89 protein-coding genes, 2 tRNA genes, 3 rRNA genes and 2 pseudogenes (1 of these 96 running past the window's edge) are annotated in these 115,343 nt (G+C 60.9%); 40 read left to right on the forward strand and 56 right to left on the reverse strand.

Going from position 1 to position 115,343, the window contains the following annotated elements:
* From BLU48_RS00005 to urtA, 3 genes and pseudogenes are all read right to left on the reverse strand, one after another.
* Window positions 1–257: pseudogene (locus BLU48_RS00005) on the reverse strand (urea ABC transporter permease subunit UrtC); the annotation flags it as partial.
* Complete coding sequence (gene urtB, locus BLU48_RS00010) at window positions 257–1,759, reverse strand: urea ABC transporter permease subunit UrtB (RefSeq protein WP_057023386.1); 1,503 nt, start codon at window positions 1,757–1,759, stop codon at window positions 257–259. The gene urtB and the pseudogene BLU48_RS00005, both read right to left, overlap by 1 nt.
* A 140-nt stretch (window positions 1,760–1,899) precedes the next feature.
* Entirely contained in the window at window positions 1,900–3,165 is a 1,266-nt protein-coding gene (gene urtA / locus BLU48_RS00015; protein WP_057023385.1) for an urea ABC transporter substrate-binding protein, read from the reverse strand.
* Between the two features lie 282 nt (window positions 3,166–3,447).
* Here urtA and BLU48_RS00020 point away from each other — a divergent pair, with 282 nt between their 5' ends.
* Window positions 3,448–8,031: a DUF4329 domain-containing protein gene (locus BLU48_RS00020; protein WP_057023384.1), complete on the forward strand. Its 4,584-nt coding sequence runs from the start codon at window positions 3,448–3,450 to the stop codon at window positions 8,029–8,031.
* Window positions 8,032–8,033: 2 nt separating this feature from the next.
* Here the strand turns inward: BLU48_RS00020 and BLU48_RS00025 are convergent, their stop codons facing one another.
* From BLU48_RS00025 to BLU48_RS00075, 11 genes are all read right to left on the reverse strand, one after another.
* Window positions 8,034–9,044: a FecCD family ABC transporter permease gene (locus BLU48_RS00025; protein WP_057023383.1), complete on the reverse strand. Its 1,011-nt coding sequence runs from the start codon at window positions 9,042–9,044 to the stop codon at window positions 8,034–8,036.
* The gene (locus BLU48_RS00030; RefSeq protein ID WP_057023382.1) at window positions 9,041–9,988 is read right to left on the reverse strand and encodes an ABC transporter substrate-binding protein; all 948 of its coding nucleotides are present in this window, start codon (window positions 9,986–9,988) and stop codon (window positions 9,041–9,043) included. The genes BLU48_RS00025 and BLU48_RS00030 overlap by 4 nt, the downstream gene beginning before the upstream one ends.
* On the reverse strand, window positions 9,985–10,773 hold the full coding sequence (locus BLU48_RS00035; protein ID WP_057023381.1) for an ABC transporter ATP-binding protein: 789 nt from the start codon (window positions 10,771–10,773) through the stop codon (window positions 9,985–9,987). The genes BLU48_RS00030 and BLU48_RS00035 overlap by 4 nt, the downstream gene beginning before the upstream one ends.
* Window positions 10,774–10,814: 41 nt before the next feature.
* The gene (locus BLU48_RS00040; protein ID WP_057023380.1) at window positions 10,815–12,923 is read right to left on the reverse strand and encodes a TonB-dependent receptor; all 2,109 of its coding nucleotides are present in this window, start codon (window positions 12,921–12,923) and stop codon (window positions 10,815–10,817) included.
* A gap of 151 nt (window positions 12,924–13,074) precedes the next feature.
* Window positions 13,075–14,457, reverse strand: a complete 1,383-nt coding sequence (locus BLU48_RS00045) for a PepSY-associated TM helix domain-containing protein (protein WP_057023379.1) — start codon at window positions 14,455–14,457, stop codon at window positions 13,075–13,077.
* A 138-nt stretch (window positions 14,458–14,595) separates the two neighbouring features.
* On the reverse strand, window positions 14,596–16,656 hold the full coding sequence (locus tag BLU48_RS00050; RefSeq protein WP_057023378.1) for a TonB-dependent copper receptor: 2,061 nt from the start codon (window positions 16,654–16,656) through the stop codon (window positions 14,596–14,598).
* Window positions 16,657–16,750: 94 nt separating this feature from the next.
* Window positions 16,751–17,140, reverse strand: a complete 390-nt coding sequence (locus BLU48_RS00055; protein ID WP_057023377.1) for a DUF2946 domain-containing protein — start codon at window positions 17,138–17,140, stop codon at window positions 16,751–16,753.
* 9 nt (window positions 17,141–17,149) lie between these two features.
* Window positions 17,150–17,632 (reverse strand): copper chaperone PCu(A)C, encoded by a 483-nt coding sequence (locus BLU48_RS00060; protein ID WP_057023376.1) that lies wholly within the window; start codon window positions 17,630–17,632, stop codon window positions 17,150–17,152.
* A gap of 47 nt (window positions 17,633–17,679) precedes the next feature.
* Window positions 17,680–18,072 carry a DUF2946 domain-containing protein gene (locus BLU48_RS00065; RefSeq protein WP_057023375.1) on the reverse strand — a complete coding sequence of 131 codons (393 nt, stop codon included), beginning with the start codon at window positions 18,070–18,072 and terminating at the stop codon, window positions 17,680–17,682.
* Window positions 18,073–18,325: 253 nt separating this feature from the next.
* Window positions 18,326–19,045: a cobalt-precorrin-6A reductase gene (locus tag BLU48_RS00070; protein ID WP_057023374.1), complete on the reverse strand. Its 720-nt coding sequence runs from the start codon at window positions 19,043–19,045 to the stop codon at window positions 18,326–18,328.
* Window positions 19,042–20,247, reverse strand: coding sequence for a bifunctional cobalt-precorrin-7 (C(5))-methyltransferase/cobalt-precorrin-6B (C(15))-methyltransferase (locus BLU48_RS00075; RefSeq protein WP_057023373.1), 1,206 nt, complete (start codon window positions 20,245–20,247; stop codon window positions 19,042–19,044). The genes BLU48_RS00070 and BLU48_RS00075 overlap by 4 nt, the downstream gene beginning before the upstream one ends.
* A 38-nt stretch (window positions 20,248–20,285) precedes the next feature.
* On the opposite strand from BLU48_RS00075, the gene cobG reads away from it, so the two are divergent.
* From cobG to BLU48_RS00100, 5 genes are all read left to right on the forward strand, one after another.
* A complete protein-coding gene (gene cobG / locus BLU48_RS00080) occupies window positions 20,286–21,632 on the forward strand; it encodes a precorrin-3B synthase (RefSeq protein WP_057023372.1) in 1,347 nt (448 codons plus the stop codon).
* Complete coding sequence (locus BLU48_RS00085) at window positions 21,625–22,251, forward strand: precorrin-8X methylmutase (RefSeq protein WP_057023371.1); 627 nt, start codon at window positions 21,625–21,627, stop codon at window positions 22,249–22,251. Before cobG ends, BLU48_RS00085 begins: the two co-directional genes overlap by 8 nt.
* Window positions 22,251–22,982, forward strand: a complete 732-nt coding sequence (locus BLU48_RS00090; protein WP_057010792.1) for a precorrin-2 C(20)-methyltransferase — start codon at window positions 22,251–22,253, stop codon at window positions 22,980–22,982. The genes BLU48_RS00085 and BLU48_RS00090 overlap by 1 nt, the downstream gene beginning before the upstream one ends.
* Entirely contained in the window at window positions 22,982–24,619 is a 1,638-nt protein-coding gene (cobJ, locus tag BLU48_RS00095) for a precorrin-3B C(17)-methyltransferase (protein WP_057023370.1), read from the forward strand. Before BLU48_RS00090 ends, cobJ begins: the two co-directional genes overlap by 1 nt.
* A 236-nt stretch (window positions 24,620–24,855) precedes the next feature.
* The gene (locus BLU48_RS00100; protein WP_057023369.1) at window positions 24,856–25,635 is read left to right on the forward strand and encodes a hypothetical protein; all 780 of its coding nucleotides are present in this window, start codon (window positions 24,856–24,858) and stop codon (window positions 25,633–25,635) included.
* Here the strand turns inward: BLU48_RS00100 and BLU48_RS00105 are convergent.
* The 13 genes and pseudogenes from BLU48_RS00105 to BLU48_RS00165 all read right to left on the reverse strand — a co-directional run bounded on the left by BLU48_RS00105 (window position 25,632) and on the right by BLU48_RS00165 (window position 42,690).
* Entirely contained in the window at window positions 25,632–26,228 is a 597-nt protein-coding gene (locus tag BLU48_RS00105) for a MarC family protein (RefSeq protein ID WP_003171467.1), read from the reverse strand. The genes BLU48_RS00100 and BLU48_RS00105 overlap by 4 nt on opposite strands.
* Before the next feature lie 163 nt (window positions 26,229–26,391).
* Window positions 26,392–29,163, reverse strand: a complete 2,772-nt coding sequence (locus tag BLU48_RS00110; protein ID WP_057023368.1) for a hybrid sensor histidine kinase/response regulator — start codon at window positions 29,161–29,163, stop codon at window positions 26,392–26,394.
* A gap of 117 nt (window positions 29,164–29,280) precedes the next feature.
* Window positions 29,281–30,573, reverse strand: coding sequence for a phosphoribosylamine--glycine ligase (gene purD, locus BLU48_RS00115; RefSeq protein ID WP_057023367.1), 1,293 nt, complete (start codon window positions 30,571–30,573; stop codon window positions 29,281–29,283).
* Between the two features lie 158 nt (window positions 30,574–30,731).
* A complete protein-coding gene (purH, locus tag BLU48_RS00120) occupies window positions 30,732–32,339 on the reverse strand; it encodes a bifunctional phosphoribosylaminoimidazolecarboxamide formyltransferase/IMP cyclohydrolase (RefSeq protein WP_057023366.1) in 1,608 nt (535 codons plus the stop codon).
* An 81-nt stretch (window positions 32,340–32,420) separates the two neighbouring features.
* Window positions 32,421–32,741, reverse strand: a complete 321-nt coding sequence (fis, locus tag BLU48_RS00125) for a DNA-binding transcriptional regulator Fis (protein WP_043049474.1) — start codon at window positions 32,739–32,741, stop codon at window positions 32,421–32,423.
* Window positions 32,738–33,751: a tRNA dihydrouridine synthase DusB gene (dusB, locus tag BLU48_RS00130; protein WP_057010799.1), complete on the reverse strand. Its 1,014-nt coding sequence runs from the start codon at window positions 33,749–33,751 to the stop codon at window positions 32,738–32,740. The genes fis and dusB overlap by 4 nt, the downstream gene beginning before the upstream one ends.
* Before the next feature lie 185 nt (window positions 33,752–33,936).
* Window positions 33,937–35,202, reverse strand: coding sequence for a DUF3426 domain-containing protein (locus tag BLU48_RS00135; RefSeq protein ID WP_057023365.1), 1,266 nt, complete (start codon window positions 35,200–35,202; stop codon window positions 33,937–33,939).
* Between the two features lie 30 nt (window positions 35,203–35,232).
* Window positions 35,233–36,111 (reverse strand): 50S ribosomal protein L11 methyltransferase, encoded by an 879-nt coding sequence (gene prmA, locus BLU48_RS00140; protein ID WP_057023364.1) that lies wholly within the window; start codon window positions 36,109–36,111, stop codon window positions 35,233–35,235.
* A 272-nt stretch (window positions 36,112–36,383) separates the two neighbouring features.
* Window positions 36,384–37,745, reverse strand: a complete 1,362-nt coding sequence (gene accC, locus BLU48_RS00145; protein ID WP_057023363.1) for an acetyl-CoA carboxylase biotin carboxylase subunit — start codon at window positions 37,743–37,745, stop codon at window positions 36,384–36,386.
* A gap of 17 nt (window positions 37,746–37,762) precedes the next feature.
* On the reverse strand, window positions 37,763–38,227 hold the full coding sequence (gene accB, locus BLU48_RS00150; RefSeq protein ID WP_056847064.1) for an acetyl-CoA carboxylase biotin carboxyl carrier protein: 465 nt from the start codon (window positions 38,225–38,227) through the stop codon (window positions 37,763–37,765).
* A gap of 24 nt (window positions 38,228–38,251) precedes the next feature.
* Complete coding sequence (aroQ, locus tag BLU48_RS00155) at window positions 38,252–38,707, reverse strand: type II 3-dehydroquinate dehydratase (RefSeq protein ID WP_057023362.1); 456 nt, start codon at window positions 38,705–38,707, stop codon at window positions 38,252–38,254.
* 297 nt (window positions 38,708–39,004) lie between these two features.
* A pseudogene (locus BLU48_RS32590) lies at window positions 39,005–39,520 on the reverse strand (methyl-accepting chemotaxis protein); the annotation flags it as partial.
* Window positions 39,521–41,019: 1,499 nt separating this feature from the next.
* Window positions 41,020–42,690, reverse strand: a complete 1,671-nt coding sequence (locus BLU48_RS00165; RefSeq protein ID WP_057023360.1) for a response regulator — start codon at window positions 42,688–42,690, stop codon at window positions 41,020–41,022.
* A 299-nt stretch (window positions 42,691–42,989) separates the two neighbouring features.
* Between BLU48_RS00165 and BLU48_RS00170 the strand changes: the two genes are divergently transcribed.
* The 4 genes from BLU48_RS00170 (at window position 42,990) to speA (ending at window position 47,206) form a co-directional block, all read left to right on the forward strand.
* A complete protein-coding gene (locus tag BLU48_RS00170) occupies window positions 42,990–44,057 on the forward strand; it encodes a DUF2333 family protein (RefSeq protein WP_046070722.1) in 1,068 nt (355 codons plus the stop codon).
* A gap of 2 nt (window positions 44,058–44,059) precedes the next feature.
* On the forward strand, window positions 44,060–44,596 hold the full coding sequence (locus BLU48_RS00175) for an NUDIX hydrolase (protein ID WP_057023359.1): 537 nt from the start codon (window positions 44,060–44,062) through the stop codon (window positions 44,594–44,596).
* 182 nt (window positions 44,597–44,778) lie between these two features.
* Window positions 44,779–45,150: a translation initiation factor Sui1 gene (locus tag BLU48_RS00180; RefSeq protein WP_043049484.1), complete on the forward strand. Its 372-nt coding sequence runs from the start codon at window positions 44,779–44,781 to the stop codon at window positions 45,148–45,150.
* A gap of 142 nt (window positions 45,151–45,292) precedes the next feature.
* Window positions 45,293–47,206: an arginine decarboxylase gene (gene speA / locus BLU48_RS00185; RefSeq protein WP_046070724.1), complete on the forward strand. Its 1,914-nt coding sequence runs from the start codon at window positions 45,293–45,295 to the stop codon at window positions 47,204–47,206.
* 111 nt (window positions 47,207–47,317) lie between these two features.
* On the opposite strand, the gene BLU48_RS00190 is transcribed toward speA, so the two are convergent.
* On the reverse strand, window positions 47,318–48,661 hold the full coding sequence (locus BLU48_RS00190) for an MATE family efflux transporter (protein ID WP_057023358.1): 1,344 nt from the start codon (window positions 48,659–48,661) through the stop codon (window positions 47,318–47,320).
* 299 nt (window positions 48,662–48,960) lie between these two features.
* Between BLU48_RS00190 and BLU48_RS00195 the strand changes: the two genes are divergently transcribed.
* A complete protein-coding gene (locus BLU48_RS00195; protein ID WP_057023357.1) occupies window positions 48,961–53,859 on the forward strand; it encodes an alpha-2-macroglobulin family protein in 4,899 nt (1,632 codons plus the stop codon).
* A gap of 137 nt (window positions 53,860–53,996) precedes the next feature.
* Here BLU48_RS00195 and BLU48_RS00200 read toward each other — a convergent pair whose 3' ends face one another.
* On the reverse strand, window positions 53,997–54,290 hold the full coding sequence (locus BLU48_RS00200; RefSeq protein WP_043049487.1) for a hypothetical protein: 294 nt from the start codon (window positions 54,288–54,290) through the stop codon (window positions 53,997–53,999).
* 91 nt (window positions 54,291–54,381) lie between these two features.
* Here BLU48_RS00200 and pbpC point away from each other — a divergent pair, with 91 nt between their 5' ends.
* The 6 genes from pbpC (at window position 54,382) to BLU48_RS00230 (ending at window position 61,234) form a co-directional block, all read left to right on the forward strand.
* On the forward strand, window positions 54,382–56,712 hold the full coding sequence (gene pbpC, locus BLU48_RS00205) for a peptidoglycan glycosyltransferase PbpC (RefSeq protein WP_057023356.1): 2,331 nt from the start codon (window positions 54,382–54,384) through the stop codon (window positions 56,710–56,712).
* Window positions 56,713–56,873: 161 nt separating this feature from the next.
* Window positions 56,874–57,182: a MazG-like family protein gene (locus BLU48_RS00210; RefSeq protein ID WP_043049489.1), complete on the forward strand. Its 309-nt coding sequence runs from the start codon at window positions 56,874–56,876 to the stop codon at window positions 57,180–57,182.
* On the forward strand, window positions 57,175–57,924 hold the full coding sequence (locus tag BLU48_RS00215) for a methyltransferase (RefSeq protein ID WP_057023355.1): 750 nt from the start codon (window positions 57,175–57,177) through the stop codon (window positions 57,922–57,924). Before BLU48_RS00210 ends, BLU48_RS00215 begins: the two co-directional genes overlap by 8 nt.
* 24 nt (window positions 57,925–57,948) lie before the next feature.
* The gene (locus tag BLU48_RS00220) at window positions 57,949–58,551 is read left to right on the forward strand and encodes a DUF4136 domain-containing protein (protein WP_057023354.1); all 603 of its coding nucleotides are present in this window, start codon (window positions 57,949–57,951) and stop codon (window positions 58,549–58,551) included.
* 44 nt (window positions 58,552–58,595) lie between these two features.
* A complete protein-coding gene (locus BLU48_RS00225; RefSeq protein WP_057023353.1) occupies window positions 58,596–59,153 on the forward strand; it encodes a DUF4136 domain-containing protein in 558 nt (185 codons plus the stop codon).
* Between the two features lie 134 nt (window positions 59,154–59,287).
* Complete coding sequence (locus tag BLU48_RS00230; protein WP_057023352.1) at window positions 59,288–61,234, forward strand: pilus assembly protein TadG-related protein; 1,947 nt, start codon at window positions 59,288–59,290, stop codon at window positions 61,232–61,234.
* Here BLU48_RS00230 and BLU48_RS00235 read toward each other — a convergent pair.
* Both BLU48_RS00235 and BLU48_RS00240 read right to left on the reverse strand, forming a co-directional pair.
* The gene (locus tag BLU48_RS00235) at window positions 61,219–63,957 is read right to left on the reverse strand and encodes a PAS domain-containing sensor histidine kinase (protein ID WP_057023351.1); all 2,739 of its coding nucleotides are present in this window, start codon (window positions 63,955–63,957) and stop codon (window positions 61,219–61,221) included. The two genes, BLU48_RS00230 and BLU48_RS00235, sit on opposite strands and share 16 nt — an antisense overlap.
* Entirely contained in the window at window positions 63,954–64,391 is a 438-nt protein-coding gene (locus BLU48_RS00240) for a TadE/TadG family type IV pilus assembly protein (protein ID WP_046070734.1), read from the reverse strand. Before BLU48_RS00240 ends, BLU48_RS00235 begins: the two co-directional genes overlap by 4 nt.
* Window positions 64,392–64,462: 71 nt before the next feature.
* Between BLU48_RS00240 and BLU48_RS00245 the strand changes: the two genes are divergently transcribed.
* Both BLU48_RS00245 and BLU48_RS00250 read left to right on the forward strand, forming a co-directional pair.
* Window positions 64,463–64,912, forward strand: coding sequence for a prepilin peptidase (locus tag BLU48_RS00245; RefSeq protein WP_057023350.1), 450 nt, complete (start codon window positions 64,463–64,465; stop codon window positions 64,910–64,912).
* A gap of 124 nt (window positions 64,913–65,036) precedes the next feature.
* Window positions 65,037–65,819: a response regulator transcription factor gene (locus BLU48_RS00250; protein WP_057023349.1), complete on the forward strand. Its 783-nt coding sequence runs from the start codon at window positions 65,037–65,039 to the stop codon at window positions 65,817–65,819.
* A 140-nt stretch (window positions 65,820–65,959) separates the two neighbouring features.
* On the opposite strand, the gene BLU48_RS00255 is transcribed toward BLU48_RS00250, so the two are convergent.
* From BLU48_RS00255 to cpaB, 8 genes are read right to left on the reverse strand one after another with little or no spacing between them, the layout of a single operon-like run.
* Window positions 65,960–66,232, reverse strand: coding sequence for a DUF3613 domain-containing protein (locus BLU48_RS00255; RefSeq protein ID WP_043049496.1), 273 nt, complete (start codon window positions 66,230–66,232; stop codon window positions 65,960–65,962).
* Window positions 66,233–66,242: 10 nt separating this feature from the next.
* The gene (locus BLU48_RS00260) at window positions 66,243–66,968 is read right to left on the reverse strand and encodes a tetratricopeptide repeat protein (RefSeq protein ID WP_057023348.1); all 726 of its coding nucleotides are present in this window, start codon (window positions 66,966–66,968) and stop codon (window positions 66,243–66,245) included.
* 10 nt (window positions 66,969–66,978) lie between these two features.
* Complete coding sequence (locus BLU48_RS00265) at window positions 66,979–67,866, reverse strand: type II secretion system F family protein (protein WP_057023347.1); 888 nt, start codon at window positions 67,864–67,866, stop codon at window positions 66,979–66,981.
* Window position 67,867: 1 nt separating this feature from the next.
* Complete coding sequence (locus tag BLU48_RS00270; protein WP_057023346.1) at window positions 67,868–68,749, reverse strand: type II secretion system F family protein; 882 nt, start codon at window positions 68,747–68,749, stop codon at window positions 67,868–67,870.
* A gap of 9 nt (window positions 68,750–68,758) precedes the next feature.
* A complete protein-coding gene (locus BLU48_RS00275; RefSeq protein WP_057023345.1) occupies window positions 68,759–70,030 on the reverse strand; it encodes a CpaF family protein in 1,272 nt (423 codons plus the stop codon).
* Window positions 70,027–71,220: an AAA family ATPase gene (locus tag BLU48_RS00280; RefSeq protein ID WP_057023344.1), complete on the reverse strand. Its 1,194-nt coding sequence runs from the start codon at window positions 71,218–71,220 to the stop codon at window positions 70,027–70,029. The genes BLU48_RS00275 and BLU48_RS00280 overlap by 4 nt, the downstream gene beginning before the upstream one ends.
* Window positions 71,217–72,422: a type II and III secretion system protein family protein gene (locus BLU48_RS00285; RefSeq protein ID WP_057023343.1), complete on the reverse strand. Its 1,206-nt coding sequence runs from the start codon at window positions 72,420–72,422 to the stop codon at window positions 71,217–71,219. Before BLU48_RS00285 ends, BLU48_RS00280 begins: the two co-directional genes overlap by 4 nt.
* 15 nt (window positions 72,423–72,437) lie before the next feature.
* On the reverse strand, window positions 72,438–73,388 hold the full coding sequence (gene cpaB, locus BLU48_RS00290; RefSeq protein ID WP_057023342.1) for a Flp pilus assembly protein CpaB: 951 nt from the start codon (window positions 73,386–73,388) through the stop codon (window positions 72,438–72,440).
* Between the two features lie 328 nt (window positions 73,389–73,716).
* Between cpaB and BLU48_RS00295 the strand changes: the two genes are divergently transcribed.
* The 3 genes from BLU48_RS00295 (at window position 73,717) to BLU48_RS00305 (ending at window position 75,924) form a co-directional block, all read left to right on the forward strand.
* Window positions 73,717–73,914: a Flp family type IVb pilin gene (locus BLU48_RS00295; protein ID WP_057023341.1), complete on the forward strand. Its 198-nt coding sequence runs from the start codon at window positions 73,717–73,719 to the stop codon at window positions 73,912–73,914.
* Window positions 73,915–73,966: 52 nt separating this feature from the next.
* Window positions 73,967–74,371: a response regulator gene (locus tag BLU48_RS00300; RefSeq protein ID WP_057023340.1), complete on the forward strand. Its 405-nt coding sequence runs from the start codon at window positions 73,967–73,969 to the stop codon at window positions 74,369–74,371.
* Between the two features lie 428 nt (window positions 74,372–74,799).
* The gene (locus BLU48_RS00305) at window positions 74,800–75,924 is read left to right on the forward strand and encodes an IS481 family transposase (protein WP_083348188.1); all 1,125 of its coding nucleotides are present in this window, start codon (window positions 74,800–74,802) and stop codon (window positions 75,922–75,924) included.
* 230 nt (window positions 75,925–76,154) lie between these two features.
* Here BLU48_RS00305 and BLU48_RS00310 read toward each other — a convergent pair whose 3' ends face one another.
* From BLU48_RS00310 to BLU48_RS00325, 4 genes are all read right to left on the reverse strand, one after another.
* Complete coding sequence (locus BLU48_RS00310; protein WP_057025685.1) at window positions 76,155–77,837, reverse strand: ShlB/FhaC/HecB family hemolysin secretion/activation protein; 1,683 nt, start codon at window positions 77,835–77,837, stop codon at window positions 76,155–76,157.
* Between the two features lie 185 nt (window positions 77,838–78,022).
* Complete coding sequence (locus BLU48_RS00315; RefSeq protein ID WP_082636745.1) at window positions 78,023–79,879, reverse strand: collagen-like triple helix repeat-containing protein; 1,857 nt, start codon at window positions 79,877–79,879, stop codon at window positions 78,023–78,025.
* A gap of 303 nt (window positions 79,880–80,182) precedes the next feature.
* Complete coding sequence (locus BLU48_RS00320) at window positions 80,183–81,031, reverse strand: MaoC family dehydratase (protein ID WP_057025684.1); 849 nt, start codon at window positions 81,029–81,031, stop codon at window positions 80,183–80,185.
* Between the two features lie 2 nt (window positions 81,032–81,033).
* The gene (locus BLU48_RS00325; RefSeq protein ID WP_057025683.1) at window positions 81,034–82,386 is read right to left on the reverse strand and encodes a 3-oxoacyl-ACP reductase; all 1,353 of its coding nucleotides are present in this window, start codon (window positions 82,384–82,386) and stop codon (window positions 81,034–81,036) included.
* A gap of 113 nt (window positions 82,387–82,499) precedes the next feature.
* Here BLU48_RS00325 and BLU48_RS00330 point away from each other — a divergent pair, with 113 nt between their 5' ends.
* Complete coding sequence (locus BLU48_RS00330; protein ID WP_057025682.1) at window positions 82,500–83,777, forward strand: acetyl-CoA C-acetyltransferase; 1,278 nt, start codon at window positions 82,500–82,502, stop codon at window positions 83,775–83,777.
* Window positions 83,778–83,911: 134 nt separating this feature from the next.
* Window positions 83,912–84,811 carry a PA4780 family RIO1-like protein kinase gene (locus BLU48_RS00335; protein WP_005784460.1) on the forward strand — a complete coding sequence of 300 codons (900 nt, stop codon included), beginning with the start codon at window positions 83,912–83,914 and terminating at the stop codon, window positions 84,809–84,811.
* Between the two features lie 142 nt (window positions 84,812–84,953).
* Here BLU48_RS00335 and cueR read toward each other — a convergent pair whose 3' ends face one another.
* From cueR to BLU48_RS00350, 3 genes are all read right to left on the reverse strand, one after another.
* The gene (gene cueR / locus BLU48_RS00340; protein WP_046070750.1) at window positions 84,954–85,355 is read right to left on the reverse strand and encodes a Cu(I)-responsive transcriptional regulator; all 402 of its coding nucleotides are present in this window, start codon (window positions 85,353–85,355) and stop codon (window positions 84,954–84,956) included.
* Entirely contained in the window at window positions 85,352–87,553 is a 2,202-nt protein-coding gene (locus BLU48_RS00345) for a heavy metal translocating P-type ATPase (RefSeq protein ID WP_057025681.1), read from the reverse strand. The genes cueR and BLU48_RS00345 overlap by 4 nt, the downstream gene beginning before the upstream one ends.
* A gap of 66 nt (window positions 87,554–87,619) precedes the next feature.
* Window positions 87,620–88,000 carry a hypothetical protein gene (locus tag BLU48_RS00350; RefSeq protein WP_057025680.1) on the reverse strand — a complete coding sequence of 127 codons (381 nt, stop codon included), beginning with the start codon at window positions 87,998–88,000 and terminating at the stop codon, window positions 87,620–87,622.
* Window positions 88,001–88,147: 147 nt separating this feature from the next.
* Here BLU48_RS00350 and BLU48_RS00355 point away from each other — a divergent pair, with 147 nt between their 5' ends.
* Together BLU48_RS00355 and BLU48_RS00360 are read left to right on the forward strand one after the other, a co-directional pair.
* Complete coding sequence (locus tag BLU48_RS00355) at window positions 88,148–88,345, forward strand: heavy-metal-associated domain-containing protein (protein WP_057010836.1); 198 nt, start codon at window positions 88,148–88,150, stop codon at window positions 88,343–88,345.
* Between the two features lie 86 nt (window positions 88,346–88,431).
* Window positions 88,432–89,625 carry a multidrug effflux MFS transporter gene (locus BLU48_RS00360; protein WP_057025679.1) on the forward strand — a complete coding sequence of 398 codons (1,194 nt, stop codon included), beginning with the start codon at window positions 88,432–88,434 and terminating at the stop codon, window positions 89,623–89,625.
* A gap of 8 nt (window positions 89,626–89,633) precedes the next feature.
* Here the strand turns inward: BLU48_RS00360 and BLU48_RS00365 are convergent, their stop codons facing one another.
* The 3 genes from BLU48_RS00365 to BLU48_RS00375 form a co-directional block, all read right to left on the reverse strand.
* On the reverse strand, window positions 89,634–89,816 hold the full coding sequence (locus BLU48_RS00365) for a hypothetical protein (RefSeq protein ID WP_057025678.1): 183 nt from the start codon (window positions 89,814–89,816) through the stop codon (window positions 89,634–89,636).
* Window positions 89,817–89,962: 146 nt separating this feature from the next.
* Window positions 89,963–90,976: a zinc-binding alcohol dehydrogenase family protein gene (locus BLU48_RS00370; RefSeq protein ID WP_057025677.1), complete on the reverse strand. Its 1,014-nt coding sequence runs from the start codon at window positions 90,974–90,976 to the stop codon at window positions 89,963–89,965.
* A 44-nt stretch (window positions 90,977–91,020) separates the two neighbouring features.
* On the reverse strand, window positions 91,021–91,314 hold the full coding sequence (locus BLU48_RS00375) for a putative quinol monooxygenase (protein ID WP_057025676.1): 294 nt from the start codon (window positions 91,312–91,314) through the stop codon (window positions 91,021–91,023).
* A gap of 117 nt (window positions 91,315–91,431) precedes the next feature.
* Between BLU48_RS00375 and BLU48_RS00380 the strand changes: the two genes are divergently transcribed.
* From BLU48_RS00380 to BLU48_RS00390, 3 genes are all read left to right on the forward strand, one after another.
* Window positions 91,432–92,361, forward strand: coding sequence for a LysR family transcriptional regulator (locus BLU48_RS00380; RefSeq protein ID WP_057025675.1), 930 nt, complete (start codon window positions 91,432–91,434; stop codon window positions 92,359–92,361).
* A 133-nt stretch (window positions 92,362–92,494) separates the two neighbouring features.
* Window positions 92,495–93,181, forward strand: coding sequence for an ArsR/SmtB family transcription factor (locus BLU48_RS00385; protein WP_057025674.1), 687 nt, complete (start codon window positions 92,495–92,497; stop codon window positions 93,179–93,181).
* A 113-nt stretch (window positions 93,182–93,294) separates the two neighbouring features.
* Entirely contained in the window at window positions 93,295–94,665 is a 1,371-nt protein-coding gene (locus BLU48_RS00390; protein WP_057025673.1) for an MFS transporter, read from the forward strand.
* A gap of 76 nt (window positions 94,666–94,741) precedes the next feature.
* Here BLU48_RS00390 and BLU48_RS00395 read toward each other — a convergent pair whose 3' ends face one another.
* On the reverse strand, window positions 94,742–95,695 hold the full coding sequence (locus BLU48_RS00395) for an adenosine deaminase (RefSeq protein ID WP_043051475.1): 954 nt from the start codon (window positions 95,693–95,695) through the stop codon (window positions 94,742–94,744).
* A 193-nt stretch (window positions 95,696–95,888) separates the two neighbouring features.
* Here BLU48_RS00395 and BLU48_RS00400 point away from each other — a divergent pair, with 193 nt between their 5' ends.
* Window positions 95,889–96,980 (forward strand): calcium:cation antiporter, encoded by a 1,092-nt coding sequence (locus BLU48_RS00400; protein ID WP_057025672.1) that lies wholly within the window; start codon window positions 95,889–95,891, stop codon window positions 96,978–96,980.
* 136 nt (window positions 96,981–97,116) lie between these two features.
* Here BLU48_RS00400 and BLU48_RS00405 read toward each other — a convergent pair whose 3' ends face one another.
* From BLU48_RS00405 to BLU48_RS00430, 6 genes are all read right to left on the reverse strand, one after another.
* A complete protein-coding gene (locus BLU48_RS00405) occupies window positions 97,117–98,475 on the reverse strand; it encodes an 8-oxoguanine deaminase (RefSeq protein ID WP_057025671.1) in 1,359 nt (452 codons plus the stop codon).
* A gap of 161 nt (window positions 98,476–98,636) precedes the next feature.
* Window positions 98,637–99,323 (reverse strand): SDR family oxidoreductase, encoded by a 687-nt coding sequence (locus tag BLU48_RS00410; protein ID WP_046070763.1) that lies wholly within the window; start codon window positions 99,321–99,323, stop codon window positions 98,637–98,639.
* Between the two features lie 56 nt (window positions 99,324–99,379).
* Window positions 99,380–99,961 (reverse strand): IMPACT family protein, encoded by a 582-nt coding sequence (locus BLU48_RS00415; RefSeq protein ID WP_057025670.1) that lies wholly within the window; start codon window positions 99,959–99,961, stop codon window positions 99,380–99,382.
* A gap of 12 nt (window positions 99,962–99,973) precedes the next feature.
* Complete coding sequence (locus BLU48_RS00420) at window positions 99,974–100,633, reverse strand: TetR/AcrR family transcriptional regulator (RefSeq protein ID WP_043051758.1); 660 nt, start codon at window positions 100,631–100,633, stop codon at window positions 99,974–99,976.
* An 87-nt stretch (window positions 100,634–100,720) separates the two neighbouring features.
* The gene (locus tag BLU48_RS00425; protein ID WP_057025669.1) at window positions 100,721–102,115 is read right to left on the reverse strand and encodes a uracil-xanthine permease family protein; all 1,395 of its coding nucleotides are present in this window, start codon (window positions 102,113–102,115) and stop codon (window positions 100,721–100,723) included.
* A gap of 87 nt (window positions 102,116–102,202) precedes the next feature.
* On the reverse strand, window positions 102,203–103,123 hold the full coding sequence (locus tag BLU48_RS00430) for a LysR family transcriptional regulator (protein ID WP_043051756.1): 921 nt from the start codon (window positions 103,121–103,123) through the stop codon (window positions 102,203–102,205).
* 126 nt (window positions 103,124–103,249) lie between these two features.
* Here BLU48_RS00430 and aptA point away from each other — a divergent pair, with 126 nt between their 5' ends.
* The 10 genes from aptA to BLU48_RS00485 all read left to right on the forward strand — a co-directional run.
* The gene (gene aptA, locus BLU48_RS00435; RefSeq protein WP_057025668.1) at window positions 103,250–104,599 is read left to right on the forward strand and encodes an omega-aminotransferase AptA; all 1,350 of its coding nucleotides are present in this window, start codon (window positions 103,250–103,252) and stop codon (window positions 104,597–104,599) included.
* Between the two features lie 39 nt (window positions 104,600–104,638).
* Complete coding sequence (locus BLU48_RS00440) at window positions 104,639–106,132, forward strand: CoA-acylating methylmalonate-semialdehyde dehydrogenase (protein WP_057025667.1); 1,494 nt, start codon at window positions 104,639–104,641, stop codon at window positions 106,130–106,132.
* A gap of 572 nt (window positions 106,133–106,704) precedes the next feature.
* Window positions 106,705–108,241 (forward strand): 16S ribosomal RNA (locus tag BLU48_RS00450).
* A gap of 122 nt (window positions 108,242–108,363) precedes the next feature.
* Window positions 108,364–108,440, forward strand: a tRNA-Ile gene (locus BLU48_RS00455).
* Window positions 108,441–108,450: 10 nt separating this feature from the next.
* Window positions 108,451–108,526 (forward strand) — tRNA-Ala (locus tag BLU48_RS00460).
* Between the two features lie 237 nt (window positions 108,527–108,763).
* Window positions 108,764–111,655: ribosomal RNA gene (locus BLU48_RS00465) — 23S ribosomal RNA — on the forward strand.
* 157 nt (window positions 111,656–111,812) lie between these two features.
* Window positions 111,813–111,928, forward strand: a 5S ribosomal RNA gene (rrf, locus tag BLU48_RS00470).
* Together the 16S, 23S and 5S rRNA genes with 2 tRNA genes alongside form the textbook arrangement of a ribosomal RNA operon.
* Before the next feature lie 183 nt (window positions 111,929–112,111).
* The gene (locus BLU48_RS00475; protein ID WP_046070767.1) at window positions 112,112–112,771 is read left to right on the forward strand and encodes a paraquat-inducible protein A; all 660 of its coding nucleotides are present in this window, start codon (window positions 112,112–112,114) and stop codon (window positions 112,769–112,771) included.
* Window positions 112,758–113,381, forward strand: a complete 624-nt coding sequence (locus tag BLU48_RS00480; RefSeq protein ID WP_043051825.1) for a paraquat-inducible protein A — start codon at window positions 112,758–112,760, stop codon at window positions 113,379–113,381. The genes BLU48_RS00475 and BLU48_RS00480 overlap by 14 nt, the downstream gene beginning before the upstream one ends.
* On the forward strand, window positions 113,374–115,343 hold the 5' portion of the coding sequence (locus BLU48_RS00485) for a PqiB family protein (RefSeq protein ID WP_057024813.1). Its footprint extends 334 nt past the window's final position; 1,970 of the gene's 2,304 nt are visible here — the first part of the coding sequence; its start codon is at window positions 113,374–113,376; the stop codon falls past the right edge of the window. The genes BLU48_RS00480 and BLU48_RS00485 overlap by 8 nt, the downstream gene beginning before the upstream one ends.

Below are 115,343 nucleotides of genomic sequence, written 5' to 3' on the forward strand. Positions count from 1 at the left end.
GCGAAAAACAGGCCGTGACCCAGAGACAGCATGCCGGCGTAGCCCCATACCAGGTCCAGCGCCAGGGCGACGATGGCATAGCAGAGGATCTTGCCCACCAGCGTCAGGGTGTAGGCGGAAACATGAAAGGTACCCTCCGCCGGCAGCAGCGACAGCAGCGGCAACGCCAGCAGCACGGCGAGGATCACCACACCGGCTGCAATCGTGACCTTGGGGCCGGCCTTTTGCGTGGCCGTAAGCATCAATGGCTGGTTCATCAGTCGATCACCCGTCCTTTCAGTGCGAAGAGTCCTTGCGGGCGTTTCTGGATAAACAGAATGATCAGCGCGAGGATCAGGATCTTGCCGAGCACGGCGCCGATCTGAGGTTCGAGAATCTTGTTGGCAATACCCAGGCCGAACGCGGCCATGACGCTACCGGCCAGTTGGCCGACACCGCCGAGCACCACCACCAGGAACGAGTCGATGATGTAGCCCTGGCCCAGGTCCGGGCCGACGTTGCCGATCTGGCTCAATGCGACGCCTCCCAGGCCAGCGATGCCGGAGCCGAGACCAAAGGCGAGCATGTCCACCCGTCCGGTGGGCACGCCGCAGCAGGCGGCCATGTTGCGGTTCTGGGTGACGGCGCGCACGTTCAGGCCCAGGCGTGTCTTGTTCAGCAGCAGCCAGGTGAGCGCTACCACGAACAGCGCGAAGGCGATGATGACGATGCGGTTGTACGGCAGCACCAGATTGGGCAGTACCTGGATGCCTCCGGACAACCAGGCAGGGTTGGACACTTCGACGTTCTGTGCGCCGAACACCAGGCGCACCAGTTGGATCAGCATCAGGCTGATGCCCCAGGTGGCGAGCAGGGTTTCCAACGGTCGGCCATACAGATGACGAATGACGGTGCGTTCCAGGGCCATGCCGATGGCCGCGGTGACGAAGAACGCCACCGGCAGCGCGATCAACGGGTAGAACTCGATAGCAGCAGGCACATAACGCTGCATCATCAGTTGCACCACATAGGTCGAATAGGCGCCGAGCATCAGCATCTCGCCATGGGCCATATTGATCACGCCGAGCAGGCCGAAGGTGATCGCCAGCCCCAACGCCGCCAACAGCAGGATCGAGCCCAGGGACATGCCGCTGAATGCCTGGCCGAGGATCTCGCCCATCATCAGTTTGCGCTTGACCTGGGCCAGGCTGGTTTCGGCGGCGGTGTGCACGGCGGCATCGGTTTCTACGCCTGGTGCAAGCAGCGCTTCGAGGCGAGTGCGGGCCAGCGGGTCACCGGTGCTGCCGAGCAAGCGCACGGCAGCCAGACGCACCAACGGGTCACTGTCCACCAGTTGCAGGTTGGCCATGGCCAGGCTCAGGGCGCTGTGCACATCCTCATCGGTCTCGGCGGCGACCTGCTGGTCGAGGAATTTCAACTGCGCGGGTACTGCGCTTTTTTGCAGGGTGCGCGCGGCTGCCAGGCGCACCTTGGGGTCGGCGGCGAGCAACTGCTGGCTGGCCTGGACGTTATTGATCAAGCCGCGCAGGCGGTTGTTCAGGCGTACGGTCCTGGCCTCGCCATTGAGTGTGAGTTGTCCTTGTTGCAGCGCGTCCACCAGCTCGATGCGCGCCGGGTCGGGCTGGGCGGCCCAGTCCTGGAGCAGCTTGGCTTGCTGTGTCGGGTTGGCGGCGAGGAAGTCTTCGGCGTCGCCTGCATATGCCGCCAAAGGCAGCAACAGCAGCAATGCCAACAAGCAGCGTGGGAGGGCAGTAGGCATAACACAATGTCCTAGTCATGCGCGGTCAACACTGTGGGAGGGGGCTTGCTCCCGATGGCGGTGTGTCAGGCATGCATGTATCACTGACCCGCCGCCATCGGGAGCAAGCCCCCTCCCACATTTTTGATCTGTGGTGGGCTTTAGTTGCTCTTCACGGCATAGTCCGGCTTTTTGTCATTGCCCGGAATGTAGGGGCTCCACGGCTGCGCCCGAATCGGCTCTTGGGTCTGCCACACCACCGAGAACTGCCCGTCGGCCTGGATCTCGCCGATCATCACCGGCTTGTGCAGGTGGTGGTTGGTCTTGTCCATGGTCAGGGTGAAGCCCGACGGTGCAGCGAAGGTCTGGCCACCCAGGGCCTCACGCACTTTGTCGACGTCGGTGGACTTGGCTTTCTCCGCCGCCTGCGCCCACATATGGATGCCCACGTAGGTGGCTTCCATCGGGTCGTTGGTCACGGCTTTGTCAGCGCCTGGCAGGTTGTGTTTCTTGGCGTAGGCTTTCCAGTCGGCGACGAACTTCTGGTTCACCGGGTTCTCCACCGACTGGAAGTAGTTCCACGCCGCGAGGTTGCCCACCAGCGGTTTGGTGTCGATGCCGCGCAGTTCTTCTTCACCAACGGAGAACGCCACCACCGGTACGTCGGTGGCCTTCAGGCCCTGGTTGGCCAGCTCCTTGTAAAACGGCACGTTGGAGTCGCCATTGACGGTGGAGACCACCGCGGTCTTGCCGCCAGCGGAGAACTTCTTGATGTTGGCAACGATGGTCTGGTAATCGGCGTGGCCGAATGGGGTGTAGACCTCTTCGATATCTTTGTCGGCCACACCTTTGGCATGCAGGAACGCGCGCAGGATTTTGTTGGTGGTGCGCGGGTACACGTAGTCGGTGCCGAGCAGGAAGAAGCGCTTGGCGCCGCCGCCTTCTTCGCTCATCAGGTACTCCACCGCCGGGATCGCCTGCTGGTTCGGCGCCGCGCCGGTGTAGAACACGTTCGGCGACATCTCTTCGCCTTCGTACTGCACCGGGTAGAACAGCAGGCCGTTGAGTTCTTCGAACACCGGCAATACCGATTTGCGCGATACCGAGGTCCAGCAGCCGAACACCACGGCCACCTTGTCCTGGGTCAGCAACTGTCGACCTTTTTCGGCGAACAGCGGCCAGTTGGAGGCGGGGTCCACCACCACCGGCTCAAGCATCTTGCCGTTCACACCGCCCTTGGCGTTGATCTCGTCGATAGTCATCAGCGCCATGTCTTTAAGCGAAGTCTCGGAGATCGCCATGGTCCCGGACAACGAGTGCAGGATGCCGACCTTGATGGTCTCGGCGGCCTGCACGGTCCAGGACAAACCCATCGCGACAATGGATGCCGACAAAGTAAAAGCCTTGATCAAGCTACGACGCTGCATGGTGCGATCTCCGTAAACCGATATTTTTATGGGGCAGATACACCGGACTCTGCAAAGGCTGTGCCTGCGGCGCAAACCACCGGTGTCTTTGATCGATTGCTGCGGGCGTTGGCAAGGGCGTGCACTAGCTTGGCGCCGCAATACCCGCAAAGTGCATGCAGGGCGCTAAAACGGGGCATGAAGATAGATATGCAGCGCAAACACTGTGCAGGGATGCTCCAGCATGGGGGTTCAGGTAAGGCGTACGCGATGCGCCTTCGCTCCTTTTTCGCGAGAGCTTTTATGGACAAAACCCCCGGTACAGCAGCCCACCCGTCAAACCAGGCCGTGCATTTGCCGCCTCTGAGCCCGCCTTTTATCAGTGCCGACGACGCCGCTTGCTGGGCACATGCCGCTATCGGGCAGCGCCGCGATGTCGAGTATGGCGGCGTGATTCTCAAGCGCGGCGGCCGCTATTACGCTACCGACCCTGTGGCGGACCAACGCAACAGCTTTGATCATGGGCTAGTGTTGGCCAAGGACAGCGACGGGCACTTCATTGGCCCTGACGATTATGTCGCCGAGGCTTTCTATCATTCCCATCCTGCCGATGCCGCGCAAATCCAGGGCATGTTTCCCAGCTTCACGGCCGACCAGGTGCTGCTTTTCAACAACTACTATTCGGTGGCGGACCAACTCTTCAGCTTCAGGCAGCGGGCGTTCGCCAAGACCCACTATTTTTCCGGGCCGGATAACGTGTTGCTTAAATACGTCAGCAACGGTTCTGCGACGGAAAAAAAACTGGAGCAGCAGTTGCGTGATGGGACGCTTGAACCCAGCAGCGATTTTGAACATCTGATCTGGAAACTGGCCGAGGCCGGCGAACTCTGGGTGGTGATCGCGAACCCTGTGTGGGGCGGCGTTCGCGGCCGTATCACCCGCGGCTGGCGGATCAGGACGCCGGCGACAGTGGTGCAGCAACTGCCATTTTTCACGGCGGTGTTTCCAACCCCTGGAGCTGCCGTGTTGCGTGCATTGTTGCTCGCCGGTGCGCCTGACCAGGGCGCCAAGGTAGGCTTTGTGCTCAAGCACAGCCGTGAGGAGGCCTACGTTGCGACCTTGGCGTTGCCCAAGCGTCACCCGCTGTTCTCGCTCGACGGGGTGTTTGCTAAAGGCCCCGTCGGCAAATTTCGATTACCTTCCCATTACCGGCTGGAGGCCATCTACTTCACCAGTTTCTACCGGACCCATGAAGTCGCGGCGCGGGAAAAGTGGCTGGCCAGTACTTTCTTTACACCGGCGCAGATAGTGGCGGCGACCCGTCAGGCGCGGGCGACCCTGGAGATCCAGAACACGGGTCGTGGATTGTTCCTGTATATGCGAGCCTCGGACGGTGCCCTGCTGGCATTCAAGGTGCCCGAGGCCACACCCACCAGTGAGTTGGTCCGGCAGGGCAGGGGGGGCGAGTTGAACGACAACGGTGCACAGGCCGCGCTGCTCAGTGGCACCCTGAGCCCGCGCGACTATGTGCGCAGGGTCATTGCGGCAACCGAACTGTCGGTGGTGCAGGCCGGTGGCTTGTGGCGCAAGGTGGGCAGTGTGGATAACCGCTCCGACCTGTTGACGTCGTTCTACACGGCGACCTTGAGCCGCTCGTTTCTCTCGGCACGGGATGCGGCAGTGTATGCCCATGAGCAAATTGGTAACTGGCGCGATCACTACTACGGTGGTTATGTGCTCAAGGGGGAAGACGGTCGCTTTGTCATTACCGAACCCATCGCCAGCGCCGCCAACCCCTTTGCCTTTACGTTGTTTTTCCCTCTGGGCCACGCCGGGCCGTTGATCCCACCAGAACCCTATGTGCTGTATGCGCGCTACGGCTCGCACCTGGCGCTGTCGATGGCCGACCCGGTGGCGGTCGCGCAGCGCGGCTGGACCCGCGATGAGGCGCAGATCAACCAGCAAGTGTTCAGCACCGCCGAAATCTACTCGATCATCCCGGCTGGCCGGCCCGCGTATCTGTCGGGGGCGCAGGACTGCCTGTTGGAATACACCCCGAACAACTCGTCCCAGGAAATGTTGCTGTTGGCCAACCTCGGCCCGCAGGCCGGTAGAGACAGCCTCGGTAAACGCCTCGACAGCGGGCGTATCAAACCTGCCGATTGGGTCTGGCGTCTCGCCGAGGCGGGAGACTTCAGGATTATTCAAGGCAATGCGTTTTGGGGGCCGCGCTCGGTGGTCTACAGCGACTGGGCGCCCAACTATACCTACGCCCCTCGATCGGGCCCACCTGACTACGTCACCTACGGCGCGGTGTACGCCAGCGCCGATGAGGCTGCGCGCAACCTGCATGGGCGGGTGCACGGGCGCAATTTCGCCGATTCGGCCTGCTTTGCGTTCATCCTCAAGCACAAAGACCAGGAGCAGTACATTGCCAGTGAAGTCGTGGGCGTCACAGCCCCGAACAGGCTGTTCAATCTCAATCGTTTGTTTGAACGTAAGGATGGTGGCAGCTATCGCCTGCCCGACGGGTTTGTGTTGCACGGGCTGTTTCGCTCGCAACAATGGTCGCCTTCCGGATTGAATACGTCGAACGCGTGGCTGACGCTCTTTTTTGTCACGCCGGATGTGCTGTATACCGCGCTCTATGCCGCTGAACGAACGGGTGTGAAAAAACCGCCGATGTACTTTTCAACCCTTGATGGCGCGCTGTTGCGTTATGTTCCCGCCCCCCTTGATGTAAGCAGTGGCGGCCCGGCAGATACCTTATTGACACAGGCACAGGAACAGTTGAACTCCGGTCAGACGACCCCCCAGGACTTTCTCAGGGAGTGGGCGCTCAAAGGCATGCTCCATGTGGTACGTACCAGCCAGTACTGGGATAAACCAGGCTTGGTCGCCCCCACATCGGCCGGTTATGAAACCTTGATGCCGCGGCGGTTGAGCCCCTCCTTCGCCAGTGCCGATGATGCGGCCCGCCATGCTGCCGGGAGGCTCGACAATGGCTATCGTCGTGCCTATGGCGGCGTGGTCCTCAGGCTGGTCAATGGGCTGTTCGCTTCGACCGAGCCCCTGGCGCTGCCGCCTCAGGGGTTTGCCCTGAATTGGATCTACCCTGAGCAGGCCGTCGCGGCGGGGCTGTATCCGGGAGGCAGTACGATTGTGGCGCGGTATCGTTCCCTGGTGAACCAGGAGGTACCGCTGCTGTTGTCCGCGACTCAAAAAGCCATCTACCAAACCATGATACCGAGTGCAGTGCTGGGATCCTTCTTGCACCGTGAGCGCCATCTCAACCGGGAGTACGTATTCGGCGCAAGGGGCTCGATCCTCAGTTACCAACTGTCCAGCGCCGCCGAAGAGTCGTTGCTCATGCAGCGTCTGGCACCCCTGAACCCGGTGAGGGCGGATTACGGCGATAACCTCATAGAACAGCAAATACGCGGCGGGGCGCTCTTGCCGCAGGACTTTGTGACTGAGGTGGCGAAGGCTGGTCAATTGCGTGTGCTAGAGGGGGATCAGGTATGGGGGCCGCCAAGAACGCTCATGGCGAGATTCTTACCGAATCAACCTCAAGTCAACGCCAGGGATATTCGCGCGGTGTTCCTCGATCCGCCCTGCGGTCCCCTCTTCACCCAGGCGTACGATGCTGTCCGTTACGCCCAGCGTTTGGGCAAACCGCACACAGACGTGGCGTTCGGTTACGTACTGAAGTCAGTGAGCAAGCCGCTGTACATGACAACCTTGGCACTGGTTCGAGAAAACTTTGCCGACTTCAGGCAGGTATTTGTCGACGGGAAATTGCCTCAGGGCTATGTGATTGAGGGCCTGTATCTTTATGCTTCCAACGTTGCCATCGCCGCTGCGGATGATGAAATGGCGCACAGTTTCTTCCCGCCCCATCGCATCGCCAGCGCGCTCAACTTCCTCACTTATGCACGCAACGGTGATATTTTTCCGCTTTATTTGCTGTGTGCTGACGGTGCGTTGCTCAAGTATGTATTTCCCAAAAGCGCGCCGCTGTATCCGGTGACCGGTGAGGCACATTTGGACCGCACGAAGCTGCTTGAGGGCACCCTCAAAGTGCGCGATTACGTGCGTCGCCTGGCGGGTGCCGGAGCGCTGGATATCCGAGTAACCAGCGAAATCTGGGGCAAGGTCGAGCGGGTTACTGGCGAATGGGCACCGAAACAAGCCCCCCATGCGTTTGCCGACGATCCTTATTTTCATTCGTTTTGCGGGCCGCTGTTTCTTTACCCCGATGATGCGGCCCGTTATGCCCAGGACTTGGTGGCACCGTTCAAGACCAAGCAGTACCTGGGCGCGGTACTGAAGCCGGAGAGTACACAGGGGTATGTGGCGATCGATCCGGTGGAGGAACAGGACGCAGGCGGTGTAACGACCCTGGCGCGGTTATTCCGCGGCGCTCATGCCGGGCTGGACGTACCTTTGGGCAATATACTGAGCACCTATAAGATTGCCGCTGTGCAACTCTTCTATCAGTCCATTCGTTCAGCCTCCAGCTTTGAGCAGTTAGACCAGGCGCTGTTGCACAACTTCGTTTCCAAAGACGACCTGCGCAACGCTGTGTCGGTGGTCAAGAATAATGTTCCCGATGCCAAGAGTTGTTACCTCTCCTGCCGAGGCGGTGCTCTGCTCAAATATGTACCGGCCTTTACCCAAGCTGAAACCACGCTGCTCAGCCCGGGTTCACCTCCGGACCCTAAAGTGCTGATCAGTCGGCTGAGGGCTCAAGGCAGTCTCTCGGTGCTGGTTACCGATGCCTTCTGGACGCGGGCGGGCGTATTGGATGCGCAGTGGAGCGTCAACGAGGTGCGCGAGCCACAAATCGATGAGTTCTGGTATGCCCGGGAAAAAGATGAGCTCTGATTTCAACGCCTGCGCATCAGGCCGATAAAAAACAGCCCGCCAATCGCTGCCGTCGCCACGCCAATCGGCAGGTCTTCGGGGGCGATCAGGGTACGTGCCGCGACGTCGACCCACACCAGGAACACACTGCCCAGCAGCACGCACACCGGCAGCAAGCGCCGATGTTCGGCCCCCACCAGGCGTCGGGCGATGTGCGGCACCATCAGGCCGACAAAGCCGATCGAACCGCTGATAGATACCAGCACGCCGGTCATCAGCGACGCGATCAGAAACACCTTGAGCCGCACATTGCGGGCGTTCAAGCCCAGGGTCACGGCAGTCTGTTCACCGGCCATCAAGGCGTTGAGCGGGCGCGCCATGCCCAGCAGCAGGGCCAGCCCCAAGACCACCGTGATGGCGGGAATCGACAACAGTTCCCAGCGCGCCAGACCCAGGCCGCCGAGCATCCAGAACATCACCGCCGAAGCGGCGCGGTGGTCGCCCATGAACAGCAGCAGGTTGGCCACTGCCATCATCACGAATGACACCGCTACACCGCACAGCAGCAGGCGGTCACTGTCCAGGCGGCCGTTGCGGCTGGCCACGGCCAGCACCACCAGCATGCTCAGCAGCGCACCGACAAACGCGGCGATGGGCAAGGTCAACAGGCCGATGATCTCACCCACATGCAGCACCACGATCACCGCGCCGAGGGTGGCGCCGGAGGTCACGCCGAGCAGGTGCGGGTCGGCCAGCGGGTTGCGCGTGACCGCCTGCAACACCGCGCCGATCAACGCCAGCCCGGCGCCCACCAGCGCCCCCAGCAGCATGCGCGGCACACGAATCAGCCACACGATATGTTCCTGGCCCATGCTCCAGTCTACGGCACCCATACCGAACGCCTTGTTCAGCAGAATCCGCCCTACCACGTCCACCGGCACCCGCGCCGAGCCAAACCCCAGGGAGACTACGCAGGAGACCAGCAACAACGTGCCAAGGGCGCTCAACAGCAGCAGGTAGCGACGGGTGATCATTCGCCGTGGAACCCCTTGGCCAGGGCTTCAACGGCCAGCACATTATCGATACCCGGCGTGGCCTGCGCGTAGGGGATCACGATAAAGCGCTGGTGTTTGATCGCGTCCACCGCTTGCAGGGCCGGGTTGTTGAGCAGGAACTGCTTTTTCTGCTCGGCAGTGATTTGGCTGTAGTCGACGATCACGATGACCTGCGGGTTGCGCTCCACCACGGTTTCCCAGTTGACCCGGGTCCAGCTGGCATCGACGTCATCGAGGATATTGCGCCCGCCGGCGACGTCGATCAGCGCTTGTGGCATGCCCAGGCGGCCCGAGGTCATGGCGCGGTCTTCGCCGCTGTCATACAGGAACACCCGTGGCTTATCGGCGGGCAGGTCTTTTTGCACTTCGGCCACCTGTGCCTGCATCTGCGCGATCAAGGCATTGGCGCGCTCCTGCACGTCGAAGATCCTGCCCAGGTTGCGCAGGTCGTTATAGGTATCGTCCAGGCTCGCAGCCGGGCGCTTCATCACGAACGCGCATGACTCGGTCAGCTCATACACATTGATGCCCAAGGGTTGCAGGGTGTACGGCGTGAGGTCGCCGCCCACACGCATGCCGTAGTCCCAGCCGGCGAAGAAGAAATCCACATTGGCGTTGAGCAGGGTTTCCACCGACGGGTATTTGCTCGCCAGTTCCGGCAGGCCGTCGAGAGTCGTGGCCATGTCCGGCGGCACTGACTTCCAACCGCTGACGCCACTGTAGCCGGCCATGTGTGGCTTGAGACCCAGGGCGAGCATCATCCGGGTCATGTTGATGTCGTGACTGACTGCGTGTTGCGGGGCTTGCTGGAAGGTCACGTCGCGGTTGCAGCTCTGGATGGTCAGCGGGTAACGGGTGGCTTCGGCGAACGCTGGGGCAGTGGCGAGCAGCAGGGTGAGCGACAGCAGGGCGCGCAGGGTCATGGTTGGGTTATCCAGGTGATTCGGGGGTAGCCGGCCAAGGGGTGAGTGTCGATCAAGGCTTCGACGCCAAACACCTCGCGCAGCAATGCGGTGGTCAGCACGTCGTGAGGTGTGCCGCTGGCCACGATGCGCCCGTGGTTGATCACGTACAGACGATCACAGAAGGCCGCCGCCAGGTTCAGGTCGTGGATGCTCGCCAGGATGCCGATGTCCAGGCGCTTGACGAGTTTTAACAGCTCCAGCTGGTAGCGTGGGTCGAGGTGGTTGGTGGGCTCATCGAGGATCAACAGTTGGGGTTGCTGGGCCAGGGCGCGGGCGAGGATGACGCGCTGTTTTTCCCCGCCCGAGAGGGTAGCGAAGGCATGATCTGCGAAATCCTGCATGTCGACCGATTCCAGCGCGTGCCGGATCAGTTGCCCGTCGTGCAACGTGTCGCTGTCAAACAACCCCTTGTGGGGCGTGCGGCCCATAGCGACCACTTCATCCACCCGCAAGCCGAAGGCGTCAGGGAATTCCTGCAGCACTACGGCGATACGTTGTGCGCACCACTTTGCGCTTTGCTTCCAGACGTTCTGGTGTTCAAGTGACACATCGCCATGCTCCGGCCGGGTGAACCGGTAGGCGCAGCGCAGCAGGCTGGTCTTGCCACTGCCGTTGGGCCCGATCAGCCCCACAAACTCCCCGGCAGCGACGCGCAGGCTGGCGTCACGCAGTTGAAACTGGTGATGGCAGTGGTCGTGACCGGGAGGGGCCCAGCCAAGTTCGCTGAGGGTGAGTGAGGTCATCAGTACTCTCAAGTCCCACATGGGGTTTGTGTTTTATTCAGTTAGAAGGTGTAGTCAGCAGTGACGAACAACGAGCGCGGCTCACCCAGGATCCACTGCTGCCCATCGTTGTACTGGCTGACCGCATACGTGCGATCGAACAGATTATTCAGTTGCAAGCCCAGCGTGGTATTGCGCATCGCCTTCCACGACAGCGTGGCATCCACCACGGTGTAGCTCGGAAGCTCGTTCTGGTTGGCCATGTCGGCATAACGGGCGTCGACGTAACGTACACCGGCACCGGCCCGAACGTTGTCGGTCACGGCCTTGCTCAGCCACAGGTTGGCGGTGCGGCGCGGCACGTCCACCGGGCGATTGCCATCACGGGAAACCTGCACACCGCCGACGTCCTGCTTGAAGTCGTCATACTGCGCCCGCACGATGGCGGCGTTGGCTTGTAACTGCCAGGCGCCGGGCAGTTGCAGGTCGAGGCTGGCTTCCAGGCCGTTGGAGGATTGTTGGCCGACTTGTTGCTTGAGGTCCGGGTCGCCCGGCACGTCAGTCAGCAGTTTCTTCTTGACGATATGGTAAGCCGCCAGGGTCCATTCACCGCGTGTGTCCCAGAACGCTTGTTTGATACCGACCTCGGTCTGCCTGGCAGTGGACAGGTCAAACTGCTGCTGGCTCGGACTCAGGGAAATCAGGCCGCCGACGCCATCGGTGCTGGTGGCGTATTGACCGTAGACCGAGGTGTCCGGGGTGATCGCATAGACCAGGCCGGCTTTCCAGTTATTACCGGTGAGGGTCTTGTCGGATTGGCTGCCGTTACGCAGGTCGTCGCGGTCGATGTGTGCGTAGTCGCGGCGGATGCCGGTGATCAGCGCAAGTTTATCCGTGAGCTGCAGGCGGTTTTCCGCAAAGCCGGCGACCGTTTTGGTAGTGGTGGCGAACACCGGTTTGAACGGGTCCTGGCTGGAAAACGGCGCAGGCGTGGGGTGATGCAGGTCGATGGGTTGGCCGTTTTTCAACACGTCATTGAACGGCGTATTGCTCGCCAGGCGGAAGCGAATGCGGTTGTATTCCACGCCCGCCACGGTCTGGCTGTCGAGGCCGAACAGGCTGTGCTTGAAGGTGAAGGTCTGTCGATCACCCACCTGTTCCTGATTGTGCTTGATGCCGAAGTTGCCGCTGCGGATCAGCTGGCCGTTGGCGAAGTTGTAGTTCTCGGCGTTCTGCCAGCGACGCTGGTTTTTCAGGTAGTACAGCTCGTTGGTCGCGCTGAGGTTATCGCTCAGTTGCCACTCGCTGGTCAGGCGCGTCCACTGATCGTTGTAGTGCTGGGTGTCGTTGCTGACGTTGTAGTTCTTGTCGCGCAGGCCCTTGTGCAACTGGCCATTGATCAGTGGCGTGCCGAAGTAGTTTTGCGGGCGCTGGTCGCCGTAGTCGCTGGCCAGGGTGAAGCTCAGGTTGTCGGCGGGCTGCCAGCGCAGGGCGCCGCTGATGAAGTCACTGCTGGAGTCGCCACGGTCGATAAAACCGTTGCTGCGCAGACGGTTGAGGTTCAGGCGATAGCTCAGGGTATCGGTCAGCGAGCCGCCGCTGTCGAGTGCCTGCTGCTGGCGGTCGTAGGAACCGTAGCCGAAGCGGATGTGGTTTTCGATCTGGCCCGTAAAGGGCTTTTTCGAAATCGTATTGACCACTGCGCCGGTAGCGCCTTCGCCGTACAGCACTGAGGCCGGGCCGCGCAGTACGTCCACCCGTTCCACGGCCCAGGTGTCCACCGGGAAGGTTGAGGTGCCCATGCCGGTGTACATGCGGTTGCCGTCGTAGAGTTGCATCACCGAGCTTTGGCCGGTAAAGCCACGGGCCTGCAGCGAGGTGCCGCCATCCCCTGGCGTGCCGGTGCGGCTGATGCCGGTGGCGCGGGAAATGGCGTCCTGCACGCTGACGTCGCCCCGTTCGCGGATCTGCGCGCCGGTCTGGCTTTCAACGCTCCCCGGGGTTTGCATTGCCGTCAGATTCAGGCGCGAACCGGCGGTGGTCGTAGTGTTCAGATCGACACGTTCGTCATCCACTGCCGGCGCGGTGATGGGGCTGGCGGGCAGGGTCAGGGCCTGGGCATTGGTATGCAGGGCGAGCAGGCACAGGCCGCTCGCAAGGTAATTGTTCATCGGTCGATCAATCGCTTCTTGGCAGGTACTCGCCGCAGGGAGCGGCGAGTAACGATAGCGCAGAAAGTGTTATAAGTTAACACTTATCGGTTGCGGGGCAAAAGTCCGCATAAGGCTACAGAGGCGCTCTGGAATGGGCATCTCGCCTGTTTCATGCTGAACCTGAGGCAGATTCACCTTGACCAAAAAAGCGCGACAGCACCAGGCGATCCAAGGCCCATACCAGTATCAACGACGCCCCCACCAGCGGGAAAACGATCGCCAGCCCGAGCATGATCACCATCGCGGTTTTCCACTTCGGTAAGTCATGGCGCAGTGGCGGCACACCCAACCCACCCTGTGGCCGGCGCTTCCACCAGATCACCACGCCGCTGACAGCACTGAGCAGGATCATCAGGCAGATCAGCAGCACGATCAGTTGGTTGACCCAGCCGAACATCTTGCCTTCATGCAGCATTACCCCGGTCTCGGTGGCGCGTGCGACGAGGTTGTAGTGTTGCCAGCGCACATCGGCGAGGACCTTGCCGGTGTATTGGTCGATATGCAGGGTGGCGTCATTGCGCGGGTCGTTGGCAAACACGGCGACGGTGAACACGCCGGTGGCGGTGGTGGGGAAGGTGATGCTATAGCCGGGCTCGACCTTGCGTGCCTTGGCCAGGTCGACCACCTGTTGCAGGCGCACGGTCGGTGCGGCAGGGCCCGAGTGCATGTCGCCATGGTTCATGTGTTCGGCATGGTCGCCGGACATCGGCATCGGCGTGTTTTCGATGGCCCAGGGCACGGTCTGTTGGCTGGCGCTGTTGAGCATGCGCGCCTGCTGATCGGATTGCGGCACGTCGGTCCACATCGCCGCCGGAAAGGTGTTCCACAGCTCGGCATATTGCTTGCCCCAGAAGCCGGTCCAGGTCATGCCGCTGAGCAGCATCACCAACAAGAAAGCCGCGCCCCAGAAACCGACGACAGCGTGCAGGTCACGCCAGAGCAGTCGGCCCCGACTTTGCAAACGAGGCCACAGCACACCGGCCGATGACTTGCCGCGTGGCCACCATAGGTACAGGCCGGACACCACCAGCATCACGCCCCAGCCGGCGGCGAGTTCGATCAGGCGATCACCGAGGGTGCCGATCATCAACTCGCCATGCAGGGCGCGGGCAATGGCTTGCAAGTTGTATTTGGCGTCCTGTTCACCGAGTACGTTGCCGCGATAGGGGTCGATGAACAGCGTGACTTCGCGCCCGTCTTTTTGCATGACGAACTGCGCGCTGCTGGTGGCGTCGACCGGGGGCAGGTACTTGCTGATCGCAGCCTGGGGGTAGGCGGTCTTGGCCCGTTGCAACAGCTCATCGGCACTCAACGCGTGTTCGGCGGCAGGCACGTTGAGCAGGTCGGCGTACATCAGCGGGTCGAGCTGGGGCTTGAACAGGTAGATGATGCCGGTCAGGGCCAGCAGCACCATGAAGGGGGCGACGAAGAGGCCGGCGTAGAAGTGCCAGCGCCAGGCCAGGTTGTAGAAGGAGATCTTTGGTGTGCTCATCAGGGGCTCCGCAAGGCTTTGGTTTTTTTGTGTCAGTTACACCGCCATCGGGGGCAAGTCGAATCGTCGCACCGCCCCTCCCACATTTGACTGTATTCACAAATCAGCGGGTGGGAAGGGGGCTTGCCCCCGATGCTTTTAGAAGCTCATATCCACCTTGGTCCAAAGCGTACGCCCCGGTTCCTTGATGGCCTGCGGGTCGTTGGCTGGGTAGCCGAACCCGGCGTTACCGGCCAGGTTCAAATGCTCGGCGTAGGCTTTGCCGAACAGGTTGTCGACACCGGTGCTGACCTTGAAGTTTTTATTGATGCGGTATGCGGCGTTCAGCGAGAACACGCCGAAGCCACCGCTCTTGTCGTAGTCCTTGCCGACCACGTTGCCTTTGTTCTGGTCGATGCGGTTTTGTGCCGCCACCACGCGCCACAAGGCGCCGGCACTCCAGTCGTCTTCGCTGTAGGTCAGGCCGAAACGGGCATCCAGCGGCGGCATTTGCGGCAGTGGCTTGCCATCGCTGCTGTTTTTGCCCCAGGCGTAGGCGAGACTGGCGTCGGCTTTCCAGTGAGCGGTCAGCTTGTAGGCCGCGCCCAATTCGCCGCCCATGATGCGCGCGTCGACATTGCGCGCCTGGGAGGTGGTGCCCATCATGCCGGGCCGGTAATCGAACAGAATGAAGTCGCGCACCTGGCCCACATAACCCGAGGCCCAGGCTTCGAGTTCGGCGGTTTTGTACTGCGCGCCGAAATCCAGCTGGGTGGTCTTCTCGGGCTTCACGCCGTCGAAGGCATTCACCGAGCCGGCCGCGCCGGTGTTGGGGGAAAATAGCTCCCAGTAATCCGGGAAGCGTTCGGCGTGGCCCAGGCCGGCATAGACCGTGGTGGGCGTGTCCTCCAGGTCATGTTCGTAGCGCACGAAGCCCGATGGCAGGGTGTCGGCGCGGGTGTCGTCGGCGGTCGGATTGGGGCGGGACATCATCCCCGAGCCGGTGCGTTGACGAAAATCCTTGGCCGAGGCGCGATCCAGGCGGGCGCCGGTGATCAGGCGGTCATTGTCGGCGGCGTACCAGGTCAGTTCGCCGAACACGCCGTAGTTGTGGAAGTTGGCGTCTTTGTTGCGCGGCAGATCCTTGTAGGTGTCGATGCCCATGCTGCTGCGTGCACGGTGTTCATTGGTCTGTGCATCCAGGCCGCCGATCAGTTGCACATCGGCCCAGCGCCAGGTCGCCTTGATGCGCGCACCGAGGGTGCGGCGGTCGACGTTGGAAGCCATGGGACCTGCCATCATGCCGGTGCCCGAGGGGACGCGCAGGCTGTAGTTGTCCATCACATGGTCGGCATAGTTGTAGTAGACCTGGGCCTCGATCTTATCCAGCACCTCGCCGATATTGGACTTCTCGAAACGCAGCCCGAGGCTTTCGCGCAGGAACTGCGAGCCATCCATGCCGCGCCCGGCGTAGCGTGCTTCACCATCGCCACGGCCGGCGGTGAGTTCCAGCAAGGTGTCAGCGTCGGGGGTGAAGCCCACCGCCACATCGCCATTCCACTTGTCATAACGCGATGCGACGGTGTCGTTATTGCCGTCCTTGTAGTCGTCGGCATGGGCCTGGTTGCCGATCACTCGAACATAGCCCAATGGCCCACCGGCAGCGGCATCGATGACCTTGTCGAAACGCCCGTTGGAGCCCGCCAGCACACTGGCGTTGACCCGCGTACCCAGCTCGCCGAATTGCTCCGGCTCACGGTCGAACAGGATGGTGCCGGCTGACGCACCCGGGCCCCAGAGCACGGTTTGCGGGCCTTTGATCACGGTCAGCTTGTCGTAGGTTTCCGGCGAAATGTACGAGGTGGGTGCATCCATCCGCCCCGGGCAGGCGCCGAGCATCATGCTGCCGTTGGTAAGGATATTCAGGCGCGAGCCGAACATGCCGCGCAGCACCGGGTCGCCGTTGGTGCCGCCGTTGCGTACCAGGGCGAAGCCGGGGATGGTCTTGAGGTAGTCGCCGCCATCGCTGGCCGGCACCGGTTGGCGTGGGTCTTTGGGGTTGGTGACAACAGTGAGTGGCGAGCTGGGGGCGATCGCAGTGATTACCGTGGGGCTCAGCTCGTGTTCGTGCGCATGGGCGCAGGGGGTAAGCAGTGCGCCGCACAGAACGGCGAAAACAGGAGCAGCGCCCAAACGGGTGTCAACAGAAAACCTGGACATGACAAATTCCATCAATCAATCGTAAACAACACGGCCAGCAGCCTGCGGCTGTCTGTCTAGAGTCGGCCGGGGTGAAGTAACGCTGTGAAAGTGTTTACGCAGTGATGGGCGGCGCGCGGCTGCGGGCGCCGGGGAAGATGCTCTGCCGGGCATGTCCCAGGCGGGTGGCGGGGGTGAGGGCATTGGCCGGCGGCGGGGTGCCGAGGTTGACGTAGGACACGCTGCCGGGCAGGGCCGGGCAGCTGAAGAGCAGGCTGCAATAGCCGCACTTTTCCCAGAGTACGTGGTGCTCGTCGGGTGCTTTGCTGGGCTTGGGCTCGCCGTGGCACTCGGGCATGTCCATGGACATACCGGCGTGATGATCCATCGGCATCGCTTGGGAAATCAGCGGACCGATAAAGATCATCAGCATGGCGAACAGGCTGATCCAGCTGCCGCGCATCAGGCGGCGGTGTGGAGATAACCTGGCGCGAGGGGCGCCCATCGGGTTGGTCTAGTGAGTGTGCTTATGCTCGTGCGTGGCCAACGGCGGGACCTTCTGCACCGCCACCTTCACCTCGACCTTGCCGGCTTTCTCGAAGGTCAGGGTCAGTGGGAATTGCTTGCCATCGGTCAACAGGCTGCGGTCTTTGAGGCCCAGCAGCATGACGTGATAGGCCATTGGCGCGAAGGTCAGCTCACCCTCGGCCGGTACGGCCACGCTGGGCACTTGCTGCATCTTCATCAGGTCGCCTTGCATCACATGCTCATGCAGCTCGGCTTTGTCTGCCACTGGCGTCTCGACACTCAGCAGGCGATCCGGTGTGGCCCCGGTGTTATGAATCACAAAGTACGCCGCGACAGTCGGCGCATTGGGTGGCAACTCCTGGGACCAGGGTTCGCTCACCATCAGGTCGCCGACCTTGTAGTCTTCGGCATTGGCAGCACTGAACACCGGCAGCAGCAACGCAGCCAGAAGCAGGGAAGATTTGAGCATGGCAGTTCTCCAGAACGGTTCTAAACGCAGTTCACTTGCGAAGAAGATCAGGCCGTTGGAGACGCTCGGGGATTAAGACTTGGCCACTGCTGGCGCGGAGTGGGATTTTGCAGGGACGGTGGCGGCAGGCTTTGCACCGCTTCAGCCCGCGTCACATACAACTGCGGCACATGCCCCGGCAGCGCCACCAACGGCGCCGAGCCCGAGCAACACCAGCAATGCTGCATGGCGGAGTGATCATCCGCCGGTGTTGGAATCTCCAGCTTGCCCAAGGCAATCGTCTTCAGGCTGGCGCCATTGGACGAGCAGAAACTACCCCACATCAGGCGCTTGACCGGGTCATCGGTCTGCTGCATCGCACTGGCCAACGGCATGGCAAACGCATTGAACAGCACTGCAAGGCAGGCGATCCAGGCAATTGCAAAGCGTTGACGGGCCATGGCGGATAATCCGTAGGGTTAAACGATCAGGGGGTATTTAGCCTGATCGGGGGTGATAAGTAAAAAAGGGCGGTGTGGTTTGGTGTCGCAGGGTTGAGGATAGACGGGGAATCGAGTGGGTGCCGATCTTCAAGGCAACGCATTCCAAATGTGGGAGGGGGCTTGCTCCCGATAGCGGTGTGTCAGCTACTCAATTGCTGGCTGAACCACTGCCATCGGGGGCAAGCCCCCTCCCACATTAGGTCCGTGTTGCTCAAAGGGTGTGTATTGCCTGTAGCGACGCAGCTACGGTGGTGAACTCTCGATCTACGGCAGGCAACACCGGCCGCTTCAACACCAACACCGGCACCCTACGCTCACGCGCCACTTCCAGCTTCGGCTCGGTGGCGGTGCTGCCGCTGTTCTTGCTGATCAGCACATCAATTGCGCGCCGTTCAAACAGCACGCGCTCGTCCTCGATCAGAAACGGCCCGCGTGCGCCGATCACTTCACACCGGTCATTGCCCGGATACACATCCAGCGCTCGCAGCGTCCAGAATTGATCGGCGGGAATCTCATCGAGATGCTGCAACGGTTCGCGACCCAGGGTGAACAAGGGCCGTTTGAAGGGTTTCAATGCCTCGATCAGCCCGGCCCAGTCGGAAACTTCCCGCCAGTCATCCCCCACTTGCGGCTGCCATGCCGGACGCCGCAACGCCCAGCAAGGTACACCGCACAACCTTGCCGCCTGGGCAGCGTTGCGGCTGATCTGTGCCGCGTACGGATGGGTGGCGTCGAGGATCAGACTGATGCGCTCATCGCGAACAAACTGGGCCAACCCTTCATGACCGCCGTAGCCGCCGACACGCACCTGGCAGGTAAGGTCGGTAGGCACACGGCCCACACCGGCCAAGCTGTAGATATGCTCCGGCCCCAAGCTACGGGCAATGGCCAGCGCTTCTGTCACACCACCGAGCAGCAGAATCCGTTTCATAGCGGCTTGACCACATCCAGCAGGGTGATCGGCAGCGCCTGGCGCCAGGTATCGAACTCGCCCAATGGCTGCGCCTGGGCGACATGGACGCGCGTCAGTTCGCCGCCATGCTCGGCGCGCCAGTTCATCAAGGTCATTTCGCTTTGCAGGGTCACGGCATTGGCAACCAGTCGGCCACCGGGGCGCAGGTGCTGCCAGCAGGTGTCGAGCACGCCGTCGCGGGTGACGCCGCCACCGATGAAGATGGCGTCCGGGGCTTCCAGGCCAAGCAACGCATCCGGGGCCTTGCCACGAATCAGTTGCAGGCCGGGCACGCCGAGGACGTCGCGGTTGTGTTCGATCAGGTTTTGGCGGCCCGCATCGGCTTCAATCGCCAAGGCGCGGCAGCTGGGGTGGGCGCGCATCCATTCGATGCCGATGGAGCCGCTGCCCGCACCCACATCCCAGAGCAGCTCGCCGGGCATCGGTGCTAGGCGGGCTAGGGTCATGGCGCGCACATCGCGCTTGGTCAGTTGGCCGTCGTGTTTGAACGCCGAGTCGGGCAGCCCAGCCAGACGCGACAGACGTGGTGTGTTGGCATCCGCCAGGCAGTCGATGGCGACCAGGTTCAAGTCGGCCACCGAAGCCTGCTCCCACGACTGCGCCAACCCGTCGATACGCCGTTCGTGTTCGCCACCCAGGTGTTCAAACACGCTCAATCGGCTGGGCCCATACCCAGCCTCAAGCAATAGCGACGCAATTGCAGCCGGGCTGCTGCCGTCATTGCTCAACACCAGCAAACGCACACCACTGGCCAGATGCGCATTGATCGCCGCGATTGGCCGGGCCACCACCGATAACGTCACCACTTCCTGCAACGGCCAGCCCAGGCGCACGGCAGCCAGCGACACCGAAGACGGCGCGGGCAAGATCAACAGTTCCTGCGCCGCCACCTGCCGCGCCAGGCTGGCGCCCACGCCATAGAACATCGGGTCGCCGCTGGCCAGCACGCACACAGGCTCGCCACGCCGCGACAGCACCGGTTCCAGGGAAAACGGGCTCGGCCAAAGTTGGCGCTCGCCACGGATACACACCGGCAACAGGTCCAATTGACGCTGCCCGCCTATAATCCGCGAGGCACGCAACAGGGCATGCCGGGCATTCCTGCCCAGGCCCTTGAAGCCGTCTTCACCAATGCCTACAACCGTCAGCCAGGGCGACATATCAATTCCTTGAACGACATCCGACGGGCAGGCTTTTCATGCCGCCGGACAAAGCAGGCATAATACCGCGCCTTTACCCGTCAACCGGTAGCCCCGTGAACCCAACGCCCGCTGTGAATACCTTGCGCCCCTCGGCATGTCCGGGGTTGCTGCGTATTGTCCAGGCGCTGGACGGCGGTATTTGCCGGATCAAATTGGCCGGTGGTTCGATCAGTGCCGCCCAGGCCCATGCCGTGGCGGACGCAGCCCAGGCCTATGCGGGCGGAGTGATCGAGGCGACCAACCGCGCCAACCTGCAGATCCGCGGCATCGGCGCCGAGCAGCAGGCCCTGATCGCCATGTTGCTGGCGGCCGACCTTGGGCCGAGCAACGCCGCGGGTGACGACGTACGCAACCTGATGCTCAGTCCCAGCGCCGGTATCGACCCGCTGATGCTGTTCGATACCCGCCCGTTGGCCGCGCAGATCCTCGCCACCTTGCAAACCCATCCGCGCTTTCATCAACTGTCGGCCAAGTTCGCCGTACAGCTCGATGGTGGCGAAGCCCTGGCGATGCTTGAACATCACCATGACCTGTGGCTTTCGGCGTTCGTGCGCGATGGCCAGACGCTGTTGGCATTCGGCTTGGCTGGCTGCCCGGGGCTGGATGCGCCCGTGGCGGCGGTGCCGTTGGACCAGGGCCATGCCTTGGTGGTGGCGGTGCTGGAAGCCTTTCTCGACCTGGCGACGCCCGAGCAAACGCGCATGCGCCATCTGGCTGTGGATAACGTAGTGAGCCGCCTGGGCCTGTCGCTGCTGCCGGCGGAGGACTTCCAGCGCCCGGCCAGTGGCGCGCTGCTGCATCTGGGAAGTTATCCACAGGCGCAGAAAAACCAGTTCTACGTCGCGGCCGTCGCACCATTGGGCCGCCTGGATCCGCTGATGCTCAAGGGCGTCGCGCAGCTGGCCAGCGAGTACGGCGACGGAACGTTGCGTTTCACGCCCTGGCAAGGGGTGTTGCTACCCAATATCGAACGCCCTGTCGCGGTGGCCGAACGCTTGGCGCAGTTGGGCTTTCTCTGCTCTATCGACCAACCCCTGGCCCGCATGATCGCCTGTACCGGTTCCAGCGGCTGCGGCAAAGGCCTGGCCGATACCAAGGTCGATGCGGTGCAACTGGCGGCCCTGCAACCCGGCGTCGAGGTGCATCTGTCCGGCTGCCCGCGCTCCTGCGCCGCGGCGCACACCGCATCGGTCACTTTGCTGGCGGTGGGCCCCGGCCACTACGACCTCTATTTTCGCGACGCAGCCCAACCCGGTTTCGGCCGGCTGCACGCGCGCACTCTTTCCATTGAAGCGGCGGGCGCCTTGCTGCGCGCTCGCCCACGGAGCAACACCGATGATTGATTACATCCGCGACGGTCAGGAGATCTATCGCAACTCCTTCGCCATTATTCGCGCGGAAGCCAAGTTGGAGCGCATTCCGGCTGACTTGGAAAAACTCGCGGTGCGGGTGATTCATGCGTGCGGCATGGTCGAGGCTATCGATGGCCTGCAATTCTCCGCAGGCGCAGGCAAAGCCGGGCGCGATGCATTGGCCGCTGGCGCACCGATTCTGTGTGATGCGCGGATGGTGTCCGAAGGCGTGACCCGTGCGCGCCTGCCAGCCAATAACGAGGTGATCTGCACCCTGCGTGACGATGGCGTGCCGGAGTTGGCACGCACACTGGGCAACACCCGCTCCGCCGCCGCCCTGGAACTGTGGCGACCGCACCTGGAAGGCAGTGTGGTGGTGATCGGCAACGCGCCGACCGCGTTGTTTTACCTGCTGGAAATGCTGGATGCCGGCGCGCCGAAACCGGCATTGATCCTGGGTTTTCCCGTGGGCTTCGTCGGTGCCGCCGAATCCAAGGCGATGCTGGCGGCGGATAGCCGTGGCGTCCCGTTCGTGATCATGCAGGGTCGCTTGGGCGGCAGTGCCATGGCCGCCGCGGCAGTCAATGCGCTCGCCACGGAGGTCGAATAATGCAGGCACGCGGACGTTTGATCGGCCTGGGGGTAGGCCCCGGCGACCCGGAACTGATTACTCTCAAGGCCCTGCGCCTGCTGCGTGAATCGCCAGTGGTGGCGTACTTCGTCGCCAAGGGCAAGAAGGGCAACGCCTTCGGCATCATCGAGGACCACTTGGTCACGCAGCAAACCCTGATGCCGCTGGTGTACCCGGTAACCACCGAAGTGCTGCCGGCGCCGTTGTCCTATGAACAGGTGATCAGCGACTTCTACGACAACGCCAGTCTCGACGTGGCGGCGCACCTGGATGCAGGACGGGATGTGGCGGTGATCTGCGAGGGCGACCCGTTCTTCTACGGCTCCTACATGTACCTGCATGATCGCCTCGCTGAGCGCTACGAAGCCCAGGTGATTCCGGGCGTGTGTTCGATGCTCGGGGGCGCTTCGGTACTCGGCGCGCCGCTGGTGTATCGCAACCAGAGCTTGTCGGTGCTCTCGGGCGTATTGCCCCATGACGACCTCAAGCGCCGCCTGGCGGATGCCGACGCCGCGGTGATCATGAAGCTGGGGCGCAACTTCCCGAAGGTGCGCCAGGTGTTGGAAGAACTGGGCCTGGCCGGGCGTGCGCTGTATGTGGAGCGCGCCACCATGGCCAACCAGAAGATCGTGCCGCTGGATCAGGTCGATCCGGCGTCCTCGCCGTATTTCTCGCTGATCATCGTGCCCGGTGAAAGGTGGCAAGGTTGATGACTCCGGCGATTGTGATTCTGGGCCAAGGCAGCTTGGCCACCGCACGCAAGATCCAACAGGTTTACCCCGGCGCGTTGATCCACGGTCTGGCTGGACGGGTGGACGGTGCAGACCAGGCTTACAGCGAGTTCGGCGCGACGTTGCGCCAGCTCTACCAACTGGGCACGCCGCTGATTGCGTTGTGCGCCGCCGGCATTGTGATCCGCACCCTCGCGCCGCTGCTGCTGGAAAAGGGCGAGGAACCCGCCGTGCTGGCCGTGGCTGAAGATGGCAGCGCCGTGGTGCCGCTGCTCGGTGGCCTGGGTGGCGTGAACGTGATGGCGCGGGATATTGCTGCGGCACTGGGTGTATCCGCCGCAATCACCACCAGTGGCGAGCTGCGTTTCGGCACTTGCCTGCTCAACCCGCCGGTCGGTTACCAACTGGCCGACATTGAGTTGGGCAAGCGTTTTGTTTCGGACTTGCTGGCCGGCGAAAGCGTGCGCATCGAAGGCGTGGCGCCATGGCTGGACCAGGCCAACCTGCCACAGGACCGACAGGCGCGCCTGGCGATTCATGTAGGCAATGCCGAACGCATCCCGGCGGCCAATGAGCTGCTGATTTATCCGCGCAATGTCTACGTGACCTGCGAGCCCGGCGTGCAGTTGGCTGAGCGTGTGCGCACGGCGTTGCATGAGGCGGGGATCGCTGTGCAAGCCCTGGCCTGCCTGTTGGCCAGTGACCTGCACATGGCCGATGCCTCATTGCATGAGGCCGCGTTGGCGTTGGGTGTGCCGCTGCGCTTTGCCCAGGTGACGCCCGTTGCGGATATCAGCATTACCGTGGCCGAGCAGCCCTTGGATCTGTCACAAGTGGGGCGCCCCCGTGGCCGTCTCGCAGTGATCGGCCTGGGCCCTGGCGCCGCCGAGCTGATGGTGCCGGCGGTCAAGGCCGAACTGGCGCGTTGCACCGACGTGCTGGGTTACGAAACCTACGTGCGCATGGCCGGGCCGTTCCGTGATGATCAGGTGCAACACTGCACTGACAATCGCGAAGAAATGCAGCGTGCGCGCCACGCCTTCGAGCTGGCTTCGCAGGGGCGTTCAGTGGTGGTGGTGTCGTCCGGCGACCCGGGCGTGTTCGCCATGGCCGCTGCGGTGATCGAGGCGCTGCACGAATCCGGCGACCCGGCCTGGCATCAGGTCGACCTGGAAATCCTGCCGGGGGTTTCTGCCTCCCTGGCCACCGCCGCCCAGGCCGGCGCTCCGCTGGGCCACGACTTCTGCGTGATGTCGCTATCGGACAACCTCAAGCCCTGGTCGATCATTGAAAAGCGCCTGGACCTCGCGTCCCAGGCTGACCTGGCCCTCGCGTTCTACAACCCGATCTCGCGCTCGCGGCCCTGGCAACTGGGGCGTGCCCTGGAGATCGTCGCGCTGCATCGCACACCGCAAACCCCAGTGGTGCTGGGCCGCGACATCGGACGCCCCGGCCAGACGCTGCGCGTCACCACATTGGGGCAACTGACGCCCGAGCAGGTGGACATGCGCACCATGGTTCTGGTCGGCTCGTCCACTACCTGCACATTCCCGCGTGCCGGTGGCGGTAAGTGGGTGTACACACCGCGCTGGTACGGCGAAAAACCCGTCAGCTGAAAACGCTCCATTGGCTGCCGGAAAGCTCCGAATGACCCAGGGATTTACCTGGTGTTGTCCGGAGCTTTTTCTTTTTTATGCGATGAAAACCGCAAGTCCCGTGCCCGCGCCCTGTCATTGCTGGGGGACGGTTTTTGGTGGGTGCGGCCAAGGAATGTTTGTCCCATGGAAAACCCTCCCTGCACTGGACTAGGGTGCAAGTAAGCCCCATGTGGGGTGCTTGTGGAGAACTGGAAATGGAGCGACGTCACAGAAGGATCAACAGTAAAAAAAGGCGCAAATTGATCGCTGCCTATAAGCTGCCGGGAGCCCCTGGCAAGCAGGTCGCTTCAAGATTGGATCGCGAGGACGACTGCAATGCGGCGGTGGTCAACAACAGCGTGATTTCCTTCGCCGAGGGGCTGTCTGCGCTGAACCGCGAGTACATTCGCAAAAGCTACCTTCTGGCCAGCAGTTATGTGAGCGATGTGTTGAGGGTCCAACGGGGGACCGAGGCGTGGTACGACGAATTTATCAAGGTCATGATCAGTCTGGGTTGGTTGCCGGTGCGCAGTCGTTTTGAGCGGGTCTCGCGTGCGGGCAAGGGCCTGACGGTGCAACTGGCGGCCCTGAATATCATCGCTGCGATGCTGGCGTCGACGTCGCTGTCGGGGCCATTGGTCAGCGCCTTGCCGAAGTTGGCTGCGGATGCACTGGAAGCGTTGAAGCAGCGGCCGGCATGTTTCGATCTGTTCAAGCGCAATAGCACGGTGCAGCAGGGCGGCGATTTCGGCCTGGCTTCCTGCGCCGAAAACGACGGTGAACTGATGATGGTGCTGGTGACCTACAGCACCCACGGCGTGGACAAACACCTGGGCATGCCCTTCCTGGAATGGGACAGCTCTTCGTTCGAGGCTTTCAGCGGGCAGACCTGCCTGGTGCTGAATACCTCGGTGGTCAATGAAAAAACCATCCAGCTGATGCGTGAAAGCGCCGGCGACAAGGTGCAGCTGGCCATTGCCAAGTACCGGATCTAAGGCACCAGGTAGCCGCGCACACCGGTAAAGATGATTTGCGCGGCCAGGGCGCAGACGAACAAACCCATCAAGCGGCTGACAATCTGCAAGCCCTGGTCGCCGAGAATGCGTTCGATACGGTTGGACAGGTACAGCACCACGCCCACCGTGAGGCTGGCCAGGGCAATGCTGAGAATGGCGGTGAGCTTGTCATCCCAGTGCGGTTGGCTGACGCCCATCACCAGCAATGCGCCAATCGTACCGGGGCCGACGGTGAGGGGGATGGTCAGCGGCACGATGGTCACATCCTGCTGCACGTTGTCGGTCTGCACCGCCGACTTGCCTTGGGCCATGCCCAGGGCGGAGATGAACAACACGCTGCCGGCGCCGATGCGGAACGCATCCACGGTTATGCCGAACACGCTGAAAATTACCCGGCCGAACAGGTAGAGCAGTACGCTCGATACCAGGGTCGCCAGGGCCACCTTCCAGGCCAGGCGCCGACGCTCCTTGCTGGAATAACCACGGGTCAGGCTGATAAAGCAGGACAGCACGAAGAACGGGCTGTAGAGCACCAGCATCTTCAGGTAAACGCTGAATAACACATGGAGCATGGGGGTGGCTCGCGGGCGGTGGAAGTGTGGGCAGTCTATCAGGCGGCAGAGATCAAATGTGGGAGGGGGCTTGCCCTCGATAGCGGTGTGTCAGTAACAAATATGCTGACTGACCCACTGCTATCGGGAGCAAGCCCCCTCCCACATTTGATCGCATTTCAAATTATGAGGACGCATGTTCCGGGCGCTGTTGGCGCTGCGCTACCCAATAGTCCACCAGCTCACGCAACTGCGACAACTCCACCGGCTTGGCCATATGCCCGTCCATGCCGGCCTGGCGCGCGCGTTCCTTGTGTTCCGAGAGGATATGCGCGGTGAGCGCCACCACTGGCGTACGTACGCGTTGGTGGCTGACTTCCCACGCCCGCAGTTGCTGCGTGGCAGAGAAACCATCAAGGATCGGCATCTCACAGTCCATCAACACCAGGTCATAACGCCGGGCTTTCATCGCTTCGAGCGCTTCTTCGCCATTGCTGGCGGTGTCCGGGTTGAGGTTGAGCTTACCGAGCATGCCGCGTATCACTTTGGTGGAGATGCTGTTGTCTTCGGCCACCAGGATGCGGAAATCGCTGGGCACGCTCACGGCTGCCGGTGCGTTGGGGACCGGGCGTGGAAAGGCCGCGCCTTTGCTGCGCTGGGTCAGTTCGTCGGCCAGGGTGGTCTTGAGGGTATAACCGGCCACCGGCTTGGCGAGGATGCGCTTGATCCCGCAATTACGCGCAATGATCTTGCTCGGCGCGTTACTGATGCCGGTGAGCATGATCAGCAGGATGTCATGGTTCAGGCTCGGGTCTTCCTTGATCTTCGCCGCCAGTTGCATGCCGGTCATGCCGGGCATGTTCTGGTCGAGCAGCACCACGTCGAAGTAATCGCGCAGGTGCGCCTTGGTGCGCAACAGGGCCAGGGCCTCCTTGCCGGAAGGCACGGCGCTGACGTTCAGGCCCCAGGCGGTGCATTGCTGCACCAGCACTTTGCGGCAGGTGTCGTTGTCGTCCACCACCAGCACGCGTGCGTCCTTGAGTGGACCGTCGAGGTCGGAGGTCGGATGTTCCAGGCGTTCCGGGTCCAGTGGCAGGGTCAGCCACAAGGTGCTGCCCTGGTGACTGCCGCTCTTGATACCGAACTCGCCGTTCATCAACAGGATCAGTTGGCGAGCGATCACCAGACCCAGGTGGCCGCTCAAGCGCGTCGCCGAAAGGAAGTTCTTGCTGTGCAGTTCACTGTGCAGCAGGGCGTCGCGCTCGGCGGCTTCCATGGGCAGGCCGCTGTCCTGCACGGCAATGCGCAGGCGTGGCTTGGTGCTGCGCTCGTCCAGGGCGACAACGATCAGTACTTCGCCTTCATCGGTCTTGTGCAGGGCGTTTTCCAGCAGGCTCAGCAACGCTTGGCGCAGGCGCGTCGGGTCACCGCTGATCACCCGCGGCACCTGGGGCTGGATAAAGCTGATCAGCTCGACATTCTGCTGCTCGGCCTTGGCGCGGAAGATACTCAGGCAGTCGTCGATCAACGCATTGAGGTCGAATTGCACATCATCCAGTTCGATCTGGCCGGACTCGAGCTTGGAGATATCCAGGATCTCGTTGATCAGGGTGAGCAATTCGTTACCGGCGCTGTGGATGGTCTGCACGTAGTCGCGTTGCTTGACCGACAACGGCGTGCCCAGCAGCAATTCGGTCATGCCCAGCACGCCGTTCATGGGCGTGCGGATCTCGTGGCTGATCTTCGCCAGGAACTCGGCCTTGGCGGCGATCTCGGCGTTGCTGGCTGCCAGGTCGCGGCTGAGGCTGAAGCGGGTTTCGACAATCGCGCGTTGGCGCTCGCCAAGGGCCAGGCTCATTAGCAGGCCGCTGATGCAGATAAAGCCCAGCAGGGTGACGATCAAGCCTTGCGGCGCCACCAGTGTCAGGCCGAGCAGGGCGGGCAGGATGATCAGCGTGCCGATGTTGAACACCACCATCGCCGCCACGAACAGGCGCGCCGGGCGGTAGCCTTTCTGCCAGTGGTAGGCCGAGACAAACAGCATGCTCAGGCCGGCCAGCGCCACCAGGGCATAGGTGATGATGTTCAGTGGCAAGGTATTGACGAACAACAGCAGCAAGCCGCTTAGCACGATCAGCAATATGTCGGCCATCAACAGTTTGTTCAGCGGGTGCGGGCCCAGGGGCATGAAGAAGCGGTAGGCAAACATCAAGCCGCAGGGGGCGGTCAGCAGCAGGGCAAGGTATGCGCCGGGGGTCTGGATCGCATGCCAGTTCGGCAGCCATGGCCCTACCAGGTTGAGGAGCAGCGCCAGGCTGAGCATCAACAGGAGTTCACAGGCGGCCAACCACAGGCTGCTGCGCGAGCGATGGTAGGCGAAGCGCGTGAGGTTGTGCAGGATCAACATCAGCAACACGCCGAACAGCAGGCCGTAGATCAGTGTCTGGTTCTGGTTGGCGGCGGCCAGTACGGCCGGTTCCAGGGTGATGTAGGGGCGCAACTCGTGTTCCGAGACCAGCCTCAGGTACACCTCAAGGGGGCGCGGGCTCTGGGGCATCGGCAGCATGAAGTCGCTGCTGGGCAGCGGGCGATCAGCCTGGGGCTGGCGCGTGCCGGTGGTCTGTTGCTCTACCAGGGTGTCGCCGTCCAGCACATACAGGCTCAGGCTGGACAGGTCTGGCGCAAAGACCCGTAGCACTTGCTCGTGCTTGCCCGGTTGCAGCCTGAAGCGCACCCACAGCGCACCGTCCGGCTGCGCGGCAGTGATCCGGTCCAGTTCAATGGGGCTGAATTGATTGGTGTAGCGGGCAGAACGGATGTCGCTCAGTTGCAGGTCGGCCTGTTCGTCAAGCAATACTGCCCAACCACTGCCTTGCGCGGCGGCCTGGGCCGGGAACAAGCAGAGCAGGGTCAGCAGACTGACTGTAAAACCTATGGCGATCCTGAGCCAGCGCACGGCGAAATCCCTTCGTAGGTTGATTGCACGGGTTAACTATGCGCGGGGCGACATGTGTACGGCAAGGGCCAGAGGCCCTTACCTAACCGAACGGATAGCTACTTGAAGTGTAGCTGCTCAGCTGTTCTCACCACGTTCACGGGCAATGGCGCGGTAGCCAATGTCAGTGCGGTAGAAGCAGCCTTTCCAGTCGATTTTCGCGGCCAGCTTGTACGCCTGCTGTTGCGCGGCATCGACACTGGCACCCATCGCGGTGGCGCACAACACTCTGCCACCTGCGGTTACAACTTCGCCGTCCTTGAGCGCGGTGCCTGCATGGAACACTTTGCCTTCCAATTCGGCGGCCGCGTCCAGGCCTTCGATCACATCGCCCTTGGCATAATCGGCAGGGTAACCGCCGGCAGCCAGCACGATGCCGACGCTGGGACGTGGGTCCCATTGCGCTTCGACCTTGTCCAGCGCCTGGGCCAGTGCAGCTTCCACCAGCAGCACCAGGCTCGATTGCAGGCGCAGCATCACCGGTTGGGTTTCCGGATCGCCGAAGCGGCAGTTGAACTCGATGACTTTCGGGTTACCGGCTTTATCGATCATCAGGCCGGCGTAGAGGAAGCCGGTGTAGACGTTACCTTCGTCGGCCATGCCGCGCACGGTCGGCCAGATCACCAGGTCCATGACGCGTTGGTGCACTTGGCTGGTCACCACCGGCGCCGGGGAGTAAGCGCCCATGCCGCCGGTGTTCGGGCCGCTGTCGCCATTACCGACGCGCTTGTGATCCTGGCTGGTGGCCATTGGCAGCACGTTCTTGCCATCGACCATCACGATAAAGCTGGCTTCTTCGCCGTCGAGGAACTCCTCGATGACCACACGGGAACCGGCGTCACCAAAGGCATTGCCGGCGAGCATGTCGCGCACGGCGTCTTCGGCTTCCTGCAGGGTCATGGCGACGATCACGCCTTTACCGGCAGCCAGGCCATCGGCCTTGATCACAATCGGCGCGCCTTTTTCACGCAGGTAAGCCAGGGCCGGCTCGATCTCGGTGAAGTTCTGGTAGTCGGCGGTGGGGATCTTGTGACGCGCCAGGAAGTCCTTGGTGAAGGCTTTCGAGCCTTCCAGCTGGGCGGCACCGGCAGTGGGGCCGAAACAATCCAGGCCACGACTGCGGAACAGGTCGACGACGCCGGCCACCAATGGCACTTCCGGGCCGACGATAGTCAGGGAAACGTTCTTCTCGGCAAAGTCTGCCAGTTGCTCCAGGGCCAATACGTCGATGGCGACGTTTTCGCACTTGGCTTCGATGGCGGTGCCGGCGTTCCCGGGGGCGACGAAGACTTTCTGGACCCGTGGGTCCTGGGCAACTTTCCAGGCCAGGGCGTGTTCACGGCCACCGCTGCCAATGATCAAAACATTCATTTCAAAAACCTCGGATGACGCAAATTCTGTGAGGCGCCGCAAGTGCGCTTTATGTGGGAGGGGGCTTGCTCCCGATGGCGGTATTTCAGCAGGCTGATTATTTGACTGAGACACCGCTATCGGGGGCAAGCCCCCTCCCACATTTCGATCGAGTTGGATCAGTGGCGGAAGTGGCGCATGCCGGTGAAGACCATGGCGATACCGGCTTCATCAGCCGCTGCAATCACCTCGGCATCACGCATCGAACCACCCGGTTGGATCACGGCGGTCACGCCAGCTTTTGCGGCATTGTCCAAACCATCGCGGAACGGGAAGAACGCGTCGGAAGCCATGACCGACCCCACCACCTGCAAACCGGCGTGTTCAGCCTTGATCGCGGCGATACGCGCCGAGTTCACGCGGCTCATCTGACCGGCACCGACACCGATGGTCTGGCGGTTCTTGGCGTAGACGATGGCGTTGGACTTGACGTACTTGGCCACTTTCCAGGCGAAGATCAGGTCGTTGATCTCTTGCTCGGTCGGCGCGCGCTTGGTGACCACTTTCAGGTCCTGGCTGCCAATCATGCCGATGTCGCGGCTCTGTACCAGCAGGCCGCCGTTGACGCGCTTGTAGTCCCAGGCAGCGGCCCGCTCGGCCGACCACTCGCCGCAGGCCAGCAGGCGCACATTGGCCTTGGCGGCGACGATGGCGCGGGCTTCTTCACTGACACTTGGGGCGATGATCACTTCGACGAACTGGCGCTCGACGATGGCCTTGGCGGTCTCGGCGTCCAGTTCGCGGTTGAAGGCGATGATGCCGCCGAACGCAGATTCGGTGTCGGTGGCGTAGGCCAGTTCATACGCCTGGCGGATACCGCCTTCAGCGTCCGGGCTCACGGCTACGCCGCACGGGTTGGCGTGCTTGACGATCACGCAGGCCGGCTTGACGAAGCTCTTCACGCATTCCAGCGCAGCGTCGGTGTCGGCCACGTTGTTGTAGGAAAGCTCTTTGCCTTGCAGCTGGGTTGCAGTGGCGATGCCCACTTCGGCAGGCTTGGCTTCCACGTAGAACGCCGCGCTCTGGTGCGGGTTCTCGCCGTAGCGCATTTCCTGGGCCTTGATGAACTGGCTGTTGAAGGTGCGTGGGAACTGGCTGCGACCCTCTGTGCTCAGGGTGTCAGCGGCCTGGTTCACAGTGCCCATGTAGTTGGCGATCATGCCGTCGTAGGCGGCGGTGTGTTCGAACGCCTTGAGCATCAGGTCGAAGCGCTGGGCGTAGGTCAGGCCACCGGCCTTGAGGCTTTCCAGAACCTGGGCGTAGTCGCCGGCGTTGACCACGATGGCCACGTCCTTGTGGTTCTTGGCGGCCGAGCGAACCATGGTCGGGCCACCGATATCGATGTTTTCGATGGCGGTCGGCAGGTCGCAGCCTGGCTTGTTGATGGTGGCTTCGAACGGGTAGAGGTTGACGGCCACCAGGTCGATCGGCTTGATGCCGTGCTCGTTCATGATGGCGTCGTCGATGCCGCGACGGCCGAGGATACCGCCGTGAATTTTCGGGTGCAGGGTCTTGACGCGACCGTCCATCATTTCTGCGAAACCGGTGTAGTCCGCCACTTCTACTGCGGCCACGCCGTTGTCCTGCAGCAGTTTGAAGGTCCCGCCCGTGGAGAGGATTTCCACGCCCAGGGCTTCCAGCTCCCGGGCAAATTCGAGGATCCCGGTCTTGTCGGAAACACTGATCAAGGCGCGGCGGATCGGCAGGCGGGTAGTCTGGTCGGTCATTTCAATTTCCATCAAAAGCAAAGGAGTCAGCAAAAAAGGCGACCGGTTTTACGCGGGCGCCTTTCTGGTTTGATTGAATGCTTACAGCAAATCGTACTGCTTGAGCTTTTTGCGCAAGGTGCCACGGTTGAGGCCCAGCAGCTCACTGGCTTTGGTCTGGTTGCCCTTGACGTAGTTCATCACGCTTTCGAGCAAGGGTGCCTCGACTTCGGAGAGCACCAGGTTGTACACGTCCGTGACGGAAGCGCCCTCAAGGTGGGCGAAATAATTGTGCAGCGCCTTCTCGACACTCCCGCGAAGGGTCTGGCCTTCTTCGCTCGGCGTATTGAGGTGCTGTTTCAAATTGACGTTGTCGCTCACGGGTGTTGTTCCACTCACTAAAGTCTCGGTCATCGTCGTCATGCGGCCACCCCTTGTCCATCCCCTGTTCCCAGGCTCTTGTCACGTTCGGCAAAGAACTCACGAACGGTGGCGACCTGTGCCTGCGTTTCATCCAAACGATTGAACTGGGCGCGGAACTCCTTGGCGCCCGGCAAGGTGGCGAGATACCAGCCGACATGCTTGCGAGCAATGCGTACCCCCATCACATCCCCATAGAAGGCGTGCAGGGCGGCCAGATGCTCTAGCAGAATATGTTCCACCTCGTTCAGTCCCGGTGCCGGCAATACTTCGCCGGTACGCAGGAAATGCTCGATCTCACGAAAAATCCACGGCCGCCCCTGGGCGGCCCGGCCAATCAACAAACCATCGGCGCCGGTCGCGTGCAGTACGCGTCGGGCTTTCTCGGCGGAGTCGATGTCGCCATTGGCAAATACCGGCATCGACACGGCCTGCTTGATCGCCGCAATGGTGTCGTACTCGGCTTCACCGGTGTAAAGGTCGGCGCGGGTGCGGCCATGCACCGCCAGCGCTGTAATACCTGCCTGTTCAGCGATCTTCGCCACTGTCAGGCCATTCTTGTTGTCCCGGTCCCAACCGGTACGAATCTTCAGGGTCACCGGCACATCCACTGCGGCGACAACGGCCTGCAGGATCTCGGCGACCAACTGCTCATCCTTCAACAAGGCGGAACCGGCGGCCTTGTTGCAGACCTTCTTGGCCGGGCAGCCCATGTTGATATCAATAATTTGCGCACCCAACTCGACATTGGCCCGGGCGGCCTCCGCCAGCATCTGCGCGTCACCCCCGGCGATCTGCACCGAGCGTGGCTCGGGATCTCCTTCGTGGATCATGCGCATCCGCGACTTGCGGGTGTTCCACAGACTCATGTCGCTGGTAACCATTTCAGAGACTACTAGACCCGCGCCCAAACGTTTGCACAGCTGACGAAAGGGCTGGTCGGTGACGCCCGCCATCGGGGCGAGGATCAAGCCGTTCTGCAATGTGTATGGGCCGATGCGTACCGCCGACATAGGACTTCCCTGTTGTGGGGCCGGATCATTAGAGTTCGAAAAAGGGTTGGCATGATACCCGCTCTCGATGACTGGTTAAAGGCTGAATTGGATAAAATCTGAACAGTTGCTTTTTTATTACCATCGGTTTGGTCGATGGCGGAGAAGTCAATAATCCGCCGTCAAACCTCGACATATGCGCCGGTTCACTCGGGCGAATGGAAGCTCAGGCTGTAGTTCACGGCCTTGTTACCTGGGTCAAGTATGTCCAGGGAGATGTGGATCGGCGTCTGCGAAGGCATTTCGCTGACACCGGCCAACTCACCGCTGAGGTATTCGGCAGGTTTGAAGCGACGACTGGCAATCAGGCTGCCGTTCAAGTCTGCAAAGCGTAGTTCCAGCAGTGGGAAGGGCTGGGAAAAGGTCGCACGGTTATAGATGATCGCATCCACCACCAGCGCCCCGGCGAACTCCGGATGGCTGCGTACCACCAGGTTGCTGCTCTTGATATGGGCAATATCGACCCGCGATGGCACGGTACAGCCCAGTTTCGGGCACAGTTCCTGGAACCACGGACGGTAGGCGTCCTGGCGGGCCAGGTCGTCGAATTGGTAGGCGATGTACTGGCCTGCCAGGCCTGCGGCGGCGAGCACTACCAGCAGTATCCAGATCAGGCGGCGGCCCCAGCCCGACGGACGTTTCTGCGCATACAAGTGCAGCGGATCGTCTTCCAGGTCCTGGAGCAGGTCGTCGTGTAGGGCAACTTCTGGGCGCGGGCGTTTGCGGCGTGACTGTGGGCGCTCGTCGGATTCAGGCTCACCCCTCATGTCGGTGACAGGCGTCAACGGCGGGTCGAGGTCGTCCTCGCCAGGGGAGGCATCCAGCAGCGGCTGGTCATCGAGGTCGTCGGCATGGACCGACATGGACGGTTCTGTGCGCTGTTTGGACGCAGGTGCCCTGGTCGGCTCTGACAGGTCCTCAGGTACCTGGGCGCGCTCCTCGGGTGGTTCGCTGAACAGGCTGGCGGCCCATTTTTCTTCTTCGGCCTTGACCGTGTCGCGGCTGGCACTGAAGGACTCTTCCTTTTGCCGACGCTCGGCGCCTGGTTGGCGATGTTCCGCACCCAATGCCTGGGTGTGCTGGGTCTCGCGACGCTCCAGCTTGGCCAGTTCCTGGTCAAGATCCAGGTTATCCAGGTCCAGCGCTTGGGCCGTCCATTGTTTCTGGCTGATTGCCCGCGTTGGCTCGGGTGTCGCTTCGACAGTCGATCTATCGGCTGGCTCGTCGCCAGCCGGCAGCTCCGGTTGCGGTGCAGGCGCATGGGCGCGTTGCTCCAGCAACTGGCGAGCGGCGTTGAACACTTGCAGGCACGAGCCGCAGCGCACCACGCCACGGGCCACGCTCAACTGGGCATGGTTGACGCGGAAACGGGCTTGGCAGTGCGGGCACTGGGTGACGAAGCTATCGGTCATGCGGTCATCCGATTCAGGCAAGCGCTCATTCTAGCGCCGACGACCACTGATGCGTACCCAGCCGTCACGGTTGGCGATCGGGTCCAATTCGAAGTTCTGGGCGTAGGCTGCGGCGACGTCTTCACCTTGTTCGGCGAGGATACCCGACAGCGCCAGGCGGCCGCCGGGCTTGACCAGGCTGGACAATTGCGGCGCCAGGGCAACCAATGGCCCGGCGAGGATATTGGCAACCAGCACATCGGCCTGTACCTGCGGCAGATCCTCCGGCAGGTAGAGTGGGAATTTGCCTTCGGGGATGTGGTTGCGCCCGGCGTTATCGCGGGAGGCTTCCAGGGCCTGCACGTCGATGTCGGTGCCCACGGCTTCCTTGGCGCCCAGCAGCAGGGCGGCGATCGCCAGGATGCCCGAGCCACAGCCGAAATCCAGCACGTTGCAGTCGGTCAGGTCCTGGCCGTCCAGCCATTCCAGGCACAGGGCGGTGGTGGGGTGGGTGCCGGTGCCGAATGCCAGGCCCGGATCCAGCAGCAGGTTGACCGCCTCGGGTTCAGGAGCGGCATGCCAGCTCGGTACGATCCACAGGCGCTGACCAAAACGCATGGGCTGGAAATTATCCATCCAGCTGCGTTCCCAGTCCTGGTCTTCGATCACTTCGCTGTGATGCTCTGGCAGCGGCGCGCCGGTGAGCAGCTCCATATGGGCCAGGACGCTGGCGGCCTCGGTGCCGTCTTCGAACAGGGCCAGCAAATGGGTGTGGGACCACAGCGGCGTGGTGTTGAGTTCAGGTTCGAAGATCGGCTGGTCTTCGGCGTCCATGAAGGTCACCGATACGGCGCCCACTTCGAGGAACGCGTCTTCGTAGGTTTCGGCTTGTTCTGGGCTGATGGCGAGACGGACTTGCAGCCAAGGCATGGCGGGCACCTTTGAAAAAATGAATGTGCAGCGAGTAGGCCGCGAAAGCGCGCAAGTTTACGCGAGCGGACGGCAGAAGACGACATTACTGAATGAGCGCGGACCAAATGTGGGAGGGGGCTTGCTCCCGATAACGGTGGATCAGTTACAGATACTGAGGCTGACACACTGCAATCGGGAGCAAGCCCCCACATTTGGACAGTGTCCATCCTGGAAAACAGGTGTGCAGAAACAACAAAACCGCCCGAAGGCGGCTTTGTTGGGTGGAGCACTTACTGGTTGGTCAGCTTGTGTTCCAGGTAGTGGATGTTTACACCACCTTCGCAGAAGCCTTCATCGCGAACCAGGTCCCGGTGCAGCGGGATGTTGGTCTTGATGCCGTCGACCACGATTTCGTCCAGGGCATTGCGCATACGGGCCATGGCCTCGTCGCGGGTGGCGCCCCAGGTGATCAGCTTGCCGATCAGCGAGTCGTAGTTGGACGGAACCTTGTAGCCGCTGTACAGGTGCGAATCCACACGTACGCCGTTGCCGCCTGGGGCATGGAAATGCTTGACCAGGCCAGGGCTTGGGATAAAGGTTTTCGGGTCTTCGGCGTTGATCCGGCACTCCAGGGAGTGGCCGTGCATCTTCACGTCGTCCTGGGTGAAGGACAGCACGTTACCGGCGGCGATGCTCAGCATTTCCTTGACGATGTCGATACCGGTGACCATCTCCGATACCGGGTGCTCTACCTGCACACGAGTGTTCATCTCGATGAAGTAGAAACGACCGTTCTCGTAAAGGAACTCGAAGGTACCGGCGCCACGGTAGTTGATGTCGATGCACGCCTTGACGCAGCGTGCCAGGACTTCCTGGCGGGCTTTTTCGTCGAGGCCCGGTGCCGGGGCTTCTTCCAATACCTTTTGGTGACGACGTTGCAGCGAGCAATCGCGGTCGCCCAGGTGGATGGCGTGGCCCTGGCCGTCGGACAGTACCTGGACTTCCACGTGACGTGGGTTGGTCAGGTATTTTTCCAGGTAGACCATCGGGTTGCCGAACCAGGCGCCCGCTTCAGAGCGGGTCTGCTTGGCGGCTTCGATCAGGTCTTCTTCCTTGTGCACCACGCGCATGCCGCGACCACCGCCGCCGCCAGCGGCCTTGATGATCACCGGATAACCGACTTCGCGACCAATGCGCAGGGCAGTTGCCTCGTCTTCCGGCAGCGGGCCGTCCGAGCCTGGAACGGTTGGCACGCCGGCCGCGATCATGGCGTCCTTGGCCGACACCTTGTCGCCCATCAGGCGAATGGTTTCGGCTTTCGGGCCGATGAAGGCAAACCCGGATTTTTCCACCTGTTCGGCGAAATCGGCGTTTTCCGCGAGGAAGCCGTAGCCCGGGTGGATGCCATCGGCGCCGGTCACTTCGGCCGCGGCGATGATGTTCGAGACCTTCAGGTACGAGTTCGCGGCCAGTGGCGGGCCGATGCAGATGCTTTCGTCCGCCAGTTTCACGTGCATCAATTCGGTATCGGCCGTCGAGTAAACAGCGACGGTCTTGATGCCCTCTTCCTTACAGGCGCGCAGGATACGCAGCGCGATCTCGCCGCGGTTGGCGATCAGGACTTTTTGCAGTTTCTTCGCAGGTTTCAACATCGAAGGTGCTCCGCGGTTCAAACGATGGTGAACAGCGGCTGGTCGTACTCAACCGGCTGACCGTTTTCCACCAGGATGGATTCGATGACGCCGGCTTTTTCGGCCGTGATGTGGTTCATCATCTTCATCGCTTCAACGATGCAGATGGTGTCGCCCACTTTCACGGTCTTGCCCACTTCAACGAAGGCTGGCGAGGTCGGTGCCGGGGTGCGGTAGAACGTACCGACCATGGGCGACTTGACCACGAAACCGTTCAGCGCAGGTGCGGCCGGAGCGGCAGGTGCAGCAGCGGCGGGTGCGGCGGCAGCAGGGGCGGCAGCGGCTGGAGCCGGTGCTTGCATCTGTGGCGCGTAGAACTGTTGGGCCGGGGTCTTGCTGTGACGGCTGATCCGTACGGACTCTTCGCCTTCCTTGATTTCCAGCTCGTCGATACCGGATTCTTCCAGCAGTTCGATCAGTTTCTTAACTTTACGGATATCCATGAATCATCAACTCCCAAGGGTCGGTCAGGGGCGCTTGGCCTGTTCTTCAAGCTGTTCCAGGGCGGCCTCCAGGGCCAGTCGGTAACCGCTGGCGCCAAGGCCGCAGATCACTCCTACCGCTACGTCGGAGAAGTAAGAGTGATGGCGGAAAGTTTCGCGTTTGTGCACGTTGGACAAATGCACTTCGATGAATGGGATGCTCACCGCCAGCAACGCGTCACGTAATGCAACGCTTGTGTGTGTAAAAGCGGCGGGATTGATCAGAATAAAGTCCACACCTTCGCCACGCGCGGCATGGATGCGATCAATCAATTCGTACTCGGCGTTGCTTTGCAGGTAGAGCAGATGGTGGCCGGCAACACGGGCCCTTTTTTCCAGGTCAAGGTTGATCTGGTCGAGGGTCACTGCCCCGTAGACGCCCGGTTCACGGGTGCCGAGCAGGTTCAGGTTGGGTCCGTGAAGAACCAGTAAGGTCGCCATCGGCTGTTCCTTGTTATGGGTATGGGTGCGGCAGGACCCGGCGACTATGCCGCAAAGCCTTTGTGACTGTCCAGTTCTATGCAGTAGGCGGCACGATTAGCGAGGATTGCGCAAAGTATGTGACCAAGTGGCGTGGTCTGGTCATTGGCAACACGATCCATAAAACACTGGAGGGCAAATGTGGGAGGGGGCTTGCCCCCGATAGCGGTGGATCAGCTCCAGATACTGAGCCTGACACACTGCTATCGGGGGCAAGCCCCCTCCCACATTTTGATCTCCACAGTGTGATAGATCGTGCTAAACGCGGAATGCCTGCACAGCTGTGTTGAGCTGCCCACCCAGCACCAGCAGGTGTTCACCCTGGCTACGCCCCTGGCCGATACGCAGCAGGTTGTCCTCACCCAACTGGTGAATCCGCTCACTGTTATCGCGAATCTCACTCACGGCCCCACTCTGCTGCGCGGTCACATCGGCGATGCGCACCGCAGTCTCGGAAATCGTCTGGATCGCCCCGACGATTTCATCCAGCGCGCCATCCGCCGCCTGGGCTTGCTGGGCGGTGGCTTCGGCGTGTTCGACCTGGGCACGCATGCCTTGCACCGATTGATGGGCGGCGGTTTGCAGGCCGGCGATCAGGCCCTGGATTTCGGCGGTGGCGCCGGCGGTGCGTTGGGCCAGCGAGCGGACCTCGTCGGCCACCACGGCGAAACCACGCCCGGCTTCACCGGCACGGGCGGCTTCGATGGCGGCGTTGAGGGCCAGTAGGTTGGTCTGGTCGGCAATCGAGCGAATCACCGTAAGCACACCGCCGATGGTGGCGGATTCTTCTGCGAGTTTCTCGATCATCTGCGCATTTTGCTGCACTTCACCCACCAGGGCATGCAGCCCGGTCAGGCTCAGGCCGATCACCCGCTGGCCTTGCTCCACCGCCTGGCCGGCGCTGCGACTGGCGCCGGCGGCCTGGCTGGCATCACCGGCTACCTGCTGGATGGTGGCTTCCAGTTCGCCCAGGGAATCACGGATCTGCGCGGTGTCGCCGGCCTGTCGCTCGGCGCCGTCGTGCAAGCCGCCGCTCAGTTCAGCCAGGGCGCGGCTGCTGCCGGCGACTTCTTCGGCGTTGCCACGAATGGTGCCCACCAGGTCCACCAGGTAGGCGCGCAAACGGTTGAGGGAGGCTTGGATAGCGTGCAGTTCGCGGTTGGTCCTGCCCAAGGCAATGGGCTGGCTGAAGTCGCCTTCGGCCCAGGTGGACAAGGCCGGTGCCAGGTTGGTCAGTACCCGAGCCAGGCGGCGTTGCAGGGTGTCGATCAGCAGGGCGATCAGCAGGATCAGGCCAATCATCACGCCTTGGATGACGCGTACTTCGCCCTGGATCCTGGCGTGTTGCGCGCGCACCACCGGCTCCAGGCCGGCGATGGCTTGCTGAACGCTGGCGATTTTCAGCTGGGTGCCGGCGGCGAGGTCGGCGCGTTGCTGGATCTGCTCTCGGGTGCGCTTGAGTTCGGCGGGGTAACGGGTCAGTAGGCTATTGAGTTCGCGCTTGAGATCGACGCCAGTATCTTGTGCTTCGGTTTTTTCGGTGTTTTCCAGGCCCATCAGTGCAGAGAAATCGTCGGTGTTGGATTCGGCGCTGGCCTTTACCCCAAGCAACGGCAATTGCCCCAGCAGCTCAGCCTGGGTACGCATATTGGCGATCTCTCGCTCCACCTCATCGGCCAACTCGGCGCGGCCACTGCTCACCAGCTTGTCCCGCGCCAGGGACAGCTTGCCCAGATGCTGCGAGGCGGCGAGCAGCGCTGGCAGGTAGCGGGCCGCATCGGCGCTATTGACGCCGCTGGCGTATTGGCTCAGTTGCTCCAGGTTTGCCCCCAGTTCGCGTTCGGCCTGCAACAGCAGCGCTTGCGGGTCGCCGGCCAGTTTGCCGGCGGCCAGAAGGTCAGTCTTGCTGAAGGTTTCCAGGTCCGCCAGGCTGGGGCGCAGGGGTTGCGCCAGCTCGGCCGGCAGCTCGGCGAGTTGCTGCAACAGGCTTTCCAGGCTCTGGCTGGCAGCGCTCAGGCGCAGGGCATCGCCGCTGGCCAGGTAGTCGTCGATATTACGCGCTGCCTGGTTTTGAAACACCTGGGACAGGCCCAGGTAGCGCTCCATCAATAAATACGGACGCTCCAGCGCCCGTTGCGACCACCAAAGCGTCGCGCCGAGGGCCAGGCAAACGGCCACCAGCAGAAGGGTATTGAGATTGGTCAGCAGCTTGAGGCGCATGCAGGGTTTCAACCGACGGCAAAAGATAAGTGCCTGAAGTTATTGCGCCTGCGTTACAGAGTTATGACCGATTCGGTGGATTCTGGTGAAAAGATGGCACTTTGCTTTGATGTGCGAGCCGCTTGTACACGGTTGCGCCCGGCGCCCTTGGCGCGGTACAGCGCTTCATCGGCCTGAGCGGCCATCATCAGGCTGTCGGAGTCGTCGCACAGCTCCACCAGGCCGGCGCTGAAGGTGCACCACAAATCCTGGGGTTGGGCGGGGTAGTGGATTTCTGCAAAGCGCCCGCGGATGTCGTCCAACACCTTGCAGGCCGATTCCAGGTCGGTGTCGGGCATGACGATGGCGAATTCTTCACCGCCATAACGGCCTATATAGTCAGTCTTGCGCAGACGCTGCTTGAGAAACAGCGCCAGGCTCTTGATCACGCGATCGCCCATGGGGTGACCGTGGCTGTCATTGACCCGCTTGAAGTGGTCGATATCCAGCATGGCAAAGCTCAGCGGCTTGTTTTCGCGGCGGGCGCGGAAGCTACAGTCTTCGAGCAATTGCAGGATATGCGTATGGTTGTATAGCCCGGTCAGGCTGTCGCGCACCATCCGTGCTTTCAAGTTGCGCGCCCGCGCTGCGCGGTTGCGCACGGTGGTGATCAGGTGGCGCGGCTTGATCGGCTTGGTGAGGAAGTCGTCGCCGCCTTCACTCATCGCGTCCAGTTGTTTATCCAGGTCGTCTTCGGCCGACAGGTAGATGATCGGCACGCTGACATAGCGGTCGTTATGGCGGATCACCTTGGTCAGTTCGGTGCCAGTACAGGCAGGCATATACATGTCGAGGATGATCAGGTCGGGCTGGAAATCCGCCAGCTCGGCCATGGCCTGGATCGGTTCGATCAAGGTGCGGGTGACAATGCCGGCGCTGTTGAGCAAGCGTTCTGTATGCAGCGCCTGGGCCCACGAGTCATCAATGATCAGCACCTTGTACGGCTCGTACTGGGCAATGCACGTGAGCACTTCGATCTTTTCCAGCAGGCTGGAGGCTTCCAGGGTGCCGGTGAGGAACTCCTCGCCGCCAGCGCGCACGGCGGCCAGGCGTGTCGGGGTGTCGGTTTCGTGCAGGCTGAAAAACAGCAGCGGCAGCTTTTGTTCCAAGCCCTCCTGGGCTTCGGCCGCGAGCTTGAGGCCCAGGCCAGTGCCGCAGAAGTCCACATCCATGACAATCGCCGACGGCAGGCGCTCGGCCATGGACGCGCGAAAGGCCGCGACACTGTCCAGGGACTGGGCGCTCATGCCAAAGAATTCCAGCTGCTTGGCCAGGCGCTCGGCGCGATCATGGTCAGCGAGCATCACGTAGATGGGCTTGCGCATCGGCGGCAGGAAGGTTTGCTCAAGTTGATCGCCCTGGCGCAGGCCGGTGCGCGACAAACGTTGCATCAAGCGGTTGAGCTCGGTAATCAACTGGCTGCTCAGGCGGCCGCGGTTTTCGTCCACGGCCTGCAGGGATTCACCGATATGCCGGGCCAGTTGGCTGTGTTCCGGCTGTTCGAAACGCTCGGCAAAGCGCAGCAGGCGCAGGTTGGCTTCGCTGAGCTCGGAGAAATCGGCGTTGGACCATTCGCTGCGCTGCAGGCGCTGCCAGATCTCAAGAATTTGACGTGCCTGATGAATTACCCGCTGGGCAAAATGCTGCTTGAGACGCTCGCGGCTGGGGTCTTCTGGCTCGGTCATATCCTGACTACTGTGAGGGTGCATGCTGAGGTCGACTGATGGCTCTATGCTAGCACCTCTTGTCTGTTGCAATGAGTGTCATACGTCAATTAAGTCCGCATGTGTGACATTCAGTTATCGACCCGCTGGTCGCGCAGCGTAAAAGACGTGCATCCTTTATAGTCCAATTGCCGTTGCGCGCCACTTTCGCGGAAAAGCCCCGCACCGATGGGCACGATGGGGTAGGGTTGTGGTCGGAGTGTCTGAACGCACCCGGACAATTGACGTGCATGAACTCAAGTGATTGAAAGGATATCGCCATGCTGGACTGGAAAAACCGTGCAGGCAGTGCCAAAGGCCCCGCCCCTGAGCCCAAGTCGGCCAACCGCAGCTATTTTCGCAACCTGCTGATGAGCCGAGCCTTGCTCAGCGTGATCTGCTTGTACCTGCTGGTCACCGGTGGCCTGGGTTGGTACTGGAGCCAGGAGCCGGCGCTGTTCCCGGTCCAGCAAAACGCCCAGCTTGCCGCCGAGAAGGAAGGCAAGCAGATGGTGGTGGGCTACACCACCGTCGAGACCCTCAAGACCGTGGTCGGCACTCTGCTGAACAAGCCTGGCGGCTACATTTCCAATGATCGTTTCCCACCTGGCCTGTGGATGGACAACATGCCGAGCTGGGAATATGGCGTGCTGGTGCAGGTCCGTGACCTGACCCGTGCCCTGCGTAAAGATTTTGCCCGCTCACAGTCGCAGTCGGCTGAAGACGCCGATCTGGCCAAGGCCGAGCCGCGCTTCAACTTCGATAACAAGAGCTGGGTGCTGCCATCCAGTGAGTCGGAATACCAGGAAGGCATCAACTCCCTGAGCCGCTACGAAGCGCGCCTGTCTGACCCGAACCAGCGCGGCGCGCTGTTTTATGCGCGTGCCGACAACCTGAACAACTGGTTGGGCGATGTCGCCACCCGTTTGGGCTCGTTGTCCCAGCGCCTGTCGGCCAGCGTGGGTCGAGTCAAGCTGAACACCGCGCTGAAAACCGAGGCGCTGGCGCCGGGCGAAGTGCCCCAGGTCGATGAGGAAGTGGTGGAAACCCCATGGATGCAGATCGACAACGTATTCTACGAAGCCCGTGGCCAGGCGTGGGCCCTGTCCCATCTGCTGCGCGCCATCGAAGTCGACTTTGCTGACGTGCTGGCCAAGAAAAATGCCACCGTCAGCGTGCGCCAGATCATTCGTGAGCTGGAGGCCTCGCAGGAACCGGTTTGGAGCCCTATGATTCTCAATGGCAGTGGCTTCGGTGTACTGGCGAACCATTCGCTGGTGATGGCCAACTACATTTCCCGGGCAAACGCTGCAGTGATCGATTTGCGTCAGCTCCTCAACCAGGGTTGATGATGGACGCTTCCTCCAGGGAAGCCGCACACCGTGCGGCTTCCGACGCTGAACTGATCTGCTGGGTCGACGAGCAGGACAATCTGCTTGGCCAGCGCGTCAGGTCTGACCTTCGTAAGCTCGGCCTGATCGGCCGTTGCACCTTTATTTTTCTGTTCAATTCCAAGGGCGAGCTGTGCGTGCATCGGCGCACCTTGAGCAAGGCGTTGTATCCTGGGTTCTGGGATACGGCGGCGGGCGGCATGGTGGCGGCCGGTGAGTCTTACGCGTTGTCGGCAGCCCGCGAGCTGGAAGAAGAGCTGGGTGTCAGCGGTGTGCCATTGATCGAGCATGACCATTTCTACTTCGAAGATGGTGACAGCCGGCTGTGGTGCAAATCTTACTCCGCGGTGTGGGATGGGCCCCTGCGGCTGCAGCCCGAAGAGGTGATGGAAGCACGGTTTTTAACCATCGAAACCATCCAGCAGGAGGCCGCACAAAAGCCCTACTGCCCGGACGCCCAAGAAGGTCTGCGGCGCTATCTGGCCTCGCGTCGCTAAAGTTGCATAAATTGGCGCCATTTGGCTCTTAGCAACCGGGCTTTTTGTCGTTACACTGCGCGCCTTTTCACCCGAACCATTTTGCGGTTCGGTAGCGCTGCCCCTGCCAGAGTGGGGCTTCGCGGTCGGTCTTGCCCCTGGGCGCAGGCCGATCAGTCTTCATCCTCCGAAGAGGATTGCCGGTGGCCAAAAAAGCCGCATCCTTCGCCGCCCTGGGTGGCCTGGTATTTTCCACCGACGCAGGTCGACACTGCCCGGACTGTCGTCAGCCCGTGGACGCCTGCATCTGCAAACAGACCCTGATCCCCGAAGGCGACGGTATTGCCCGTGTGCGCCGCGAGAGCAAAGGCCGTGGCGGCAAGACGGTGACCACCATCACCGGCGTGCCCCTGGCTGAAGATGCGCTCAAGGAGCTGGCCACGACGCTGAAAAAGCGCTGTGGCACCGGTGGCGCGTTGAAAGACGGGGTCATCGAGATCCAGGGCGACCACGTCGAACTGCTGTTGGCCGAGTTGATCAAGCTCGGGTACAAGGCCAAGAAGTCCGGCGGCTGAAAGCCTCTTCCCAACCTGTATCTAAACTCTGTCCGGGGAGTGGGGTCTACCCTGCTCACAGGCAAATCGTCATTTTCATTCTTTAGACTGCGCCAGCCTCCGTGAGAGGTGGCGCCTTCGCCTTCATTTATAGGGGACTTCGATGTCCGTACGACGCACACGCAAAGACGATGGCAGCCAATGGACAGTTGCGGACAGCCGCAGTGTTTACGGGATTCGCCATTGGGGGGCCGGGTATTTCGCGATCAATGAAGCCGGTCGCGTAGAAGTCCGTCCGAACGGCCCGAACAGCACGCCCGTCGATCTCTACGAGCAAGTCGATGAGCTGCGCAAGAGCGGCCTGTCATTGCCGCTGCTGGTGCGCTTCCCTGATATCCTGCAAGACCGCGTGCGCCAGTTGACCGGCGCCTTCGATGCCAACATCGAGCGCTTGGAATACCAGAGCAAGTACACCGCGCTGTACCCGATCAAGGTGAACCAGCAGGAAGCGGTGATCGAGAACATCATCGCGACCCAGAACGTCTCCATCGGCCTGGAAGCCGGCTCCAAGCCTGAGCTGCTGGCGGTGCTGGCCCTGGCGCCGAAGGGCGGCACCATCGTCTGCAACGGTTATAAAGACCGTGAATTCATCCGCCTGGCGCTGATGGGCCAGAAGCTCGGCCACAATGTATTCATCGTGATCGAGAAGGAATCCGAAGTTGAGCTGGTGATCGAAGAGGCGGCGAGCCTCAAGGTCAAGCCCCAGGTCGGCTTGCGTGTGCGCCTGTCGTCCCTGGCATCGAGCAAGTGGGCGGACACCGGTGGCGAGAAATCCAAGTTCGGCCTGTCGGCGGCGCAGTTGCTGTCGGTGGTCGAGCGTTTCCGCGCTGCCGGCCTGGACCAGGGCATCCGCCTGCTGCACTTCCACATGGGCTCGCAGATCGCCAACCTGGCCGACTACCAGCACGGGTTCAAGGAAGCCATCCGTTACTACGGCGAACTGCGCAACCTCGGCCTGCCGGTGGACCATATCGACGTCGGCGGCGGCCTGGGCGTCGACTACGACGGTACCCACTCGCGTAACGCCAGCTCTATCAACTACGACATGGACGACTACGCCGGCGTGGTGGTGGGCATGCTCAAGGAATTCTGCGATGCGCAGAGCCTGCCTCACCCGAACATCTTCTCCGAAAGCGGCCGTTCCCTGACCGCCCACCACGCCATGCTGGTGGTGCAGGTGACGGACGTCGAGAAGCACAACGACGAAATCCCGCTCATCGAAAACAAGGAAAGCCTGCCGGAAACCGTGCAGTGGCTGGTGGACCTGCTGGGCCCGACCGACATCGAGATGGTCACCGAAACCTACTGGCGCGCCACTCACTACATGAGCGATGTAGCCACCCAGTACGCCGACGGCAAGCTGACCCTGGCGGAAAAAGCCCTGGCCGAACAGTGCTACTTCGCCGTGTGCCGCCGCCTGCACAACTCACTCAAAGCCCGCCAGCGCTCGCACCGCCAGGTGCTGGACGAACTCAACGACAAGCTGGCTGATAAGTACATCTGCAACTTCTCGGTGTTCCAGAGCCTGCCGGACACCTGGGCCATCGGCCAGGTTCTGCCGATCCTGCCGCTGCATCGCCTCGACGAAGAGCCGCTGCGCCGTGCGGTATTGCAGGACTTGACCTGCGACTCCGACGGCAAGATCAAGCAATACGTCGATGAGCAGAGCATCGAGACCAGCTTGCCGGTGCACGCCTTGAACGAAGGCGAGGACTACCTGCTGGGCATCTTCCTGGTGGGCGCTTACCAGGAAATCCTCGGTGACATGCACAACCTGTTCGGTGACACCGACTCGGTGAACATCTACCAGCGTGAAGACGGCTCGGTGTACAGCGCCGGGATCGAGACCCATGACACCATCGAAGACATGCTGCGCTATGTGCATTTGTCGCCGGAAGAGTTGATGACCCATTACCGTGACAAGTGCGCGAGTGCGAAGATCTCGGCGTCTGAGCGTACCCAGTTCCTGGATGCGTTGCGCCTGGGCTTGACCCGTTCTTCCTACCTGTCCTCGTAATATATGTGGGAGGGGGCTTGCTCCCGATAGCGGTGGATCAGTCAATGAATCTGTTGACTGACACTCAGCTATCGGGAGCAAGCCCCCTCCCACATTTGGATCTGCATTTCTTCAGTTTGCTCCCAGCCACAGCCCTTGCCGATTCAAGCGCCAGGCTATCGCCCAGAGTGTCAGGCTGCGCACCGCCATGAACAACAGGAAGGTTACCCACAGCCCGTGGTTACCCAGCCCCTGCAACGCCCAGGCAACCGGCAGCACCAACACCACCGTCAGCAACATCCCATTGCGCATTTCCCGCGCCCGCGTTGCGCCGATAAACAGGCCATCGAGCAAGTAACTCCACACCGCAATCAACGGCAGTACCGCGAGGTAAGGCAGGTAGATGTCGGCCGTTTCGCGCACGCTGGGAATGTCTGTTTGCATAGCGATAAACAGATGGCCGCCGAAGGTGAACAGCAGGGCGAAGCCGACGCTGGCGATCAGTGACCAGCCGCAGGCAACCACCAGCGAGCGGCGCAATGCCTGTCGGTCATGGGCGCCGATGGCGTGGCCGCACAGGGCTTCGACGGCGTGAGCCAGGCCATCCAGCGCATGGGCCGTCAACAACAGGCCATTGACCAGCAAGGCATTGGCGGCGACCGTGGCATCCCCCAGCCGTGCGCCTTGCACCGTAATCATGAAGAACACCGACTGCAGGGCCAGGCTGCGGATAAAAATGTCGCGGTTGACCGCCAGCAACGGCCGCCAGCTCTGCCACAGTTTCAACGCCGCCCAGGCGATATGACCGGGATAGGCGCGCAGGGCTTTTTGCGTGAGAGCCAGGCCGAGCAGGGCGCCGGTCCACTCAGCGATCACCGAGGCGCGCGCGGAGCCGACCACGCCCCAGTCCAGGCCAAGTACGAACCATAGATTCAGAACAATGTTGACCAGATTGGTGGTCAGCAAAATGGCCAGTGGCGCCCGAGCGTTTTGCGTGCCGAGGAACCAGCCGACCAGTGCGTAGCTGGCGAGGGCTGCCGGCAGGCCGAACAGGCGGGTGTGGAAGAATTCGCGGGTCAGTTGGTTCAGTTCAGGGGAGGGCTGCATCCATTCCAAAGCCAGATGGCTCAGGGGAATACCGACCGTACCCAGCAACGTCGCCAACCCCAGCGCCAGCAGCAAGCCTTGCAACAGGATTTGCCGCAGCGCCGCCCCATCGTTGCGCCCGGCGGCCTGGGCGGCGAACCCGGTGGAACCCATGCGCAGGAAACCCATGGCCCAGGCCAGGAAGGTATATAGGCTGGCGCCGACGGCCACGGCGCCCAGTTGATGGGCGTGGGGCAGGTGGCCGATGACCATGCTGTCGACCAGGGCCACCAGCGGCACGGAGATATTCGACAGGATCATCGGCGCGGCCAGAGCCCATACGCGGCGATGGGTGGGGCGGTGGCGCCAGTCGGCGAGCAGGGCGGTCATGAAGGCTCCTTGGTGGAGCGGGCATTGTACCCGTCCACCAGTCGCGCCGCAGATCCATGTGGGAGGGGGCTTGCCCCCGATAGCGGTGTGTCAGTCACTGATATTCTGACTGAATAGACTGCTATCGGGAGCAAGCCCCCTCCCACATTTTGATCTCCAGTGGCTGTGGGATTTGGTTTAGTCTGGAAGGCACTCAGAACCAACCCTCCCTCCGTCGGTCAATGTGATCAGCGCCACAGCGGCCCGGCCGGCGCTGATATATAGTTCACCCCTCGGTTCCCTCTGACTATGAGTGCCCCATGCTTAACAAAGGACTGTTCCTCGCTTGCGCGCTGGCCCTGCTGAGCGCCTGTGATTCTTCCGATAAACCCGCTGCACCGACGGCTCCCCCCGCGCCAAGCGTAGCGCCTGCACCTGCCAAGGCGGCGGTGGACGTAGCGGCGTTGAAGCAGCGCTATGCCGGGCGTGAGCTGAGTGTGGTGGACGTGTCCGAAGTGCAATTGGATGGGGCCAGTACTTTATCGGTGAGCTTTTCCATTCCCCTGGACCCGGAGCAGAAATTCGCCGATAAATTGCACTTGGTGGACAGCAAGTCCGGCAAGGTCGATGGCGCCTGGGAGCTCTCGGATAACCTCATGGAACTGCGCCTGCGTCACCTGGAGCCGCAGCGCAAGCTGGTGCTGACGGTGGACGCCGGGTTGAAGGCGGTTAACGACAACCAGCTGGCCGCCGAATACACCGCCCGCCTGGAAACCCGCGACCTGCAAGCCACCGTCGGCTTCGCCAGCCGGGGTACGCTGCTGCCGACGCGCCTGGCCGAGGGCCTGCCGGTGATCGCGCTGAATGTCGACAAGATCGACGTCGAATTCTTCCGTATCAAGCCTGAATCCCTGCCGTCGTTCCTGGCGCAATGGGGGCGCAATACCAGCCTGCAAAGCTATGAGTCCCGGGAACTGCTGCCGATGGCCGACCTGGTCTACGGCGGGCGCTTCGACTTGAACCCGGCGCGCAATACCCGCGAAACCTTATTGCTGCCGATTGCCGGCCTCAAGCAGTTGCAGCAGCCGGGCGTGTACCTGGCGGTGATGCGTGCTTCGGGCACCTACAACTATTCGCAACCGGCCACGCTGTTTACCTTGAGTGATATTGGCCTGTCGGTGCACCGCTATGCCAATCGCCTGGATGTGTTTACCCAGGCGTTGGAAGGCGGCAAGGCGCTGAACGGCGTCGAGCTGGAAATCCTCGATGCCGAAGGCCGCATACTCGGTCAGGGCAAGACGCAAGACGGTGGCCACGCCGAGCTGGCGCTGCCGAAAAAAGCCCAGGTGCTGCTGGCAAAACTTGGTGAACAGACCAGCCTGTTGCGCCTGGATAGCGCCGCGCTGGACCTTGCCGAGTTCGATATCGGTGGGCAACCGTCCCACCCGTTGCAGTTCTTTGTGTTCGGCCCGCGTGACCTGTATCGCCCCGGCGAAACCGTGCTGCTCAATGCGTTGTTGCGCGACAAGGATGGCAACGCGGTCAAGCCGCAGCCGGTGAGTGTCGAAGTCCGCCGTCCGGATGAACAGGTGAGCCGCAAATTCGTATGGGAGGCCGATGCCTCCGGCCTCTATCAATACCCGCTGCAACTGGCCGCTGAAGCACCGACCGGGCGCTGGCAGCTGGTGTTCGACCTGGGCGATGGCAAGCCGCAGCTGTATGAATTCCTCGTCGAAGACTTCCTGCCCGAACGCCTGGCACTGGAACTCAAGGGCAGTGACACGGCGCTGAGCCCGGCTGATAACGCGGTTATCCAGGTCAACGGTCGCTATCTGTATGGCGCGCCGGCATCCGGCAATCGGGTCAGCGGCCAGGTCTATGTGCGCCCGCTGCGTGAAGCGGTAAAGGCCTTGCCTGGCTATCAGTTCGGCTCCGTCACCGAAGAGGAACTGAGCCAGGATTTCGAGTTGGACGAAAGCGTACTCGACGCCAACGGCGAGGAGGCGCTGACCCTGGAAAGCAAATGGGCCGAAGCCAAGTCGCCGCTGCAATTGATTGTGCAAGCCAGCCTGCAAGAGTCGGGCGGGCGGCCGATCACTCGGCGCCTGGTGCAGCCAATCTGGCCGGCCGAGCAATTGCCGGGCCTGCGCGGGCTGTTTGATGGCAAGGAAACCAATGGCGATGGCCCGGTGGAATTCGAAGTGCTGGTGGCCAACCAGGACGGGCAGAAACTCGCCGCGCAAGGCCTCAAGGTGCGCCTGGTGCGCGAGCGCCGTGACTACTACTGGAACTACTCCGACAACGACGGCTGGAGCTACCACTACAACGAGAAATTCCTCAACCTCGACGAGCAGACCCTGGACATCAAGGCCGGTGATACCGCCAAAGTCAGCTTCCAGGTGGAGTGGGGTCCTTACCGTGTAGAGGTTGAAGACCCGCAGACCGGCCTGGTGAGCAGCGTGCGTTTCTGGGCCGGCTACCAGGCCCAGGACAACACCGAGGGCGGCGCCGTGCGCCCCGACCAGGTCAAGCTGGCACTGGATAAACCCGCTTATGGCGACGGCGATACCGCCAACGTCACTGTCACCCCGCCGGCCGCCGGTAAGGGCTACCTGCTGGTGGAATCTGCCGAAGGCCCGCTGTGGTGGCAGGAAATCGACGTGCCGGCCGAAGGCAAGAGCTTTGCGGTCAAGCTCGACCCGAAATGGTCGCGCCATGATCTGTATGTGAGCGCCCTGGTGATCCGTCCCGGCGAGCGCAAAGCCAATATCACCCCCAAGCGCGCCGTGGGCCTGTTGCACCTGCCGCTGGACCGCACCCAGCGCAAGCTCGGCCTGACCCTCACTGCGCCGGAAAAAATGCGCCCCAAACAACCGCTGACGGTGAAGATCGCCGCCAGGAATGCCGATGGCAGCGTACCGAAACAGGTGCATGTGCTGCTGGCGGCGGTGGACGTGGGCATTCTCAATATCACCGAATACCCCACGCCCGATCCTTACTCCAGCCTGTTCGGCCGCAAAGCCTATGGTGTCGACCAGTTCGACATCTATGGCCAACTGATCGAAGCCGGCCAGGGGCGCCTGGCCAGCCTGGCATTTGGTGGTGACGCGGCATTGGCCAAGGGCGGCAAGCGCCCGGACACCAGCGTGACCATCGTCGCCCAGCAAAGCGCGCCGGTGACACTGAACGAAAAAGGCGAGGGCGAAGTCAGCGTCAACATCCCCGACTTCAACGGTGAACTGCGCCTGATGGCCCAGGCCTGGAGCGATGATCGCTACGGCATGGCCGAAGGCAAGACGGTGATCGCCGCACCGCTGATCGCCGAATTGTCGGCGCCGCGCTTCCTCGCGGGAGGCGACCAGACCACCCTGGCCCTGGATCTCTCCAACCTGTCGGGCAAGGCGCAGAAGCTCGATGTGCAATTGACCACCGAAGGGCAGTTGGAGCTGGTCAACGGCGGCGCGCAAGCGGTTGCACTCAAGCAAGGCCAGCGCACCACCCTGCGCATCCCGGTGAAAGCCTGGGGCGGTCTGGGCCAGGGCAAGATCAAGGTCAGCGTGAACGGCCTGGACCTGCCGGGGGAAAACCTGCCGCCGTTCAGTCGCGAATGGACCTTGGGTGTACGCCCGGCGTATCCGGCGTTGCTCAAGCACTACCGCGCAGTGCTCAAGGATCAGCCATGGAGCCTGCCCGCCGGTACGCTGGACCAGTTCGATGCCTCCGGACGTGAAGCGCTGTTGAGCCTGTCGAGCCGGCCACCATTGAACCTGGGCGCACAGATCAGCGCACTCAAGGCCTACCCTTATGGTTGCCTGGAACAAACCGCCAGCGGCCTGTACCCATCGTTGTATGCCGATGACGCACTGCTCAAGCGCCTGAGCATCAAGGGCGAGCCGGATGCCGAGCGTAAGCGCAAGATCGAGTTGGGCATCGAGCGCCTGTTGGGCATGCAACGCTACAACGGCAGCTTCGGTTTGTGGGGCGCCGACGGCGAGGAAGAATATTGGCTGACCGCGTATGTCACCGACTTCCTGCTGCGCGCCCGCGACCAGGGTTTTGCCGTACCGCCTGAAGCCTTGAAGAAGGCCAGCGAGCGCCTGTTGCGGTATGTGCAGGAGCGCAACCTGATTGAAGTCGACTACAGCGACAACGCCGAGCACACGCGGTTTGCCGTGCAGGCTTACGCCGGCATGGTGCTGGCGCGCAGTCAGCAGGCGCCGTTGGGAGCGTTGCGCAGCCTGTTCGAGCGGCGCAGCGATGCGCGCTCCGGGTTGCCGCTGGTGCAGTTGGCCATCGCCCTGCAGAAAATGGGCGATCAACCGCGTGCGGATCAGGCGTTGTTGGCCGGGTTGGCGGCACAGCGCAGTAGCAAAGAATGGCTGGCCGACTATGGCAGCCCATTGCGTGACCAGGCGATGATCCTGGCATTGCTTGAAGAGAATGACTTGGCCAAGGGCCAACGTGAAGAGCGTTTGTTCGCCCTGTCGGACCAGTTGGCCGCCAGCCCGTACCTATCGACTCAGGAGCGTAACTCCCTGTTCCTCGCCGGGCGCCTTGGGTTTGCCAAACCGGAAGCCAACTGGCAGGTGTTGCTCACCGGCAGCGGCGGGGCGCATGAGTTGAATAACCAGCAATCGACCCTGGCGTTGGAGGGCAAGCTGCTGTCCGGCGACCTGGCCTTGAGTAATCAGGGTGAAGCGCCGGTGTATCAGCAATTGACGATCTCGGGTTATCCACAAGTGCCGCCGGCTGCCGGTGGCGAAAACCTGAGCATCCGCCGCGAATACCTGGGCATGGACGGCCAGCCGCTCAACCTGCGTAGCCTCGCCAGCGGCGACCTGGTGCTGGTGCACCTGGCCGTCAGCGCCAAGCAGCGCGTGCCGGATGCTCTGGTGGTAGACCTGCTCCCCGCCGGCCTGGAACTGGAAAACCAGAACCTGGCCCAAAGCGCGGCCAGCCTGGAAAACGCCAGTAGCCAAGTGAAGCAGTGGCGCGAGTCGATGCAGAACGCATCGCTCAAGCATCAGGAGTTCAGGGATGATCGTTATGTGGCGGCGATGAGTCTGGACGGTTATGGCACCACCCATTTGCTGTATCTGGCGCGGGCGGTGACGCCGGGAACCTATCGCGTGCCGCCGCCGCAGGTGGAGTCGATGTATCGACCGAACTGGCAGGCGGTGGGCGAGACGCCGGTGGATATGGTGATCAAGGGCCGCTGATTGCTCAAGTTGAAATGGGGACTACTGTGGGAGGGGGCTTGCTCCCGATGGCGGTGGGTCAGTCAAAATGTCATTGGCTGACACTCAGCTATCGGGAGCAAGCTCCCTCCTACAAGGGGTTGGGGCTGTCAGTTAAATCAGTGCACAACCCAACTGAGCAACCACAGGCCCAGCAGCAGCCAGATGATGCCCATGATGATCGAGGCTCGCATAAAGGCGCGTACCGCCGAGTACAGCAACAGCAGGCCGACGATCAGGGTGATGATGCTGATGATCGAGGTGTCCATGCCCAAGGTGCGCGACAGGCCATCGATAAAGTTGCCGCCGGCGTGGGTCAAGGCCCCGAACAACCCACTGAGTCCGTCGACGATGAACCGGATGACGGAGCCGAGCGCCTGGCCCAACCATTCGAAAAAGCTTTCTACCTGCATGTGCGTGTCCTGAATAAGAAGGTGGGCGTGACTGTGCCTTTGGTCGTTATTGCCACAGGCTAGTTCCCTACAAGCATAGAGGTTTGCCCGCTTGAATTTGCGTTTTGTTGCCCGCTGGACCCTGGCGAGCCTGCTGTTGGTGATTGCCTTGCTGTGGCTGGCTGATCGGATCTGGCCATTGCCCTTGCCCCAGGACGACCTGGCCCGGGTGGTGCTGGCCGAGGATGGCACACCACTGTGGCGGTTTGCCGATGCCAATGGGGTGTGGCGCTATCCGGTGCATACCAGCGAAGTGTCGCCGTATTATCTCGATGCATTGCTCACTTACGAAGACCGCTGGTTCTACCAGCACCCTGGGGTCAACCCGTTGGCGCTGGTGCGGGCGACGTGGCAAAACCTCACAGGTGCACGGGTGGTCTCCGGCGGCAGCACCTTGTCGATGCAAGTCGCGCGCTTGCTTGACCCGCACTCGCGCACCCTGCATGGCAAGCTGCGCCAGCTGTGGCGCACTGCGCAATTGGAATGGCACCTGTCCAAGGACGAAATCCTCAACCTGTACCTGAACCGTGCGCCCTTCGGCGGTACCTTGCAGGGCGTGGCGGCGGCGAGTTGGGCGTACCTGGGCAAGTCGCCGTCCCAACTGACCCACGCCGAAGCCGCGTTGCTCGCAGTATTGCCCCAGGCGCCGAGTCGCTTACGCCCGGATCGGCATCCGCAGCGCGCCCAGGAGGCCCGCGACAAGGTGCTGCGCCGCCTCGCCGAGTTCAAGGTATGGCCGCAATCGGCGGTCGATGAAGCCCTGGAAGAACCGCTGCTGCTCGCCCCGCGCCTGGAACCGAGCCTGGCGCCATTACTTGCGCGCCGCCTCAACCGTCCGGACAGCCCGCCGCTGATCCGCACCACCCTGGATGCCACCTTGCAACGGCGTCTCGAAGACCTGCTGCTGGGCTGGCGCGCACGGCTGCCGGAACACACCTCGGCAGCGATCCTCGTGGTCGAGGAAGAAAGCATGGCGGTGCGCGCCTACCTGGGCTCGGTGGATATCAACGACACCAGGCGCTTTGGCCATGTGGACATGATCAGCGCGCTGCGTTCGCCCGGCTCCACGTTGAAACCCTTCCTGTATGGCATGGCCCTGGACGATGGCCTGATTCACTCCGAGTCGCTGTTGCAGGACGTGCCCCGGCGTTATGGCGATTACCGGCCGGGCAACTTTTCCATGGGCTTTACCGGGGCCGTGCCGGCGAGCACGGCCCTGTCCGGCTCGTTGAACCTGCCGGCGGTGCAATTGCTGGAAGCCTACGGGCCCAAGCGCTTTGCCGCGCAGATGCGCATCGGCGGCATGCCGCTGGCATTGCCGGCGCTGGCCGAGCCGAACCTGGCGCTGATCCTCGGTGGCGCAGGCAGTCGCCTGGAAGACCTGGTGAGCGGCTACAGCGCCTTGGCCCGCGACGGCAAGAGCGCCACCCTGCGACTGCAACCAGACGACACGCTCAGGGAACGGCCCCTGCTGTCACCCGGGGCGGCCTGGATTGTGCGGCGCATCCTCAGCGGCCAGGCACGGCCTGATCGAGACCCGCGTGCCGAGCTGGTGCAACGCCCGGTGCTGGCGTGGAAAACCGGCACCAGCTATGGTTTTCGCGATGCCTGGGCGATTGGCGTAGGGCCGCGGTATTTGATCGGCGTGTGGATCGGTCGGCCGGATGGCACGCCAGTGCCGGGCCAGTTCGGCCTGGCCTCGGCAGCGCCGTTGATGTTGCAAGTCCATGACGTACTGACCAACCGTGACAGCCAGCGCGGCATCAGTGCGCCGGTCAAACCGGTGCCGGCGAATATCGGCGTGGCAGCGATCTGTTGGCCCCTGGGCCAGCCCATGGCCCGCAGCGACCCCAATTGCCGGCGTCAGCGCTTTGCCTGGACCCAGGACAACACCACGCCGCCGACCTTGCAGGCACTGGACCAACCCTTGAGTGTGGGCTTGATGGAAAGCATCTGGGTCAACGCCAAGGGTTTGAGGGTCGACGCCCATTGCCCAGGCGCACAGGCCAAGCATATTGCCCTGTGGCCGGCGCCGCTGGAACCCTGGCTGCCAAGGATCGAGCGCCGTGAAGCACGCATCCCGGCCCCTGACCCGGACTGCCCGCCACCGGCGCTGGCTGCGTCGTCGCCGTTGTCCATCGTCGGCGTACGCGAAGGCGACCAACTGCGCTTGCCTGTTGCCAGCCAACAAACCCTGCGTCTGAAAATCTCCGCCTTGGGTGGCAGTGGTCGGCGTTGGTGGTTCCTTAATGGCGCGCCGTTGGGTGATAGCGCCAATCAGGACAGTATCAATGCCAGTTTCGAGCGGTTGGGCCGCTATCAGCTAAGCGTTCTGGATGAGGCTGGGCAAACCGCCAGGCTTGAGTTCAGCGTTGTTGATTAGGGCCTCATCGGGGGCAAGCCCCCTCCCACATTTTGAAATGTATTCACAAATCAAAGTGTGGGAGGGGGCTTGCTCCCGATGGCGGCCTTGAGCACACCACCGCTATTCACTTGCCTTCAATCCCCATCCCCCTGAAGCTATACCCATTCAGGAGCCCCCGCATGAACCTTGAACACCTCACCGAACGCCTGCACCGCATCCGCGATACCAACGACTGGAAACAATTCCACAGCCCGAAAAACCTGGCCATGGCCGCCAGTGTGGAAATGGCCGAACTGGTGGAAATCTTCCAGTGGCTTACCGAAGACCAGTCCCGCCAGCTGCCCGCCGATAAACTTGCCCATGCCGGCCAGGAAGTCGGCGATATCGTGTTGTACCTGCTGTTGTTGTGCAGTGAGCTGGGCCTGGACATGAATGAAGTCGTGCGTGCCAAGCTGGCCGACAGCGAGCGGCGGTTTGCCAATGAGTGATCGTCATTTCGACCAGTTGGCCACGCGTTTCGCCGAAAAAATCTACGGCGGCGCCAAGGGCGCGATTCGCCTGGCGGTGCTCCAGGCCGACCTGGCCGAGGCCTTGCCGCAGCGCCCGTTGCGCGTGCTGGATATCGGCGCGGGCCTGGGGCATATGTCGCTGTGGCTGGCCGAGCGCGGCCATCAGGTAACCTTGGCCGAGCCCGCCGCGCCGATGCTTGAAGGCGCGCGCCAGCGCTTTGCCGACGCAGGCCAGACCGCGACGTTTATCCAGGCGCCGTGGCAAGACTTGCTCGGCCAACTCACAGAGCCTTACGATCTGGTGCTGTGTCATGCGGTGCTGGAATGGCTGGCCGAACCTCATGCCATTTTGCCGGTGCTGCACCAATTGACGCTGCCCGGCGGTTGGTTGTCCCTGGCGTTCTACAACCGTGATGCGTTGATCTACCGCAACCTGCTCAAAGGCCACTTCCGCAAAATGCGCAAGAACGACATGGCCGGTGAAAAGCAGAGCCTTACGCCGCAACAGCCCCTCGACCCACGGGAGTTGGCGGCGCAACTTGAAGGGATGTGGCAGGTCGAAAGCCAAAGTGGCGTGCGGGTGTTTCACGACTATATGCCGGTAGAATTCCAGGCCCGCGCCGATTTGCAGGACTTGTTGGAGATGGAACTCGCTCACCGTCGTCACCCAAGCTTTGCCGGACTTGGGCGTTATTTGCACTGGGTCTGCCGTCCGGTTTAAGCGGCCCAGCCTGCGGAGGTCGAAATGCGTCGTCTCTGTTTGATCCTGTTATCGCTCGGTCTGGGCGCGTGTTCCAGCCCCAACCCCTACGTCGCCACGTCGGCACCGATGCCGCCGGCCCCGGCTCAGGCGGCCACCACTTTTGATGCCAGCGCTTACCCGGCGCCCGTGCGCGACTATGGCGCCTACCGCAGCTGGGGCTGGCTCAACGGCCAATTGCCCGCGGGCACGGCCTGGGCCGATTCGGCGCAGATTGCCGAGGCGGTCAGCGGCGCGCTCGACCAGCGCGGCCTGCGCCCCTTGCATGACAAGCGTGCCCCCGACCTGTTGGTGAGCGCCGACGTACGCCTGGAGAAACGCCTGCGCCAGGTGCAGGACGACTATGGCTACGGTTACGGCGGTTATAACCGCTACGGCAACGGCTATGGCATGTACAACAGCGTGCCCGTGGTGCGCACCTATGAAGTGACGGTGGCGGTGGCGCGTATCAGCCTGTTCGACGCCCGCACCCGCCAGCCGGTATGGAGCACCAGCGCGGAAACCACCAGCCAGGGCAGCCTGAGCGAGCGCGCCGACAGCTTGCGCAAGGCGATGCAGAAAGCAATGGCTGCCTATCCGCCCAGTTAGCAGCTATTCTCATTTCAGGCTCACGTTGTTTTTGGAGAAGTGCCATGTTTCGTCGTATCGCTGCACTTACTGTCGTTGTGTTGCTGGGCGGTTGCCAGAGCAACCAGGTCAATCACGATTTCGACGCCAGCCGAGACTTCGGCGCCTACCGCAATTGGGCCTGGAAAGATCCGGCGTTGCAGTACCGCCCGGATGATCCGCGAATCAAGAGCGACCTTACCGAGCAACGCATCCGCCAAGCCGTGGGTGAACAGCTTGACCAGCGCGGCCTGCGCCCTGCGGCGGCTGGCACCAAGGCGGACCTGAATGTGCAGGCCTACCTGATCGTCGAAGACCGCCAGCAACAGGTCACCACCAATTATGGCGGTGCTTGGGGCGGCCCCTGGAATGGCTACTGGGGCGCGCCGATGTACAACGAAACGCGCAACATCACCTACAAAGTGGCAACCATCCAGATCGATCTGCTCGACGGCAAGGACGGCAAGTTGGTATGGCGCGGCAGTGACGAGCAAATGATGGCCAGCACGCCTAATCCAGAGGACCGCAGCAAGGCTATCCGCAGCACTGTGACCAAGATCCTCTCCAACTACCCACCGCACTGACCGGCGCCCCCTCCAACATGTTCCAACATTCACGGGGTCTCCGTCAGTCGCCAATATGGCGAGTTGCCAGCAACCTGCCAGAGCCTTGTCTACACTCCAGCACAACACCGGAGAGTTAGCGCAGGAGTGCTTTGATGTCTCCCCGATTCGGTTCCAGGCAGCGTGGGGCGATTGGCTTGATGACGGCAGGCACCTTGGCCTTGGCCCTGGTGTTTACGCTGCTGGCGGTCGACAGCGGGCGTTTGTACCTGGAAAAACGCAAGCTGCAGTCGGTCGCCGATACGTCGGCGCTGGAAGCGGCTGGCCTCGGTGGTCAGTGCGGCACCAACACCACGGCCAACGCTTATGCCACGCAAAACGCCTCGCGTAACGGTTTCGTGGTCGGCAATGGCCGCACCCTGGCTGTGACCTGCGGCACCCTGGCAACCAATGCCGCCAACACCCGCGTGTTTACCGCCGATGCTACCAAGAGCGACGCGATTCGCGTAGTGGCCTCCCACACCGTGATGACCAGCATCGCCAACGGCTTGTGGAACCTGTTCAGTGGCGCGCCGATCACCCCGCAGATCAACCTGAGCGCCACTGCCGTAGCGGCTACACCGCCGCCGGTAGCGCAACTGACGATCCGCAGCAGCCTGGCCAGCGTCGACTCAAGTAAATCCCCTCTGCTTAATCTGGTCATGGGTAACCTGCTCGGTGGCAGCCTGTCGCTCACGGCGGCGAGTTGGAACGGCTTGCTGCAGACCAACGTCAACCTGCTCGGTTACCTCGACCAGTTGGCGATCGACCTGAACGTGAAGGCCGGCGATTACGATGCGCTACTCAGCACGGCAGTCTCCGCCACCCAGTTGATCGACGCCGCGGTCAAGGTCTTGCAGAAAAATGGCGCGGCGGTCACCGCGGTTATCAATGACGTGATTTCGATTGAAGCCATTGCGCCGAACACCAAGCTGTTGACGGTGGGCGACCTGATTGATATTGCCACCGGCACCCCGACGGCGGCGCTGAATTCCAATGTGCAGCTGTTTCAATTGCTCGAATCCGTGGCGCAGCTATCCAGTAGCAAGAACGCCGTGAGTGCGGCGGCGCAGCTGGCTATTCCGCTGGTGGGCAATGTGTCGATCCAGACCAAAGTCATCGAGCCGCCGCAGTTGTCGGCCATTGGCAATCCGGCGTTGGCGAAGAAGGGCTTGTTGAAGAACCCGCCGACCGATCAGATCTTTGTGCGCACCGCACAAGTGCGTACGTTGGTGTCCATTCAACTGCCCGTGTTGAATGGCATTAATGGACTGACGTCTGCGGTTTCCGCCATCACCACTCCGGTGACAGGTGTCGTAAATAACTTGTTGCATTTGAATTTGGTGAGCCTGCTGGATCCAGTGTTGTGCCTGATATTGAAGCCTTGTGATCACACCGATCTTCAGTTGTTGAGCGGCCTGGATATCAATATCGAGGTGGCGAGCGCGAGAAGCCATGTCATGGATTTCAATTGTGCGAGCAATGCGACGAAATCGCTGACTGTTCAGGTTGAGACTGCGCTTGCAGATGTTTCTGTAGGAAAAGTGGATGCGGCGCAGGCCTTTTCCTCCGCAGTAAAATCTGAAGTGAATCCAGTAGCCCTCGTGGATATTGGCGTACAAACCTGCAAGGGAATATTTGGCTGTGGTCCGCGTAAGGCAGGCGTAGGCGGTAGCTTATCCCTATCCGTCGTCCATGCGACCGTGGGAGGGACGAGTCAAAGTCTGCTGTTTTCTCCGGTCAACGACATGACTCTGGCGCCTACCTATAAGTCTGTTCCTCCCTCGACAGAGGTGGTCAAAGGGCTGGTCAATACATTGGGGGCGATCCAGGTAAATTATGTTGCCCCAACGGGTAGTGCCCCTGGCGGCGTCCTACCGGCTGTGTCGGGTTTACTCGCGACCATTACCAATACGCTGGTAACCGCGATCAAAAACGTTTTGTCGCCAGTACTCGACCCGATTGTGGATGGCTTGTTAAGTGCACTGGGCATCAACCTCGGCAACGCCGAAGTCGGTGCCAACCTCACCTGCCACATGGGTCGGGCTTATCTGGTGATTTGAACCGGTACGATGGGCAACTCCACGCAGAATTTCGCGCCTGCTTCGCCATTGCTGACGCTCAGGCGTCCGCCCATGTTTTCCACGATCCCATAGCTCACCGAGAGCCCCAGCCCGGTGCCCACACCGATTGGCTTGGTGGTGAAGAACGGCTCGAAAATCCGTTCCAGTAAACGCGGGTCAATTCCGCCGGCGTTGTCTTCGACCCAGATGCGTACGTGGCGGCTGTCATGCTCGCTGTGCAGCGCAATCCAGGGGCGCAGCCCAGGGTCCTTTTCCCGCTGGCTGAGCAGCGCGTCGCGGGCGTTGACCATCAGGTTGATCAGTACCTGCTCCAATTGATCAACGTGGCCTTTGACCTGCACTGAGAAGTCCGCGGGGGTGATGCGTACTTCCACGCCCTTGCCGCGCAAGCCTTCGCTGAGCAGGGCCAAGGTGCCCTCCAGCGCCTGCGCCGGGTCGAAGGGTTGCTGTTCGATTTCCGAGCGGCGGCCGAAGACGCGCATGTGGTCGACCACCCGTGCCGCGCGTTGCACCTGGGCGTCGATGCGCTGGAGTTTTTCCGTAAGGTAGTCCACTTGTACATCGCCATTGCCCAGGCGCTTGAGCACGTTGACGACGGCCATGTGCATCACGTTCAGCGGCTGGTTGATCTCATGGGCAAGGCCAGTGGCCATTTCGCCGAGGGTGGCCATTTTTGCGCTTTGGGTCAGTTGTTGCTGGGAGCGACGCACTTCGGTGTTGTCGCGGCCCACAGCCTGCACTTCCAACAAGGTGCCGTGTCGATCAAACACGCCTCGGTCCGACCACACCCACCAGGCATGTTCACGCCCAGGTAGTTGCAGGCTGATTTCAGCCGTGCTCACCGGGAATTCCGGGGTCAGCCGCGCAATGCGCTGCACAAAGGCGGTGCGCTGTTCATCCGACAGCCATTGGCCCAGGTCGACGCCGGGCAGTTGGGCGGGCAGGCATTCCAGGTAGTTGGCCAGCGGCGTGTTGCCGAAGGTCAAGATCAGGTCGGGGCGGTAGCGGCAGATCATCGCCGGCGAGTCTTCCACCAGGATGCGATAGCGCTCCTCACTCTGACGCACCTGTTCAGCGGCCAGGGTCGCCTCGGTCACGTCCAGCCACAAGCCTACGGCCTCCACCGGCAGCCCGAGGTCGTCGCGCAACAGTTTGGCTTCGTCGAGCAGCCAGTGGTAGTGGCCTTGTTTGTCACGCAGCCGGTAGCGGCTGCGCACGTTGCCTTCGCGTAGCAATTGGCGAGTGCGTTCAAAGTAGAGTTCGCGGTCGTCGGGGTGGATCAGCGCCGCCAGGGTGTCGAGGTTGCAGTCGGCCAGGGTCCAGCCCAGCAGTGGTAGCAGGCTGTCGCTGAAAAACGCCGGATGCAGCGCGCCGTTGACGTAGCGCTGCACATAGATCACCGCCGGTGAGCTGGCGATCAGGTTGTCCAGGCGCGCATGGGCAGCGGCGGCTTGCAGTTGCTGGTTCTTGATGTCGCTGATGTCGAGCATGAAACCGATCCAGCGTCGCTCATTGCCAACTCCCAGCACTTGCCCCTGTATGCGGTACCAGAGGGGCGCCTGCTCGGCCTCCGTACGCTGCAGGCGCACGCTGGTCAGCAAGGGTTTGTCCAAGGCTTGCAGGTCTTGCAGGCGACTGTTGAGGGCCTGGCGGTCGGCCGGGTGGATCAGTTCAAGCCAGGTGCCAAGGGCCTGGCGGGTGGGGCCTTGCTCCAGGCTCAGGTTGCGCAGCAATTGTGGCGCCAGCTGGATTTCCTGGGTGGCGGGCAACAATTCCCACCAACCGGTGCCGAGCAGACCTTGCAGGGCTTCCAGCCGTTCCAGTTGCTGGTGATGACGTTGTTCACGCAGGCGACTGAGCAGCGGGGCGGCGAGGGCCGCACATAAGTTGAGCCAATCGCGCTCGCGGGTGTGTTGCGCCTGTCCACTATAGAAGCCACACAGCAACCACGCCGCGACACCTTGGCTGTCGCGGTAAGGCACCAGGAAGCCATCGGCGTTGCCAAACACGCTGCGCAGGCGCGGGTTGTCGCTGCGGCCCTGGGCAATGTCCAGGCTCAGCGGCGTGTTGCCGTTGATGCTGTCCAGGCTGGTGCCCAAGTGTTGCCCGGTTTGCCACAGGGCTGGCGCATCATGGGCGGCATATTGACTGTAGATGCGCCAGCCTTGGTCCTCCTCGTCGAGCAGCACCATGGCCACGCACGGCATGCGCCAGCGCTGAGCGACGGTGCGCAGGTGCTCGTTGAACACCTGGGGTAGGCGGTTGAGGCTGCACACGCGCAATTGTTCGTTCATCAGGCCGGTGATTTGATGGTTCTGTTCGCGCTGCTGTTCCAATGCCCGGTCGGCCAGCAGGTCAGTAATATCCAGCAAGTGCAGGGCCCAGCCGTCGCCCTCGGGCTCCATCCAGCCGCGGGTATGCAGGACCTGGCCGCCGGCACCCTGAAAGTCCAGGTCCAGGCCGTGGCGTTGCCATTGCTGCGGTGTGCCCTCGACACTCAATGCGCTGCTGGCACACAGCAAGGCGTGCAACGGCGGGGTGTTTGTGTGGGTGAAGTGCTGGGTGAGCAAGGGATGCAAGGTGCCGGCGATGCTCAGCACATGGCCCAGGTTGTCCAGCTGCAGGTGCAGGCCCAGCGCGGGCATCGCCGGTGCGCTGTGGCGCCCGCGCAGGCGCGCGAACAGTTTATCCCCTGCCGTCAAAACTGCAGGCTCGAGGTGGCGGTGAGGTTGGCGGGCAAGTTCGGTACGCTGCCAACCCCGGGCAGTACCAAGGCCGGCAGCACCGCTTTGATATTGGCCGAGGGGTAGGTGATTTTTACCGTCAGCAAATTATTGGTGTAGGTGGCAGTGATGTAGCCGGGCAAGAACTTCAACGAGCCGGGGATCCAATTCAATTGGGCCTGCGCCGCATCCTTGGCGCGCTGTACCACCAGTGCCGAATAGCCTGCGGTACTTGGGTCCAGGGACACACTGCGGCGCACACCCTCCGCTGCCGCCTGATGAAACGACTGCATCAACAGCAGTGGCAAGCTGTAGCTGAGCATGCCGTAGAACACTGCAAAGAAGATCACGAAGACCAAGGCAAACTCGATGGCCGCCGCACCTTTTTGCTTTCTCGGGAAGCCTGATTTCATCACTGCGTCTACCCTGAGGCGAGTACCTGATATCAGCATAGAATCATTCGACAAAAAGGGATGTTTTTTACGTGATCCAGAATGCAGTGATTCTGCTGTGGTTGGGCCTGTGTGCGGTGCAGGATATTCGCCAGCGCCAGATTGCCAATACGCTGACCTTGGGTGCTGGTTTGCTGGCGTTGATCTACCTGCTGTGGGCAGGGTCGACTTGGGTCGGTGCGCCCCGCAGCGAAGGCGGCCTGGCCTTGGTTCTGGCGCTGATACTGACCCTGCCCGGGTATGCGTTGGGCCGCTTCGGCGCGGGGGATGTGAAGCTGCTCGCCGCCCTGGGCCTGGCGTCCAATATCGACATTCTGTTGGGGTCGCTGATCGGCGCCGCGGTCGCCATGCTGGCCTGGACATTTGTGCATCAAGGGCTTAGCTCAAGCCAGTTTGAGCGGGCAGAAAAAGTGTCAAAAAAACAGCCTTTTGCGCCTTTCGTTTTGACAGGTTTCGTCGGGTGTTGGCTTTGGATCCATTAAGCGCGCGCGTTGAATAATGCTATGTACATAGTCAGAAAGTACGTCTACGTTTAATGAGTAGTTGTATAGGATTTTTCGTCAAAAAGGATGGGTCCTCTTTGGCTTGCCAGGCATGGAGTAGCGCGTGAACAAGCTCACATCTGCGGTAAAAGTGCTCGTGGTCGACGATCAACCTTTGATCGTGGAGGAGCTCTGTGAATTTCTCGAAAGCAGCGGGTACCGTTGTGTCCCGTGTGAGTCCAGCCAACAGGCGATCCAGCGCTTCGGCGATGACCCCTTGATAGGCCTGGTGCTGTGTGACCTGCATATGCCGGACATGGACGGCATCGAGCTGGTGCAGGCCCTGCAGCAGGTTGCCGGCAAACATCGTGCGTTCGAAGCGATCATGCTTACCGGGCGTGCCGACAAACAGGATGTGATCAAGGCCCTGCGCGCGGGGATCGCCGATTACTACCAGAAGCCGATCAATCTCGATGAGGTGCTCGAAGGCCTGAAGCGCCAGGAAGCGGCCTTGGAGGAACGGCAAAAAGACCTGCAACTGGGCACGCTTAACCAGAAGTTGCAGTACCTGTCCGAATCCATCAACGACTTGTATATGGACCTGGACAAGGTGCGTCGCAAGCCACCCAAGGATACTGACGGCGAGCCGCTGGCCGATGACTCCGGGCCATTGGAAATCCCGGCAATCTTCAACCAATTGTCACCGCGCCAGCTGGATGTGGCACGCCTGGTGGGAAAGGGCCAGACCAACTACCAGATTGCCTGTGAACTGGGAATCACCGAGAACACGGTCAAGCTGTATGTGTCCCAGGTATTGCGCCTGACCCATATGCACAACCGTACCCAGTTGGCGCTGGCGTTGTCGCCCAGCAACTCGGCGATGCGCCAGCGGGTGACGGCGCACTGAAGGTCCAGCGCCTGCGCTAATAATGTAGGAGCGAGCTTGCTCGCGAAAAACGTCAACGATAACGCGTGAATCCTGCATAAACGCGGTGTCGTGGGGTTCTTCGCGAGCAAGCTCGCTCCTACAGTGGGATATAGGCTTGGTTATTTGCTCCCACCCTGTGCAGACCCACCCACCTTCTGATCAAAGAACTCCGGGATCGGATGCTTGTTGCTGTCCAGCCAGCGCTTGAGTGCCTGCTCGCGTTCTGCCGGCGTGGTCTTCTGCGGGTTGGCCGAGGCTGCGCGGCCGCTTAGTTGCAGCGCCATCCAGTTTTCGGTTTCCGCTTGCCGTGGGGAAGATGGCCCGGCTTCGATGGCCGATGCCATGAGCGGCAGTGCCAACACTGCGAGGCCAGCGAGGTAATGGATTTTCATCATCGACTCCCTATTTCACAGGCACCGGCAGCGTGTCGCTGACCGTCGCGACCTGGTCTTTGGCTGAACGCACCGGTACCGTGCGTGAACCCTTGAGTTGTTGTGCCCGCGCCTGGGCTTCGGTGACCTGCTCGGGGCTCAGTCCGAGTTGGCCGACCACTTTTGCGGCCTGTTCCCAGTTGTCCTGATAAATCAGCAAGGTCACCAGGTTCAACGCCGCCAATTGATCGCTCTGCTTGAGCTCGATGGCGGTCATGAATTCGAAACGGGCGTCTTCCAGGCGCAGTTGATCGAGGTACACCACGCCCAGGTCATTGCGGATTTTCTCGTCGGTGGGCGTCAGCTTTGCAGCACGTTGCAGGTGCGCCATGGCCTGGCCGTTGTCGCCCCTGGCCGAGGCCAATTGCCCCAGGCCGTGCTCGCCATCGGCAGCCAGGCAGGTGCCCAACAGGCTGCGGTACAGCGGCTCGGCCTCGCTGCGCCCGAGCAAGCGATAGGCACGGGCCTGGCGCTGGCGCACCTGGGGCAGGGCATTGGGCAGGTTCTGCAGGTTGGCCAGGCTGGCGTGCAGCTTGCCTTCGTTGGCCATGTCATCGGCCAGGTTCAATGAAAGCTCCTGGTCCGAGCTGGGCTTGGGGCAACTGCCGGGCTGCAGCAATCCGGCCCATGGAACCTGGCCATTGCTGGCACAGCCGCCCAGCATCAGCAGGCTCAACGCGACAATCAGTGGCTTCATGGCAAGCTCCTCAGAAGTTATTCAAGGCCCGGGCGATGGCGATAAAGGCCGGCCCCCCAAGCACAGTCAGCAGGGCGGGAAACAGGAACACCATCATCACCACGGACATCTTCGCCGACATCTTCGAGATGTATTCCTGCAAGCGGGTCAGGCGGCGGTCATCGAGCAACTGCTTGAGCGCCAGCAGCGACTTCATGGCACCGCCACCCTGCTGGATCAATTGCTGGAGAATGATGCAGGTGTCGGTGAACTCATCCACGGCCAGCAGGCGCGCGGTCTTGCCCAGTTCCTCCGACAACTCCAGGCCCGAGTCGACCCGTACCAGAATCAGGCGCAGTTCATGGGTCAGGTCCGGGAGCAGGCGCTGGGCGTCGATACTCAACACCCGCAGCGACTGTTCCACCGCCATGCCGGATTCGAACAGGATGCGCAGCAACGGAATGAATGTGGAGATCTCTCGTGCGATGCGTTCCTGGCGGTATTTCGCGCTGAGGGCCAGCACGCGCTTGGGCAGCAGGTAACCGATGCCCAGGGCAATGGCCGGCGCGATCCACGGCGAGCCTGCATGGGCAAACAGCAGTTGCTGGCCGAGCACGGTCAGGCCCAGCAGCACGATGGGCACGCCGACCTGGCACGCGGCGAACATGGAACGCTGGTTGGGCTTACGCCAGCCGACGCGGTTGAGCAAGGTCTGTGTTTCGTTGTCCAGGCTGACCGAGCGTTGCGCCACCGCGCTGGCGCCCAATTGGCGCATCAGGCTGCCAAGTTTGTCTTCGCGGGCCAGTTGGCCTTGCAGGCGTTGGTTGACCATGCGTTGGCGGCGGCGTTGCTCCAGCAGGTTGCCGGCGATCAACACGACGGCGGCGAGTAGCAGCATCAGGCTGATCAGGATGGCCATCTCAAATACTCCGCAACATGCGCCACATGACGAAGGTGCCCGTGATGTCGAGCGCTACCGCACCGAGCAGCAGGTAGCGCCCGGTGCCGTCATTCCACATGCTCATCAGGTAGCCCGGGTTGACCATCAGGAAGTAGCCGACCATGGCGATGGGCAATCCTGCCAATACATAGGCGGTCATGCGTGTTTCACCGGTCATGGCCTTGAGTTGACGGGCACCCTGCTCGCGCTCGCGGATCATCTTGATCAGGTTTTCCAGCAACTCGCTGGCATTGCCGCCGTAGCGGTGGTTGACCTTCAGGCCCAGGGCAAACAGACGAAACTCATCGCGCTCGTAGAACTCGGCAAAATCGCTGGCGGACTCCGGCAGGCTCACGCCCATTTGCACATTGCGCTGGATGCGGCTCATCGCTTGCTTGAGGGGCGCCTCGGTGCTTTCGATTGCACCCAGCACGGCATCGGCCAGGGTGCGTCCGGACTTGAGGCTGCGCACGCTGCGGTCGAGCAGTTGCGGCAATTGTTCGATCATGCGCTGCACCCGCCGTTGGTAGCGCCAGCCGATGTACAAGCGCAACAGCAACGGTGGCACCAGCAGCATGGCAAGCAGGCCCAGCCAGTCGGCCAGCAAGTAGCCCAGCACCATGGCCACCGCCCAGCCGCTCAACCACAGCCCAAGGCGATCGGTGGGTTTGCCCAGGCCGGCGCGCTGGAACATCCGTTCCATGGCGACCCAGCTGTTGTTCGATTCCTGAGGGGCGGGCTGGCCCTCGGCAAGGCGCTCCAGCACGCGGTCGGTGCCGGCCTGGCGCAGCCCGCGCTGGAACAGCCAGATGGACAGGCTGACCAGCAGAACGCAGATAAGCAGCAGGATAAGTCCGGTCATGACGCCTCCCTACAACGGCAATGGCGTTTCGCGCCGCAGCTTGTCGCCGGCCGGGTGCAACGCTTCGCGCAGGAAGCCAAAGCCGGCACGGCGGTCGAAGCGGAACAGGGTATTGGTGACATACACGTCGTCGCGCACGCCGACCACTTCCACCACCTCGCTGACGCAGCGGCGCCCATCGGGCAGGCGCGTCAGCTGAATCACCACATCCAGTGCGGCACAGATCATCTGGCGCAGGGTTTTTTCCGCCACCACGCGCCCGGTCAGGCCCACCAGGGTTTCCAGGCGCAGCAGCGCGTCCTGGGCGTTGTTGGCGTGCACGGTGCTCATGGAACCGTCATGGCCGGTGTTCATGGCGGTCATCACGTCGAGTACTTCGACGCCGCGAATCTCGCCGAGGATGATGCGGTCCGGGCGCATCCGCAGGGCGTTGCGGATCAGGTCGCTGGCCTTGACCTCGCCATGTCCTTCGGCATTGGGTGGGCGGGTTTCCAGGCGCACGACGTGGGGGTGGCCCAGTTGCAGTTCGGCCACATCTTCGATGGTGACCAGGCGCTCGTGGGGGTTGATCAATTGGCTGAGAATATTCAGCAGTGTGGTCTTGCCGGTCCCGGTACCACCGCTGATTAGGATATTGCAGCGTTTGCCCACCGCTTCCTGGAAAAACTCGAAGATGCTCTGGTCGATGGTCTGCATCGCCACCAAGTCGCTGCTCTTGAGCATGTCCTTGCGAAATTTACGGATCGACAGGCAGGGGCCGTCCAAGGCGATCGGCGGGATGATCGCATTGACCCGGCTGCCGTCGGGCAGGCGCGCATCGACCATCGGCGACGACTCATCCAGGCGCCGCCCGAGGGGTGCGAGGATACGCTGCATCACCCGCACCACATGGTGCGCATCGATAAAGCGCAGGTCGCTCTGGTGCAGCACACCATCACGTTCGATAAACACCCGGTGCGGGCCGTTGACCAGGATCTCGGTGACCGACACATCGCGCAGCAGCACTTCCAGCGGGCCGAAGCCGGTCAGCTCATCGACGATTTCTTCGGCCAGGCGCTCCATCTCGTAACGCGAGATCGCCAGGTGCATACGCGTGATGTACTCGGCCACCTTGTCGATGACAAATTGCGCCAGGGATTGGCGCGAGCCTTCCAGCAGGTTCTGTCCGGTCTCTTCGATGGCATCGATGATGTAGCGGTGCAGCACCATTTTCAGGCTGTCGTGGTCGTTGCGCCCGGCGGCTCCACGCGTGGGGGCGCCGAAGAGCTTTTCACCGTTCATCGACCTGACCCCAGTAGACGTTCGAACCAGCGCGTGGACGGTTTTTCCATGCCCTCGGAACGTTTTGCCAGGCGCTCGCCCAACTGACGCAAAGTGTGGGTAAGGGCTTCGCGCGGGGCCAGGGTGAACAGACTTTGCCCCTGGTTCTTGGCATTCAGGCGCACTTCAGGGCTAAGCGGCAGCACCGCGATGCACTCCAGGCCGAAGCTTTTTTCCAGGGTTTCGGTGTCGGGCGCGCAACCCTTGATATAGCGGTCGACCAGCAGTCGGGCGTGGTCGAGCTTCATGCCTTTTTCGCGCCACAGGTTCAGCACCGCGAGGTTGCGCCGGCAGTCGAGCACGCCTTGGTCGGTGCACCACAGCAGTTTGTCGCAGTGGCTGACAAAGGTGCGCAACGGCTCGCTGTCTGCCTGCCCGGTGAGGTTGACCACGATGTGCTGGAAGTGCTGGCGCAAGGCGCTGAGCAACATGTACAGCTCGGCGGCGCTGGTCATTTCCAGGGGCTCGTCGCTGGCGGCATACGCAAGAATGCGCAGGCCCTCGTCGGTGCTGGTAAAGGCGCTGTTGATCAGTGTGGTGTCAAGGCGGCGCAGGTGGCGCAAGGCGTCACCGAAATTGAAGGTACTCTCCAGGCCCAGCAGGGCCAGGCTGTCGCCCCGCGGCAGGCCGAGGTCGAGCAGCAGTGTCTGCTGACCGCTCTTTTGCACCACCATCGCCAAGTGGCTGGCGATCAGGGCGCCGTCGGTATTGCCTTGGGTGCCGTATAGCACCGTCAGGCCACCAAGGTGGGCGTTCGGCGCGGTAGGCGGCAGGCGCTTGCTCATGCGTCGCACCAACCCGGCCACTTCGCTGGAGCGTGAACCATAGGCGACAAAATCCCGGGCGCCGGCGCGCATCGCGTTGAGTACCAACTGGTTGTCCATGCCGTCACCGAGGGCGACTACGGCCAGCATCGGCTTGGCTTCCAGGGCGCCTTCGATCAGGGCGCTCTGGGCCACCAGGTGTTCGCGGTCCAGGCCCACGAACACCAGGTTGGCGAAGGTCACGTCCACCAGTGCCAGCAATTCATCCAGGCTGCCACCGCCGACGCTGATCACTTGGCCAAGCGGGGCCAGCGCGCCCTGCAGCCACTCCAGGTCGGTGTTGTTGCGGGTGATTGCCAGGAAGGTCTGGCCCAGGTTATCGCTCATTGGGAAAGTCCACTGCGACGGTCGAAGTTGCCGTTTTCAAGAAAGAACAGGCGGAACCAGTTCGGGTCGTAGTTGCGCAGTTTTTCCCCGGGCAACGACGGCAACTGTGCGTTGGCCGCCAATGGCCGGACCAGGTGCGGGGTGACAATCATCAGCAGCTCTTTTTCCTCGCTGCGAATATTGGAGTCGCGGAAAAACGCGCCAATTATCGGGATATCGCCCAGGCCGGGGAGCTTGGCGATGGTGGAGCGGTTGGTGCTGCTGATCAGGCCACTGATGACAAAGCTTTCGCCATCGGCCAGCGATACGCTGGTGTCGGTGCGCCGTACGGTCAGGGCGGGCACCAGGATGCCCTCGATCTGGATCGCGTTGTTGTAATCCAGCTCGCTGACTTCCGGTGCGACTTTCAGGGCGATGCGGTTGTGATCGATCACCGTGGGCGTCAGGGTCAAGCGAATGCCGAACTCCTTGTACTCGATGGAGATGGTGTCGCTGCCGGCACTGGGTACCGGGATCGGCACTTCACCTCCAGCCAGGAAGGTCGCGCTCTGGCCGCTCATGGCCACCAGGCTCGGACGCGCCAGGGTGTAGGCAAAGCCACTGCTTTCCAGGGCGTTGATCAACGCCTTGACCCGGCCACCGCCAAACCCGATGTTGAAACTGTCAGCGCTCACCGGCAGCTTGAACACGCTCTCCGCTGGGGAGAGCAGGTCGGGGCTGCCGAGGAAGAAATTCTTGCCCATGCCGAGGATCTTGGTGCTGGCCTCCTTGAGCTTGGTGCGGCTGACTTCGACGAAGCGGATATCGGTCTGTACCTGGCTGGGCAGTGTCGGGTCTTCCGAAGGCGACAACGATTGGCTGGTCAGCGCCGAGGTAGCCTTGCCCTTGACGAATACCATGCTCTGGCGCGGCGCGGTCGAGCAGCCGGTCCACACCATCAGGCTGGTGGCGCCGCTGCCGACGCCGGTCAACAGGAAGTTACGCTCGCCATTGACCCGCACATCGGCGATCTTTGGGTCACCAATGGCCAGGCGCGTGATCGCTACCGGCGATTGCAGCTCGGTTTGCAAGCCTTCGCCCACCTCGACCACGGCGGGCAACTGGCCCAAGGTGCTGCAATTGCCAGGTGCTGCCATCGCCAGGCCCACGGGCAGGCACGGTAGCATCAAGGTCAAGGCCAATTGAGCGTAGCGTGGGCTCATTCAAAGCATCCTTGTTCAATCAGGGGTTTGTTGGGCCGCCGAAGCGCCACGAATCACTTCGACGCCCCGACGCTGGCCGGTGTCGGCAACCGTGGGGGCGATTTTTTTCGGCGGGCCGGTGAGGGCCAGTTGGGTGAATTGGTAGAGGTCGCGGTTGGCGCTTTGCACTTTGTCCGGCGTGTCGCTTTCGCCGGCCCAGTAGCGGCTGAGCAACTGTTCGTCGGCACTGCGCACGGCCAGGCGTAGCGTGCCGGCTTGGGAGGCGAGCATCAGCCGGCTCAGCAACGGTTCGGGCACCGCCAGCACGACACTGCGCGCAGCGGTACGCCGTTGTGCAGCCTGGGCGCGCTCTTCGGCGCTGGCCGGTGGGGGCACTGCCGGTGTGCCGTCGTTGGCCAGTCCCAATTGGTCGCCGACGCTGAGCAGGCGAATCGCGGGAATGATCACCTGCGCCGATTGCTCGGCATTGGCGTTGTCCTGGCGCAGGAACAGCAAGACGTCGACGTAATCGCCGGGGCTCAGTTGGCCACCGGCACCGATGACCTCATCGACGGCGACCGCCAGCGCACGTTCATTTGCACGGATCATGCGGGCCAGCGGCCCACCGGCGGTGAAGCTTTCATCGTTTAGCCAGGTGCCGGCACCCAAGGCGCGCAAGGGCGTGCGACCGATGGCCTGGTCGAGGCTGGTCAGGCTGCCGGCCGGAACGGTGCGCAGTTTTTCCACGGCCACATCGGCAGCGGTGAGAGGGGCAAAAGCGGGCACCGCGTGTACCAGTACCACCACGGGTTGGCGGGTTTGGTCTTCGACGGCATTCACGGTTTTTTCAACAGAAATGACAGGTTCTGGTGAGAAGGGTGCAACCACAGGTGCGGTTGGACGACTCAACACCAGGCCCCAATAACCTGCAATCAATGCTCCGACAAGCAGCAAGCCAGCCAGGATCATGCTGATGCGACTGTTCATGACGGCTCTCCTATCCTGTCGCACTACTTTGCCCGTTAATCCAAACGAGTTAATTTCGCAACTTGGCTGTGATGAACAACTAACGATTTGGCTATTTGAAGGTAGCTCAGCTAGGACGAAATGCCATTACCGCATTGAAATTATCTGTAGGCTAAATCAGACCCCCGTGAAAACGGACTTGGGGCGGCGGCGCTGCGACTAATACTTTGTGATTAATGCGTTCTTACACTTGTGAGGGTCAAGTTTGTTGACAATGCTCTAATGGCACGCCGCAATCATCGTGCGGGCCAGCAGCAACGGCGCTTTTGGCGCATGAAGGAGAAGTTTGATGATCCTTGACCTGTTCTTGAAGTTTTACATTCATACTCAGTTATTCTTGCGTCGCAGAGACGGGGCTTCGGCCATTGAATATGTGATTATCGTGGCGATAGTTGCATTGGTAATCATTGGGTTCGGCACTGGACTGGGCGATAAAATAAAAGGCGTTTTCCAGAAGGTGTCCGATGCGCTGCCAGCAGCGACTTAACCGTAAGGGTTGTACGTTGTCGTTCCGATGATCTTTTTATCAGGTACTGCCCATGAACCACCCTTCGTCACCCCGCCAGCAAATCCTATTGGTGGATGACGAGGAGGATGCGCTGGTCGAGTTAGCCGAATCCCTCGAAAACGAGGGATTCGTCTGTTTCACTTCCACCTCCGTTACTTTCGCCCTGCAAGAATTGACACTTCATCCTGATATAGCGTTGGTCATCACTGACCTGCGCATGCCCGAGGAAAGCGGGATTTCCTTGATCAAGCGCCTGCGCGAACACACCTCGCGCTCGCATTTACCTGTGATCGTGATGTCCGGCCATGCCGAGATGGATGATGTCAGTGACATGCTGCGCCTGCAGGTGCTGGATCTGTTCCGCAAACCGATCTATCTGGTGCGCTTGATCGATACCCTCAACAGCCTGTTTCCCCTGCCGAAGTCCCTTCGGTAGTTGGCGCGAGCAGTTGCAAAAAATGTGGGAGGGGGTTTACCCCCGATGAGCTCGGGTATCTACACAACTCTGACGTAGCGACCGTCAGTCACCACGATGCGCAGCGAGCCGTTCTTGATCTTGATCTGCTTTTGATCTTGATCTAAGGCGCCCCGTTAAACCACGCTGGCCGGAATTCGACAGGGATTTGGGGGGTAAACCGGCAGGGATGCCGGTTTAGCCGCCCCGCGCCATGGATGGCGCGTGGCGGCGGCCCCCCAAATCCATGGCGGATTACGGGCACACCGAGCCTGAGCGAGGTGCCGAGTGGTGGGGCAAGAGCGTTTTGCTTACTTTTGCGCTTTTTGTACGGACCGGACACATGGTTGACGGGTGTGCGGGGACATGGTGGACACTTTGCGGCGAACTAACTTCGCCGGGAAGCCATCATGCCTTGGACTACGAGAGACACCATGAGCCTGAAAGAAGAGTTCGTTGCCTTAGCACGGCAACCCGGCAGCAACAAACGTGAGCTGTGTCGACGATTCGGTATCAGCCCACAAACAGCGTACAAGTGGCTCAAACGCTACGAGGCGCTGGGTCAGCCTGGTCTGCAAGAGAAATCCCGCAGACCAGCGAGCAGTCCCAAACTGACCCAGACGGCCTTGGAAGCACAAGTCATCACACTTAGACAGGCCCATCCAGCATGGGGCGGACGCACAATTAGTAGCCTGTTGGAAAAGCGCATCGCCCCCAGCACCGTCACCAATATCTTGCACCGGCATGACCTGATTCAACCGTCTCTGAAGGAGCATTCGGCGACGCTGCGATTTGAACACGACGCGCCTAATGATCTTTGGCAGATGGATTTCAAAGGGCATTTCGCACTGCAGCAAGGTCGATGCCACCCCATGACTCTGTTGGACGACCACTCCCGGTTCAGCCTAGCCATTGAGGCCTGTGATAACGAACGGGGAGCCACGGTGAAGGAGAAGATGATTGAGGTTTTCCAGCGCTATGGCTTGCCGGTTCGGATCAACGTTGATAACGGTGCTCCCTGGGGCTCGCCACGCAATCCAGGTGAGGTTTCAGAGTTGAGTATCTGGCTGATTCGCCTGGGAATCCGGATCAGCTTCAGCCGTCCTCGCCACCCTCAAACCAATGGAAAGATCGAACGTTTCCACCGCTCGCTCAAAGCAGAAGTACTTGATGGACGGTACTTTTCCACACTGATGGACGCTCAATCGGCTTTTGATCAATGGCGTGAGGTTTATAACCTGCAGCGCCCTCATCAGGCGCTGGGCTACAAGGTGCCGATGGACCGCTATCGGAGTAGCCCCTGGGCATATCCACAGCAACTGTCGGACTTTGAATATGGCCCAGATGATGTATTGGCAAAGGTTTATGACAGTCGATTTCGCTTTCAGAAACGCTACTTCAGCATCGCCAAAGGCCTGCGTGGGCAACACATAGCAATACGCCCTAACGCTGAAAGAGATGGCTTGTTTGACGTCTATTTCTGCCATCAATTTCTACGGACCTTCGACGTAAACAACCCTGACTACGGGGCATAATGTGTCCACTATGTCCCCGCACAGGTGTCAACCATGTGTCCGGTCCGTACACGCTTTTCAAAAGTGAGCCGCCATAAGGGCGGAACCCTAAGTGGCCGTTACCTAAATAACGGATATGTACTCGATCAAAGTCCAACATCCCGATCAGCTGTCAGATCGCCATCGGGGGCAAGCCCCCTCCCACATTTTTCACCGAGTCTGATCCAACAAATGGTTAAGGCATGACCTTTTCACAGCTGATAACTGAAACTCAACGTATACCGCGGCCGGCGGTTGTAGCTGTCCAGGGCGATGTCCGACATCGGTTTGGCCGCTTCCAGGGCGATGTTGTAGTACTTGTTGTCGCCAAAGCGCAGGCCCACGGCCGCCGATGACATATCGCTGGCCTTCACCGGCAGCTCGTTGAACCAGGTCTTGGCGCGGTCGAGCACTACATAGGGTTGCAGGACTTTTACCCAGTCACCGGCGCGGTTGTAGCTGTAGTTGACCTCGTAGGCCGCGCCCCAGCCCTTGTCGCCCGAGCCTTGGTCATCGGGGTAGCCGCGGCCGAAGTTCTGCCCGCCGAAGGTGGCGCGCTCGCTGTCGGGCAGGGTGTCGTTACTCCAGTAGAAGGCTCCTGAAAGCACGCCTTGCCAGTTATCGAAGAACTTGTTGCTTTGCACCCCGGACAGGCGCAGGCGGAAGAAGTCGAGGTCGGGCTTTGCCACGTCCAGGTCACTGCGGGCTTTGGCGCCCAAGCCGTCGATACCCCGGTACAAGCCTCCGCTGATAATGCGCAATTGCCGCGCATCAGCCTTGCGCCAATCACCCTCAAACGCCAGCGCACGCAGGTTCGATTCAATATCAAAACGCAGCGGGTAGCCCACCAGTTTGTAGCGAGTGGTCTGGTCCACGGCGTACAGGCGCGTACCCAGGGTCAGCGACTCGGTGGGCGAGGCAATCAGCGGGTGGCTGAGCCCAATGGAGTAGCGGTCCACGGACTGGTGCGGCTTGAGTTGGAAGCCGCCGTCCAGTTGCACATTGGCATTGGGGTCGGCGCGGTAACGTTCGGCGGCCAGTGCGAACTGGCTGCCTTCGGCATTGATGAACTGGTTGTAGTCCACGCGGTAGTAATGCTCTTTATCCTCACCCGGCGGGAACAGGCCGCTGACGGTGAGCTGCTCGCCCATGAAGGTTTGCGAATTGCTGGTGGCACTGAGCAACGCCTGGGTGCCGCCACGGCTTTTCTGCACCAGGCTCATGCTGGTGGTGAAGGGCTTGCGGCTGGCCTGGATCTGCATGTGCGTGGCGCCATCGGTGGTGCCAGGCGGCGGTACTTGCGCTTGCACGGTGAGGCCCGGGATGCGGCTCATCAGGGTGGTATAGCGCTCGAAGGTCTTGCGCGTCAGGGGGCGTTCGGCCAGGAGTTTATTTGCCAGCTTGTCGACGTAGGCCGACACCGAGCCGATGTCGCCGGTCTGTTGGTAATCCTTGATGTAACCCTCCACAAGGACTACGCGGACCAGGCCGTTTTCGAAGTTCTGTTGTGGCAGGAACGCATAGGACAGCAGGTAGCCGTCCTGCTGGTAGCGGCGGGTGATGCCACGGGTGGCTTCGATCAGTTGCGCGAGGTTGGTCTCACGTCCAATCAATGGCGCGTAGGCCTTGGCCGTTTCGGTGAGCGGATAGATCGTCCCGCCTTCGATTTGCAGCTTGCGGATGGTGACCTTGGTGTCCATCAGCAGCGGCTGGCCGGCCGTCGGCGGCGCCTCGGGCACCTGGGTTTGCGGGGTGGCCGGTCGGTAGGCGTCAGCGGGCAGGTTGGGGACCGGCAGGGTGCGGATCGTGTCGTTACTGTTCAGAAAGCTGGGAAGGGGCTCGGCCTGTACGTAGGCACTGAGGGTCATCAATAACAACGGTGTCAACACGCGCATAGGACACTCCATGGTCAACTGCAGCAGCGCTTCGGGCCCGCCGGGTTCTGGAACGCGGTTCGGCAGGGCGGCGGTTCATCACCTATGTCGCCGCCCATAAAAAAGACGAGAGACTGATGAGGGTCTCTCGTCTCAACCAAGCGTAGGCGCTGTAGGGGAGGCCGTCTAATCGGCCAGGTGCAATTCTATTTTCCGGTCAGGCCGTTCAACAAACCGCCAAGACCGCCCGTTGTTGTGGTGCCGCCGGTTGTTGTCGTTGCAGTACCGGTGGTTGTGGTGCTGGCGCCGATGTTCAGGCCGCCAAGCAGGCCACCGCTGGTGCCGCCAGTGCCGCCGGTGACCAGGCCACCCACCGAGCTCACGGTGTTGCCGACCGCCGTAACGGTGGTGCCGAGGGTGTTGGTGACCGGGTTGGCGTTGGCTGTGGTGAGGTTAGTGCCCAGGCTGCTCACAGCGCCGCCGACTTGCGTCACCAGGCCGTTGACTGGAGCACCAACGCCAGTGGTGGTACCAATGTTTTGCGTCAGCGCAGTGACGCCGGAGGTCACGGGGTTCAGGGCTGCGCCGACATTGGTTGCGACTGCTGCGACCGGTGCCGTGGCGCCGGTGTTGGCGACGCCGGTACCACCCAGCACGGTGCCTACGGAGGCGATGGTGTTGCCCAGCGCGCCACCGGTTACACCGGCTGCACTGACGGTGCCGTTGGTGTTGCCCACATTCAAGCCAGTACCCACGTTACTCACAAGGCCACCCACCAGTTCCGGTATGCCGGGGGCTGCAGTGCCACCCGTTGGTGCGACATAACCGCCGGACTTATCGAGTGTGCCCCCGACGCCAGTCAGCACGCTGCCGACCACGCTGGTGACAGGGTTGCCGGTGCCGCCAGTGCTGGCGACTTGGGTACCCAGGCTGGTGACCGTCGAGCCGACTTTATCCAGCAGGCCATTGACGGGAGTGCCCAGGCCGGTTGCGGTGCCCAGATTGCCGGTGGTGTTTTCCACCAGCGACACCACAGGCACCACTACTTTGCCACCCAGGGTGTTGGTCAGCGAACCCAGCGGGCCAGTGGTGCTGGCGGTGCTCAGGGTATCGCCGAGCATGGTCACCGTGGTGCCGACTTTATCGACTACGCCGCCGACCGCACCGCCGACACCGCCGGTCAAGCCACCGACCACAGGGACACCGCCGAGGGTGGTCGACAGCGATTGGCCGGTGGTCGAGAGGCCGCCGCCCAGGTCGGCGACGCCATTACCTACGCCTGCCACGGTAATGCCCAGGGAGTTGCTATTGGTGCCCAGCGAGCCCAGGCCGGTGGTCACGCCGGTACCGATGCTGGTGACAGCAGTGCCTGCCGAGGTCACCAGGCCGCCAGCGGTAACGCCGACGACGGGTACACCGTTCAAGGTCGAGCCAAGATCACCCACGGCTGCGCCTACATTGCCTACGGTGGTGCCGAGGGTGCCAGCGATCTGGCCGGTGATCAGTGGGGTGGTTGTCGAGCCAGTTCCGCCGCCAGTACCACCACCCGTTCCGCCGGTGCCGCCACCTGTGCCGCCAGTGCCTCCGCCGGTCCCACCAGTACCGCCACCTGTGCCGCCGGTTCCACCCGTGCCGCCGCCCGTACCACCTGTCCCGCCGTCAGTGCCGCCAGTGCCACCGCCAGTGCCGCCGGTGCCACCGCCAGTGCCGCCGTCAGTGCCGCCGGTGCCACCGCCAGTGCCGCCGTCAGTGCCGCCGGTGCCACCGCCAGTGCCGCCCGTGCCGCCGTCAGTGCCGCCCGTGCCGCCGTCAGTGCCGCCGGTGCCGCCGCCAGTGCCGCCCGTGCCGCCGTCAGTGCCGCCGGTGCCACCGCCAGTTCCGCCCGTGCCACCACCCGTGCCACCGTCACCGCTACCTGTGCCCGCACCTGCTCCGGCATCCGGTGAGGACGCTGCCACGCTGGATTTATGCCCGCCACCACCACTGCTGCAGCCACCGAGGCTTATCGCCATGATCAGGGCCAGAGCGGTACTTGCTTTCCAAAACACTGCTTGAGTTTTCATGATTGAGTTCCTTGCACCTGGTACAACCTTGGTTGTTTCAAACCTTCGTTACTTCTTGGGGTAGCGATAGGTTTGTCCGTGTGGTCATCACAGACCCAGGCACTCTTTCGTGCAACGCTCAACTTGGTATTAACGATTTATATACATACGGTCTTAGTCGGCTTAACGACTAATACGAAGGGTGTAATGGAGAAGAGTTTGTTAAATGCTTAAGTGTTTTAAATCAGTAGGTTAAATAAAAAAAACGGACCTCGTGAGGTCCGCTATAACTTTAGGTGTATATATACAATTAAGCAGGGTGTTTCAGGCGATCGGCTGCCATTTGCCGAGCATATGCTGAATGTCGCCCGCGCCTTTGAGTGCCAACTCGCCATTGGAACCGGCCGCGCTGCTCATCAATATCACTTCACTGGGCAGGCGCACGGGCTTCTTGAACTCGACTTCGATCTCAATATTGGCAGCCGGCAGATGTTCTCCCAGCGCCGCCAGCATGCGCGCCTTGTTCCACAGCCCGTGGGCAATGGCCTGGGGAAAACCGAATAACTTGGCCGTCGGCGCACTGAGGTGGATCGGATTGTAATCGCCCGACACCCGGGCATAGCGGCGGCCGATATCGGCAGGCGCTTTCCAGCGTGTCAGCTCGCTGGTCGGGCCAGGGGCCAGGAAGGTTTTATCCACGGCTTCGCCTTCAAGCTTCACGCCGCGACATAGCATTTGGCTTTCGGCCTCCCAGAGCAGCCCAAGCGCATCCTCGACGACGGTCACAATGTCAAAGGTCGCGCCTTTGGCGTGGGGCTTCAGGTTATGCGCATAGACGCCGATGCTCAGGTTGCCCACGCCACCCAAGGGGCGATGAATGCGGATGCGATTGCTCAGGTGAACCAGCCCCAGCAAAGGGAACGCAAACGCCTTGTCAGTCAGCAACTGCATCTGCAGGCCGAACGCCAGGATATGCGGATAGGTCGCCGGTAGCATCGGGCCGTCGGCAAACCCGCAGACCTTTCGGTAAGCCGCGACGGCCCTGGGGTTGACGCTGACCCGGCAACGCAAGCCGTGTTCGGGCAAGGTGCTGCCGGTGATCTTGCGCTTGAGCGCCGCTCGCCAATACAACGGCAGTAGAGAGGGCGAACTGTCTAAGGTGTGCCATTGCATGTTTACGCTCCCAGAAGACTTTGCCCACATACCCGCAGCGCTTGGCCGCTGACCGCACCGGAACCCGGCTGACCGAGCCAGGCCACCGCTTCGGCCACGTCCTGGGGCAAGCCACCCTGGCCTAATGAACTCATGCGACGCCCGGCTTCACGCAGGGCGAACGGGATATGCGCGGTCATCTGGGTCTCGATAAAGCCCGGCGCCACGGCATTGATGCTGATTCCGCGTTCCTTCAACAGGGGCGCCCAGGCCTGGGCCAGGCCGATCAAGCCGGCCTTGCTCGCGGCATAGTTGGTTTGCCCGCGATTACCGGCAATGCCGCTGATGGAGGCCAGCAGCACCACGCGTGCGTTGTCATGCAGGGTGCCGCTGTCGAGCAGGGCCTTGGTCAGCACCTGCGGGGCATTGAGGTTGACGGCCAGCACGGCGTCCCAGTATTCCGGGGTCATGTTGGCCAGGGTCTTGTCGCGGGTGATACCGGCGTTGTGTACCAGGATATCGAGACCGTCGGGCAGGTGTTCAACCAGTTGGCTGGCGGCGTCTTCGGCGCAGATATCCAGCACCACCGTGCGCGCATTCAAGCGCGCAGCCAGGGCTTCGAGATCGGCCTTGGCCTGGGGCACGTCGAGCAGAATCACCTCGGCACCGTCGCGGGCCAGGGTCTCAGCGATGGAAGCACCGATGCCACGGGCGGCTCCGGTGACCAGGGCTTTGCGCCCCGCGAGCGGGCGTGTCCAGTCCTCGACCGGGGTGTCGCAGGCCGTCAGGCGGATGACCTGGCCCGAGATATAAGCGCTTTTCGGCGACAGGAAAAACCGCAGCGCACCTTCCAGCTGGTCCTCGGCGCCGTCGCCCACATACAGCAATTGCAATACGCCGCCGCTGCGCAACTCCTTGGCCAGGGAGCGGCTGAAACCTTCCACGGCACGCTGGGCGCTGGCGGCAAACGGATCGCTGAGGCCTTCCGGCGCCCGGCCGAGGATCACCAGGTGGGCACTGTGATCGAGGTTTTTCAGCAGCGGCTGGAAGAACTCGCGCAGTTGCTTGAGCTGGTCGGTGTGCTGCAAGTGGCTGGCGTCGAACACCACTGCCTTGAGCTTGGGGCCGTGCCCGGGAATCCAAGCGGTTGCTGTCGAGGCTTCGGCGCCGTAGCTGTAAACCGCGTCGGTGAGTCGGTTGGCAAACGCCAGCACCTGGGTCGTCAACGAGCCCCCGCCGAGCAGCAGTGCACCCTCGACCGGGCGCAGTCGTCCGGCCTGCCAGCGTTCCAGGCGTACCGGCGACGGCAGGCCAATGGCGGCGACCAGGCGATGGCCGAGGCTTGAGTTGGCGAAGTCGATATAACGGTCAGACATGGAACGCTCTCCGAAGGCTGGGGTTCAAAGGTTGACCACCCTGGGGTGGCAGTCGTTCGATTGAGCCTAGGCTAGGCTTGATGATTCCACCCACCTTCACAAGGGAGCTTTCCATGACTCAATTGCGCCGTGTAGCGATCATTGGCGGTAATCGCATTCCTTTCGCCCGTTCCAATGGCCCTTACGCCACGACGAGCAACCAGGCGATGCTGACCGCCGCGCTGGAGGGCCTGATCGAGCGCTATAACCTGCACGGCCTGCGCATGGGCGAGGTAGCCGCCGGCGCGGTACTCAAGCACTCCCGGGACTTCAACCTGACCCGCGAATGCGTGCTCGGCTCGCGCCTGTCGCCGCAAACCCCTGCATACGATATCCAGCAAGCCTGCGGCACCGGGTTGGAGGCGGCGTTGCTGGTGGCCAATAAAATTGCTCTGGGCCAGATCGAATGTGGGATTGCCGGCGGCGTAGACACCACGTCCGATGCACCGATCGGGGTGAACGAAGGCTTGCGCAAGCTTTTGCTGCAAGCCAATCGCGGTAAATCCATGGGGGATAAACTAAAAACCTTGTTACAACTTCGTCCCCAACATCTCAAGCCGGAACTGCCGCGCAATGGCGAACCACGCACCGGCTTGTCCATGGGCCAGCATTGCGAACTGATGGCGCAGACCTGGCAGATTCCCCGCGCCGAACAGGACCAGCTTGCGCTTGAGAGTCATCAGAAAATGGCCGCGTCCTACGCCGAAGGCTGGCACAACGACTTGCTCACGCCCTTTCTTGGCCTGACCCGCGACAACAACCTGCGGCCCGACCTGACCCTGGAAAAACTCGCCAGCCTCAAGCCGGCCTTCGAGCGCAGCGCAAAGGGCACGCTCACCGCCGGCAACTCCACGCCGCTCACCGATGGCGCCTCCCTGGTGCTGCTGGGCAGTGAAGCCTGGGCCAAGGAGCGTGGCCTGCCGATCCTGGCGTACCTGCGCGATGGCGAAGCGGCTGCGGTGGATTTCGTCAACGGTGCCGAGGGCCTGTTGATGGCGCCGGTGTATGCGGTGCCGCGCTTGCTGGCCCGCAACGGCTTGACCCTGCAGGACTTTGATTACTATGAGATTCACGAAGCCTTCGCCGCCCAGGTGTTGTGCACGCTCAAGGCGTGGGAAGATGCGGACTATTGCAAGACCCGCCTGGGTCTGGATGCGCCCCTGGGGTCCATCGACCGCAGTCGACTCAACGTCAAGGGCAGTTCCCTGGCGGCGGGCCATCCGTTTGCCGCCACCGGCGGGCGCATCGTCGCCAACCTCGCCAAACTGTTGGATGCGGCGGGCAAAGGTCGCGGGCTGATTTCGATCTGTGCTGCTGGCGGCCAAGGGGTGACGGCGATTATCGAACGCTGATTAACGACAAAATTGGCCCATTGCATGCATTCTTGAGTGGTCAGAGGTCGGTAGCCTCTCCCACCGGCGAGCCGATTGCCGTATAACGAGTGCCACACGCGTGTTTGGTAATACAGGACCCACAATAAAAGCTGATGAAGACTCCTAAACGCATTGAACCCCTGATCGAAGACGGTCTGGTCGACGAAGTGCTGCGCCCACTCATGAGTGGTAAAGAAGCAGCTGTTTATGTGGTGCGCTGCGGCAACGAATTGCGTTGCGCCAAGGTTTACAAGGAGGCGAACAAACGAAGTTTTCGTCAGGCGGCCGAATACCAGGAAGGCCGTAAGGTTCGTAACAGCCGCCAGGCCCGGGCCATGGCCAAGGGCTCCAAGTTCGGCAAGAAAGAAACCGAGGACGCCTGGCAGAACGCCGAAGTTGCGGCGCTGTTCCGCCTGGCCGGTGCCGGCGTTCGCGTGCCCAAGCCGTATGACTTTCTTGAAGGCGTGCTGCTGATGGAGCTGGTGGCCGACGAGTACGGCGATGCGGCGCCGCGCCTGAACGACGTGGTGCTGGAGCCTGATCAGGCGCGTGAATACCACGCCTTCCTGATCTCCCAGATCGTGCTGATGCTATGCACCGGCCTGGTGCACGGCGACCTTTCTGAGTTCAACGTACTGCTCACGCCAACGGGCCCGGTGATCATCGACCTGCCCCAGGCGGTGGATGCGGCGGGCAACAACCATGCATTCAACATGTTGGAGCGCGACGTTGGCAACATGGCTTCCTACTTCGGGCGCTTTGCCCCGGAGTTGAAGAAGACCAAGTACGCCAAGGAAATGTGGGCGCTGTACGAAGCCGGCACCTTGCACCCGGCCAGTGTATTGACCGGTGAGTTCGACGAACCGGAAGAACTGGCGGATGTGGGCGGTGTGATCCGCGAGATCGAAGCGGCGCGGCTGGATGAAGAGCGTCGTCAGGCGATTCGTGCGGCGGATGATGCGCCACCGAGCAAAGTGCCGGACGAACCACCGCCGCCGCCTTGGATGCAGTGATCTTCGGGTAGATGAAGATCAAAATGTGGGAGGGGGCTTGCTCCCGATGGCGGTGTGTCAGCGACAGATGTGTTGACTGACACTCCCTCATCGGGAGCAAGCCCCCTCCCACATTTGGATTTGCGTGTAGCCAGTTAGAGCATCAGGCGCAGCAGTTCCCCGCTGCCAACTCCTTGAGAATCGGGCAGTCCGGTCGATGATCGCCCTGGCAGTGCTCCATCAGGTCCTGCAAGGTATCGCGCAGTTGCCCCAATTCGCGAATCTTGTGATTCAGCTCGTCGATGTGCTGGCGCGCCAAGGCTTTTACGTCGGCGCTGGCGCGTTGGCGGTCTTCCCACAGGGTCAGCAGCTTGCCGACTTCTTCCAGTGAAAATCCCAGGTCCCGCGAGCGCTTGATAAACGTCAGGGTGTGCAGGTCGTCATGGCCATACACGCGATAGCCGCTGTCAGTGCGATGGGGCGTTTTCAGCAGGCCGATGGATTCGTAGTAGCGAATCATCTTTGCGCTCAGCCCGCTGTTGCGGGCGGCTTGGCCGATGTTCATGGGCGTTGATCCTCCAAGTCCTTGGGTTTCCAGGTTTTCAACAACAGTGCATTACTCACCACGCTGACGCTGGACAAGGCCATCGCCGCTCCGGCCAGCACCGGGTTGAGCAGGCCGAAGGCGGCCAGGGGAATGCCGATCAAGTTATACACAAAGGCCCAGAACAAGTTCTGGCGAATTTTCGCGTAGGTCTTGCGGCTGATCTCCAGGGCCGCCGGCACCAGGCGTGGGTCGCCCCGCATCAGGGTGATGCCGGCCGCATGCATGGCCACGTCGGTACCGCCACCCATGGCGATGCCGATATCGGCCGCGGCCAGGGCCGGGGCGTCGTTGATACCGTCGCCGACCATCGCCACCACGCCGGTTTTTTTCAGTTCGGCAACGGCAGCCGCCTTGTAGGCGGGCAGTACCTCTGCGTGCACATCGTCGATACCCAAGGCCTCTGCAACGACCCGGGCACTGCCGTGGTTATCGCCGGTAATCAGGTGGCTGCTGATGTGTTGTGCTTTGAGCTGTTGCACGGCTTCCAGCGCGCCGGGCTTGAGGGTGTCGCCAAACGCGAACAAGCCCAATACGCGGGGCTGCGTGCCTTGCTCGATCAGCCAGGACAAGGTGCGGCCTTCGGCTTCCCAATCCTTGGCGCGCTGAGCCAATTCGCCCGCCTCCAAGCCCGTCTCTTCCAGCAAGCGTCGATTACCCAGCGCCAGTGGCCGACCGTCCAGCGTGCCGGCAATGCCGCGTCCGGTCAGGGACTGGCTGGCGCTCACGTCGGCCACGTCCAGACCTTTCTCCTGGCACGCATCCAGCACGGCCTTGGCCAATGGGTGTTCACTGCCGCGTTGCAACGCGCCGGCCTGTTGCAACAAGAGTGCTTCGTTACCATCCACGGCCGCCAGGTGCGCAATTTTCGGCGCGCCGGAGGTGAGGGTGCCGGTCTTGTCGAACACCACGGCGCTGACCGCATGGGCGCGCTCCAATGCTTCGGCATCCTTGATCAGAATGCCGTGGCGCGCGGCAACGCCGGTGCCGGCCATGATTGCGGTTGGTGTGGCCAGGCCCAGGGCGCAAGGGCAAGCGATCACCAGCACGGCAACCGCATTGATGATTGCGGTTTCCAGGGATGCCCCGTACCACCACCAGCCCACCACCGTGATCAACGCCAAGACCAATACCGCCGGTACAAACACCTGGCTGACTTTATCTACCAGTTTCTGGATCGGCGCCTTGGCGGCCTGAGCGTCTTCGACCAGGCGGATGATGCGCGCCAGCACGCTCTCGGCCCCCAGGGCCAGGGTGCGCACCAATAAACGGCCTTCACCGTTGATGGCGCCACCGGTGACCGGGTCGCCTGGCTGTTTAGGCACCGGCAGGCTTTCACCGCTGATCAGCGCCTCATCGGCATGGCTTTGGCCCTCCACCACTTCACCGTCCACCGGGAAGCGTTCGCCGGGTTTGACCAGCACCAGGTCACCGTGCTTCAACGCATTGATCGCGACGTCTTCTTCGCGGCCATCTTGCACGCGGATCGCCCGTTCCGGACGCAAGGCTTCCAGGGCGCGGATCGCGCTGGCGGTCTGGCGTTTGGCGCGGCTTTCCAGGTATTTGCCCAGCAGCACCAGGGCGATGACTACCGCTGAGGCTTCGAAGTACAGGTGTGGCGTCACGCCTGGGGCGGCGGTGAGCCATTCATAGATGCTCAGGCCGTAGCCGGCGCTGGTGCCGATAGCCACCAGCAGGTCCATATTGCCAGCGCCGGCGCGTACGGCTTTCCATGCGGCAACATAGAAGCGCGCACCGAGGATGAATTGCACCGGCGTGGCCAGGGCAAACTGTATCCAGGCGGGGAGCATCCAGTGCAGGCCGAAGGGTTCCACCAGCATTGGCAGCACCAGCGGCAACGCCAAAATAATCCCCGCTACCAGCGCCCAACGCTCGCGGCGCAGGCGTCGGGCCTGGTCGGCCTCGGTGGCGGTTTCGCTTTGGGGCAGGGTGGCGGTGTAGCCAGCCTTGTCGACTGCGGCAATCAGTACGCTGGCGTCCATCTGGCCGAGCACTTCGATATGGGCGCGTTCGTTGGCCAGGTTGACGCTGACACGCTGTACCCCCGGCACCTTGCCCAGCGCGCGTTCGACGCGGCCGGCGCAGCTGGCGCAGGTCATGCCGCCGATGGGCAGGTCAAATGTGGTGGATCCATTCATGGGACAGTCCTCCAGGAAAAGTTGCCATTAGGATCAACCTTAACCTGTGGGGAAGGTCAAGCGTCTTCAGTATTCCAATGCCGCCGGCTTGAGGTACATGCCGTCCGGGCCTTGGGCGATACGCAATTTGCGTACATCGCCAGCCTTCAAAGTAATGTTCTGCGCGGGTGGCGCCAGCAGGCTGGGCAGGCAGCCTCGGGACTGACCCGGTAGCAGCTTGAGACGCAGCGATACATCGCCCGCAGGCAGATTGAACGAGGTGGCCTGTTCCTGGAACAGGCGCCCGGCCAACTGGTCCTGGATATACAGGCCGATCTCGCAATTGGTCGGCACCTCCAGGCGCTCGCGGGAAATGATCAGCACTGCATAATCTTCAGCGGCGAGGGCCTGGGGCGCGGCGGCAGACAAGCTCAACAGGCCGGCAAAGGCAAAAAATGACCAGCGCATGGCGAATGCTCCGTGGTTCACAGCGAGGAAAGTTGAAGCTTGGCCGACGTCGCCTCCGAATACCAGCCCGGCCGATTTTTTTGAAACTTGACCTTGCCATCGTGGCAAGCTCCAAACTGTGCCCAACCTCATCAAAGGAGTCATGTCATGCAAATATTCAATGTTGAAGGAATGACCTGCGGCCATTGCGTTCGATCGGTGACCCAGGCGGTACAGAGCCAGGACCCGGCAGCGAGTGTCGAAGTTGACTTGGGCGCCAAAGAAGTGCGCGTGGCAAGCAGTTTGCCCTCGGATAAGGTCATCCAACTGATCACCGAAGAGGGCTACACCGCCAAGCTGGCGTGATTTTCTGATCGTTAGCGACCTAACGTAATGTTCACGGCACCCAAGCGCGGCTAGACTGTCGAGCTGCCGACTCACTTGGGTGTCTGATGAACCTTCGCATAATCCTGATTTTGGGCGCCTTGAGCGCCTTTGCGCCGTTGGCGATCGATTTTTACCTGCCGGGCTTTCCGGCGATGGCCACGGCCTTTGCCACCGATGAAAAACATATCCAGTTGACCCTGGCGGTGTATTTCGCCGGCCTGGCCATTGGCCAATTGATCTACGGCCCGCTGGCCGACCGTTTTGGCCGGCGTATACCGCTGCTCAGCGGCGTCACCCTGTTTACCCTCGCGTCCTTCGCCTGTGCCTACGCACCGTCCCTGGAATGGCTGATCGGTGCGCGCTTCGTGCAGGCCCTTGGCGGTTGCGCGGGCATGGTGATTTCCCGGGCGGTGGTCAGTGACAAGTGCGATGCGGTGGGCTCGGCCAAGGTGTATTCGCAATTGATGCTGGTCACCGGCCTGGCGCCGATCCTTGCACCTTTGGCGGGTGGGTTGATGGTCGGGGTGTGGGGCTGGCAATCGATCTTCCTGGCACTGTCGCTGTTCAGCGTAATGGCGGCAATTGCCGTGGCAGTCGGGTTGCCGGAAACTTTCCCGGCCGATCAGCCGCGCCAGCCGTTGTCTGGCTCGTTGCGCCGCTACGGCTCGCTGTTGTCGGACCGCGTATACCTCGGCTATGCCTTGACCGGCGGCATCTCGATTGCCGGGATGTTTGCCTACATCGCCGGCTCTCCCTTCGTATTTATCAAACTCTACGGCGTGCCTGCCGAGCATTACGGCTGGCTGTTCGGTTCCAACGCCGCCGGCTTTATCCTGGTGGCGCAGTTGAATGCGCGGTTGCTGGCCAAGCGCGGCCCGGCGTTTTTGCTGTCGCGCACGGTGTGGGTCTATGTGGCGGCCGCGTTGACGCTGCTGGGTATTGCCGCGCTGCGCACCGAGGCCTTGTGGCCTTTGCTGGTGCCACTGTTTATCTGTATCGCCAGCCTGGGCTGCATTTTGCCCAATACCTCGGCGTGCGCCATGAGCGGGCAGGGCGCCCGGGCCGGCAGTGCGTCGGCGTTGCTCGGTTGCATTCAGTTCGGTGTGGCGGCAGGGGCTGCGTCGTTGGTCGGCGTGCTGCACGACGGCACAGCGATGCCAATGGCTGTGGTCATCAGCTTGTGTGGTGTGCTGGCGGTGACGATTGCGATGTCGACCCAGCGCCTGCAACGGGCAAGGGCCGAACAGGCGCAGGTTTGAAATGCGGCTTAGCCAGCGGCGGAGCGTTGCTGGCCGAGGGGAAAGCGGTGGGGCGCCTGGATACGGGCTTGCAGGGTTTCGGCAAAGGCGCGGGCCTCGGCTTCACTGCGAAAGGTGATGGCTTCGCCGTCGAGACGAACCTGCCATTGGCTGCCTGGGGATTTTGCTAACGCTTTTATCAGGATCTTCATTGCTGACTTCCTCGCGTAAAAGACTCGTGGCAAAGGCGGCCAATATAAACCCGAATCCCCGCAAAAATATGACAAGGGTCAACTCTCGGACTAATGGTGTCGTCCATTACTTACATAAATAACGGACGACACTGACAGTCGTTTTTTCAGAACCCTTCCAGCACGATCTTGCCTTTGGCCTTGCCGCTTTCCAGCAGCGCGTGGGCACGCCGCAGGTTGGCCGCATTGATTACACCGAAGTGCTCGCCCACCGTGGTTTCCAGGATGCCGGCATCGATCAGTTCGGCCACGCGGTTGAGCAAGTTGTGCTGCTCGATCATGTCCGGCGTTTCGAACATCGAGCGGGTGTACATGAACTCCCAGTGCAGCGACAGGCTCTTGCGCTTGAGCTTGCTCACATCCAGCGCCTTGGGGTCATCGATCAGCGCCAGCTTGCCTTGGGGTTGCAGCGCCTCCACCAGTTGATCGAGGTGATGTTCGGTCTGGGTCAGGCTGGCAACGTGGGTCACTTGCGGGTGGCCGGCCTGTTTCAGCGCTTCGCTCAGCGGCTGGCTGTGGTCGATCACCAAGTGGGCACCCAAGGCCTTGGCCCAGGCCTGGGTCTCGGGGCGCGAGGCGGTGCCGATGACTTTCAGCGCGGTGAGCTGGTTGGCCAGTTGCGTCAGGATCGATCCCACGCCGCCGGCAGCGCCGACGATCAGCAGGCTCTGGCTTTGATCTTCCTTGCCTTCAATTATCTGCAAGCGTTCGAACAGCAGCTCCCAGGCGGTGATGGCGGTCAACGGCAGTGCAGCGGCTTCGGCAAACCCCAGGCTCTTGGGCATATGGCCGACGATGCGCTCATCTACCGTGTGCAGTTCGCTGTTGCCGCCTGGGCGTACCAGGGAACCGGCGTAGAACACCTTGTCGCCAGCCTTGAACAGCGTCACGGCGCTGCCAACGGCCTTGACCACACCGGCTACATCCCAGCCCAGCACCTTGGCGGCGCCGTTTTCGGGAGCGACGTTCTGGCGCACCTTGGTGTCCACTGGGTTGACTGAGATGGCTTTGACTTCCACCAACAGGTCACGCGGGCCGGCCACGGGCTCCGGCAGTTCGATGTCTTGCAGGGATTTTGGGTCGTGGATCGGCAGTGAGGCGTAGTAGGCAATGGCTTTCATGGCGGCTCCGGTACAGGGGGCGTGATGCGGACTTGATGTGGAGATCAGGCGAGAAATTTCAGGCGCTTGAGGTCGAAATGTTCGAGCACGTCAGCGGCTGTGGCGCGAAAGCTCTGGATATGCGCGCTCTGGTCATGGTCGGCCAGTGCTGCCTCATCGCTCCAACGTTCGAGCATGTAGAAGGTCTCGGGGTGTTGCAGGTCCTGGTGCAGGTCGTACTGCTCGCAGCCGGCTTCCAGGCGAGTCGGTTCCAGCAAGCCGCGCAGCAAGAGTTCCAGGGTGGCTTGTTGGCCGGGTTTGGCGATCAGCGTGGCGATGACGTTAAAGGCGGTGGACATATTCGACTCCTGGCACGTGATAACGGGATAGAGAGATGATTGGCTATTTCCCGTGCAGATAAAAGCCGTTAAAACAGCAGTCTGTTTCAACCAAATTTTGATAATGGGTGCCAAAGCATGCTGCGTTTTGATGATTTGCAGTTGTTCGTGCGGGCGGCGGACCTGGGCAGCCTGTCTGCAGCAGCGCGGGGCATGGACCTGTCGCCAGCGGTAGCCAGTGCCGCCTTGAAGCGTATCGAGCAGCAACTGGGCGCACGCTTGCTGGCGCGCTCCACTCGCAGCTTGCGCCTGACCGCCGAGGGTGAAGGTTTCCTGGAGTATGCCCGTACCGCGCTGAGCGCTCTGGATGAAGGGCGGCGTCTGTTGGCCAGCGGCCAGGATCATGTCAGTGGTGTGTTGCAACTGTCGGCTCCTTCGGATTTCGGGCGAAACCAGTTGCTGCCATGGTTGGATGAATTCCAGCAGGAACACCCGCAGTTAAACGTACGATTGTTGCTCGGCGATCGCATTGCCGACCTGTTCCGCCAGCCGGTGGACATCGCCTTGCGCTATGGCGAACCCGAAGACTCCAGCCTGATTGCGCTGCCCATCGCCCCGGACAATATCCGAGTGCTGTGTGCCGCCCCCAGTTACCTCGCCCGCCATGGCGAGCCGCGCCATCTGGAACAACTGGCCCAGCACAATTGCCTGCTATACATGCTCGGTACCCGCGTGCATGACCACTGGGGGTTTCATGACGGCAAACGCCAAGTGAGCTTGACGGTCAGTGGTGATCGGTTCAGTGATGATGCCGACGTCGTCCGCCGCTGGGCGGTGGCGGGGATGGGGATTGCCTATAAGTCCTGGCTGGATGTAAGCGCCGACGTGCTGGCGGGGCGCTTGCGCTTGATCCTGCCGGAGCTGCAGGGCGAGCGCACGCCGCTCAACTTGCTGTGTGCCCACCGTGCGCAATTGAGCAAACCGATCAATCTGCTGCGGGAGATGCTCGTGGCACGTTGTGCGACATTGACCGCGCAGCGACCGGGGCGAATGGCTGCTCGGCAATAGCCTGCGCCACGGTCGGAAGTTTCACTCATATCCTGTCCTGATCTGCTCTGTCAGACGCCGCGGAACCGCTGGCCTGCGCACCTATACTTTGGCCTCAACCGCAGCAGAAAATGGTTTAACAGGGAGTGAATACATGGAAGCAGCACCTTGCATCAGTCAGATCGCCAGCTTGCTCGCCGAGCCCAAACGCACGGCCATACTCTGGGCCTTGATGGACGGCTCGGCGAAGTCTTCAGAAGAGCTGGCGACCCTGGCCGGACTGTCGCCGGCATCGGCCAATGCGCATTTGGCGCGTCTGACCGGCAGCGGCCTGCTGCGAACCGAGGCTCGACGGGGCAAGCGGTTGTTTCGCGTGGCGGCTGCGGATGTCAGTGTCGCTATTGATGCGCTGGCCAGTACCACCATGGCCAGCGCGGCGCGCAGCACGCCGAATACCTTGCCGCCGGCGCTTATGGCGCCACCGCTGCTGCGGCGTGCCCGCCTGTGCCACGGCCATCTCGGCGGCGAGCTGGCGGCTGGGCTGTACCAGCGGATGTTGGAGGCAGGCTGGGTAGAACGCCATGAGCAGCGTACCGAGGTCACGGTAAAGGGCGCGCAGTATTTGGCAGGCCTGGGTATTTTTACCCAGGCCCTGGCGGCGCCGCTGGTCTGCGATTGCTTCGACTGGAGCCAGCAGCAGCCGCATCTGGGCGGGGCGTTGGGAGCGGGGTTGTTGCAGCTGTTCCTGCAGTCGGGCTGGATCAGTGTGGTCAACGAGTCGCGGGCCTTGCAGGTTTCCGCTATCGGGCTCGCGGAAATCAACCGGCTGGCGGCAGTGTAGGTGCCTCGTCAGTGGTTTGCGTCGTTCAGGGTTTCAGTCAGGTCGCATCCAGCAATAGCCAGGGATAACGATGTCGCACACTCGCCGAGGGATTTTTCACAAGGGGGTGTGGCATGGGTATACAGGGCTATAGCGCAGCGGAACGGTTGGAGCGGCTGCCGATCAGTGGTTACCATCGAATCATTTTCATCATCATCGCCTTGGCGTTTTTCTTCGACTCCATGGACTTGGCGATGATGACCTTCCTGTTGGGCTCGATCAAAACCGAGTTTGGCCTGAGCACCGCCCAGGCCGGATTACTGGCCAGTTCGAGCTTTTTCGGCATGGTAGTCGGCGCTTCGCTGTCCGGCATGCTTGCCGATCGCTTCGGGCGCAAGCCGGTGTTCCAGTGGAGCATCGTGTTGTGGGGCGTCGCCAGTTACTTGTGTTCCACGGCGCAGACGGTGGAGATGCTGACGTTGTTTCGTATTCTGCTGGGCATTGGCATGGGCATGGAGTTTCCCATCGCTCAGTCGATGCTGTCGGAGCTGATTCCGGCCAAGGGGCGCGGGCGCTATATCGCGTTGATGGATGGTTTCTGGCCGTTGGGTTTTGTGGCCGCAGGCGTGCTGTCTTACTTCCTGTTACCGGTGATTGGCTGGCGCGACATCTTCCTGGTGTTGGCGGTGCCGGCGGTGTTTGTGTTGGCCATCCGGTTCTTTATCCCGGAATCACCGCGCTGGCTGGAACAGGCCGGAAAGCATGACGCGGCGGACAAGGTGTTGCTGGGCATTGAGCAGAAGGTACGCGAGTCCCTGGGCCAAGCTGATTTACCCGAGCCGGTTGCCCTGCCACGGGTCGAGACTGTGCCGGGGACTTTCTTCTCCGCGTTCCAGCAGCTGTGGTCGGCGCAGTACCGCCAACGCACAATGATGATCTGGAGTGTGTGGTTTTTTGCCTTGCTCGGCTTTTACGGGCTGACATCGTGGTTGAGTGCGTTGTTGCAGCAATCGGGTTTTGCCGTGACCCAGTCGGTGTATTACACCGTGATCATTTCCCTGGGCGGGATCCCGGGCTTCCTGATGGCGGCGTGGCTGGTTGAACGCTGGGGGCGTAAGCCGGTGTGCGTTGTGACGCTGCTGGGCGGCGGGGTGATGGCGTTTTTGTATGGGCAAAGTGCGGTGTTTGGCGGCAACGTCGGCCTGCTGATTACTTCGGGGCTGCTGATGCAGTTCTTCCTGTTTGGCATGTGGGCCGTGCTGTACACCTACACGCCGGAGTTGTATCCCACTTCGGCGCGGGCGACAGGCTCTGGGTTTGCTTCGGCGGTTGGCCGGGTTGGCTCATTGCTGGGGCCGTTGGTGACCGGGCTGGTATTCCCGATAACAGGGCAGGGCGGGGTGTTTGCCCTGGGCGCGCTGTGCTTTGCAGTCGCGGCGCTGGTGGTGTGGGTGTTTGGGATGGAGACGAAGGGCAAGACGTTGGAAGAGCTCACCCAAGTCTAAAGCTCAATACAAAACCTATGTGGGAGGGGGCTTGCCCCCTCCCACATTTAGCATGCATTCATTTAATGATGGCTGGTTATGGCTTTACGAGCCGCGCATCCAGGCTGTTTTGCGCCAGGCGCTTGGCCTGGTCCTGGGTCATGCCCAGGGAGGTGTACAGCGCGTGGAAGTTCTCGGTGACATAGCCGCCGAAGTACGCCGGGTCATCCGAGTTCACAGTCACCTTCACGCCACGCTCGAGCATGTCGAGGATGTTGTGCTGGGCCATGTCGTCGAACACGCAGAGCTTGGTATTGGACAGCGGGCACACGGTCAACGGAATCTGTTCGTCGATGATGCGCTGCATCAGGCGTTCATCTTCGATGGCACGTACGCCATGGTCGATACGCTGGATCTTCAGCAGGTCGATGGCTTCCCAGATGTACTCGGGCGGGCCTTCTTCACCGGCGTGGGCCACGGTCAGGAAGCCTTCGTGACGGGCACGGTCGAATACGCGCTGGAACTTGCTCGGTGGGTGGCCCATTTCCGAGCTGTCCAGGCCCACGGCCACGAACGCGTCACGGAACGGCAGGGCCTGGTCGAGGGTTTTCTCGGCTTCGGCTTCGCTCAGGTGGCGCAGGAAACTGAGGATCAAGCCGCTGGTGATACCCAGTTGCTGCTCGCCATCCTTAAGTGCCGCGGCGATGCCGTTGAGCACCACTTCGAACGGCACGCCACGGTCGGTGTGGGTCTGCGGGTCGAAGAAGGGTTCGGTATGAATCACGTTCTGGGCCTTGCAGCGCAGCAGGTAGGCCCAGGTCAGGTCGTAGAAATCCTGGGACGTGCGCAGCACATCGGCGCCTTTGTAATACAGGTCGAGAAACTCTTGCAGATTATTGAAGGCATAGGCCTTGCGCAGGGTTTCGACGTCGTTCCACGGCAGCGCAATCTTGTTGCGCTCGGCCAGGGCGAACAGCAACTCAGGCTCCAGCGAACCCTCCAGGTGCAGGTGCAATTCAGCCTTGGGCAGGGCGTTGAGCCAATCGTACATTTTTAAAATCTCATCAGGTGCAATGGCGGCATTCTACAGGCCATGGCTGAAATAATCGGCAAAACCTGACCAGCAGGAGAGTATTTGTCTCACCCTCGCAAGGTTGATGTGAACTAAGGTGTAACGAAACGTTAGCGGCTTGGCGCAGTCTGTACCCCATCAATGACTGATTCGCCGTATGAAAAGGCCCGGAATGCTCACATCCCTCAAGCAAGAAAAATTCATGTTGCTGGCGCTGATTGCCGCCATTGCCGCCTACCCGCTGGAGCACTGGATGCTCCACAGCGGGCAACTGGTGGCGCTGCTGGCAGGCTTGGCGCTGATCGCCTTTATCGTGATGGCTTCGATGCGCGCCGCGCACCATGCCGAGCAACTGGCGGAAAAGGTAGGTGACCCCTACGGCACCATGATCCTGACCCTCGCCGCGGTATTGGTGGAAGTGGTGATCCTGGCGATCATGATGAGCAACGAGCCATCGCCCACGCTGGTGCGTGACACCATCTACTCGGCGGTGATGCTCGATATCAACGGCATCCTCGGTCTGGCCGCGCTGATGGGCGGCATCAAGCATGGCGAGCAGTCTTACAACGATGATTCGGCACGCACCTACAGCGTAATGATCCTTACCGCTATGGGTGTGTCGATGGTGGTGCCGGAGTTTATCCCCGAAGCGGATTGGAAAATCTACTCGGCCTTCACCATTGGCGCGATGGTGGTGCTTTACACCTTGTTCCTGCGCATGCAGGTGGGGCCGCACAGCTACTTTTTCAGCTACAGCTACCCGGAAAAGCGCCGCAAGAAAACTCCGGAGGAGGAGCAGGCGCCGCCGGTCAACCTGGCGTTTTCCATCGGCACGCTGGTCTTTGGGGTAATCGTGATCGGCGCATTGGCCGAGGTGATGTCCAAGACCCTCGACCTGGGCCTGGAAGGCACCGGCGCACCGCCGGTGATCACGGCGATTGTGGTGGCGGCTATTTCTGCCGCACCGGAAATCCTGACGGCACTGCGCGCTGCGTTGGCTAACCGCATGCAGTCGGTGGTGAATATTGCGTTGGGGGCATCGTTGTCTACGGTGATCCTGACGGTGCCGGTGATGGAGGCCATGGCCCTGTATTCCGGCCAGCCGTTCCAGATGGCGATGACGCCGGTGCAGACGGTGATGGTGTTTATCACGCTGATTGTCAGTGCGATCAACCTGAACGATGGCGAAACCAATGCCATCGAGGGCATGACCCATTTTGTGTTGTTTGCGACCTTTATCATGTTGTCGTTGCTGGGGCTGTAACCAGACTTCTAAGAACACCCTAGAATCAAATGTGGGAGGGGGCTTGCCCCCGATGACGGTGTTTCAGGCACTTATATGTCACTGATCCACCGCTATCGGGGGCAAGCCCCCTCCCACATTTTGAACCTCGTTTGGCTTAGGTTCCGGCGATTAACTGCCGCGCCGCCTGGCTGTGATCGGCGATCAAACCTTTCAGGTCCAGGCCTTCGACCTGCCCGTCGATGACTCGCCACTTTCCGCCAATCATCACCCGATCCGCCCGATCCGCACCGCACAACAGCAGCGCTGAAATCGGATCGTGGCTGCCGGAGAAGCGCAGTTCGTCCAGCTTGAATAGCGCCAGGTCAGCCTGCTTGCCTACCGCCAGTTCACCAATATCCGTACGCCCCAGCAACTGCGCCGAACCTTTGGTTGCCCAGCCCAGCACGCCTTCTGGGGTGATCTTTTCTGCGCCATAACGCAGGCGCTGAATGTACAGGGCCTGGCGCGCTTCAAGGATCATGTTCGACGCGTCGTTGGAAGCGGAACCGTCTACGCCCAGGCCGATGGGGGCGCCGGCGGCAAGCAGATCGAGGGTCGGGCAGATGCCGGAGGCCAGGCGCATGTTCGAGCTTGGGCAATGGCAGATGCCAGTACCGGCGGCGCCCAGGCGTGCGATTTCATCCGGGTTGAAGTGAATACCATGGGCCAGCCAGGTGCGTGGGCCGAGCCAGCCGACGCTGTCGAGGTAGTCCACGGTACGCAGGCCGAAACGTTGCAGGCAGAAGTCTTCTTCGTCGAGGGTTTCCGCCAAATGGGTGTGCAGGCGCACATCCAGACGGTTGGCCAGCTCGGCGCTGGCTTGCATGATCGCGGGGGTGACCGAGAACGGTGAACACGGCGCCAGGGCTATCTGGATCTGTGCTCCGTCGCCACGCTGGTGGTATTCGCGGATCAGGCGCTGGCTGTCGTCGAGGATCACCTGGCCTTGTTGTACGGTCTGCTGCGGCGGCAGGCCACCATCTGCTTCGCCCAGGCTCATGGAGCCGCGGGTGAGCATGGCGCGCATGCCCAGTTCGCGCACGCTTTCTACCTGCACATCAATGGCGTTTTCCAGGCCATCGGGGAACAGGTAGTGGTGGTCGGCTGCGGTGGTGCAGCCTGAGAGCAGCAATTCAGCCAAGGCGACTTTGCTGGCCAGGGCAAGTTTTTCCGGGGTGAGCCGTGCCCATACCGGGTACAGGGTTTTCAACCAGGGAAACAACGGCTGGTTGACCACCGGGCCCCAGGCGCGGGTCAGGGTTTGATAGAAGTGATGGTGGGTGTTGATCAGCCCAGGCAAGACCACATGCTCGCGAGCGTCGAACACCTGTGCACAGGGTTGTGCCGGTTCTTGGCCTTGGGCCAGCACTTCGGTGATCACACCGTCTTGCAGCACCAGGCCGCCGCGGGCATCGAGGCCATTGGCAGTGAAAATCGCGAGAGGGTTTTTTAACCAGATACGGGTCGCAGGCATTGGCCGGCTCCTCTGAATGATGGGTTCAGGTTTGCCAGCTCAGTGTTGCCCTGTCTGCTGATCCAGGGTCGCCGGGGAGGGCGAGGTGGCTAGATTACGTGTAGTTCATTACCGGGTCTAGCTGTAGGAGCAAGCCCCCTCCCACAGATTTATCGGTGTGTTTACCAGGCGATGGTGTCGCCCTTGTAGTCCACGAAGTGGTGGCCGCCTTTGCCGGTGTAGGCATTCACCTGATCCACCAGGCCGCGCACGCTGGTGTCGACGTCAATATGTGCATTTTCGCCGCCCATGTCGGTCTTCACCCAGCCCGGATGCATCGACAGCACGGTCAGCTTGTGATCGCCCAGTTGGGTGATAAAGCTGTTGGTCATCGAATTGAGTGCAGCCTTGCTGGCCTTGTACAGCGCCAGATCCGAACCGTCGGGAATGGTCACGCTGCCCAGTACCGAGCTCATGAAGGCCAGCACACCGGTGTCTTTGCGGATCTGCCCGACAAAGCGCTGGGCCAGGTTAATCGGTGCCACTGCGTTGGTGAAGAACAACTGGCCGACTTCCGCCAGGGTGGCGTGGCCGGGCTCCTGGTTCGCCGGGCCCTTGACGCCAGCGTTGACGAACAGCAGGTCGAAGGTGCGGTCTTTCAGGCGTTGGGCCAGGGCGATCACGGCTTGCTGGTCGTCCATGTCCAACTTCTCGACCTGCACCGGCCCCACGGCTTTCAGCGCATCGGCTTTGCTCGGATCGCGCACGGTGGCGGTCACGTCCCAGCCATCCTGGAGCAATTGCTTGACCAGGCCAAGGCCCAGCCCGCGTGAGGCGCCGATGATCAGTGCGGTTTTTGGCGTAGACATGAAAGGCTTCCTTTGAAATCGCGGTTCAGGGAGTTCAGCACGTAACAGTAGCAGTTTCAGCGTTGCAGCAGGATGCGCCCACGGCTCAGGTCGGCGAGCTGGGCTTGCAGGGTGTCGATGTGTGCCTCCCCCAGTGCAAGTTGCAGCTCCACGCCGTTGGCGGTGAAGGTTTCTTCCACCACCAGGCCTGCGAGTTCAGCGACACGCAGCTTCACCAGGTTCAGCTCGGAAAACCCACAGGCGCAGCTCAGTGGCACACGGCTGATCAGTTCGATGCGCTCGGCATTTTGCAGGCATTTGTTTGCCCCGCCGCCATAAGCACGGGCCAGCCCGCCGGTACCCAGCTGGATGCCGCCGTACCAGCGGATTACCAGCACCGCGACCTGATCAAAGCCCTGTGCCTCGATGGCCGCAAGAATCGGGCGCCCGGCGGTGCCACCTGGTTCGCCGTCATCGTTGCTGCGATATTGGTCGGCCAGCTTCCAGGCCCAGCAGTTATGCGTGGCGTTTAGGTCGCTGTGTTGCTCGAAAAAAGCCTGGGCGTCCTGCGGGCTGGTGATGGGTGCCGCCAGGGTGATAAAGCGGCTTTTGCGGATTTCTTCACGAAATTCGCAAAGGCCTGTCAGCGTAAAAGACATAACTCGCTTCGTTTATTGGGCTGGCTTGATGCCGCAGCCTTTGAGGATGATCTGGATCAGATTGGTGCCAGCGTCTTCCATGTCCTGCTTGGTCAGCTTGGTGCGACCGGTGACGCGGCAGATCTGGGTGGCGAAGTCAGCGTAGTGCTGGGTGCTGCCCCACAGCAGGAAGATCAAATGCACCGGGTCGACGGGGTCCATTTTGCCGGCGTCAATCCAGGCCTGGAACACCGCCGCCCGGCCACTGAACCAGGCGCGATAGTCCTGGCTGAAATATTCGGTGAGGCATTCGCCGCCGCTGATGATCTCCATGGCGAAGATCCGCGAGGCTTGTGGCTGGCGTCGCGAAAATTCCATCTTGGTGCGGATATAGCGCGTGAGCGCCACGGCTGGGTCGTCCTCGGCGGTCAGCGCGTTGAAGGTGCTGTCCCACAGTTCGAGGATATTGCTGAGTACCGCGATGTACAGCCCCAGCTTGTTGGTGAAGTAGTAGTGCAAGTTGGCCTTGGGCAACCCGGCACTGGCAGCAATGGTATTCATGCTGGTGCCTTTGTAGCCATGGCGGGCGAATTCATCTTCAGCAGCCTGGAGAATCGCTTGTTCGTTCTTTTGCCGAATGCGGCTGGCGGGTTTACCGGCGTGGTTGCTGTGGGCAGGAACTTCGAGGCTCATGGAGGTTTCCGTGCTGATCGATAGAGACGACGTGTGCACAGATAACCCACCCTAAAGCCCCAGACAAGTCCCGATGCAATAAAACCGTCAAAGCGGTTCCAGGCTGTCGCTTTCTGGCGTGTGATTTACGGCAGTGGTACTCGGCTTGGCTTCCGGCAGTAACAGGCACAAGAGGATGGCGGTGAGGCCGCCGCTGGTGATGGCGGAGTCGAACAGGTTCTGCACCAGTGTTGGCATCAGGTGCAGCAGGTTGGGCTGGGCAGCGATACCCAGGCCGACGCCGAACGAGGTGGCGATGATCAACATGCTGCGTCGGTCCAGCGGCGCCTGGGCAAGAATACGCACGCCGGCAGCGGCCACACTGCCGAACATCACCAGGGTCGCGCCGCCCAGCACTGGTTTGGGAATTTGCTGCAGCACGGCGCCGATCAGCGGAAACAGGCCGAGACAGAACAGCAACGCGCCGATATATAAGCCGACGTAACGGCTGGCCACGCCGGTGAGTTGGATCACGCCATTGTTCTGGGCGAAGGTGGTATTGGGGAAGGCGCTGAAGGTGGCGGCGATCATGCAGCTCACGCCATCGCCCAGCACGCCGCCCTTGAGTCGGCTTATATAAGAGGGGCCGCTGATCGGTTGGCGGGCAATCATGCAATTGGCAGTGAGGTCGCCGACGGTTTCGATACTGCTGATCAGATAAATCAGCGCTATCGGCAGGAAGGCGCTCCAGTCAAAGTTGAAACCGAAGCGGAACGGCGTAGGCAGGCTGATCAGGGGCAGGTCAGGCAGGGCCTGGGGAGTGAGTTTGCCGCTGAACCATGCGGCCAGGCTGCCCAGGGCCAGGCCGATGATGATCGCTGAGAGGCGTACCCATGGGGTGTTGGAGCGGTTGATCAGAATGATCGTCAGCACCACGAACAAGCCGAGCGCCAGGTTGGCGGGGGCGCCAAAGTCCGGTGCATTGAAGCCGCCGCCGAGATCGGTGATGCCCACCTTGATCAGGCTGATGCCGATCAACGTAATCACAATCCCTGTAACCAGGGGCGTGATGACTCGGCGCAGTTGGCCGATAAAGCGGCTCAGCACGATCTGTACCGCCGCGCCGAAGAAGCACACGCCGAAGATCATCGCCAGAATATCTTCCGGGCTACCGCCGCGTTGCTTCACCAGAAAGCCTGCCGACAACACCGCGCCGAGAAACGCAAAGCTGGTGCCTTGTAGGCAGATCATCCCGGCGCCTATACCAAACGGCCTGCGTGCCTGGATGAAAGTACCTACGCCCGAGACCATCAGCGCCATGCTGATCAGGTAGGGCAAGTGGGCGGTGAGGCCGAGAGTAGAGCCGATGATCAGCGGTGGGGTGATGATGCCGACGAACGCCGCCAGTACATGTTGCAGTGCTGCCAACAGTGCGGGCAGTGGTTTCGGGCGGTCGTTGAGGCCGTAGATCAGGTCGCTGGAGCTGGAGGATTCTGGGGGCATGGCGGGTTAACTCGAGGCGGACGGTTCAAGGTCCCTGTGCCTTGCAAAAAACTGTCCACCTGCTCAGCTTTTACCCTGAAGCCCGGGTTAGCGGGTTGCGGCCAGGCTTTCCAGGAAGCTTTCCAGCACCAAATGAGGGCGCCGACCCTTGCGTGTGACCGATGCCAGGCTCAAATCGTAAAAACGTGTAGCTGGTTTCAGTGCGCGCAGTCGGCCTTGTTGCACCCACAAGCTGGCGTAGTGGTCGGGCAAGTAGCCGATGTAGCGGCCGGTAAGGATCAAAAACGCCATGCCTTCACGGTCCGAAGCACTGGCGGTGCAGTTTAGCGCCTGGTAGTGGGCCTGGATCTGCGCGGGCAGGCGGAAGGTAGGAGCTATGGCGTCCTGGTCGTCGATGCGTTCGTCTTCCAGCTGTTTGTTATCGGCATAAAACAATGGGTGGCCGACTGCGCAGTAGAGTAGCGAGCGTTCGCTGTACAGCGGCTGGTACTCCAGGCCCGACAGCGCGCTGGCCTGGGGCACGACGCCGACGTGCAGGCGCCCGTCGAGCACACCTTGCTCCACCTCATTGGGGGCGATCATGCGGATCTGGATTTGCACGTCCGGGCCTCGCTCCTTCAACTGTGCCAGTGCATGGGTGATGCGCATATGGGGCAGGGTGACAAGGTTGTCGGTAAGGCCGATGATCAATTCGCCGCGCAGGTGCTGGTGCAGGCCGTTGACCTCAGTGCGAAAGCTTTCCAGGGCGCTCAATAATTGCAGGGCTGACTGATAGACCTCGCGACCTTCCTCGGTCAGTGAAAACCCGGCGCGGCCGCGTTGGCAGAGCCTTAGCCCGAGGCGCTGCTCAAGGTCGCTCATCTGTTGGCTGATCGCCGAGCGGCCGATGCCGAGCACGGCTTCCGCTGCCGAGAAGCCGCCGCACTCCACCACGCTGCGAAAAATGCGCAACAAGCGAATATCAAAGTCGCTGACTTGCGCCAAAGGGTCGGGACGACGGCTGCTCATAGTTTAGTGAAGTCCTGACTGAAGGTTAGAAGAGTTGGATTTCATCGACTTTAGCCCCGTGGCAATTTAGCTGCAACAACGCTTTTCCGATCCCGACGCTGCCTTTTGCCTTGCGAGGTTTTGCTGATGAACATGCCCGAAAACGCCCCATCGTCCCTGGCCAGCCAACTGAAGTTGGACGCGCACTGGATGCCCTACACCGCCAACCGTAACTTCCAGCGTGACCCGCGCCTGATCGTGGCCGCCGAAGGCAGTTGGTTGACTGATGACAAGGGGCGCAAGGTCTACGATTCGTTGTCGGGGCTGTGGACCTGTGGCGCCGGGCATACGCGCAAGGAAATCCAGGAAGCCGTGACCAAGCAACTGGGTACCTTGGACTATTCTCCAGGTTTCCAATACGGTCATCCGTTGTCTTTCCAGCTGGCGGAAAAGATTACCGACTTGACCCCAGGCAACCTGAATCACGTGTTCTTCACCGACTCCGGCTCCGAGTGTGCCGATACCGCAGTGAAGATGGTGCGCGCTTACTGGCGCCTGAAAGGCCAGGCCACCAAGACCAAGATGATCGGACGCGCCCGCGGCTACCACGGTGTGAATATCGCTGGTACCAGCCTGGGCGGCGTCAACGGTAACCGTAAGTTGTTTGGCCAGGCGATGATGGATGTTGACCATCTGCCTCACACCTTGCTGGCGAGCAATGCGTTCTCCCGTGGTATGCCGGAGCAGGGCGGTATTGCGCTGGCCGATGAATTGCTCAAGTTGATCGAGCTGCATGACGCGTCGAACATCGCGGCAGTGTTTGTCGAGCCGATGGCCGGTTCCGCTGGCGTGCTGGTGCCGCCACAGGGTTACCTCAAGCGTCTGCGTGAGATTTGCGATCAGCACAATATCCTGTTGGTGTTCGACGAAGTGATCACCGGTTTCGGCCGTACCGGCTCGATGTTCGGCGCCGACAGCTTCGGCGTGACCCCAGACCTGATGTGCATCGCCAAGCAGGTCACCAATGGTGCGATTCCGATGGGCGCGGTGATTGCCAGCAGCGAGATCTATCAGACCTTCATGAACCAGGCGACTCCGGAGTACGCCGTGGAATTCCCCCACGGTTACACCTACTCGGCGCACCCGGTGGCTTGCGCGGCTGGCCTGGCGGCATTGGACCTGTTGCAAAAGGAAAACCTGGTGCAGAGCGTAGCCGAAGTCGCGCCGCACTTTGAGAATGCGCTGCACGGTCTGAAGGGCAGCAAGAATGTGATCGACATCCGTAACTACGGTCTGGCCGGTGCGATCCAGATTGCCCCGCGTGACGGGGATGCCATCGTGCGGCCATTCGAGGCTGGCATGGCCTTGTGGAAAGCCGGTTTCTACGTTCGCTTTGGCGGTGACACCCTGCAGTTCGGGCCAACGTTCAACAGCAAGCCGCAGGATCTGGATCGTCTGTTTGACGCGGTCGGTGAAGTGCTGAACAAGATCGACTGATTTTTCCTTCTATATAGAACAATTTTTCAGGAGCCCTGCATGAGCCTTATCCAGCATTTGATCAACGGCCAGTTGGTCAGCGACAGTGGCCGTACCGCCGATGTGTACAACCCATCCACGGGCCAGGTGATTCACCAGGTGCCGTTGGCCAGTCGCGAAACCATTCAAAGTGCGATCGACTCGGCCAAGGCGGCGTTCCCCGCCTGGCGTAATACGCCGCCGGCCAAGCGTGCGCAGGTGATGTTCCGTTTCAAGCAATTGCTGGAGCAGAACGAAGCGCGTATCTCGCAGTTGATCAGCGAAGAACACGGCAAGACTTTGGAAGACGCGGCGGGCGAGCTCAAGCGCGGGATCGAGAACGTGGAGTACGCGTGCTCGGCACCGGAGATTCTCAAGGGTGAGTACAGCCGTAACGTGGGGCCTAACATTGATGCGTGGTCGGACTTCCAGCCGTTGGGCGTGGTGGCGGGGATTACGCCGTTCAACTTCCCGGCCATGGTGCCGTTGTGGATGTACCCGCTGGCGATTGTGTGCGGTAACTGTTTCATCCTTAAGCCGTCCGAACGTGATCCAAGCTCGACGCTGTTGATCGCGCAACTGTTGCAGGAGGCCGGCTTGCCTAAAGGTGTACTGAGTGTGGTGCACGGCGACAAGGGTGCGGTGGATGCATTGATCGAAGCGCCGGAAGTAAAAGCCTTGAGCTTTGTAGGCTCGACGCCGATTGCCGAGTACATCTATTCCGAAGCGACCAAGCGCGGCAAGCGCGTACAAGCGTTGGGCGGGGCGAAGAATCACGCAGTGCTGATGCCGGATGCAGATCTGGATAATGCCGTGAGTGCCTTGATGGGGGCGGCGTATGGTTCTTGCGGTGAGCGTTGCATGGCGATTTCGGTGGCTGTGTGCGTCGGCGATCAAGTGGCGGATGCGTTGATCGCCAAGTTGGTGCCGCAGGTCAAGGCGTTGAAAATTGGTGCGGGGACCTCTTGTGGCCTGGATATGGGGCCATTGGTGACGGGCCAGGCGCGGGATAAGGTCAGTGGCTACATAGAAGAAGGTGTGGCTGCGGGTGCGGAGTTGGTGGTTGATGGTCGCGGCTTGAGCATTGCCGGGCATGAGCAAGGCTTCTTCCTCGGTGGCAGTCTGTTCGATCGCGTGACCCCTGAGATGCGCATCTATAAAGAAGAAATCTTCGGACCGGTGCTGTGTGTGGTGCGGGTCGACAGCCTGGAAGCTGCAATGCAGCTGATCAATGATCACGAATATGGCAATGGCACCTGCATCTTTACTCGTGATGGTGAGGCGGCGCGGCTGTTCTGTGACGAGATTGAAGTGGGCATGGTGGGGGTCAATGTGCCGCTGCCGGTTCCGGTTGCCTATCACAGCTTTGGTGGTTGGAAGCGCTCGCTGTTTGGCGATCTGCATGCCTACGGGCCGGACGGAGTGCGTTTCTACACCCGTCGCAAGGCGATTACCCAGCGTTGGCCGCAACGGGCTAGCCATGAAGCGTCGCAGTTCGCCTTTCCTAGTCTGTAAGGCTCGGTAAGTGGAAAGCCGGCTCCTTCGGGCCGGCTTTCGCGTTTTCGGGGCTTTTTTGACCCATATGACAGAAATGTGAAAAAGAAGGTTGACGGCAGATTCTGGAAGCCTATAATTCGCCCCACTTCCGGCGCAGTCGAAACGGAAAACTCCTTGGTAAACAATGAGTTATGAAGTTTTCGGCAGCAAGTAGCTTCAGTTCATCGAAGCCCAAAGGAAGTTGAAAAAGAGGTGTTGACAGCAGCGTGTAATGCTGTAGAATTCGCCTCCCGCTGATGAGAGATCAGAAGCGCAAGTGGTTGAAGTTGTTGAAGAAATCTTCGAAAACTTCTGAAAATAATCACTTGACAGCAAATGAGGCTGCTGTAGAATGCGCGCCTCGGTTGAGACGAAAGCTCTTAACCAACCGCTCTTTAACAACTGAATCAAGCAATTCGTGTGGGTGCTTGTGGAGTCAGACTGATAGTCAACAAGATTATCAGCATCACAAGTTACTCCGCGAGAAATCAAAGATGTAACCAACGATTGCTGAGCCAAGTTTAGGTTTTCTTAAAAACCCAAAGATGTTTGAACTGAAGAGTTTGATCATGGCTCAGATTGAACGCTGGCGGCAGGCCTAACACATGCAAGTCGAGCGGTAGAGAGAAGCTTGCTTCTCTTGAGAGCGGCGGACGGGTGAGTAATGCCTAGGAATCTGCCTGGTAGTGGGGGATAACGTTCGGAAACGGACGCTAATACCGCATACGTCCTACGGGAGAAAGCAGGGGACCTTCGGGCCTTGCGCTATCAGATGAGCCTAGGTCGGATTAGCTAGTTGGTGGGGTAATGGCTCACCAAGGCGACGATCCGTAACTGGTCTGAGAGGATGATCAGTCACACTGGAACTGAGACACGGTCCAGACTCCTACGGGAGGCAGCAGTGGGGAATATTGGACAATGGGCGAAAGCCTGATCCAGCCATGCCGCGTGTGTGAAGAAGGTCTTCGGATTGTAAAGCACTTTAAGTTGGGAGGAAGGGTTGTAGATTAATACTCTGCAATTTTGACGTTACCGACAGAATAAGCACCGGCTAACTCTGTGCCAGCAGCCGCGGTAATACAGAGGGTGCAAGCGTTAATCGGAATTACTGGGCGTAAAGCGCGCGTAGGTGGTTTGTTAAGTTGGATGTGAAATCCCCGGGCTCAACCTGGGAACTGCATTCAAAACTGACTGACTAGAGTATGGTAGAGGGTGGTGGAATTTCCTGTGTAGCGGTGAAATGCGTAGATATAGGAAGGAACACCAGTGGCGAAGGCGACCACCTGGACTAATACTGACACTGAGGTGCGAAAGCGTGGGGAGCAAACAGGATTAGATACCCTGGTAGTCCACGCCGTAAACGATGTCAACTAGCCGTTGGGAGCCTTGAGCTCTTAGTGGCGCAGCTAACGCATTAAGTTGACCGCCTGGGGAGTACGGCCGCAAGGTTAAAACTCAAATGAATTGACGGGGGCCCGCACAAGCGGTGGAGCATGTGGTTTAATTCGAAGCAACGCGAAGAACCTTACCAGGCCTTGACATCCAATGAACTTTCTAGAGATAGATTGGTGCCTTCGGGAACATTGAGACAGGTGCTGCATGGCTGTCGTCAGCTCGTGTCGTGAGATGTTGGGTTAAGTCCCGTAACGAGCGCAACCCTTGTCCTTAGTTACCAGCACGTAATGGTGGGCACTCTAAGGAGACTGCCGGTGACAAACCGGAGGAAGGTGGGGATGACGTCAAGTCATCATGGCCCTTACGGCCTGGGCTACACACGTGCTACAATGGTCGGTACAGAGGGTTGCCAAGCCGCGAGGTGGAGCTAATCCCAGAAAACCGATCGTAGTCCGGATCGCAGTCTGCAACTCGACTGCGTGAAGTCGGAATCGCTAGTAATCGCGAATCAGAATGTCGCGGTGAATACGTTCCCGGGCCTTGTACACACCGCCCGTCACACCATGGGAGTGGGTTGCACCAGAAGTAGCTAGTCTAACCTTCGGGAGGACGGTTACCACGGTGTGATTCATGACTGGGGTGAAGTCGTAACAAGGTAGCCGTAGGGGAACCTGCGGCTGGATCACCTCCTTAATCGACGACATCAGCTGCTCCATAAGTTCCCACACGAATTGCTTGATTCATTGAAGAAGACGATAGAAGCAGCTTTAAGCTCCAAGCTGATAGCTCTTAGCTAATCAGTTGCGCTCGAAATTGGGTCTGTAGCTCAGTTGGTTAGAGCGCACCCCTGATAAGGGTGAGGTCGGCAGTTCGAATCTGCCCAGACCCACCAATTTTGTTATGGGGCCATAGCTCAGCTGGGAGAGCGCCTGCCTTGCACGCAGGAGGTCAACGGTTCGATCCCGTTTGGCTCCACCATTAACTGCTTCTGCTGTTAGAGTTTAGAAATGAATATTCTGAAACGAATATTGATTTCTAGTCTTTGATTAGATCGTTCTTTAAAAATTTGGGTATGTGATAGAAAGATAGACTGAACGTTACTTTCACTGGTAACGGATCAGGCTAAGGTAAAATTTGTGAGTTCTCTTAATTGAGAAATTCGAATTTTCGGCGAATGTCGTCTTCACAGTATAACCAGATTGCTTGGGGTTATATGGTCAAGTGAAGAAGCGCATACGGTGGATGCCTTGGCAGTCAGAGGCGATGAAAGACGTGGTAGCCTGCGAAAAGCTTCGGGGAGTCGGCAAACAGACTTTGATCCGGAGATGTCTGAATGGGGGAACCCAGCCATCATAAGATGGTTATCTTGTACTGAATACATAGGTGCAAGAGGCGAACCAGGGGAACTGAAACATCTAAGTACCCTGAGGAAAAGAAATCAACCGAGATTCCCTTAGTAGTGGCGAGCGAACGGGGACTAGCCCTTAAGTGGCTTTGAGATTAGCGGAACGCTCTGGAAAGTGCGGCCATAGTGGGTGATAGCCCTGTACGCGAAAATCTCTTAGTCATGAAATCGAGTAGGACGGAGCACGAGAAACTTTGTCTGAATATGGGGGGACCATCCTCCAAGGCTAAATACTACTGACTGACCGATAGTGAACTAGTACCGTGAGGGAAAGGCGAAAAGAACCCCGGAGAGGGGAGTGAAATAGATCCTGAAACCGTATGCGTACAAGCAGTGGGAGCCCACTTTGTTGGGTGACTGCGTACCTTTTGTATAATGGGTCAGCGACTTATTTTCAGTGGCGAGCTTAACCGAATAGGGGAGGCGTAGCGAAAGCGAGTCTTAATAGGGCGTCTAGTCGCTGGGAATAGACCCGAAACCGGGCGATCTATCCATGGGCAGGTTGAAGGTTGGGTAACACTAACTGGAGGACCGAACCGACTACCGTTGAAAAGTTAGCGGATGACCTGTGGATCGGAGTGAAAGGCTAATCAAGCTCGGAGATAGCTGGTTCTCCTCGAAAGCTATTTAGGTAGCGCCTCATGTATCACTGTAGGGGGTAGAGCACTGTTTCGGCTAGGGGGTCATCCCGACTTACCAAACCGATGCAAACTCCGAATACCTACAAGTGCCGAGCATGGGAGACACACGGCGGGTGCTAACGTCCGTCGTGAAAAGGGAAACAACCCAGACCGTCAGCTAAGGTCCCAAAGTTATGGTTAAGTGGGAAACGATGTGGGAAGGCTTAGACAGCTAGGAGGTTGGCTTAGAAGCAGCCACCCTTTAAAGAAAGCGTAATAGCTCACTAGTCGAGTCGGCCTGCGCGGAAGATGTAACGGGGCTCAAACCATACACCGAAGCTACGGGTATCACGTAAGTGATGCGGTAGAGGAGCGTTCTGTAAGCCTGTGAAGGTGAGTTGAGAAGCTTGCTGGAGGTATCAGAAGTGCGAATGCTGACATGAGTAACGACAATGGGTGTGAAAAACACCCACGCCGAAAGACCAAGGTTTCCTGCGCAACGTTAATCGACGCAGGGTTAGTCGGTCCCTAAGGCGAGGCTGAAAAGCGTAGTCGATGGAAAACAGGTTAATATTCCTGTACTTCTGGTTATTGCGATGGAGGGACGGAGAAGGCTAGGCCAGCTTGGCGTTGGTTGTCCAAGTTTAAGGTGGTAGGCTGAGATCTTAGGTAAATCCGGGATCTTAAGGCCGAGAGCTGATGACGAGTCATCTTTTAGATGACGAAGTGGTTGATGCCATGCTTCCAAGAAAAGCTTCTAAGCTTCAGGTAACCAGGAACCGTACCCCAAACCGACACAGGTGGTTGGGTAGAGAATACCAAGGCGCTTGAGAGAACTCGGGTGAAGGAACTAGGCAAAATGGCACCGTAACTTCGGGAGAAGGTGCGCCGGTGAGGGTGAAGGACTTGCTCCGTAAGCTCATGCCGGTCGAAGATACCAGGCCGCTGCGACTGTTTATTAAAAACACAGCACTCTGCAAACACGAAAGTGGACGTATAGGGTGTGACGCCTGCCCGGTGCCGGAAGGTTAATTGATGGGGTTAGCTAACGCGAAGCTCTTGATCGAAGCCCCGGTAAACGGCGGCCGTAACTATAACGGTCCTAAGGTAGCGAAATTCCTTGTCGGGTAAGTTCCGACCTGCACGAATGGCGTAACGATGGCGGCGCTGTCTCCACCCGAGACTCAGTGAAATTGAAATCGCTGTGAAGATGCAGTGTATCCGCGGCTAGACGGAAAGACCCCGTGAACCTTTACTATAGCTTTGCACTGGACTTTGAATTTGCTTGTGTAGGATAGGTGGGAGGCTTTGAAGCGTGGACGCCAGTCTGCGTGGAGCCAACCTTGAAATACCACCCTGGCAACTTTGAGGTTCTAACTCAGGTCCGTTATCCGGATCGAGGACAGTGTATGGTGGGTAGTTTGACTGGGGCGGTCTCCTCCTAAAGAGTAACGGAGGAGTACGAAGGTGCGCTCAGACCGGTCGGAAATCGGTCGTAGAGTATAAAGGCAAAAGCGCGCTTGACTGCGAGACAGACACGTCGAGCAGGTACGAAAGTAGGTCTTAGTGATCCGGTGGTTCTGTATGGAAGGGCCATCGCTCAACGGATAAAAGGTACTCCGGGGATAACAGGCTGATACCGCCCAAGAGTTCATATCGACGGCGGTGTTTGGCACCTCGATGTCGGCTCATCACATCCTGGGGCTGAAGCCGGTCCCAAGGGTATGGCTGTTCGCCATTTAAAGTGGTACGCGAGCTGGGTTTAGAACGTCGTGAGACAGTTCGGTCCCTATCTGCCGTGGACGTTTGAGATTTGAGAGGGGCTGCTCCTAGTACGAGAGGACCGGAGTGGACGAACCTCTGGTGTTCCGGTTGTCACGCCAGTGGCATTGCCGGGTAGCTATGTTCGGAATAGATAACCGCTGAAAGCATCTAAGCGGGAAACTAGCCTCAAGATGAGATCTCACTGGGACCTTGAGTCCCCTGAAGGGCCGTCGAAGACTACGACGTTGATAGGTTGGGTGTGTAAGCGCTGTGAGGCGTTGAGCTAACCAATACTAATTGCCCGTGAGGCTTGACCATATAACACCCAAGCAATTTGACTACTCTAACGAGCATCAGATTGCGGTGTGTGAAGACGAAATGAACCGAAAGTTCGACGCTCACAAAGCACCGACAACTGTCACATACCCAATTTGCTGAAGCGAGGCCAGCTGGCCACGACTCAGTACCCGAATTTCTTGACGACCATAGAGCATTGGAACCACCTGATCCCATCCCGAACTCAGTAGTGAAACGATGCATCGCCGATGGTAGTGTGGGGTTTCCCCATGTGAGAGTAGGTCATCGTCAAGATTAAATTCCAGAACCCCAATTGCGAAAGCAGTTGGGGTTTTGTTTTGGGCGCTCGGAAAGTGTCCACGATGTCCCCATACGCCTGGCACTCTCTCCCACCCAGCCCGACAAAATTGCACAGTTATTTCTGAACCAGACCACTAGAATAGCCACCTAACCATTTTTAGAGTCAGAGCCCTATCTATGCCCGATCCGGTTGATGCCATTGAGGCGTCAGACTTACCACTGGACGACCTGGTGGCATGCCATGAGTGCGACTTGCTGATGCGCAAGCCAATGCTCGCCCGCGGCGAAAAAGCCCAATGCCCGCGTTGTGGTTACGAGCTGTACGCTCATCGCCACAATGTCGTCGAACGAAGCCTGGCCTTGGTGCTCGCAGCCCTACTGCTGTACGTCCCTGCGAACTTTCTGCCCATCATGCAGCTCAATCTACTCGGACAGACCTCGCAGGACACTGTATGGAGCGGCGTTGTCGGCCTGTTTGATTCCGGCATGCAAGGCGTTGCCGTAGTGGTGTTCCTGTGCAGCATGGGCATTCCTTTGCTCAAGCTGCTCTGCCAATTAGCCGTGCTGCTCAGCATTCGCTGGAAGATCGGCCGCAGTTATGGGCTGCTGCTGTACCGCATCTACCACCACATGAAGGATTGGGGGATGTTGGAGGTCTACTTGATGGGCGTGCTGGTGGCAATCGTAAAACTTGCCGACATGGCTTCCATTACGGTCGGCCTGGGCCTGGCCTGTTTCATCAGTCTATTAATGGTTCAAGTACTGCTGGAGGTGGTGATGTCGCCCCACCAGGTCTGGCGAGCACTCTCAGGAGAGGATGAACATGCGGGCGATTGATGCAGGCATTCTGGTGTGTACCGAATGCCATGAATTGAACAAGCAGGAAGCGGATGCCGACGAGCAGCTCTGCACCCGTTGCGGTGCGTTGATCCATGCTCGGCGTCCCAACAGCCTTACACGCACTTGGGCATTACTGGTGACCGCGGCGATTCTGTATATCCCCGCCAACCTGTTACCAATCATGACCGTGAACTCCCTCGGCCAAGGCGATCCCAGTACCATCATGGCCGGTGTGATCCAGCTGGTGCAGCACGGGATGTTTCCCATCGCCGCTGTGGTATTCATCGCCAGTATCCTGGTGCCGACGTTCAAGTTGGTAGGCATCGGCCTGCTGCTGTTCTCGGTGCAGCGTCACCAACCGCTGTCCGCGCAACAACGCATTGTGATGTACCGCTTTATCGAATTCATTGGCCGCTGGTCCATGCTGGATATCTTCGTGATCGCCATCCTGGTGGCGGTCGTTAACTTTGGGCGACTTGCCAGTGTCGAGGCCAATCTCGGTGCTGCAGCATTCGCCAGTGTGGTGATCTTGACGATGCTTGCCGCAGTAACTTTCGATCCCCGACTGATTTGGGATAACACGGAGTCGGACGACGACCATGAGTGAATTGCCTAAAGCTAAAACCCGCCCAGCCTCCAATTGGTCGGCCATTTGGGTGTTGCCCCTGATTGCCCTGATCATCGGCGGCTGGCTGGGATGGCGTGCCTATTCCCAGCAAGGCATCGAGATCCAGGTTCGCTTCGAGAGCGGCGAAGGTATCCAGGTCAACAAGACCGAAGTGGTTTACAAAGGCATGACCGTAGGCAAGGTCAAAGCCTTGGCCCTGGATGACGAGGGCAGCAATCGCGGGGTGATTGCTACCATCGAGATGAACAAGGATGTCGAACAATACCTCAAGACCAACACCCGCTTCTGGTTGGTCAAGCCCAGCGTCAGCCTGGCCGGCATTACCGGCCTGGAGACCCTGGTCTCGGGTAACTACATCGCCGCCAGCCCAGGCGATGGCGAGCCAACGCGCAAATTCAAGGCACTCTCCGAAGAACCACCGTTATCCGATGCCAAGCCCGGCTTGCACCTGACCCTCAAGGCCGACCGCCTGGGCTCGCTGAACCGCGGCAGCCCGGTGTTCTACAAGCAGATTCAGGTCGGCCAGGTCAAAAGCTACCTGTTGTCTGAAGACCAGAGTATCGTCGAGATCAAGGTCTATATTGAGCCAACCTACGCCAATTTGGTGCGCAAACACACGCGCTTCTGGAACGCCAGCGGCATCAGCATCGACGCCAATCTCTCCGGGGTGAAGGTGCGCAGCGAATCGCTGTCCAGCATCGTTGCAGGCGGCATCGCCTTTGCCACGCCGGAGAATCGCAAAGACAGCCCGCCCACCGACCCGAGCCTGCCGTTCCGCCTATACGAAGATTTCGATGCCGCCGCAGCGGGTATCAAGGTCAAGGTCAAGCTCACCGACTTCGAAGGCCTGCAGGCCGGCCGGACTCCGGTCATGTACAAGGGCATTCAGGTCGGCAGCCTGAAAACCCTGAAGATCGACCCGGACCTGTCCAGTGCCAGCGCCGAGTTGACTCTTGATCCATTGGCCGAAGATTACTTGGTTCAGGACACGCAATTCTGGGTGGTCAAGCCGTCCATCTCCCTGGCTGGTATCACTGGCCTGGAGGCACTGGTCAAAGGCAACTACATCGCCATCCGTCCGGGTGACAAAGGTACGCCGCCCCAGCGGGAATACGTGGCTCGTGCCAAGGCGCCGCCTTTGGACCTGCGCTCCCCAGGCCTGCACATGGTGTTGCTCACCGACAGCCTGGGCTCGCTGGATGTCGGCAGCCCGATTCTGTACAAGCAGGTCAAGGTCGGTTCGGTACAGAGCTACCAGTTTTCGCGCAAGAAAAAACAATTGGTGATCGGCGTTCATATCGAGAAGGAATATGAAAGCCTGGTCAACGGCTCCACGCGTTTCTGGAATGCCAGCGGCGTTACCCTCACCGGCGGGCTTACCGGCGGCATTCAGGTCAAGAGTGAATCCCTGGCCAGCCTGATGGCCGGCGGTATCGCCTTCGAAACGCCGGAACCGAATGTGCCGCTCAAACGCCGCATCCCGCGCTTCCGTCTGTTTGCTGACCGTGAGGCCGCCAACCAGCACGGGACCCTGGTGACCATCAAGGTCGACCGCGCCGACGGCCTGAGTCCAGGCACGCCGGTACGCTTCAAGGGCCTGGATGTGGGTAAGATCGAGAGCGTCGATCTCAGTGCCGACATGCAATCGGTACTGCTCAAAGCGCGTATCACCCAAGTGGCGGATCGCATCGCTCGTTCTGGCAGCCAGTTCTGGGTGGTCAAGCCTGAACTGGGGCTGATGAAGACGGCCAACCTGGAAACCCTGGTCACCGGCCAATACATCGAGGTGCAACCGGCGACGAAAAATGCCGGCCCGCAGAAGAGTTTTGTCGCCCTGGCCCAGCCACCTGAAGCAGTGCATCAGGAAGCGGGCCTGAGCCTGACACTCAGCGCCGCTCGCCGTGGTTCGTTGAAGGAAGGCGTGCCGGTCACCTACCGCGA

The sequence above is a fragment of the Pseudomonas synxantha genome (genome assembly GCF_900105675.1).
GTDB lineage: Bacteria > Pseudomonadota > Gammaproteobacteria > Pseudomonadales > Pseudomonadaceae > Aquipseudomonas > Aquipseudomonas synxantha.

Bases quoted from the DNA above. Each gene is read 5' to 3' on its own strand.
- urtB (WP_057023386.1), bottom strand. From the start codon at position 1,759: ATGCCTACTGCCCTCCCACGCTGCTTGTTGGCATTGCTGCTGTTGCTG.
- urtA (WP_057023385.1), bottom strand. From the start codon at position 3,165: ATGCAGCGTCGTAGCTTGATCAAGGCTTTTACTTTGTCGGCATCCATT.
- BLU48_RS00020 (WP_057023384.1), top strand. From the start codon at position 3,448: ATGGACAAAACCCCCGGTACAGCAGCCCACCCGTCAAACCAGGCCGTG.
- BLU48_RS00025 (WP_057023383.1), bottom strand. From the start codon at position 9,044: ATGATCACCCGTCGCTACCTGCTGCTGTTGAGCGCCCTTGGCACGTTG.
- BLU48_RS00030 (WP_057023382.1), bottom strand. From the start codon at position 9,988: ATGACCCTGCGCGCCCTGCTGTCGCTCACCCTGCTGCTCGCCACTGCC.
- BLU48_RS00035 (WP_057023381.1), bottom strand. From the start codon at position 10,773: ATGACCTCACTCACCCTCAGCGAACTTGGCTGGGCCCCTCCCGGTCAC.
- BLU48_RS00040 (WP_057023380.1), bottom strand. From the start codon at position 12,923: ATGAACAATTACCTTGCGAGCGGCCTGTGCCTGCTCGCCCTGCATACC.
- BLU48_RS00045 (WP_057023379.1), bottom strand. From the start codon at position 14,457: ATGAGCACACCAAAGATCTCCTTCTACAACCTGGCCTGGCGCTGGCAC.
- BLU48_RS00050 (WP_057023378.1), bottom strand. From the start codon at position 16,656: ATGTCCAGGTTTTCTGTTGACACCCGTTTGGGCGCTGCTCCTGTTTTC.
- BLU48_RS00055 (WP_057023377.1), bottom strand. From the start codon at position 17,140: ATGGGCGCCCCTCGCGCCAGGTTATCTCCACACCGCCGCCTGATGCGC.
- BLU48_RS00060 (WP_057023376.1), bottom strand. From the start codon at position 17,632: ATGCTCAAATCTTCCCTGCTTCTGGCTGCGTTGCTGCTGCCGGTGTTC.
- BLU48_RS00065 (WP_057023375.1), bottom strand. From the start codon at position 18,072: ATGGCCCGTCAACGCTTTGCAATTGCCTGGATCGCCTGCCTTGCAGTG.
- BLU48_RS00070 (WP_057023374.1), bottom strand. From the start codon at position 19,045: ATGAAACGGATTCTGCTGCTCGGTGGTGTGACAGAAGCGCTGGCCATT.
- BLU48_RS00075 (WP_057023373.1), bottom strand. From the start codon at position 20,247: ATGTCGCCCTGGCTGACGGTTGTAGGCATTGGTGAAGACGGCTTCAAG.
- cobG (WP_057023372.1), top strand. From the start codon at position 20,286: ATGCCGCCGGACAAAGCAGGCATAATACCGCGCCTTTACCCGTCAACC.
- BLU48_RS00085 (WP_057023371.1), top strand. From the start codon at position 21,625: ATGATTGATTACATCCGCGACGGTCAGGAGATCTATCGCAACTCCTTC.
- BLU48_RS00090 (WP_057010792.1), top strand. From the start codon at position 22,251: ATGCAGGCACGCGGACGTTTGATCGGCCTGGGGGTAGGCCCCGGCGAC.
- cobJ (WP_057023370.1), top strand. From the start codon at position 22,982: ATGACTCCGGCGATTGTGATTCTGGGCCAAGGCAGCTTGGCCACCGCA.
- BLU48_RS00100 (WP_057023369.1), top strand. From the start codon at position 24,856: ATGGAGCGACGTCACAGAAGGATCAACAGTAAAAAAAGGCGCAAATTG.
- BLU48_RS00105 (WP_003171467.1), bottom strand. From the start codon at position 26,228: ATGCTCCATGTGTTATTCAGCGTTTACCTGAAGATGCTGGTGCTCTAC.
- purD (WP_057023367.1), bottom strand. From the start codon at position 30,573: ATGAATGTTTTGATCATTGGCAGCGGTGGCCGTGAACACGCCCTGGCC.
- purH (WP_057023366.1), bottom strand. From the start codon at position 32,339: ATGACCGACCAGACTACCCGCCTGCCGATCCGCCGCGCCTTGATCAGT.
- fis (WP_043049474.1), bottom strand. From the start codon at position 32,741: ATGACGACGATGACCGAGACTTTAGTGAGTGGAACAACACCCGTGAGC.
- dusB (WP_057010799.1), bottom strand. From the start codon at position 33,751: ATGTCGGCGGTACGCATCGGCCCATACACATTGCAGAACGGCTTGATC.
- BLU48_RS00135 (WP_057023365.1), bottom strand. From the start codon at position 35,202: ATGACCGATAGCTTCGTCACCCAGTGCCCGCACTGCCAAGCCCGTTTC.
- prmA (WP_057023364.1), bottom strand. From the start codon at position 36,111: ATGCCTTGGCTGCAAGTCCGTCTCGCCATCAGCCCAGAACAAGCCGAA.
- accC (WP_057023363.1), bottom strand. From the start codon at position 37,745: ATGTTGAAACCTGCGAAGAAACTGCAAAAAGTCCTGATCGCCAACCGC.
- accB (WP_056847064.1), bottom strand. From the start codon at position 38,227: ATGGATATCCGTAAAGTTAAGAAACTGATCGAACTGCTGGAAGAATCC.
- aroQ (WP_057023362.1), bottom strand. From the start codon at position 38,707: ATGGCGACCTTACTGGTTCTTCACGGACCCAACCTGAACCTGCTCGGC.
- BLU48_RS00165 (WP_057023360.1), bottom strand. From the start codon at position 42,690: ATGACCGAGCCAGAAGACCCCAGCCGCGAGCGTCTCAAGCAGCATTTT.
- BLU48_RS00170 (WP_046070722.1), top strand. From the start codon at position 42,990: ATGCTGGACTGGAAAAACCGTGCAGGCAGTGCCAAAGGCCCCGCCCCT.
- BLU48_RS00175 (WP_057023359.1), top strand. From the start codon at position 44,060: ATGGACGCTTCCTCCAGGGAAGCCGCACACCGTGCGGCTTCCGACGCT.
- speA (WP_046070724.1), top strand. From the start codon at position 45,293: ATGTCCGTACGACGCACACGCAAAGACGATGGCAGCCAATGGACAGTT.
- BLU48_RS00190 (WP_057023358.1), bottom strand. From the start codon at position 48,661: ATGACCGCCCTGCTCGCCGACTGGCGCCACCGCCCCACCCATCGCCGC.
- BLU48_RS00195 (WP_057023357.1), top strand. From the start codon at position 48,961: ATGCTTAACAAAGGACTGTTCCTCGCTTGCGCGCTGGCCCTGCTGAGC.
- BLU48_RS00200 (WP_043049487.1), bottom strand. From the start codon at position 54,290: ATGCAGGTAGAAAGCTTTTTCGAATGGTTGGGCCAGGCGCTCGGCTCC.
- BLU48_RS00210 (WP_043049489.1), top strand. From the start codon at position 56,874: ATGAACCTTGAACACCTCACCGAACGCCTGCACCGCATCCGCGATACC.
- BLU48_RS00215 (WP_057023355.1), top strand. From the start codon at position 57,175: ATGAGTGATCGTCATTTCGACCAGTTGGCCACGCGTTTCGCCGAAAAA.
- BLU48_RS00220 (WP_057023354.1), top strand. From the start codon at position 57,949: ATGCGTCGTCTCTGTTTGATCCTGTTATCGCTCGGTCTGGGCGCGTGT.
- BLU48_RS00225 (WP_057023353.1), top strand. From the start codon at position 58,596: ATGTTTCGTCGTATCGCTGCACTTACTGTCGTTGTGTTGCTGGGCGGT.
- BLU48_RS00230 (WP_057023352.1), top strand. From the start codon at position 59,288: ATGTCTCCCCGATTCGGTTCCAGGCAGCGTGGGGCGATTGGCTTGATG.
- BLU48_RS00240 (WP_046070734.1), bottom strand. From the start codon at position 64,391: ATGAAATCAGGCTTCCCGAGAAAGCAAAAAGGTGCGGCGGCCATCGAG.
- BLU48_RS00255 (WP_043049496.1), bottom strand. From the start codon at position 66,232: ATGAAAATCCATTACCTCGCTGGCCTCGCAGTGTTGGCACTGCCGCTC.
- BLU48_RS00260 (WP_057023348.1), bottom strand. From the start codon at position 66,968: ATGAAGCCACTGATTGTCGCGTTGAGCCTGCTGATGCTGGGCGGCTGT.
- BLU48_RS00265 (WP_057023347.1), bottom strand. From the start codon at position 67,866: ATGGCCATCCTGATCAGCCTGATGCTGCTACTCGCCGCCGTCGTGTTG.
- BLU48_RS00270 (WP_057023346.1), bottom strand. From the start codon at position 68,749: ATGACCGGACTTATCCTGCTGCTTATCTGCGTTCTGCTGGTCAGCCTG.
- BLU48_RS00275 (WP_057023345.1), bottom strand. From the start codon at position 70,030: ATGAACGGTGAAAAGCTCTTCGGCGCCCCCACGCGTGGAGCCGCCGGG.
- BLU48_RS00280 (WP_057023344.1), bottom strand. From the start codon at position 71,220: ATGAGCGATAACCTGGGCCAGACCTTCCTGGCAATCACCCGCAACAAC.
- BLU48_RS00285 (WP_057023343.1), bottom strand. From the start codon at position 72,422: ATGAGCCCACGCTACGCTCAATTGGCCTTGACCTTGATGCTACCGTGC.
- cpaB (WP_057023342.1), bottom strand. From the start codon at position 73,388: ATGAACAGTCGCATCAGCATGATCCTGGCTGGCTTGCTGCTTGTCGGA.
- BLU48_RS00295 (WP_057023341.1), top strand. From the start codon at position 73,717: ATGATCCTTGACCTGTTCTTGAAGTTTTACATTCATACTCAGTTATTC.
- BLU48_RS00300 (WP_057023340.1), top strand. From the start codon at position 73,967: ATGAACCACCCTTCGTCACCCCGCCAGCAAATCCTATTGGTGGATGAC.
- BLU48_RS00305 (WP_083348188.1), top strand. From the start codon at position 74,800: ATGCCTTGGACTACGAGAGACACCATGAGCCTGAAAGAAGAGTTCGTT.
- BLU48_RS00310 (WP_057025685.1), bottom strand. From the start codon at position 77,837: ATGCGCGTGTTGACACCGTTGTTATTGATGACCCTCAGTGCCTACGTA.
- BLU48_RS00315 (WP_082636745.1), bottom strand. From the start codon at position 79,879: ATGAAAACTCAAGCAGTGTTTTGGAAAGCAAGTACCGCTCTGGCCCTG.
- BLU48_RS00320 (WP_057025684.1), bottom strand. From the start codon at position 81,031: ATGCAATGGCACACCTTAGACAGTTCGCCCTCTCTACTGCCGTTGTAT.
- BLU48_RS00325 (WP_057025683.1), bottom strand. From the start codon at position 82,386: ATGTCTGACCGTTATATCGACTTCGCCAACTCAAGCCTCGGCCATCGC.
- BLU48_RS00330 (WP_057025682.1), top strand. From the start codon at position 82,500: ATGACTCAATTGCGCCGTGTAGCGATCATTGGCGGTAATCGCATTCCT.
- BLU48_RS00335 (WP_005784460.1), top strand. From the start codon at position 83,912: ATGAAGACTCCTAAACGCATTGAACCCCTGATCGAAGACGGTCTGGTC.
- cueR (WP_046070750.1), bottom strand. From the start codon at position 85,355: ATGAACATCGGCCAAGCCGCCCGCAACAGCGGGCTGAGCGCAAAGATG.
- BLU48_RS00345 (WP_057025681.1), bottom strand. From the start codon at position 87,553: ATGAATGGATCCACCACATTTGACCTGCCCATCGGCGGCATGACCTGC.
- BLU48_RS00350 (WP_057025680.1), bottom strand. From the start codon at position 88,000: ATGCGCTGGTCATTTTTTGCCTTTGCCGGCCTGTTGAGCTTGTCTGCC.
- BLU48_RS00355 (WP_057010836.1), top strand. From the start codon at position 88,148: ATGCAAATATTCAATGTTGAAGGAATGACCTGCGGCCATTGCGTTCGA.
- BLU48_RS00360 (WP_057025679.1), top strand. From the start codon at position 88,432: ATGAACCTTCGCATAATCCTGATTTTGGGCGCCTTGAGCGCCTTTGCG.
- BLU48_RS00365 (WP_057025678.1), bottom strand. From the start codon at position 89,816: ATGAAGATCCTGATAAAAGCGTTAGCAAAATCCCCAGGCAGCCAATGG.
- BLU48_RS00370 (WP_057025677.1), bottom strand. From the start codon at position 90,976: ATGAAAGCCATTGCCTACTACGCCTCACTGCCGATCCACGACCCAAAA.
- BLU48_RS00375 (WP_057025676.1), bottom strand. From the start codon at position 91,314: ATGTCCACCGCCTTTAACGTCATCGCCACGCTGATCGCCAAACCCGGC.
- BLU48_RS00380 (WP_057025675.1), top strand. From the start codon at position 91,432: ATGCTGCGTTTTGATGATTTGCAGTTGTTCGTGCGGGCGGCGGACCTG.
- BLU48_RS00385 (WP_057025674.1), top strand. From the start codon at position 92,495: ATGGAAGCAGCACCTTGCATCAGTCAGATCGCCAGCTTGCTCGCCGAG.
- BLU48_RS00390 (WP_057025673.1), top strand. From the start codon at position 93,295: ATGGGTATACAGGGCTATAGCGCAGCGGAACGGTTGGAGCGGCTGCCG.
- BLU48_RS00395 (WP_043051475.1), bottom strand. From the start codon at position 95,695: ATGTACGATTGGCTCAACGCCCTGCCCAAGGCTGAATTGCACCTGCAC.
- BLU48_RS00400 (WP_057025672.1), top strand. From the start codon at position 95,889: ATGCTCACATCCCTCAAGCAAGAAAAATTCATGTTGCTGGCGCTGATT.
- BLU48_RS00405 (WP_057025671.1), bottom strand. From the start codon at position 98,475: ATGCCTGCGACCCGTATCTGGTTAAAAAACCCTCTCGCGATTTTCACT.
- BLU48_RS00410 (WP_046070763.1), bottom strand. From the start codon at position 99,323: ATGTCTACGCCAAAAACCGCACTGATCATCGGCGCCTCACGCGGGCTG.
- BLU48_RS00415 (WP_057025670.1), bottom strand. From the start codon at position 99,961: ATGTCTTTTACGCTGACAGGCCTTTGCGAATTTCGTGAAGAAATCCGC.
- BLU48_RS00420 (WP_043051758.1), bottom strand. From the start codon at position 100,633: ATGAGCCTCGAAGTTCCTGCCCACAGCAACCACGCCGGTAAACCCGCC.
- BLU48_RS00425 (WP_057025669.1), bottom strand. From the start codon at position 102,115: ATGCCCCCAGAATCCTCCAGCTCCAGCGACCTGATCTACGGCCTCAAC.
- BLU48_RS00430 (WP_043051756.1), bottom strand. From the start codon at position 103,123: ATGAGCAGCCGTCGTCCCGACCCTTTGGCGCAAGTCAGCGACTTTGAT.
- aptA (WP_057025668.1), top strand. From the start codon at position 103,250: ATGAACATGCCCGAAAACGCCCCATCGTCCCTGGCCAGCCAACTGAAG.
- BLU48_RS00440 (WP_057025667.1), top strand. From the start codon at position 104,639: ATGAGCCTTATCCAGCATTTGATCAACGGCCAGTTGGTCAGCGACAGT.
- BLU48_RS00475 (WP_046070767.1), top strand. From the start codon at position 112,112: ATGCCCGATCCGGTTGATGCCATTGAGGCGTCAGACTTACCACTGGAC.
- BLU48_RS00480 (WP_043051825.1), top strand. From the start codon at position 112,758: ATGCGGGCGATTGATGCAGGCATTCTGGTGTGTACCGAATGCCATGAA.